Below are 115,343 nucleotides of genomic sequence, written 5' to 3'. Positions count from 1 at the left end.
ATCCACAGCTATATCGCTGCCGGCCTTGAATGCACCCACCTGCAGGTGGAAGGCGACGGCCAGCACTTCCAGGCCGTGATCGTGTCGCCTGCCTTCGCCGGCAAGCGCCTGATCCAGCGCCACCAGCTGGTGTATGCCGCGCTGGGCGACCGCATGCGCGAAGAGATCCATGCACTGTCGATGAAAACCCTGACCCCTGAAGAATTCCAAGGATAAGAAGAATATGGACAAACTGCTCATCACCGGCGGCAAGCGCCTGGTCGGCGACATCAAGATCTCCGGCGCCAAGAACGCTGCCCTGCCCATCCTGTGCGCTGGCCTGCTGACCGCAGGCGACCTGGAACTGACCAATGTGCCGCTGCTGCACGACGTGGCGACCATGCTCAAGCTGCTGCGCCAGACCGGCCTGTCGGTCCAGCAGGATGGCGAGAAGGTCACGCTGAACGGCTCGAAGATCGACAAGTGCGAAGCGCCGTATGAGCTGGTGAAGACCATGCGCGCATCGATCCTGGTACTGGGTCCGCTGCTGGCGCGCTTCGGCGAAGCCAAGGTGTCGCTGCCGGGCGGCTGCGCCATCGGTTCGCGTCCGGTCGACCAGCACATCAAGGGCCTGCGCGCCATGGGTGCGGAGATCACCATTGACGGCGGCTATATCTACGCCAAGTGCAAGAAGCTGAAGGGCACCCGCATCGTCACCGACATGATCACCGTGACCGGCACCGAAAACCTGCTGATGGCTGCCACCCTGGCCGAAGGCGAGACGGTCCTGGAAAATGCCGCGCGCGAGCCGGAAGTGACCGACCTGGCGAACCTGCTGGTGGCGATGGGCGCCAGGATCGAAGGCATCGGCACCGACCGCCTGGTGATCCAGGGTGTGCCCTCCCTGCACGGCGCCAAACACGATGTCATCTCCGACCGGATCGAAGCGGCGACCTTCCTGTGCGCAGTCGCAGCAGCCGGCGGCGACATCACCATCCGCAATACCCGCACCGACATCTTCGACGTGGCGCTGGACAAGCTGCGCGAGATGGGCGTGGAGCTGACCGTGGGCGACACCTGGATCCGTGCCAGGATGGACCAGCGCCCGAAACCGGTGTCCTTCCGCACCACCGAATACCCGGGCTTCCCGACCGATATGCAGGCGCAGTTCATGGCGGTAAACCTGATTGCCGGCGGCAGCAGCAAGGTGACCGAAACCATTTTCGAGAACCGCTTCATGCACGTGCAGGAAATGAACCGCCTGGGCTCGAAGATCTCCATCGACGGCAATACCGCCTACATCGACGGCGTCGGGCAGCTGATCGGCGCGCCGGTGATGGCGACCGACTTGCGCGCATCGGCTTCGCTGGTGATCGCCGGCCTGGCCGCCAAAGGCGAGACCCTGGTGGACCGCATTTACCACCTGGACCGCGGCTACGACCGCATGGAAGACAAGCTGTCCGCCGTTGGCGCCAATATCACCCGACTCAAGTAACCATGGAACTTATCCTCGCCCTGTCGAAAGGCCGGATCTTCGAAGACACGCTGCCGCTGCTGGAAGCGGCCGGCATCAAAGTCCTCGAAAACCCGGAAACCTCCCGCAAGCTGATCCTGCCTACTTCGGACCCCGGCATTCGCGTACTGATCGTACGCGCATCGGACGTGCCGACCTACGTGCAGTATGGCGCCGCGGACTTCGGCGTGGCGGGCAAGGATGTCTTGCTGGAACACGGCGGCGAAGGCCTGTACCAGCCGGTCGACCTGCATATCGCCAAATGCCGCATGTCGGTGGCGACGCGTGCCGGCTTCGATTACGAGACCGCAGTGCGCCAGGGCGCGCGCCTGCGCGTGGCGACCAAGTTCACCACGATAGCGCGCGAGCACTTCGGCAAGAAAGGCGTGCACGTCGACCTGATCAAGCTGTATGGCTCGATGGAGCTGGCGCCCCTGGTTGGCCTGTCCGACGCCATCGTCGACGTGGTTTCCACCGGCAGCACGCTGCGCGCCAACAACCTGGTGGAAGTGGAAGAGATCATGGACATCTCTTCGCGCCTGGTCGTGAACCAGGCTGCGATGAAGCTCAAGCGCGCCCGCCTGCAACCGATTATCGAAGCTTTTGAACGCGCCAGCGCCGCTGCCAAATGATGCCCATGATCCGAAAACTCGACTCCACCCAGGACGATTTCCAGGAAACGCTGGACGCGCTGCTGGCCTTTGAAGCGGAAACCGACGACGCGATCGAAAGCGCCGTCGCAAAAATTATCGCCGACGTGCGCGCGCGCGGCGACGAAGCCGTTCTGGAATACACCAACCGCTTCGACCGCATGAGCGCCGCCGGCATGGCCGATTTCGACATCGGCCAGGCGGAGCTGGACGCGGCACTGGCCGCGCTGCCGGGCGCGCAGCGCAGCGCGCTGCAAACCGCGGCCGACCGCATCCGCGCCTTCCACGAGCGCCAGAAGCAGGAACTGCAAGGCTTCACCTACACCGAAGCCGACGGCACCATCCTCGGGCAGCGCATTACGCCGCTGGACCGCGTCGGCATCTACGTCCCCGGCGGCAAGGCTGCCTACCCTTCGTCGGTGCTGATGAACGCCGTGCCGGCCAAAGTGGCCGGCGTCGAAGAAATCATCATGGTCGTGCCGACGCCGGACGGCGTGAAGAACCAGATGGTGCTGGCCGCGGCCGCCATTGCCGGCGTGACCCGCGTGATCGGCATCGGCGGTGCGCAAGCCGTGGCCGCACTGGCGCACGGCACCGAAACCATCCGTCCCGTCGACAAGATCGTCGGCCCGGGCAATGCCTATGTGGCGGCAGCCAAGCGCCGCGTGTTCGGCACCGTCGGTATCGACATGATCGCCGGCCCGTCCGAGATCCTGGTGATTTGCGACGGCACCACCGACCCCGACTGGGTGGCAATGGACCTGTTCTCGCAGGCCGAGCACGACGAACTGGCGCAAGCCATCCTGCTGTGCCCTGACGCAGGGTACATCGCGCAAGTGGAAGCCAGCATCGCCAAACTGCTGCCGGCCATGCCGCGCAAGGCTGTCATCGAAACCTCGCTGCGCGACCGCGGCGCGCTGGTGAAAGTGCGCGACATGGCGGAAGCCTGCGCCATCGCCAACAGCATCGCCGCCGAACACCTGGAGATTTCGGCCGAGAACCCGCAGCAGTGGGCCGAGCAGATCCGCCACGCCGGCGCCATGTTCCTCGGCCGCTTCTCGTCCGAATCGCTGGGCGACTATTGCTGCGGCCCGAACCACGTGCTGCCGACCTCGCGCACCGCACGCTTCTCGTCGCCGCTGGGCGTATACGACTTCCAGAAGCGCTCCTCGGTGATTCACGTCAGCGAAGCCGGCGCCCAGACGCTGGGCAAGGTGGCGGCCGAACTGGCCTACGGCGAAGGCTTGCAAGCCCACGCCCGCAGCGCGGAGCTGCGCCTGAAATGACGCATTCATCCCATCCTTGGAAAAACCAGGTCTTCCAAGAGGACGCGATGGCCGGACTGGCCCGCGTGCCGGATGGTTCCGTCGACCTGATCCTGACCGATCCGCCCTACAACCTGGGCAAGGATTACGGCAACGCGTCCGACCAGCAGACGATGGAAGACTACCTGGCGTGGACGGAGGCATGGATCGATGCAGCCCTGCCGAAGCTGAAGCCGAACGGCAGCCTGTACATCTTCCTGACCTGGCGCTACTCGCCGGAAATTTTCGTCATGCTGAAAAAGCGCATGACGATGATGAACGAAATTATCTGGGACCGCCGCGTGCCTTCCATGGGCGGCAGTACCCGCAGTTTCTCGTCGGTGCACGACACGATTGGATTCTTCGTGCGCCGCAAGGATTACTACTTCGACCTCGACGCCGTGCGTATCGCGTACGATGCCGAAACCAAGAAGGCCCGTTCGCGCTCGATTTTCGTCGGCGCAAAATGGCTGGAAGTGGGCTACAACCCCAAGGACCTGTGGAGCGTATCGCGCTTGCACCGGGAACATGCGGAACGGGTCGACCACCCGACGCAAAAGCCGCTGGAAATTATCGAACGCATGGTCAAGGCCAGCTGCCCGCCGGATGGCGTGGTGATGGACCTGTTCATGGGCAGCGGGACTACCGCTGTCGCCGCGCGTCGCTGCGGGCGTGATTTTGTCGGCTTTGAATTGAATCCCGAGTATTGCGACATAGCCCGGAGGCGCCTGGAGGCGCTTGCCGAAACCGGTAAACCGCTGTCTGACCCGCAGGGTCAGACACCTCCGCCACGCAGGGGACGCAGGCCGAAAACGGTGCCTGCCCCGAACGAGGCTTTAGAACAGGAGTAAATGCAGATGTCCCTCGACAGCCTTATCGCCAATACGATCCGCCAGGATGTGCGTTCCGACCACATCTACCATGTGCCGGATGCCAGCGGATTTATCAAGCTGGATGCGATGGAGAATCCATATGTGCTGCCGAGCGACCTGCATCATGAGCTGGCGAACCGCATCGCCGGCGTCGCGCTGAACCGCTATCCGGTCGCCAGCTACGAAACCATCAAGCAGCGCATCCGCGCCAGACTCGGCGTGCCGCAAGGCTACGACGTCATGCTGGGCAACGGCTCGGACGAGCTGATTGCCATCATGGCGCAAGCCTGCGCGCTGCAGCCGGCGGAAGGCCGGCGCGCCGTGATGATGGCGCCGGCGCCGTCCTTCGTCATGTTCCAGCGCTCGGCCATGGTGGCCGGCATGGACTTCACCGGCGTGCCGCTGAAAGCCGACCTGACGCTCGACCTGCCGGCCATGCTGGCGGCAATCGCGCAGCATAAGCCGGCGCTGGTCTTCCTGGCCTACCCGAACAACCCGACCGGCAACCTGTTCGACGCCGGCGATATCGAGCAGGTGATCAAGGCGCTGGGCGACAAGGGCCTGTGCGTGGTCGATGAAGCGTATGAGCCGTTTGCACAACAAAGCTTCATGGGCCGCCTGCCGGAATTCCCCAACCTGATCGTCATGCGCACACTGTCGAAACTTGGCCTGGCGGGCATCCGCCTTGGCTATATGTCGTGCGCGCCAGCCCTGCTGGAGCAATTCGACAAGATCCGCCCACCCTACAACGTCAATGTCCTGACCCAGGCCGCCGCCGAATTCTGCCTCGACCACCTCGATGTGCTGAATGAACAGGCTGCCCTGCTGCGCCAACAGCGCGGTGAGTTGTCGAATGCACTGGCGAACTTGCCGGGTGTCAACGTTTTCCCCTCGGCGGCAAACTTTATCCTCATTCGCGTACCGAACTCCGAGCAGGTTCATGCCAAACTGTTGGAGCGCAAGGTTTTGATCAAAAATGTGGGTAGAATGCACAATGTACTGGCCAACTGCCTGCGCATCACGGTCAGCACGCCCGAGGAAAACGCAATCATGCTGGACGGCTTGAAAGCCGCCCTGGCGTCCTGAAGCGAAAACCAAGAGCTTTTCATGAACCGCACCGCAGAAATCACTCGCAACACCAGCGAGACCCAGGTCCGCGTCGCCATCAACCTCGATGGCACCGGCGCCCAGAAGCTGAACACGGGCGTGCCTTTCCTCGACCATATGCTGGACCAGATCGCCCGCCACGGGCTGATCGACCTCGATATTGAAGCCACCGGCGACACCCATATTGATAACCACCACACGGTGGAAGACGTGGGCATTACGCTCGGCATGGCGGTCGCCAAGGCGATTGGCGACAAGAAGGGCATCCGCCGCTACGGCCACGCCTATGTGCCGCTGGATGAAGCGCTGTCGCGCGTCGTCATCGACTTTTCCGGCCGCCCGGGCATCGAATACCACATCCCGTTCACCCGCGCGATGATCGGCGCGTTCGACGTCGACCTGACGCTGGAATTCTTCCGCGGCTTCGTCAACCATGCTGGCGTCACGCTGCACATCGACAACCTGCGCGGCACCAATGCACACCACCAGTGCGAAACCGTGTTCAAGGCTTTCGGCCGCGCCCTGCGCATGGCCAGCGAGCTTGACCCGCGTGCTGCTGGCGCCATCCCGTCCACCAAAGGAAGCCTGTAACGACACACCGGCTGACTGACATGAAAAAAATCGTAGTAGTCGATTACGGCATGGGCAACCTGCGCTCCGTCGCGCAGGCATTGCGCGCGGTCGCGCCCGAGGCCGAAGTAATGATTTCCGGCGATCCCGCCGCCATCGATGCCGCTGACCGCATCGTGCTGCCCGGCCAGGGCGCCATGCGCGACTGCATGGGCAGCCTGCGTGAGTCGGGCGTGCAGGAAGCGTTGATGCGCGCTGCCGCCTCCAAGCCCATGATGGGCGTGTGCGTAGGCGAGCAGATGCTGTTTGACGCCAGCGAAGAAAACGGCAGCACGCCGGGCCTGGGCCTGTTGCCCGGCAAGGTGGTGCGCTTCCAGCTCGAGGGCCAGCTGCAGGAAGACGGTTCGCGCTTCAAAGTGCCGCAAATGGGCTGGAACCAGGTACGCCAGCGCATGCCGCACGCGATGTGGGACGGCATTCCGGACCATGCCTGGTTCTACTTCGTGCACAGCTACTTCGCGCAGCCGGAGATCGATGCGCAGAACGTCGGCGAGACCGTATACGGGCAGCCGTTCTGCTGCGCGGTAGCCCGCGACAATATTTTTGCCACACAGTTCCACCCTGAAAAGAGTGCCGCCACCGGCCTGCAACTGTACAAAAATTTCATCCACTGGAATCCCTAACCTCAAGAACAACATCATGCTGCTCATTCCTGCTATCGACCTCAAGGATGGTCACTGCGTTCGCCTGAAACAGGGCGATATGGAACTTGCAACCGTCTTTTCCGACGACCCGGGCAAGATGGCGCGCCACTGGCTGGAACAGGGCGCGCGCCGCCTGCACCTGGTGGACCTGAACGGCGCCTTCGCCGGCAAGCCGAAGAACGAAGGTGCGGTGAAATCCATCCTCAAAGCTGTGCAAGACTATGCCGAGGAATTCGACCTGCCTGAAATCCCGGTGCAACTGGGCGGCGGCGTGCGCGACCTCGATACCATCGAGCGCTACCTCGACGACGGCATCAGCTACATCATCATCGGCACCGCCGCCGTGAAGAGTCCCGGCTTCCTGCAGGATGCCTGCGGCGCCTTCCCCGGCCACATCATCGTCGGCCTGGATGCCAAGGACGGCAAGGTCGCCACCGACGGCTGGAGCAAGCTGTCCGGCCACGAAGTGATCGACCTGGCGCAGAAGTTTGAAGGCTACGGCGTTGAATCGATCGTGTACACCGACATCGGCCGCGACGGCATGATGGGCGGCGTAAATATCGAGGCCACGGTGCGCCTGGCGCAGGCGGTGCGCATCCCCATCATCGCTTCCGGCGGCCTGCACAACCTGGGCGATGTGGAAGCCCTGTGCGCGGTGCAGGACGAAGGCATCGAAGGCGTGATCTGCGGCCGTTCGATTTATGAAGGCACGCTGGACCTGGCTTCGGCGCAGGATCGTGCCGACGAACTTTCAGAGTAAAAAATATGCTGGCTAAACGCATCATCCCCTGCCTCGACGTGACCGATGGCCGCGTCGTGAAAGGGGTCAACTTCACCGAGCTGCGCGACGCGGGCGACCCGGTGGAAATCGCACGCCGCTACGACGATCAGGGGGCCGACGAACTTACCTTCCTCGACATCACCGCGTCGAGCGACAACCGCGACCTGATCCTGCACATCATTGAAGCCGTGGCATCGCAAGTGTTCATCCCGCTGACCGTCGGCGGCGGCGTGCGCAAAGTGGAAGACGTGCGCCGCCTGCTCAACGCAGGCGCCGACAAGGTCAGCGTGAACACCTCCGCCGTGACCAATCCGCAGCTGGTGTACGAAGCTTCGCAAAAGCACGGCAGCCAGTGCATCGTGGTGGCGATCGACGCCAAGAACGTCGCCCCCGGCAAGTGGGAAGTCTTCACCCACGGCGGCCGCAACGCCACCGGCCTGGATGCCGTGGAGTGGGCGCGCAAGATGGCCGGGCTGGGCGCCGGCGAACTGCTGCTGACCAGCATGGACCGCGACGGCACCAAGTCCGGCTTCGACCTGGGCCTGACCCGCGCCGTGAGCGATGCGGTCAACATCCCGGTGATCGCTTCCGGCGGCGTGGGCGGCCTGCAAGACCTGGCCGACGGCGTCAAGCTGGGCCATGCCGATGCGGTGCTGGCAGCCAGCATCTTCCACTACGGCCAGCACACCGTACAGGAAGCCAAGCAATTCATGGCGGCGCAGGGTATTCCCATGCGTCTTTCTTAAACTTCGGGGAACACACAATGGCTACCGCAATTGCAGCGAATGTCGCCAAAGCCAAATGGCTGAACAAGGTGAAGTGGGACGAGCATGGCCTGGTGCCTGTCATCGCACAGGAAGCCGGCAGCAACGATGTGCTGATGTTCGCCTGGATGAACCGCGATGCGCTCTACAAGACCGTGGAGCTGGGCGAAGCGGTCTACTGGAGCCGCTCGCGCAAGAAGCTGTGGCACAAGGGCGAAGAATCCGGCCACGTGCAGAAAGTGCTGGAAATCCGCCTCGATTGCGACGAAGACGTGGTGCTGCTAAAGATCGAGCAGGAAGGATCGATCGCCTGCCATACCGGGCGCCACTCCTGCTTCTTCAACAAGTTCGAGAATGGCGACTGGCAGAATACGGAACCGGTGCTGAAAGACCCCGAAGAGATCTACGCGGAAGTGAAAAAATGAGCAATGTACTGGACCGTGTTGCGGCCACCATCGAAGCGCGCAAGGGCGGCGACCCGTCCTCCTCCTATGTCGCCAAGCTGTTCTCCAAGGGCGACGACGCGATCCTGAAAAAGATCGGCGAGGAAGCCACCGAAACCGTGATGGCGGCGAAGGATGCCCGCGCCAGCGGCGACGCATCGAAAGTGCTGTACGAATGCGCCGACCTGTGGTTCCATTCGCTGGTGCTGCTGGCGCAATTCGATTTGTCGCCGCAGCAGGTACTCGATGAGCTGGCGCGCCGTGAAGGCTTGTCCGGCCTGGAAGAAAAAGCATCCCGTAAGGAATAAACGTGGAAAATTGCCTGTTCTGCAAGATTGCAGCAAAACAGATTCCGTCGTCCGTGGTGCACGAAGACGATGACTTGATGGTGTTTAAGGACATCCACCCGGCCGCGCCGGTACACTTGCTGATCATCCCGAAACTGCACCTGTCGACCTTGTCTGACTGCAAGCCGGAGCACACGGCCCTGCTGGGCAAGATGCTGGCGCTGGTGCCGCAACTGGCTGAGCAGCATGATATTGCCGTGGCCTACGAGGCGGATGGCACGCCGGTGCGCGGCTACAAGACCCTGATCAACAGCGGTCCGGATGGCGGCCAGGAGGTGTACCACCTGCATATGCACCTGTACGGCGGGCCGCGTCCATGGCGCGGCATGCGGACTTGAAATTGTGACAAGCACATGACAGCTGCGCTTCGCGTATACTGTCCAAACGAATGATTTTTTTAGGGGTTTTGTAATGGGTTCAATGAGCATTTGGCACTGGCTGATCGTCCTGGTCGTCGTCATGCTGGTATTCGGCACCAAGAAACTGGGCAATATCGGCTCGGACCTGGGCAAGGCTGTCAAGGGCTTCAAGGATGGCGTCAAGGGTTCGGACGAGGAAGAGAAGCCGGCACAGCCAGCTCCTCCGCCAGCCCAGGTGACCGACAAGGGCACCATCGAAGTCGAAGCCAAGGAAAAGACCAAGCAGTAACCAGCGATGATTGACCTCGGTCTTACCAAAATCGCCGTCATCGGGGTAGTGGCCCTGGTCGTCATCGGTCCTGAGAAGCTGCCCAAGGTGGCGCGCATGGCCGGGACGCTATACGGCCGTGCCCAGCGCTACCTGAACGACGTCAAATCCGAAGTCTCCCGCGAAATGGAGCTGGACGAGCTGAAGAACCTGCGCAAGCAGGCTGAAGAAGCTGCCAGCACTTTCAAGGACGAGATGGAAAACTCCATCGGCAAGGATATGGCGGAAGTGGAAGCGGCGCTGCGCGACCAGCCCACGTCCTCCCCGGCGCTGGACCTGTACACCCCGACCAGCGCAGACATGGCCCGCAAGGCCAAGGATTTCCGCCGCAAGCGCGTAGTGCGCAGTTCGGCCGTGCCGCTGTGGTACAAGCAGCAGGCCGGCGTCCGCACCCACGTCATCTCCGGTGCGGCGCGCATGAAGCGCCACCGCCCCGGCAGCCGCAAGAACGCATCGTTTTTCTAAATGAGTCAACAAGAACCCGCCGAAGAAACCTTCATCAGCCACCTGGTTGAGCTGCGCGACCGCCTGGTCAAGGCCAGCATCGGTATCGCAGTGATGACGGCGCTGATCGGCTTCGGCATCGGCCCGGCCAAGATCTATGACCTGATCGCGGCGCCGATGATTGCCGCCATGCCGGCCGGCTCGAAGATGATCGCCACCAGCGTGATCTCGCCTTTCCTGGTACCGATGAAGGTGACGCTGCTGTTCGGCTTCATCCTGTCGCTGCCGTGGGTGCTGTACCAGATGTGGGCCTTTGTCGCGCCTGGCCTGTACCAGCATGAAAAGCGCCTGGTGGCGCCGCTGGTGATTGCCTCGTCCTCGCTGTTCATGGCGGGCGTGGCGTTCTGCTACTTCCTGGTGTTCGGCAAGGTGTTCGCCTTCATCAACCAGGTGTCGCCGACTTCGATTGCGGTGATGCCGGATATCGAGAATTACCTCGACTTCGTGATGTCGATGTGCCTGGCCTTCGGCTGCGCCTTTGAAGTGCCGGTGGTGGTGGTGGTGCTGGTGCGCATGGGGCTGGTGTCGGTCGCCAAGCTGCGCGAGTGGCGCGGCTATGTGATCGTGGCTGCCTTCGTGATCGCTGCCATTGTGACCCCGCCTGATATCGTCAGCCAGTTCTCGCTGGCTATCCCGATGTGGCTGCTGTTTGAGATCGGCGTGATCCTGTCGCCGATGTTCGTCAAGGCCACCACGGCGCCGGAAGAAAAAGCCGACTAAAAGAACAACTTGGTCATGGTGATGACTTGCATCACCGTGAGCGTGCCGAGCCAGAAATAAATTGGCCGTAATCTTGCATCAAGCTCGGTCCGCATCTTTGCTTCAAGCCTCAACTCCATTGCTTCCAGCCAGGCGCGCATTTCTGCGCGTTGAATTGCCAGGTCAGAATCGGCAGCAACAGGCTGGCTCAGCGCAAGCCTGAGTCCGTCTGCATGCGCCTCAGCCTGCTCGCGCGGAATACCGGCATCGGTTAGCGTCCTGATGTATTGAGCTGTATCAAACTGGATCGGCATGGTCATGGCCACTCCCTTCTTCATGGTAGCAGAATCGCCCCGCGGCGCGCGCGGGGCATGGGAGCAGCCTAAACCGGTTACTGCATTAGCTCTTTGATCACGCGCACAGGTGCGCTGCCGTAGCCCAGAAAGTCTTCGTGGAATTCCTTCAGCGAGAACTTGCTGCCCAGGGCGGCGCGGCGCTGTTCGCGCAGTTCCATGATTTCCGAGTAGCCGGAGAAGTAGCTGGTGAGCTGCACCGAGGTGAGCTGCGCGCGGCGCCATTTCTCTTTCGCTTCGGCGGCGGTCTGGAAGGCCTGGCGCGTCAGCAGGTCGATTGCTTCCTGCTCCGCCATGCCTTTCACGTGCACGCTGTAGTCGAGGATGGTGTTGGTCACGCTGCGCAGGTTCCACTTCGAGTACATCAGCCACATTTCAGGATCGTTGTTGCCATAGCCTGATTCGAGCATCATGCGTTCGCTGTAGACAGCCCAGCCTTCCACCATCGCGCCGTTGCCGAAGATCGACTTTACGATCGACGGCGATTTGTTGGCGTACACCAGCTGCGCATAGTGGCCCGGGATCGCTTCGTGCATGTTCAGGATCTGCAGGATCCAGTGGTTGTATTCGCGCAGCGTGGATTCGGCCGCCTCCGGCGAGGCGTCGTCCAGCGGCGTGACGTTGTAGTAGGTACGGTCCTGCGGGCGGTACGGGCCAGGAGCTTCGATGCTGGCCCCGGCCACGCCGCGCTGGTAGGCAGGCGTCTCGCGCACCACCAGCGGCTTGTTCGAGTCCAGCGTCAGCAGGTCGTTCTTCACCACCCAGTCCTGCAGCACAGGGATCTGGCGCCGGATCTCGGCGAAGAACTCCTCGCGCGGCACATGGTTCGACGACAGCTTCTCGATCATCATGCCGATCTTGGCGAAGCGGTCGGAAGGCTTGGCTTTGTCGGCCAGGTATTTCGGCCACAGGTCGTCCGAGATGCGGTCCATGTTCGACAGCAGCTGCTCGCGGGTCGCCAGCGCTTTCTGGTAAGTCTGTTCGGCATTGCTGCCGGACTGGATGTCGTAGCCGAACTTCGCTTCGTACAGTTCTTTGCCGATGCGGAAGGAGCGCGCGCCACTGACGGCCAGCGACTTGTCCTGCTCACCGAGCCAGGCGGCATAAGCCTCCACGGCTACCTTGGCAGCCGCAATGCGCTGCGAGTACAGGTTCTTTTCATTGGCGTTCAGGATCGAATCCTGCACCTGCTTGTCGAGGTCGGACAGCACCGCCAGTACGCCGGGCGCCTGGTCGATGGCCAGCTTCACGTGTTCGCGCGTCGGGTTCTTGATGTTGTTGCGCGCAGCCTCGTAATACGCCGGCACGCTGCCGATACGGCGCAGCAGGGTGCGCAGTCGCTGCGGCCTTGCCGCGTACTCGGTGTTCAGCACGAAGTCGATCGGGCCGGCGATGTTGTAGACCGCCGGGTTCCATTCCCATTCGCGGAAGGTGGTCAGGTACCAGCGGTCCGAGTTCAGCTTGTTCTGCAGCAGGCCAAGGTCGCTGCGCTGTTTCGGCGACAGCTGCCGGGCGTCGATCTTGCCGAATTTGTCCAGCCATTCGTCGATGAAGGCGAGCTGCTGGTCGCGGTAGGCCTGGTCCGGAACGGTCAGTTGGGCCGCGGTGTCGTACTTGCCGACCGAGATGGCGGTCTCCGGATCGATGCGCCACAGCGCGCCCAGGAACTGGCTGGCCTGGCTGTCGAACGCCTTGTCCTGGCGGCGCTCTGCCGGCAGCGGTTTGCCGGCAAGCGCCGGTTTTGCCTTATCCGCTTTGGTTTTTCCGGCCTTGGCACCGGATTTGCCGCCCTTGGCGGACTTCGGCGATTTGCCGGTTTTGCCTTTGCTGCTGGACTTCTTGCTGACGGCAGTCTTGGCCGGCGCGTTGGATTTTTTGCTCTTCGTCGCGGCCTCGACTGGCGACAGGGCCAGGCTCAGCATCATCGCGGCGAGGGCGATTCTGGTCTTCATCATATTTCAACCTCTTGCTAGTGCAGCGTGGGAGATTATCACAAGCCGAGTGCCGCCCGCGCCCGGACGGGGTCGAAGGCCTCGGCTTCCAGCGCCGCATCGAGCGGCAGCCATTGTGGAAAAGGGGTCTCTTCGTTGACGTGCTTGCCGCCGGCGGTGTGCAGCTGGCGCACCCGCGCCACTGCCGCCGCCGGCAATTCGCCGGCCAATGCAGCCACGGCGGGCCACAGGCGCCGGTGTACCAGGGTCAATTTGCCTGCCAACAGGCGGCAGGCCAGGATATCGCCGTGCCCTTGCACTTCGCTGAGCACGGCGAAAATACGCTTGCCTTCCGCGTGTCCCCACCAGCTGCCTTTGATCGGGGCGCCGGCGATGGCTTCTGTCAGCGTCGGCACTTTGCCATGTGCCGACGCCAGCACGACTCCGTGCTGTTCGACGAAGGCCAAGGCTTGCTGCGCGTTCATTCTGCGGCCTGCTTCAAGGCGCGCAGCAGCAGCGGCTTGAGGCAGTTGCGCTGCGCCTCGTCCTTGCTTTCGCTGATGTTGACGTATAGCGGCTGCAGGAAGCCGTTCAGGTTGTGCTTGCGAGCCAGGGCCGCTTGCTGCGCGCCGGCGGACGTTGGCCGCGCTGCCAGGCCGGCAAACCAGGCGTCCCAATCGGCGCATTCAAGCGTCCTGGCGCGCGACAGGTAGAAGATGGGGGCCATCAGGCGCTCGCCTTCACCGTAGCGGTAAAAATGCTCGCCTGGCGGCGCGACCTGGCCGGCGATCGCCGCCAGCATGGGTTCATGCTCGGCGCGCCCCAGTGCCGGGTTGAGCGCAAGCTGCAGCATGATGTCGGCGGCGTGGGCGACGCCGTGGCGCCAGCCCTGCTTTTCATCGAAGCCGCGGTAGTCGGCCACGCCGCGCAGGTAGCCTGTCGCGGCGCCGACAAGCTGCGCGCGCTGCTCCGCCGACAAATAGGGCTTGATGCGGTCCACGCGCGCCACGTCGGCCAGTACCAGTGCGGCGAAGGGCCGCGCGAAGCCTTGCGGGTCGGGTGCCTGCAGCTGTGCGCTCAGGCGCGTGCGCAGTTCCTGCAGTGCGGCGGTATCCAGCTTGTCGGTGCGCATCCAGGTTTGCAGGCCCTCGAAGGCCAGTTCGTCGCGCTCGACGGGGTCAGGCGACGCCAGGCAGGACACCGCCTGCAGTGCCAGTGCCTGGCGCCTGGCGCTGTCGTCGACCTGCCATTTGGCGGCTTTGGCAGCGCGCAGCGCGGCCGTGGGGCAGGCCGAGGCGGCGGAAGGCGGGGCTGCGTGGCACGCCGTGCCGGCCAGCCAGGATGCCGCCAGCGCGGCGGCCGCAGCGGTGCGAAGTGCAAGTGATGTCAATTGCATGGCGTCTCCAGTCAGAAGCGGCGCAAACCCTCGTTCAGCATCGCCAGCATGACGTCCGCCGTCATGCGCGCGGCGGTGTCGCTGCCATCAAGCAGGCTGTCGGCCAGCTCGCGTTTATGGCCATGCAGCTCGACGATGCCTTCCTCAATTGTATTGCGCGCCACCAGGCGGTAGATGGTGACCGGCCGCAGCTGCCCCATGCGGTGCGCGCGGTCGGAGGCCTGGTCTTCCACGGCGGGATTCCACCACGGGTCCATGTGGATCACATAGTCGGCAGCGGTCAGGTTGATGCCGACGCCGCCGGCCTTCAGGCTGATCAGGAATACATCGCCCTCGCCGGCCTGGAAAGCATCCACCGACTGCTTGCGCGCCGCCATTGACGTGCTGCCATCGAGGTACTGGTAGCGGATGCCGTTGCGGTCCAGGTGGGCGCGGATCAGCGACAGGTGATCGACGAACTGGCTGAACACCAGGACCTTGTGGCGGTTCTCCAGCAGGCCTTCCAGCAAGCCGGCGAAGGCCGCCAGCTTGCTCGAGTCCAACCGCAGCGAGGGCGCCACCAGGTTCGGATTGCAGCAGGCGCGGCGCAGCTTCATGATCTCCGCCAGGATCTGCATCGACTTCCGGTCCGCCGGACCTTCGATGGATGCCAGGTTTTCCAGCGCCTCGCGGCGCAGCGATTCGTACAGCGCGGTTTCTTCCGGCGACAGGTCGACTTCCAGCACGATCTCGGTGCGGGCCGGCAGTTCGGTCAGCACCTGCGCCTTGGTCCGGCGCAGCACGAAAGGCCCGATCAGGCGGCGCAGGCGGTTGCGCGCACCGACTTCGGCGCGGTGATCCTGCTGGCGCTCGATCGGGCCGGCAAAGCGCAGGTTGAACTGCTCATGGCTGCCCAGCAGGCCGGGATTGATAAAGCGGAACAGGTTCCACAGCTCGCCGAGGTGGTTCTCCAGCGGCGTACCGGTGGCCACCATCCTGAAGTCGCCCTTCAGCGCCATGACGGCCTGCGAGCGCTTGGTAGCGGCGTTCTTGATGTTCTGCGCTTCGTCCAGCACGATGGTGTGCCACTTCGGCCTGGTGAAGCGCTCGGATTCCAGTTGCAGCAGGCCGTAGCTGGTGATCACCAGGTCGAACGGGCCGGCATTGCTGACGATGTCGTCGCGGTCGCCGGTGGCATACATTTTCACGTTCAGCGTCGGCGCAAAGCGCGCGGCTTCGCTGGCCCAGTTCAGGCAAACCGAGGTCGGTGCCACTACCAGTGCCGGGCCTTGCGGTGCGCGCAGCAGGAGCAGGGCCAAGGCCTGCAAGGTCTTGCCCAGGCCCATGTCGTCGGCCAGGCAGGCGCCGACGCCCCATTGCGCCAGGCGGGCCAGCCATTCAAAACCGGCCAGCTGGTAGTCGCGCAATTCCGCCTGCAGGGTGCTGGGCAGTTGCGGCGTGTAGCCGGCGCTGGCCTCGATGCGCTGCAAATGCTCGCGCCACATGGCGTCCGCTTCCACCATGCCCACGTCGTTGGCCAGCTCCTCCAGCACGAAGGCGGCCAGGCGATGCACCTTCATGCCCGCATCATCATCTTCGCCATAGGCGGCCAATTCGGACAGGCGGCGGTGCAGCTCTTCCGACAGGGCGAGGAATTCCTTGTCGCCCAGGGCGATGAAGCGGCTCTTGCCGGCCCGGATCATGTCCAGCAGCGAACGCAGGTCCAGTACGCGGTCTTCATCGACCACCAGCTGGCCGCTGGCGGCAAACCAGTCCTTCCTGCTCTTGATGTTCAGGCGCAGCTGCTTGCTGTACACCGGCTTGGTGAGGCGGAAGGCTTCACCCTCCGGCCAGGCCAGCACCACCTTGTCGGCGCCCTGCTCCTGCAGCTCGGCCAGCAACTGCAGGCACAAGGCAGGTTCGCCCAGCAGCCATTCGCCATGCTCTTCGGTGGCCTGTTCCAGCACCTCGCATTTGAGCACCAGCTGGCGCTGGGCATCGCGCTCGCCCGCCAGGCTGCGGCGCGCCTGTACCGAGCGGCCGTTGACGTCAGCAATCACGTTCTCGGCGCCGGCGCCCGGGGCGTAGTAAGGCCCGGCATCGCGCAGCGGACGCACCTGGACCTGCATCTTCAAGCCTTGCTGGTACGGCAGCAGGTGGATGTGCAGGCGCGGGTCGGCATCGCACTGCTCGGTGTTGGCCGCGCCGCCGCCGATATCGGATTGCACCGTCACCATCGACGACACGGCGCCGATCGCTTTCAATACCTGCTCCTTGGCGTGCTCCGGCACCGTCAGGCCATCGCCGACGATGGCTGCGATGCGGCGATGCTCGTCCTGCACGCTGACCACGCGCAGGCGGTTCGGCGCTTCGCGCACCACGATCACGCTGGCGCTCAGGTTCTCGATGGCGGGGTGCAGCGCGAGATGCAACTGGCCCTGGTGGGTGCGGATCAGCAGCTCCGGCGCACCGGCCAGCAGTTCAACGCGGGTATCCGGCGCGTCCATCCAGAACACCAGCGGATGGCCGACCAGGGCAAGCACCGCCTGTTCCGTATCGATGTCGTAACGCAGGCCGGAAGCATAGGCCTGGCGCGATGGCATGATGGCGCCGCTGACGCGTATGTCCTGCGGCGTCAGGAATTCCATCTGCGCCGCGTCATCGCGCAAGCGTTTGAGCGCCACCGGGCGCGCCTTGCCCCAGGCACCGCGCGCATCGCGCTTCTGCTCGCGCGGTTCGATTTCAGCGATGCCCTGCCGTTCGCCATAGCTGATCGCCCAGGCCAGGCGCATTTCGCCGCCGCTTTCCGGGCCGCCTTGCTGCAGGTTGATCAGGGCCGCCAACTGGCGCTGCCAGGCTTCCTGGCGCTCGAACCAGGTGGCCATGTCGCCAAAGCCCAGCTGTTCTCGCAAGGCTGCTGCGCGTCCTGCCGCCACCTCGTCGCCAAGATGGCCCAGCAGGCTTTCCGCACCGGCGGAAAGCAGCGTGAAACCGGCCGCGTCGGCAGCCTGCGACAAGTCCTGCAATTCCGCCCGGCGCTGCTTCAATTGCGGCAGCGCCAGCCAGTAGTAGAGCATGCACTGGAACAATTGCGCCTGCAGCGGCGCCTCCCAGGCGCGCTGGGCCACCAGGTCGGCCTGCATGGTGCCGGCGCGGATCTGGCGCAGCATGCTCAGTTGCTGGTAGACCGCGCTGTCGGCGTTGTGCTGGGCGTGCACTGCCACGTCGAGGTAGCTCTCCGCCGATTTCAGGTGTTTGGCGTCGCCGCTGCGCAGCAGGGCCAGCACGTACAGGTGGCCGGCAATGCCCTGGAACAGGTGCTTGCGCTTGCCGGATTCGCGGCGGATCGATTTCAGCGCGGCTTCATAGCCAGTGATGGCAGCGGTGACGTCGCCGCGCAGCAGCAGCACGGCGCTGGAGAAGCATTGCACCAGGGCGCCGTCCATCCCTTCCAGGTAGCGCAGGGCGTCGGCCAGTTTGCCGCACAGGATGGCGTGTTCCGCCATTGCCAGCCGCAAGGCAGGGCTGGCCTGCTGTTCGGCGCTTTGGCGGCGCTGCAGGTGGCGCTCGGCGTAGCCGCGCACCAGCGGCGCCAGGCCGGGCTCGCGCTGGGAGTGCTGGACCAGCAGCATCAGCACGTCGTCCTGCAGGGCCGGATGCACCAGCAGCAGCATGCCTGCTTCGAAAGGGCGCGAAAAAATGTCGACGATCGGGTGCAGCTGCGCTGCTTCGTAGCACACCATGCAGGCAGCCAGCAGCGGCATCACATCCTGCGGCGGCCGGCCGCGCAGCATGGCCATGCGCAGGCGCGCCACGCCATGGCGGTAGCTGCGCGGCTCGTAAGCGCCGTTCCAGTTCTGGCGCATCGGGTTGAGCGTCTCGTAGGCCTTGCAGAGATCGTCGAGCAGGTGGGCGCCGATGGCAGCGCGGATGGCGGGCCAGCGCAGGCGCGCATTGCAAACGAAGCCGCGACCCATGACGGCAGTGGTATAAGCCAGGCGTTCCAGCTTGAGCAGCGGGTCGTCCAGCGTCAGGGTGGTGAAGGGCTGGCCGTTCGCATCGCGGATGCCGGCAGCGACCATATGGTCGAGGATGGCGGTGCGGCCGACCGGGTCGCTCACCAGTGCCAGCAGGGCGAGGACAGCTTTTTCAGGCTGTTCGAGGGCTTCGAATTCCGCCAGCAGGGTGTCGCTCATTCGCGCAGGCCAAACATGCGTTGGTAGAAGTCCAGCTCCGCCTGCAGCGTGCGTACGATGGTGTCGGCCTTGCGGAAGCCATGGCCTTCGCCTTCCAGTTCAACATACGTCACGGGGATGCCGCGAGTGCGCAGCGCGTTCACCATGGCCTCCGATTGCTGCGGCGGCACCACCTTGTCGTCCAGGCCCTGGAAAAAGATCATCGGGCGCGACAGGCGGTCAGTGTGGTTGATCGGGGAACGTTCGGCGTACACTGCCTCGGCTTGCGCCTTGGACGCGATCAGGTACTCGTTGTAATGCGATTCGAACTTGTGCGAGTCGTCGTCCAGGCCTTTCAGGTCGGATACGCCGTAGTAGCTGGCGCCCAGCTTGAAGACATCATGGAAGGTCAACGCGCACAGCGTCGTCAGGCCGCCGGCGCTGCTGCCGCGGATGATCAGGCGCTCACCGTCTGCCAGGCCTTGCGCGACCAGGTGGCGTGCGCCGGCGATGCAGTCTTCCACGTCGACGATGCCCCACTGGCCTTTCAGCGCGTCGCGGAAGTCGCGGCCAAAGCCGGTGCTGCCGCCGTAGTTCACGTCCAGCACGCCGAAACCGCGGCTGGTCCAGAATTGCGTCTTCAGGTTCAGGGTGCTGGCAGCCATGCCGGTCGGGCCGCCATGGCTGATAACGACGACGGGCGGTTTCCCGCCTGGCGGCGCGCTCACATCCTGGTTGGCCGGCGGGTAGAAGAAGGCATGGGCCGTGCGGCCGTTGGCGCTCGGGTAGCTGATGCTTGCCGGGACCGACAGGTAGCCCGGCGCCGGCAAGGCCGCGATCGAGCGCTCAAGTACTTCGCGCTCGCCAGTGGCCAGGTCGATGCGGGCGATCTCCGACGCGATGATGGGGCTGCCCGCCAGCACGACCACGCAGCCTTCGCCCACGCGCAGTTCGCGGATCTCCTGGTATGGCGTGGCGATCGGTTCCAGCAGGGTGCTGCCGGCGCGCAGGCGCGCCAGCTTGCTGACGCCCTGTTCGATATAGCTGCACACAATTTCGCCGCCCGCGCCGAAGCCGTACAGCGAATTGCCGAAGGTCCAGTGCGGGGTCGCAAACTCGGCCGCCATCGGGCACAGCGCCTCGACAGCGCCGCTTATGCCTCCCGCGCCTTCGCGCAGGCAGTACAGGTTCCACCAGCCGCTGCGGTCCGAGACGAAGTGCAGCACGCCTTGAGGCGACCATTCCGGCTGGCAGATGGACTCCTGCGGACCGCCGGCGACGCGCCAAGGTGTGCCAAGCGTTCCGTCGGCCTCCACATCGGCGACCCACAGTTCGGTGCCCTGCCACGGCATGCGCGGATGGTCCCACGACAGCCAGGCCAGGCGGCGGCCGTCCGGTGACAGCCGTGGCGACGAATAGAAGTCGTTCCCCATAACCAGCACGCGCTCGCCGCCATCGAAGCGCACCGCGCAAATGGTATTTGCCGGCTGGGCATGCGAGCCGTCGTCCTCCGGATGCTGTTCCCGCACGGCGATCAGGCGCGCATGCGTGTGGTCAAAGACGAAATCCGCGAAGCGCTGGCGGCCGGGGGCGGTCAACGCTTCGGCCGCACCGTCCGGGACAATGCGATACAGCCGGTTGTCGGCATGGTGCGAAAACACCACGACACCGTCGGCGACGGCATAAGCCCCGCCGCCATACTCGTGGACGCGGTTGCGGACATTGAAGGGCAGCGGCGTGACTTCGGCGGCAGCCGCAGGGCCGGGCCGGCGCATCAGGGTGGTCCGCCCCGCCTCGGCTGCGCGCCCGGCCAGCCAGTAGATATCCGTCCCGTCCAGGACAAGCGAAGACAGCGGGGTAGCGCCCGCAGCAACGATCTCGGCGCTGATCGGTGATGGCCAGGCGCCAAACGGCGCGGTGGAGGTGGGTGTCATGGGCGCTCCAAAACGCGTAAAAACAGGGCAGGGATGCGATAATACCCCCTTTCTATCTGCTTTAGATTGTCTTTCATGCCACAATTTGCCCCGCTGAAGAACGACACCTTCCTGCGTGCGCTGCTGCGCCAGCCGACCGAATACACCCCGGTGTGGCTGATGCGCCAGGCAGGGCGCTACCTGCCTGAATACCGCGCTACGCGCCAGAAGGCGGGCTCCTTCATGGGCCTGGCGACCAATCCGGACCTGGCGACCGAAGTCACCCTGCAGCCGATCGACCGCTATCCGCTGGACGCGGCAATCCTGTTCTCCGACATCCTGACGGTGCCGGATGCAATGGGCCTGGGCCTGTACTTCGTGGAAGGCGAGGGCCCGAAATTCGAGCGCCCGTTGAAGACCGAGGAAGACGTCAAGGCGCTGCAGCTGCCGCCGGCCGGCTCGCTGGACTATGTATTCAAGGCCGTGACCCAGATCCGCACCGAACTGAATGGCCGCGTGCCGCTGATCGGCTTCTCCGGCAGCCCATGGACGCTGGCCTGTTATATGGTTGAAGGCCAGGGCTCGCGCGAATTCCACACCATCAAGAAGATGATGTACGCGCGGCCGGACCTGATGCACCATATCCTGGACATGAATGCCCGCGCTGTCGCTGAATACCTCAACGCGCAGATCGACGCCGGCGCGCAAGCCGTGATGATCTTCGATTCCTGGGGCGGTGCCCTGGCCGATGGCGCCTACCAGCAGTTCTCCCTGAAATACATGCAGCAGGTGGTGGGCATGCTGAAGCGCGAAAAAGACGGCGTGAAGATTCCTGCCATCGTGTTCACCAAGGGCGGCGGTCACTGGGCCGAGGAAATTGCCGCGATCGGCGCCGATGCCATGGGCCTCGACTGGACCGCCAACATCGGCAAGATCCGCCAGCTGGTGGGACACAAGATGGCCCTGCAGGGCAATATCGATCCGGCCATCCTGTTTGCCAACCCGGAGCAGATTGCCGCCGAAGCGCGCCGCGTGCTCGATTCCTATGGCCCGCACAATACCGGCCACGTCTTCAACCTGGGCCACGGGATTTCCCAGTTCACCCCGCCGGAGTCGGTGACGGTGCTGGTGGATACCGTTCACAGCCACAGCCGCAAGCTGCGCGGCGGCTGAACACTGTAGTCCCGTTTCAAAGGGCGCTGCGGCGCCCTTTTTTATTTCGTGCAGAAGCGACTTATGCACAAAAATTTTTACTGCGGAAATAAGAGGCAGCGGCAAATGCCCTCCTCTCAGCGTATTTGCAAGTGCTTGATTTTTAAAGATTTGTTTTTTACCTGTTTTGCCAATGTTTTGGGTTTTATAAACCTTATCCCAAGGTGCAAGCGAGCTTGTGGGGCCATTCTCCACAAAGTTATCCACAAAAACTGTGGAAAAAAGTCAAAAGTACTTTGTAAACCGGGACTTAGTAGGAATTTGTAGGAATTATCTTAGCGTCATGTTGCATTGCATGATATTTCACTAAGACTTTCACTGGTGAAAACGCTTGCGGAAACACAAACCTTGTCGCGCCTGCCTGTGTACAATGTTTGGCTTGATGTTGTGGCGCACCAGGCACGTTTTGCCCTGAAAAGCCTGTAAAAAATGCTTGATTTCGGTGAAAAACTGCTCCTTAAATGGTGCACTTATTCACAGAGCGCGGAAAAATATGCGCTTTCTGAGCCTCCTAGGGCGGCTCTTGTAAGTTATTGAATTAAAAGGGGAAAAACCGGCGCATTTGGCCGGCCTGCCCCAGATTGCAAGCTGGAGGTTAGTGCTTGCTCAGGATTCCAGCCCCTTTGTTCACAAAGTTATCCCCAGATTCTGTGGATAGTTGAAAAACCCTCGATTGATAGCCCTGGATGGCGCACTGCATTCTCCGAATTGCCTTGGACACGCCGCTGAACGCGGTTTTTGATTACCGCTGGGATTGCGAAGAATCAAACCGTCCGCGTGTAGGACAATTGGCAATGGTGCCCTTTGGCCCGCGCGAAGTAGTCGGGCTCATCGTGGGTATCTTTGAGGAAACGGAAGTCCCCGAGGAAAAGTTGAAGGCAGCGCTGGCCGTGCGCAGCCAGCTGGCGCCGCTGTCAGCGCAATGGCTGGCGCTGGCCGGCTTTGCCGCCGAGTACTACCAGCGCCCGCTGGGTGAAGTAGCCTTGCCCGGGCTGCCCAAGAACCTGCGCGTGACCACCACCGTAGCGCTGGACCGCGCCATCAAGAAGCTGGCCAAGCTGGAAGAACCGCACGATCCGGCGCCGGCCAATGTGCCGGCGCTGAATGCCAGCCAGCAGGCGGCGGCCGATGCCATCGCCGGCGCGCAGGGTTTTGCGCCCTTCCTGCTGTATGGCGTGACGGGTAGCGGCAAGACCGAGGTCTACCTGCACGCCTGCGCGCAGGTGCTGGCGCGCGAGCCGCAGGGCCAGGTGCTGGTGCTGGTCCCCGAGATCAACCTGACGCCGCAACTGGAAACCAATATCCGCAACCGCTTCCCCGGCGTGATGCTGTCCACCCTGCACAGCCGCCTGTCGGAGGGCGAGCGCATGCTGCACTGGCTGGCGGCGCACGAAGGCAAGGCGCGCATCGTGCTGGGCACGCGACTGTCTATCCTGGCTTCGATGCCGCACCTGAAGATGATCGTGATCGACGAAGAGCACGATCCTTCGTACAAGCAGCAGGAAGGCCTGCGCTATTCCGCGCGCGACCTCGCCGTGTGGCGCGCCCACCAGCTCCAGATCCCGGTGGTGCTGGGGTCCGCCACCCCGTCGCTGGAAAGCTGGCATCACGCGCTGAAAGGCCGCTACCGCAAACTGGAGCTGCGCGAACGCGCGGTGCAGCAGGCAGTGCTGCCTGACGTGAAGCTGATCGACACTTCGCGCCGGCGCGGACAGGAGGGCTTGAGCGAACAGCTGGTGGAGGCGATCAGGCTGCGCATGGAGCGCGGCGAGCAATCCTTGCTGTTCCTGAACCGGCGCGGCTATTCGCCGGTGATCACCTGCGAATCATGCGGCTGGGTCAGCGAGTGCAAGCGCTGCACCGCCCTGATGGTGCTGCACAAAACGGATTACCGCCTGCGCTGCCACCACTGCAGCCTGGAGATGCGCATCCCGCGCCATTGCCCGACCTGCGGCAATATCGATTTGCAGCCGCTGGGACGCGGCACGCAGCGTATCGAGGAAAGCTTGCAGGAGCTGTTCCCGCAGGCGCGGGTGCTGCGCATCGACGCCGACAGCACGCGCCGCAAGGGCAGTGCGCAGGAGGCTTTCGACAGCGTGCACCGGCAGGAGGTGGATATCCTGGTCGGCACGCAGATGGTGGCCAAGGGGCATGACTTCAAGAACCTGACGCTGGTGGGCATCATGAATCCGGACAGCTCGCTGTTCTCGCAGGATTACCGCGCCAGCGAGCGGCTGTTTGCGCAATTGATGCAGGTGGCGGGACGCGCCGGGCGCCAGGGCGGCAGCGAGAGCGAGGTGCTGGTGCAGACCAGCTATCCGGAACACCCGCTGTTCTCGGCGCTGGTGGCGCATGATTACGACTACTTCGCCAACTCCTTGCTCGGCGAGCGCGAAGTGGCGGGCCTGCCGCCCTACCTGTACCAGGCCATCTTGCGGGCCGAGGCGCGCGAGCTGGAGCTGGCGCTGGAATTCCTGCGCGGCGCGCGCGAGCTGGTGCAGCATGGCGGCATCACGATCAATGATCCAATCCCGATGAGCATGGCGCGCGTGCACAATATGGAGCGCGCGCAGCTGCTGGTGGAGTCGCCGTCGCGCCCGGCGCTGCAGGCGTTCCTGAAGGAGTGGATGCAGGCGCTGCGCGAGCAGAAGACGCGGATCAAGTGGTCGCTGGAGGTCGACCCGGTTGATATTTAAAACCGGTAAACCAGCGCTACGGCCGGGGGACGGGTTTGAGGTTTTTGACTTTTTGAGAAGATCAAGGGCGCACAACCGAACCCGCGGCAGTTGATCAGGCAGTGTCCGATCCTTGGGTCTGACACTGGTTTACCGGTTTTCAGGGCTGCACAAGATAGCGCCGCGCAGTACTGACAATCTGCTCATTGAGGGCATGCGTGAACGGCGTATCCAGTTCCCAGGCATGCCAGTCCAGCTCCACATCGATATAGCGCCCCGGCAGCAGGTCAACCAGCGCGCCTTGCGCCAACGCCTGCGCCGCCTGCAGGTAAGGCAGCAGGCCATAAGCCATCCCGCCGAATACGGTATCGTTAAAGGCCGTCGACAGCGGCAAGGTGTGATGCGGGAACGGCCGCACATACCCTGCCTCGCGCGCCAGGAAGCGTGCCATCAGGTCGCGATCTTGCACCACCGCAGGCGCCAGCGCCAAAGCCTCTACGCTGAACCCATCGCCGAACCAGTGCCCCGCGAAGGATGGCGCAGCCACGCACACATACCGGATGGCGCCAAGCGGGGTGGCGGAAGAACCGGCAGCGGCAGGGGCAGGCACCTCGGCGCGCGCGGCGACGCAGCCAAACACGGCTCCTTCGCGCATCAGGTGCAGCGCCACCTCGCGCTCCGCGCATTCCACGTCGAGCTGGCAGCGCGGCGGCGACAGCAAGGGACGCAGGGCCAGGGGCAGCCAGGTCGCCAGGCTGGCCGCATCGACGGCCATCGCGATTTCAGGCATGCTGGTCTCGTGGCCAAGGTCGATGTCGAGTGCTGCCTCCATCAATTTGACGTTACGGTAATGCGAGACGAGGCGCTGGCCCAGGCCGGTAGCTTCGGCGGGCGAACCGCGCACGATCAGCAGCCTGCCGACCGCGTCCTCGAGCGCCTTGATACGCTGGGATACGGCCGACTGGCTGATGCCGAGCGCATTGGCCGCTTTTTCGAAACTGCCATGGCTGGCAACGGCATCCAGCACCGCCAGCGCGCGGTAGTCCAGATTTTCCATAAGGTATGCTTAATAAAAGCGCGAAAAGATAAGTCATACTAATGCAATACCAATGCTGGAGGCAAGATGGAAACTATCGAGTGCGATGTGGCAGTGATCGGTGCCGGTACGGCCGGGCTCAGCGCTTACCGCGCGGCGCGCAACGCGGGCAAGCATGCGCTATTGATTGAAGACGGACCGCACGGCACCACCTGCGCCCGCGTCGGCTGCATGCCGAGCAAGCTGCTGATCGCCGCTGCCGAGGCGGCGCACGCGGTACGCGAGGCGCCCGGCTTCGGCATCGAGGCCGGCGGCTTGAAGGTCGATGGCAGGGCTGTCATGGCGCGCGTGCGCAGTGAGCGCGACCGCTTTGTCGGCTTCGTACTGGAGAACGTGGCCGCCATGCCGGCCGAGGACAAGCTGCATGGACGTGCGCGTTTCACCGCGCCCAACCGCCTGCAGATCGGCGCCAACCTGGAGGTGGCGGCGAAGGCGGTGGTGATCGCCACCGGTTCCCGCCCGGATATCCCTTCGGAATGGGCGGCAGCCGGCCCGCGCGTGATCAACAGCGATGCAGTGTTCGAATGGACCGACTTGCCGCGCTCCGTGGCCGTCATCGGCGCCGGCGTGATCGGCCTCGAACTGGGCCAGGCGCTGCATCGCCTCGGCGTACGCGTGGCGATCATCGCGCGCAGCAATAGCGTGGCGCAACTGAAGGACCCGCATGTGCTGGCAGCTGCCTCGCAAGCGCTGGGCGAAGAACTGGACCTCCGTTTCCGCACTGAGGTGGCAGGCATCGCGCGCAGCGGCGACGGGCTCGAACTGCGTACGCGCAGTGCCGAAGGTGAAGAGCGCATCGAGCACTTCGATTACGTGCTGGTCACCACCGGGCGCACGCCGAACGTTTCCGGCCTGGGCCTCGATCACACCGGACTGGCATTGGACAAGCACGGCGTGCCGAAATTCGACCGCTACACCATGCAATGCGGCGATAGCTGCATCTTCATCGGCGGCGACGCCAGCGCCGAAATCCCCGTATTGCCGGAAGCTGCCGACCAGGGCAAGATCGCCGGCGCCAATGCCGCCAGCTACCCCGCAGTGAGGCCCGGCCTGCGCCGCACGCCGCTTGCCATCACCTTCAGCGAGCCGCAGATTGCCACGCTGGGCAAAGGCTACAAGGAGCTATCGAACGGCCGCGAACACTTCGCGATCGGCGAGGTCAGTTTTGAAGACCAGGGACGCAGCCGCGTCATGCGCCAGAACAAAGGCATGCTGCGGGTCTATGCGGAGTATGGCAGCGGGCGCTTCCTCGGCGCCGAGATGGCGGGGCCGCGTGCGGAGCACATCGGCCACCTGCTGGCCTGGGCGCACCAGGCAAAGCTGACGGTATCGCAGATGCTGGACATGCCCTTCTACCACCCGGTAGTGGAAGAAGGCTTGCGCACCGCCTTGCGCGGCCTGGCGCTGGAGCTGCAAAAACCGCCGCCTCCGCCCAAGCCGGTGCCGAACGATTGCACGCCCGGCTGCTAGATCAGTTCAGGCTCGCATTCAGGCGGCCCTGGCTGGCCAGTTCGCGCAGCACGCGGATGGTGTCCAGGTCCGACTCCTGGTACGCGGAGCGGCGGAAATCGTCGTACATCGCGTTGGCGGCATCGGTTGCCGCGTCATGGCCGTCGTCGTACTGGAAACGCACGTACAGGCGTTCCGGCTGCGGCATCTCGATCGTCATCGTCAGGCTCGAGGCGCTGATGTCTTTTTGCGCCGGCACCTCATAGCGCACCACGTACGGCTCGTGCAGCACCACATTGTCTTCGATGACAATATCGCCATAGCGCAGGCGGCGGCTGAAACCGGCCCCGGTGCGGGCCGAGATTTCCGCCTCGTCCAGGTGCGGCACGAACAGCTTGGGCGACTCCGCGCGCAGCACCAGGCCGCGCCATAACTGCTGGTGGGTGATGGTGTCCATCAGCGGGTTGAGGAGGTCGTTCACTTCTATCAAATGTTCAAATTTCATAACACGTCTGCCTACGTTTTTTCGGGCTCTTTCCGGGGATTGATACCACTATATTCTGTACAATGCCGGGATGTCCAATGCACCCCAGTTCGGCCTTAACGGGCCCCAGAGCGAAGCCGTGCTCTATCTCGACGGCCCTGCCCTAGTACTGGCGGGGGCCGGCTCGGGCAAGACGCGCGTGATTACGCAAAAAATCACCCATATGATCGAGGATCGCGGCTATGACCCGCGCACGATCGCCGCGCTCACCTTTACCAACAAGGCAGCGCTGGAAATGCAGGAACGCGTTGGCAAAATGCTCAAGCAGCCGCGCCAGGCCAAGCTGCTGACCGTCTGCACCTTCCACTCCCTCGGCGTGCGCATCCTGCGCCAGGAATGCAACCATCTGGGGCTGAAAGACCGTTTTTCAATCATGGACAGCGACGATTGCTATTCGCTGGTCCAGGACCTGGCCATCACCACCGACAAGCACCTGATCCGCCGCATCCAGAACGATATCTCGCTGTGGAAGAACGGCCTGGTGACGCCCGAGGAAGCGCTGAAACTGGCGCAGACCGAGGATGAGGCGCAATCGGCGCGCATCTACGGCAGCTATATCGCCACCCTGGCCGCGTACCAGGCGGTGGACTTTGACGACCTGATCCGCCTGCCGGTGGAATTGTTCCGCAACCACGACACGGTGCGCGATAAATGGCAGCGCCGCCTGCGCTACCTGATGATCGACGAATACCAGGACACCAATACCTGCCAGTACGAATTGGTGAAACTGATGGTTACGGGCCTGGGCAAGAAGCCGATGTTCACCGCGGTGGGCGACGACGACCAGGCGATTTACGGCTGGCGCGGCGCGACCATGGAAAACCTGGCGCTGCTGCAGGTCGACTTCCCCGACCTGCGCCTGATCAAGCTGGAACAGAACTACCGCTCCACCACGCGCATCCTGCAGGCGGCCAATGCGGTGATCCAGAACAATCCCAAGCTGTTCGAGAAGTCGCTGTGGTCCGAACTGGGTATCGGTGAGCCGATCAAGGTGCATTCGATGCCGAACGAGGAGCAGGAAGCGGAGCAGGTCGCGATCATGATTTCGGCCGACCACTTCGAGCGCAAGAACAAGTGGGCCGATTACGCGATCCTGTACCGCGGCAACCACCAGGCGCGCGTGATCGAACAGGCATTGCGCACGCAGCGCATTCCCTACACGATCTCCGGCGGCCAGAGTTTCTTCGACAAGGCGGAAATCAAGGACATCATGGCCTACCTGCGCCTGATGGCCAATCCGGACGACGATCCTGCCTTCATCCGCGCAGCAACCACGCCGCGCCGCGGCATCGGCCAGTCCACGCTGGAAGCGCTGGGCTCCTTCTCGGGCAAGTGGCAATGCTCGCTGTTCGAAGCCGTCTTCAAGGGCGGCATCGAGGCGGTGCTCAACGACCGCCAGCTGAAGCCGCTGCAGGACTTCTGCAACTTCATCCTGGAACTGGAATCGCGCGCCACGCGCCCCGGCCCATCGGGCAGCGGCGACAATGCGGCGCAGGTGCTGGACGACCTGATGGAAGGCATGCACTACGAGCATTACCTGTACGACGCCTTCGAGGAACGTGCGGCGCAAGGCAAGTGGGACAACGTGACCGACTTCGTCAACTGGCTGAAGGATCGCGGCCGCGGCGGCAAGGACCGCGACGGCGAAGAAAAGAACGTGCTGGAGCTGACCCAGATGGTGGCACTGATGTCCATGCTGGACGGCAAGGACGAAGAGCCGGACGCGATCCGCATGTCGACGCTGCATGCGTCGAAGGGCCTGGAGTACCCGCATGTATTCCTGGTCGGGGTGGAAGAGGGCATCCTGCCGCACAAGGGCGATCCGGATGCGCCGGTGGAATTGCTGGCCCAGCGCATCGAGGAAGAGCGGCGCCTGATGTACGTGGGGATCACGCGCGCGCAGCGCACCTTGCAGCTCACCTGGTGCAAGAAGCGCAAGCGCGGCGGCGAACATATGCAATGCGACATATCGCGCTTCATCGCCGAGATGGCGCTCGATGTCGGCACTGCCCCGCCGACGGAATCGGAAATCCTGTCGCCGCGCGAACGCCTGGCGCGCATGAAGGAATTGTTGTCGGCTCCACGCGACATTAATCCGGCTTGATTAGTGCTAGCATGGGTGCTCTTCCTTATGACAGGAGGTTCCCATGTTATTTCGCATTTGCCTGCTCGCCGCCATGGCGGGCGCAGCGTCCCTGGTCAGCGCTGCGGATATGGTGACCAAGCCTGAAGCCGAGGCGATGGTAAAAAAAGCCCTGACTTACCTGAAAGCCAACGGCCGCGAAAAGACTTTTGCGGAAATCGGAAAAAAGGACGGCCAGTTCGTCGACCGCGACCTGTACCTCACTGTGTATGGCACCGACGGCGTGGTGCGTGCGCACGGCGCCAACGCCAAGATGGTCGGCAAGAACCTGATGGAACTGAAAGACGTCGACGGCAAGGCTTTCGTGAAAGAGCGCGTCGAAATGGCCAGGAAAAAAGTCCCGTTCTGGCAGGACTACAAATTCAACAATCCCGTCACCGGCAAGATCGAGCCGAAAACCATGTACTGCGTGCCGGAGGAGGACATGATTCTCTGCGGCGGCGTCTACCTGAAAGAGTAAAATGCCTGCTTTTCCATTGGCGGGAGCAGGCCGTGAGCAGCGAAGATCGTTTTGTCAATATTGAACTTAAACTGGTGCACCAGGAAGACCTGGTGGAATCGCTGAACCAGCGCGTCTACGAGCAGCAAAAGCAGATCGATATGCTGGAAGACCTGGTGCGCGCGCTGGCCGAGCGCGTGCGCACCTCCGCACTGGCCAGCCAGGCCCCGCTCAACGAGCGTCCGCCGCACTACTGATTCCTGACACTTTACGATACGCAGTGCAGCATGACTTTGCACTGCGGGGTTGCTATTATCGTGCGCCTCGAAACATTACAAAACAGGAGAGAGAATGTTCCGTCCGAAATTGCTGGTGCTCGCTGCCGGCCTGGCTGTCGCGGGTATCGCCAATGCCGCCCTGCCGGCGTCCAATCCCTTCGCAGCCGAATCCAGGCTGCCGCTGAACTACCCTGCCTTCGACAAGATCAAGAACGAAGACTACGGTCCTGCCTATGAAGAAGGCATGAAGCAGCAGGCGGCGGAAATCGCCAAGATCGCCAACAACAAGGCCGCGCCGACTTTCGACAACACCATCGTGGCGATGGAGCGTTCGGGCCGCCTGCTCGATCGCGTGAGCTCCGTGTTCGGCAACCTGTCCGGTGCCAACACCAACGACGCCTTCGAAGCGCTGAACCGCGAACTGGCGCCGAAGCTGTCCGCCCACAGCGACGCGATCCGCCTGAACGAAAAACTGTACGCCCGCATCAAGGCCCTGTACGACAAGCGCGACAAGCTGAAGCTCGATGCTGAATCCGCGCGCCTGCTGGAACGCTACCACACCGACTTCGTGCGCGCCGGCGCCAAGCTGTCGGCCGCCGACAAGGAAAAACTGAAGGCCTACAACTCGCAGCTGGCCGCCCTGTCCACCACCTTCAGCCAGAACGTGCTGAAGGAAGCCAATGCTTCGGCGCTGGTGGTCGATACCCGCGAAGAACTGGCCGGCATGTCCGACAAGGCCATCGACGCCGCCGCTGCAGCAGCCAAGGCCAAAGGCATGGACGGCAAATTCCTGATCGCCATCGCCAACACCACCGGCCAGGCGCCGCTGGAAGTGCTGACCAATCGCACCACGCGCGAACGCCTGCTGGCTACTTCGCTCGCGCGCGGCAGCCGCGGCGGCGATTTCGACAACCGCGACGTCGTGCTGAAGATCGCCAAGCTGCGCGCCGATCGCGCTGCGCTGCTGGGCTATGCCTCGCACGCGGCCTACCAGCTGGAAGACCAGACCGCACACGACACCGACGCCGTCAACAAGCTGCTGGGCGAACTGTCCAAGCCTGCCGTGAACAACGCGCGCAAGGAATCGGCCGATATCCAGGCCGTGATCGATGCGGAAAAGGGCGGCTTCGCCAACGCGGCGCAGGACTGGGCCTTCTACACCGACAAGGTGCGCCAGGCCCGCTACGCTTTCGACCAGAACCAGCTCAAGCCATACTTCGAACTCGATAACGTGCTGAAAAACGGGGTGTTCTACGCTGCGACCAGGGTGTACGGCATCACCTTCAAGGAGCGCAAGGACCTGCCGGTGTACCAGCAGGACGTACGCGTGTTCGATGTGTTCGATGCCGACGGCAAGCAGCTGGCGATCTTCCTGGGCGACTTCTACGCGCGCAGCAACAAGCGTGGCGGCGCCTGGATGAATGCCTACGTGTCGCAGTCCAAGCTGATGGGCACCAAGCCGGTGGTGGCCAACCACCTGAACATTCCCAAGCCGGCAGCCGGCGAGCCGACCTTGCTGACCTACGACGAGGCGCGCACCCTGTTCCATGAATTCGGCCATGCGCTGCACGGCATGTTCTCCGATGTGAAGTACCCGCGCTTCGCCGGTACCCGCGTGCCGCGCGACTTCGTGGAATTCCCGTCGCAGGTCAACGAAATGTGGATGGCCTGGCCGGAAATCCTGAACAACTACGCCAGGCACTACCAGACCGGTGCGCCAATGCCGAAGGAACTGCTGGACAAGGTACAGGCTTCCGCCAAGTTCAACGAAGGCTTCCGCACCACTGAATACCTGGCTGCCTCGATCCTGGACCAACGCTGGCACCAGCTGCCAGCCGACAAGATCCCGACCGACGTGCTGGGCTTCGAGTCGTCGGTGCTGAAGGACGCCGGCGTTGATTTCTCGCCGGTGCCGCCGCGCTACCGCACCACCTACTTCTCGCACGTGTTCGCGGGTGGTTACTCGGCGGGCTACTACGGCTACCTGTGGTCGGAGAAGCTGGATGCCGATACCGTTGAATGGTTCACCGAGAACGGCGGCCTGCAGCGCAGGAACGGCGACCATTTCCGCAAAGCCCTGCTGTCCAAAGGCGGCACAATGGATGCGATGCAGATGTACCGCGAATTCCGCGGCCGCGATGCCAGGATCGATCCGTTGCTGGAGCGCCGCGGTCTTAAGTAAGCTGTGTCCGCGAGCGCATGAAACCTTCCTGCGCTCGCGCGGGCCGGAGGCCGCCGGATTGAGCACATCCGTAGCTGCTCACGGCGGATGGGTGTATAAAGAGGGATCGCCACTTCACCGGGGAAAGGGATCATGGACACCAAGCTGAAGGAGACCCTGCGCCACTTGCACGCCACGCTGGCCCACCACGGTCCGGTCGATGAGGAATTGCAAAGCCTGTTGCGCCAGCTCGATGGCGACATCAAGCTGATCCTCGACCAGCCGCCGCAGCCCGAAGGCGGCACCTCCACCTACGGCCTGGCCGAACGCACTCAGGAAATCACTGCCAAGTTTGCTGCCAAACACCCGGCATTGGAGCCTACTTTGCGCGAACTTACGCGCATCCTGGGGAATATGGGAATCTAACAACAGATCAAAAGAAAGGCGGGCCGCAGCCCGCCTTCAGTATAGAACCCGGGGTTGTACCGGCTGTCCGGCCGGTCCCCGGGAGGCTGGCCTTATGGGAAGGCCAGCATGGGCGGTTCTTCACCGCCAAAGTTGAAGTCAGGATGACGTTTGGCGATCATTTCCTCGATCTCCTTCATGCGCCGCACCGGCACGTCGACCATCATCAAAACCTGACCTTGTTCAATACGCTCTGAGTACTGTTCCAGCTTCTTGTTGGGGACGGCCGCCGCATTCATGCCGCTGGCCCAGCCGCCGAACAGTGCACCGCCCAGCGTGACCAGCAAGATGGTCATGGTGCGCAGGGTCAGCCCTTCGGGTGGGAAAACGACCAGGAAGATGCCGGCACACAGCCCCACAATCGCGCCAATGGCGATCCCCAGCTTGGCGCCGTGGATCAGGTCCGTTCGCAGCAGGAAATTGCAATCTGGCATGTCGTCGGGCAGGGTGCCCTCTTTTGCCATGAAGTGGATATGCCGTTCTTCGATGCGTGCCAGCAGCAGTTCGTCCAGTTCTGCGCGGGCGGCTTTTACATTGGGAAGCATGTAGTACAGTCTGCGTCGCATGATTACGCTCCATGGAAGACGTTGTATACCCGTTATAGCAAAAATGTCACGATGTGCAATGTGTATTTACCGGAAACGCCTTGCTGGAACGTCACAAGTTACTGAAATTTAAAGGTTTTTTGTGCGCGGCGATGGGCGGAAGCCAGTGATTTCCGGTACAATGCCGGGATGAATTCCCCAGCCAATCTTTTCGCGACCGTCGCCAAGCGGTCTGCGCGTGCTTCTGCTGCGCCTTTCCTTCCCATGTCCCGCGCCGAAATGGACGCCCTGGGCTGGGACCAGTGCGACGTCATCCTGGTGACCGGCGACGCCTATATCGACCATCCAAGCTTTGGCATGGCCCTGGTCGGCCGCCTGCTGGAAGCGCAAGGCTACCGCGTCGGCATCATCGCCCAGCCTGACTGGCACAACGTGGAATCGTTCCGCGCACTGGGCAAGCCGCGCCTGTACTACGGCATCACCGCCGGCAATATGGACTCGATGGTCAACCGCTACACGGCCGACCGCAAGATCCGCTCCGACGATGCCTACACCCCGAACGCCGAGCCGAACAAGCGCCCCGACCGCGCCGTCACCGTGTACGCCCAGAAGGCGCGCGAAGCCTTTCCCGGCACGCCGGTCATCATCGGCTCCATCGAAGCCTCGCTGCGCCGCATCGCCCACTACGACTACTGGTCGGACAAGGTGCGCAAGTCGGTGCTGACCGAGTCCAAGGCCGACCTGCTGATCTTCGGCAACGCCGAACGCGCCCTGGTCGACCTGACCCGCCGCCTGGACATGGGCGAAAAGATCAAGGAAATCAAAGACCTGCGCGGTACCGCCTTCCTGGTGCCGCACGGCTGGCTGCCGTCCGGCGAATGGGCGGTGCACAATTCGAACCGCGTCGACGTGCCGGGCCGCGTCGACCCGCATCCCGATCCTTACGCCATGGCGAAGGAAGACAAGAAGGAATGCGCCACCGAGAACGCCGCGCCGGAACCGGTGGTCAAGCCGGTCATCATCATGAGCCGCGAAGAGCGCCTGGCCGCCGCCAAGGAAAAGCACAACAAGACCGTGGTGCGCCTGCCGTCGTACGAGGTGGTGAAGGAAGACCCGGTGATGTACGCCCACGCTTCGCGCGTGTTCCACCTCGAATCGAATCCTGGCAATGCGCGCGCGCTGGTGCAGCAGCACGGCGACCGCGACGTGTGGATGAACCCTCCGCCGCTGCCGCTGGCCATGGACGAAATGGACGGCGTGTACGATATGGAGTACTCGCGCGCCCCGCACCCAAGCTATGGCAACGCCAATATCCCGGCCTGGGAAATGATCCGCTTTTCGGTCAACATCATGCGCGGCTGCTTCGGCGGCTGCACCTTCTGCTCGATCACCGAGCACGAAGGCCGCATCATCCAGAGCCGTTCGGAGCCGTCGATCCTGCGCGAGATCGAACATATCCGCGACAAGACCAAGGGCTTTACCGGCATCATTTCCGACCTGGGCGGCCCGACCGCGAACATGTATCGCCTGTCCTGCAAGGAAAAGGAGATCGAGGAAACCTGCCGCCGCCTGTCCTGCGTCTACCCCTCGATCTGCGTCAACCTGGGCACCGACCACAGCAAGCTGATCCAGCTGTACCGCAAGGCGCGCGAGATCAAGGGCGTGAAGAAGATCCTGATCCAGTCCGGCCTGCGCTACGACCTGGCCGTGCGTTCGCCTGAATACGTGAAAGAACTGGTGACCCACCACGTGGGCGGCCTGCTGAAGATCGCGCCGGAGCACACCGAAAGCAATGTGCTGAGCAAGATGATGAAGCCGGGCATCGGCGCCTACGACGAATTCAAGGCGATGTTCGAGAAGTTCTCGCTGGAAGCGGGCAAGAAGCAGTACCTGATTCCCTACTTCATCGCCGCCCACCCGGGCACCAGCGACGAGGACATGCTGAACCTGGCCCTGTGGCTGAAGAAAAACAACTTCCGCCTGGACCAGGTGCAGACCTTCATGCCGACCCCGATGGCCATGGCCAGCGCCATGTACCACTCGCGCAAGAACCCGCTGCACAAAGTCACCGACACGTCGGAAACCGTGGAAACCCCGCGCACGCTGAAGCAGCGCCAGGCGCACAAGGCCTTCCTGCGCTACTACGATCCGAAGAACTGGCCGATCCTGCGCGAGACCCTGCGCCGCATGGGCCGCGGCGATTTGATCGGCGATGGCGAACGCCACCTGATCCCGCCATACCGCGTCGGCGAAGAGCACTTCAAGCCATCGCAAGGCAAGCGCGCCATGCCGACCCTGGCCCCGGGCCAGCAGAAGCGCGGCGCCGGCCTGCCTCCGCCGGCCCATATTGCGCGCGGCGGCAAGCCGAATGCCCTGACCGGTTCGATGACGGCGCGCGCCACGGTGGAAACCAAGGTCCGTCCATCCATCCTCGACACTATCAAAGTCAAAGCCAAGGCCGCCCCGGCCAAGACTGGCGGCCGCCCCGGCCGTAAGTAAGACGCTACGTGCTATCACCTGCTGCAATTCCATAGGATTTTGCAGCAGGAATGCCACACTTCGGCGCGCTGCGTGCAGCGAAGCGGATACAATCGGCTTGTAGACTCTGCCAACTTCGTATCCGGAAGAAAACGTGCCCCAATTCCTGGCTGGCCTGTTCATATTTCTGCTGCTGTCGACACCTGCACCCTGGGCGCAGGCGCAGGAACGCGTCACGCTGCAGTTGAAGCACAGCCACCAGTTCCAGTTCGCCGGCTATTACGCCGCGCTGGAAAAAGGCTATTACCGCGATGCCGGCCTCGATGTGCAAATGCTGGAAGGCAGCGACGGCAACGAACCGGAACGCGCCGTGCTCGATGGCCGCGCCCAATACGGCGTTGCCAGCAGCAGCCTGCTGCTGGCGCGCTTGTCGGGCAAGCCGCTGGTGGTGCTGGCGGTAGTGTTCCAGCATTCCCCCTATGCGCTGGCGATGCGCCAGACCGGCCCGGCGCCGGATATCCGCAGCATCGCCGGCAAACGCGTGATGATCGGCTCCCTGACCGATGAACTGACGCAGGCGGACGAAGTCATGGCCTACCTGCGCAAGGAAGGCATTGCCAACAACCAGCTGGTGCGCGTGGAGCACAGCTTCAATCCGGACGACCTGGTGAAGGGCAAGGTCGACGCCATGTCGATCTACGTGACCAATGAGCCGGACTACCTGGACCGCCTCGGTTTCCCGTACGATATCTACAGCCCGCGCGCAGCCGGCATTGATTTTTACGGCGACAACCTGTTCACCAGCGAAGCGGAAATCAAGGATCACCCGGACCGCGTGCGCGCCTTCCGCGCCGCCAGCATGCGCGGCTGGCAGTACGCCATGAGCCACCAGGAAGAAATCGTCGACCTGATCCTCAACAAGTACTCGCGCCAGCACGACCGCATGCACCTGCTGTACGAAGCGCGCCAGATGGTGCCGCTGGTGCAGCCGGTGCTGGTGGAAATCGGCTACATGAACCCGGACCGCTGGCAGCACATCGCCGATGTTTACACGGAACTGGGCATGCTGCCGAAAGGTGCGACCTGGGCCGGCTTCCTGTACAACGCCGATCCCGGCTCCGACCTGACCTGGCTGTACCGCGTGCTGGGCGTGGCGGCGGGCCTGCTGGTGCTGGGCGCCATGATCCACTTCTCCCTGCTCACGCGCGAACGCACGCGCGCCGAGGAAACCATCCGCAAGGGCGAGCAGCGCTTCCGCACCATGTTCGAAGCGGCGCCGATGGGCATTGCCCTGATCGATTCAGGCGACGGCCAGTTCCGCGATGTGAACCCGCGCTTTGCGGAAATTGCGGGGCGCTCGGCGCAAGAGATGCGCCACAGCCGCTGGCTGGAAATCTGCCATCCGGACGACGTCGCGCCGGAACAGGAAAAGATGGCGCAGTTGACGGCGCAGCAGATTGCCGGCTTCAAGATCGAGACGCGCCTGGTGCGCCCCGACGGGCGTATCGTCTGGGTGGAAGCTTCGATGAACGCGGTCGGCACGGAAAGCCAGCCGCACCACCTGTGCATGATCGAAGACATCACCGACAAGAAGGAAACCGAAGCCCTGATCTGGCAGCAAGCCAACTTCGACACGCTGACGCAGTTGCCGAACCGGCGCATGTTCCTCGATCGCCTGCAGCACGATATCCTGAAGTCGCGCCGCGACGGCACCCGCATCGCCATCCTGTTCATCGACCTTGACCACTTCAAGGAAGTCAACGACACCCTGGGCCACCACCAGGGCGACGTGCTGCTGGTGGAAGCGGCGCGCCGCATCGGCGCCTGCGTGCGCCAGTCGGACACCGTTTCGCGCCTGGGCGGCGATGAATTCACCGTGATCCTGCCGGAGCTGTCGGAAGTGGACCGGGTAGAGGACATCGCCCAGCACATCATCGACAGCCTGCGCATGCCGTTCCAGCTCGGGCAGGAGCAGGCGTTCGTCTCAGCCTCGATCGGCATCACCATCTACCCGGACGATGCCGGCAATATGGAAGACTTGCTGAAGCACGCCGACCAGGCCATGTACGCCGCCAAAGGCGCCGGGCGTAACCGCTTCAGCTACTTCACGCCGGCCTTGCAGGTCGCAGCGCTGAACCGCATGCGCCTGACCAACGACTTGCGCGGCGCTTTGAAAGGCAACCAGCTCAAGCTGTACTTCCAGCCTATCGTGCATCTCCAGACCGGCAAGATCCACAAGGCCGAAGCGCTGATCCGCTGGGAACACCCGCAGCGCGGCATGGTCAGCCCGCTGGAGTTCATCCCGCTGGCCGAATCGAGCGGCCTGATTGTCGATATCGGCGAATGGGTGTTCCGCGAATCCGCGCAGTGGGTCAAGCGCTGGCGCGAGGAGGTGCATCCTGGCTTCCAGGTCAGCCTGAACCAGTCGCCGCTGGAATTCCAGCGCGAGCGCGGCAGCTATGCCGACTGGCTGGCCCACCTGCAGCAGCTCGGTGTTCCCGGCGAAAGCATCGTGGTGGAAATCACGGAAGGCTTGCTGCTCGATGCGAACACCAGCGTCACCGACAAGCTTCTGCAACTGCGCGATGCCGGCATCCAGGTCGCGCTGGACGACTTCGGCACCGGCTATTCCTCGCTGTCCTACCTGAAGAAATTCGACATCGACTACCTGAAGATCGACCGCAGCTTCACCCGCAACCTTGCGCCCGATTCGAGCGATATGGCCTTGTCCGACGCGATCATCGTGATGGCCCACAAACTGGGCCTGAGCGTGATCGCCGAAGGCGTGGAAACCACCGAACAGCGCGACCTGCTGGCCGGCGCCGGCTGCGACTACGGCCAGGGCTACCTGTTCGCCCGCCCTTTGCCGGCCGCCGACTTCGATGCGCTGCTGCACCAGCAATCGATCCCCACCGCAGCTACCCCGCACGCCACCGCCGCATAAAACCGTGCTAGACTAGCGCCGCTTTTCCTTCCTTGAATGCGCTGCTGCAAGCGAGGACGTCTACCGCGAACGTCGCGGGTTCTCACTACGTCCCTGGCAGCCATGAACAATTACACTCGACTTCAACGGGCCTTTGCCCGTTCCGGCATCATCGTCAACTACCGCGATGGTGTCTACCAGATCCATAACGAAAAGGCGCAGGCACAGGTCCTTTTGCCGGCCAGCCTTCCCCTGGAAGAAAAGGCCGTGCGCCAGCTGCTTGAATTCGCCTCCGTGCGCAGTCATGACGATGCGCGCGGCGTGTGCAAGGCGTGCGCCACGCCCGACTTCCATCCCGGTTCGATCGCACCGGTGGGGAGCATCGTTGCGACCGACGGCGATTTCGTCATTCCCGCCGCAATCGGTACCGACATCAACTGCGGCATGCGCTTGCTGACCACCGGGCACACGCTGCAGCAGCTCGAACCGCACAAGGAGCGCCTGCTGCAGCGCCTGACGCGCAGCCTGCTCGATAACGGCCGCGACGTGCCTGCGACCACGGCAGCTTTCCGCGCCCTGTTCGACCTTGGCCCGGAGGCCTTCCTGCACCAGATACCGCGCCAGGGATTGTGGGGCGAAATGGATCACGCCCGGCTGCAGGAGGAGCTGGCGCGCTGCATTGGACTGCAAAGCTTTGCCGGCTGTGCAAGGCATGCGCCGGAAGCGTTCACCGGCCGCCGCCACGCGGTATTCCGCGACCCCAACCTCGGCACGCCCGGCGGGGGCAATCACTTTGTCGAATTGCAGGTGGTCGAAGAGGTGCTGGATCGCCATGCCGCCTATCGCGCGGGCCTGAAAGCCGGCGATGTGGTCGTCATGATCCACAGCGGCTCGCGTGATCTTGGATTCTTCGTCGGCCAGGCCTGGATGGACCGGGCCCGCGCTGAATGGCCGGCCGGCGTGCGCCATCCGGAGAGCGGCCTGTATGGACTGTCCGGGCCGCTGGCACTGGAATACCTGGAAGCGATGGGCGTGGCGGCACGCTATGCCTGGGCCAATCGCCTGGTGCTGGCGGAGCTGGTGCGGAAGGACCTGGAAGCAACCGTCGGCGCCTCCGCATCGCGGCTGGTTGTCGACGTGCCGCATAACGTTGTCCTGGCCGAGCAGGGCATGAACATCCACCGCAAGGGCGCAACGCCGGCGCACGATGGCCAGTTCGCCCTGATTCCAGGCTCCATGGGCGACAGCTCCTTCCTCGCCACAGGCTTGGGCCGTGCCGACTGGCTATGGTCGTGCAGCCACGGTGCCGGGCGGCGCCTGCGCCGGCAGGAAACGCGGGCCCAGCGCCCTGGCGGGGCAACAGGTGAGCAAGCCTGGCAATGCGTCACCTTGCGTGAAGAAAGGCGTATTGAAGAAGCACCGGATGCCTACAAGCCAATCGGTCCGGTGATCGCGGCGCAGGAGGAGGCAGGCCTGATCCAGGCGGTTGCCCGATTCCGGCCCTGGGTCACATTCAAAGCATGACGATTGGGGCATTCTTGACCCAGGTCAAAGTCAAGCACCCCTGCGAAAACCTATAGTTACTCCCGAACCAACCAAGGAGTAAGTCAATGGGAAAAGAAAAACAGGTGTATATGGCCGGTGCCGGCATTGGCAACCTGGCGGCGGCGGCCTTCATGATCCGCGATGGGAAAATGCGCGGTGAGCAGATTCATATTTACGAATCGCTGGGCGTGGCGGGCGGCAGCCTCGATGGCGCGGGCACCGCGCAAGACGGCTACCGCCTGCGCGGCGGCCGCATGCTGACGACCGATAATTACGAATGCACGTGGGATTTGTTTGCGTCGATTCCATCGCTGGTTCATCCTGGCCAGACGGTGCTGGACGAAACGCTGGCATTCAACGAACTGCATAAATCGCACTCGCAGGCCCGCCTGGTCGACCGCAATCGCCATAAGGTGGACGTGACGTCGATGGGTTTCAGCCTGCGCGACCGGATGGAGCTGCTCAAGCTGCACGAGGCCGATGAGGCTGTGCTGGGCAACAGCCCGATTACCGACCACCTCTCGCCCGAATTCTTCGAAACGCCGTTCTGGTACATGTGGGCCACAACCTTCGCCTTCCAGCCATGGCATAGCGCGGTCGAATTCAAGCGCTACCTGCACCGCTTCATGAAGGAGTTCTCTCGCATCGAAACGCTGGCCGGCGTCAAGCGCACCGTGTACAACCAGTACGATTCGTTCGTCCGTCCGCTGCAGGCATGGCTGGTGCAGCATGGCGTGCGCATCGAGACCGGCTGTACCGTGACCGACATCAAGCTGGCCGACGCCAGGGACGAGCTGCTGGTGCACGCCATCGAGCTTGAGCGCGATGGCCGGCGCGAACTGCTGCCGATCACGCCGGACGACCTGGTGTTCTTCCAGAACGGTTCCATGACCGATGCGTCCAGCTTCGGCAGCATGAAGTCGGCGCCGCCGCAGCTTGACCGCCGCCAGAGCGGTGGCTGGAAGTTGTGGGAGCGCCTGGCGGAAGGCCGTCCCGAACTTGGCAAGCCTGCTGCCTTCAACCGCAATATCCAGCAATCATGGTGGGAATCGTTCACGGTGACGCTGCGCGACACGGCTTTCTTCGACCAGATGGAGGCATTCAGCGGCAATGTTGCCGGCACCGGCGGCCTGGTAACCTTCAAGGATTCCAACTGGCTGATGTCAGTCGTGCTGGCGCACCAGCCCCACTTTGCCGGCCAGCCCGCCGACGTCAAGGTATTCTGGGGCTATGCCCTGCATCCGGACCGTGTCGGCAATTTCGTCGCCAAACCAATGGCCGATTGCAGCGGCGAGGAAATCCTGCGCGAACTGGCCGGGCACCTGAACTTCGAACCTGAGGTATTCGCACAGGCAAACTGCATCCCTTGCCGCATGCCCTACATCACCAGCATGTTCATGCCGCGTCACTACAGCGACCGTCCGCTGCCGGTGCCGTTCGGCTCGCGCAACCTCGCCCTGGTGAGCCAGTTCGTCGAAGTGCCGGACGACGTGGTATTCACGGTCGAATACTCCGTGCGCGCGGCGCAGATGGCGGTCTACCAGCTGCTGGGGATCGAACGCGAAATCCCGCCGATCAAGCGCCACGACAAGACGCTGGAAGTGATGCTCGCCGCCCTGGTCAAGGCGGCCTGACAAAGGAAGCGCGCGGCCGATCGGGGAATCCTTGACCTGGCTCAAGGATTTTTAGTTCGCGCCCGCGCATGATGCCGGCTATGAATCTCGCAAACTCACTCCTGCACGCGCTGGCTGATCACGGCGCGCGCGAAGTCTTTGGTATCCCCGGAGACTTCGTCCTTGCCTTTTTCGAACAAATTGAGAAATCTGGCGTCCTGCCCCTCTACACCCTGAGCCACGAGCCGGGTGTAGGCTTTGCAGCCGATGGGGCGGCACGCTATCACGGGCGCATAAGCGTGGCGGCGGTGACCTATGGTGCGGGGGCCCTCAATATGGTCAACGCCGTCGCGGGCGCTTATGCTGAAAAAGTACCGATGGTGGTGATCTCCGGCGCGCCGGGCACCAATGAACGCCGCAACGGCTTCCTGCTGCACCACCAGGTCAAGCACCTGGATTCGCAGATGGCGATCTTCCGCGAGATCACCTGCGACCAGTGCGTGCTGGACGATCCGCAGCGCGCCCCGGAAGACATTGCGCGCGTGCTGCGCAGTGCGATCACGCACTCGCGCCCAGTCTATATCGAGCTGCCGCGCGACATGGTGCATGCGCCGTGTGCACGGGTGCACGCCTTGCCGGCGCCGGTCCATGATGCGGATGCCCTGGCGGCCTGCGTGGAAGAAGTGCTGGCCCGCCTCGAACGCGCCGCACGCCCGGTGCTGATGGTCGATATCGAAATCCGCCGCTTTGGCCTGGAGAGCAAGGTGGCGCAGCTGGCCACCAGGCTGCAGGTACCGGTGGTGACCTGCTTCATGGGCCGCGGCCTGCTGGCCAGCGAGCCGGAAGCGCCGCTGCTGGGCACCTACCTCGGCGTCGCCGGCGCCCCGGAAGTGACCGAAGCCGTGGAAGGTTCGGACGCCCTGCTGATGCTGGGCGTAATCCTGTCCGACACGAATTTCGGCGTGCAGCGCGAACGCATCGACCTGCGCAAATGCATGCTGGCGCTGGACGGCGACGTCACGCTCGGCTACCACACCTACCACGACATCCCGCTGGAGGCGCTGGTGGACGGCCTGCTGGCCCGCGCCAAGCCGCTGCGCGCCGACGCCGCCCTGCGCGGCGAACGCACCGCCTATCCATGCGACCTGCCTGCCGACGACAGCCCGCTGGTACCGCGCGACGTGGCCAGCGCCATCAACGACATGATGCGCAAGCACGGCCGCATGACCATCGCTTCCGACATCGGCGACTGCCTGTTCACCGCGCTCGATATCGAGAACACCGACCTGCTGGCGCCCGGCTACTACGCCACCATGGGTTACGGCGTGCCTGCTGCCTTCGGCCTGCAAGCCGCCGGCGGCGAACGACCGCTGGTGCTGGTAGGCGACGGCGCCTTCCAGATGACGGGCTGGGAGTTGGGCAACTGCCAGCGCTACGGCCTGGACCCGATCGTGGTCATCTTCAACAACTGCAGCTGGGAGATGCTGCGCGCCTTCCAGCCGCAATCCGGCTTCTGCGACTTGAGCGACTGGCGCTTTGCCGACATGGCGCCGGCACTGGGCGGCGACGGCTACCGCGTCGCCACGCGCGCCGAACTGGTGGCGGCACTGGAGGGCGCCGTGCAGCGGCGCGGCCGCTTCCAGCTGGTGGAGGTCATGCTGCCGCGCGGCGGCCAGTCCGACACCCTGGCGCGCTTCGTCAACGGCGTACGCCGCTTGCAGGGAACCAAAGCATGATCGAACTCGTTTGTCCCGCCGGCAGCCTGCCGGCATTGAAAGCAGCTGTCGACAATGGCGCAGATACCGTTTACCTCGGCTTCCGCGACGCTACCAATGCACGCAACTTCGCCGGCCTGAATTTCGATGAAGCCGCGATTGCGGAAGGCATCCGCTATGCCCACCAGCGCGGCCGCCAGGTCCTGCTGGCGCTGAACACCTATCCGCAGGCGGGCAACTGGCAGCTCTGGCGCGAAGCAGTCGACCGCGCGGTCGGCGCCGGTATCGACGCCATCATCCTGGCCGATCCCGGCCTGATGGAATACGCCCGCAGCAAGCATCCCGGCTTGCGCCTGCACCTGTCGGTGCAAGGCTCCGCCACCAATTACGAGGCGATCAACTTCTACCACGAACAGTTCGGCATTTCGCGCGCCGTGCTGCCGCGCGTGCTGTCGATGCAGCAGGTTGAGCACCTGATCCGCCATGTGAAGACCGAAATCGAAGTATTCGGCTTCGGCAGCCTGTGCGTGATGGTGGAGGGCCGCTGCGCGCTGTCGTCCTACGCCACCGGCGAATCGCCCAACACCGCTGGCGTATGCTCGCCCGCCAAGGCGGTGCGCTGGCAGCAGACGCCGAAAGGCCTGGAGTCGCGCCTGAACGGCGTGCTGATCGACCGCTACCAGCCGGATGAAAACGCCAGCTATCCGACGCTGTGCAAGGGCCGTTTCGAGGTGGAGGGTGAGACTTACTACGCCATCGAAGAACCGGCCAGCCTGAACACCATGGAACTGCTGCCGCAACTGGTGCAGATGGGCGTCAAGGCGATCAAGATCGAAGGCCGCCAGCGCAGTCCCGCCTACGTGGCGCAAGTGACGCAGGCGTGGCGCTCGGCCATCGATGCCTGTGGCGACGGCAAGCGCCGCTTCGCCATCCACCCAAGCTGGAGCGCCGCGCTGGACCGCGTGGCGGAAGGCCAGCAGCACACCTTGGGCGCCTATCACCGCAAATGGAAATGAGTATGTTGAAACTAGCCCTCGGCCCGGTGCTGTATTACTGGCCGCGCCTGACCATGTTCGAGTTCTACCAGCAGGTAGCCGAAAGTCCGGTCGATATCGTCTATCTCGGCGAAGTCGTATGCTCGCGCCGCCATGAACTGCGCCTGCCCGACTGGCTCGATATCGCCGCCCTGCTGCGCGATGCCGGCAAGGAAGTGGTGCTGTCCACGCAAGCCCTGATCGAATCGGGCGCCGAGCTGACCACCATGCGCAAGCTATGCGAACACCGCGACTTCCTGGTGGAGGCCAATGACTTCGGCGCCGTGCGCAACCTGGAAGGCGCCGGTTTCATCGCCGGCCCGCACCTGAACATCTACAGCGAGCCGACGCTTGCCGTACTGGCGCGCCAGGGGGCACGCCGCTGGGTAGCGCCGCTGGAAATGGACCGCGCTGCCATCGGCACCCTGCTCAAGACGCAGCCCGCCGGCATGGAAAGCGAAGTGTTTGCCTGGGGCCGCATGCCGCTGGCCTTCTCCGCTCGCTGCATGACAGCGCGCAACCGCAACTTGCCGAAGGACGACTGCCAGTTCAGCTGCATCGATTATCCCGATGGCCTGATCATGGACACCCGCGAACAGAAGGCCTTCCTGGTCCTGAACGGGATCCAGACCCAGTCGGCGCTGTGCTGCAACCTGGTACGCGCGGTGCCGGAGATGGCAGACATGGGCATCAATGTGCTGCGCATTTCGCCGCAGTCGCGCGATACGCTGGAAGTGGTGGCGGCGTTCGACAAGGTGCGCCGCGGCGAATGGCAGGCGCCACATGCTGCCGTCATGCTGGAGTCGCTGGCTCCCGGCGGAAGCTGCGACGGTTTCTGGTACGGCCAGCCCGGTATGGAGCGTGTAGCGTGAATAATGCAATGACCGCCCCATTCCGCATACCGCCCGCCATCGGCCGCCTGCTGGGCCGCCTGCCGCCGCAGCCGCCCGCCTGGCTGTTCGTGCAGGGACTGAACCGAATCCTGGCGCCGCAATTGCCTGAAGACGTGCGCCAGGCCCTGTTTGCCCGCCGCCTGCGCCTGCGGGTGGAAGATGCCGGGCTGGCGATTGATTTTGGCTGGCAGGGCAAGGGCTTTGATATGGCCCGCCACGGCGACCAGCCCGACCTGACCATCGGCGCCAGTGCGCATGACCTGGTACTGATGGCGCGCCGGCAGGAAGACCCGGACACCCTGTTCTTCTGCCGCCGCCTGATCCTCGAAGGCGACACGGAACTGGGCCTGCTGTTCAAGAACACGCTGGACGGCCTGGATGCCAGCGCCTTCGATTGGCGCAAGCTGCTGCCGAAATTCCCGACCCCGCCCGGCGCCCGCCATGGCTGAAAAGACGCTGCCGCTGGTGTACTCGTGCTCCGGCTGCAGCAGCGCCGCGCAACTGGCCAACGCCATTGCGCTCAGGCTTGACCGGGAAGGCGCCGCAGAAATGTCCTGCATCGCCGGCGTGGGCGGCGGCGTCGCCCCGCTGGTCAGGCTGGCCCAATCCGGCCGCACCATCATCGCCATCGACGGCTGCCCGCTGGCCTGCGCCCGCGAATGCCTGGCCAAACAAGGCGTCGCTCCGCGCCACCACCTCCTCCTCAACGAACTTGGCGTACGCAAGAAGATGCACGCCGACTTCGATCCCGCCGATGTCGACCGCTTGGCCTGCCAAGCCGCCAGCCTGCTCGAAATCCTGACGGACTGACAACCTGATTGCCCACAAAAGGCGATAATAACGATCGCGTTTCGCGGTTCCAATAGGCAAAGACTATTGAGTCTATTTGAACAATCAAATTTTCAAATCTACGAGAAGGCCTTAAACTGGCGTCTCATTGATTCACAAACCCACGAGGAAACCACAATGTCCCTGATTAACACCCAAGTAAAACCATTCAAGGCCACCGCATACCACAACGGCAAATTCGTTGACCTGAGCGAAGAATCCCTGAAAGGCAAGTGGTCCGTATTCGTGTTCTACCCAGCCGACTTCACCTTCGTGTGCCCAACCGAGCTGGAAGACCTGGCAGACCACCACGCAGAATTCGCCAAGCTGGGCGTGGACGTGTACGGCATCTCGACCGACACCCACTTCGCCCACAAGGCATGGCACGACACCTCCGACGCGATCAAGAAAGTGCAGTACGCCCTGATCGGCGACCCAACCGGCACCCTGTCGCGCAATTTCGAAGTGATGATCGAAGAAGAAGGCTTGGCGCTGCGCGGCACCTTCGTGATCAATCCGGAAGGCTTCATCAAAGTGCTGGAAGTGCACGACAACGGCATCGGCCGCGACGCAGCTGAACTGCTGCGCAAAGTGAAGGCAGCCCAGTATGTGGCTTCCCACCCAGGCGAAGTGTGCCCAGCCAAGTGGACCGAAGGCGCGGCAACCCTGAAGCCATCGCTGGACCTGGTCGGCAAGATCTAAGCATCTCGTCTGCTAATGGCTTGAACAGGCGACCCCACGGGGTCGCCTTGGGGCGTTGAAGCGGTACCTACCGCAAGCGACTAATCAAGAAAGGAATAGCCATGCTGGACGCAGACCTGAAAGCCCAACTCTCCTCCTACCTGGAGCGCGTTGTCCACCCGATCGAGATCGTGGCGAACACCGACGCCTCCGCCAAATCGCAGGAAATGTCGGCCCTGCTGCAGGACATCGTATCCGCAGGCCACGGCAAGATTACCATCGTTGCAGGCGCTGACGACAAGGCCCGCAAGCCTTCCTTCGACATCACCCGCAAAGGCAGCGATATCGGCGTGAGCTTCGCCGGCATCCCGATGGGCCACGAATTCACCTCCCTGGTGCTGGCACTGCTGCAAGTCGGCGGCCACCCGATCAAGCTGGATGAAAAAGTCATCGAGCAAATCCGCAACCTGGACGGCGATTTCGTCTTCGAAACCTTCATCTCACTGAGCTGCCACAACTGCCCTGAAGTGGTGCAGGCACTGAACGCCATGTCCGTGATCAACCCGCGCATCAAGGTGGTGGCAGTGGATGGCGGCGTGTTCCCGAAAGAAGTCGAGGAACGCCAGGTGATGGCTGTGCCGATGATGTACCTGAACGGCCAGCACTTCGGCCAGGGCCGCACCAACGTCGAGGAAATCCTCGCCAAGCTGGATACCGGCGCCTCGGCCCGCGCTGCGGCTGAATTGAGCAAGAAAGACGTGTTCGACGTGCTGATCGTCGGCGGCGGCCCTGCAGGCGCTGCTGCGGCCATCTACACGGCGCGCAAAGGCATCCGCACCGGCGTGATTGCCGACCGCTTCGGCGGCCAGGTGCTGGATACGCTGTCGATCGAGAACTTCGTCTCGGTCAAGGAAACCGACGGCCAGAAATTCGCGGTCGCACTGGAGCAGCACGTCAAGGAATACGACGTGGACATCATGAACACCCAACGCGCTTCGAAGATCGTGCCGGGCAAGATCAAGGAAGTCCACACCGAAAGCGGCGCCGTGCTGAAAGCCAGGTCCGTGATCATTTCGACCGGCGCCCGCTGGCGCGAAATCAATGTGCCGGGCGAGAAGGAATACCGCAACCACGGCGTTGCCTACTGCCCGCACTGCGATGGCCCGCTGTTCAAGGGCAAGCGCGTAGCGGTGATCGGCGGCGGCAACTCTGGCGTGGAAGCGGCGATCGACCTGGCCGGCATCGTGGAGCATGTGACCCTGATCGAATTCGGCGCGGAACTGCGCGCGGATGCGGTGTTGCAGCGCAAGCTGGCCACCCTGCGCAATGTGAAGGTGATCAAATCGGCGCAGACCAGCGAGGTTCACGGCGACGGCAAGAAGGTCAATGGCTTGAGCTATACCGACCGTGAGAGCGGCCAGTCGCATCGCATAGAGCTGGAAGGCGTGTTCGTGCAGATTGGCCTGGTGCCGAATACCGAATGGCTGAAGGGCACCATCGACCTGTCCAAGCATGGCGAGATCGAGGTGGATGCCAAGGGGCAGACTTCGGAGACCGGCGTGTTTGCCGCAGGCGACGTGACCACGGTGCCGTACAAGCAGATCGTGATCGCGGTCGGTGAAGGCGCGAAGGCGGCACTGGGCTCGTTCGATTACCTGATCCGCTCTTCGGCGGATGATGAGCCGGCGGCGATTGCTGCTTAAACCGGTAAGGCGGGGGGCAGACCCAAGGGTCTGACCCCTGGTGTGCGAGATGAGCAGACAGTGTCAGGCACTTGTGCCTGACACAGGTTTACCGGTTCTGGAAATGAAAAAAGCCCCGAATTTCTTCGGGGCTTTTCTCTGAATATTGGCGGAGCGGACGGGGCTCGAACCCGCGACCCCCGGCGTGACAGGCCGGTATTCTAACCAACTGAACTACCGCTCCAATTCTTCCGCAGTGACTGGTGGGCGCTGAGAGGCTCGAACTCCCGACCTAATCCTTGTAAGGGATCCGCTCTACCAACTGAGCTAAGCGCCCCTGCCTTCACTGTTGAACGTTTGTCACAACGTTCAGAAGAGGCCGCATTATAGGATGGATTTTCGAACCTGCGCAAGCGTTTTTCCAAAAAACCTCAAAATTATCTGGCAACCCCGATTTGCGACAGCAGCCAGGCCATTTCGAAGGCTTTCTCGCCCAGCGCGTTATAGCGGCCGGACGAGCCGCCGTGGCCCGCTCCCATGTTCACCTTCAGCAGCAGCGGATTGCTGTCGGTCTTATTGCGGCGCAGTTTGGCCACGTACTTGGCCGGCTCCCAGTACATCACCTGGCTGTCATTCAGGCCGGTGGTGACCAGCATGGCTGGATAATCTTTCAATAAGATGTTGTCATACGGGGAATAGCTGCGCATGTAGTCGTACGCCGGTTTTTCGTTCGGATTGCCCCACTCCAGGTATTCGCCGGTAGTCAGCGGCAGGCTGGCATCCATCATGGTGTTCATCACGTCGACGAACGGCACAGCCGCGTGCACCGCCTTGAACAGGTCGGGACGCATGTTCACCACGGCACCCATCAGCAGGCCGCCGGCGCTGCCGCCCTGGATCGCCAGGCGCTCGCGCGAAGTCCATTTTTCCTTGACCAGGTATTCGGCGCTGTCGATGAAGTCGTTGAAGGTGTTCTTCTTGTGCATCAGCATGCCGTCGTCATGCCATTGCTCGCCCATGTCGTTGCCGCCGCGGATATGCGCCGCCGCGTAGATCACGCCGCGTTCCAGCATGCTCAGTCGGGTCAGCGAGAAGTTCGCTTCCTGCGCAATGCCGTAAGAGCCGTAGGAGTACAGCACCATCGGCGCCGAGCCATCCAGCTTCACGCCTTTCTTGTAGGCGACCCAGATCGGCACTTTCACGCCGTCGCGCGCGGTTGCCCACAGGCGTCTGGTCTCGTATTGGCTGAAGTCGAAGCCGCCCGCCACCTCCTGCTTTTTCAGCACGGTGCGTTCGCCGGTCTTCATGTCCACGTCGATGGTGGCGGGCGGGGCCAGCGGCGACTGGTAGCTGATGCGGTATTTGGCCAGGCCGTAATCGAGGTTGGTGGAAGGCGTGGACACATACACCTCGTCGTCGAACTTCACGGTCAGCCACTTCTTGCTGCCGAAGTCGTAAATGCGGGTACGGCCCAGGGCGCGCGATTTCTCGTTCACCGCCAGGAAGCCTTTGAACAAGCTCACGCCTTGCAGCAGGGTGTCCTTGTCATGCGGGATGACCTCGGTCCACTTTTTCGGGTTGGCGACCGGTGCGCTGACCAGGCGGAAGTTCTTGGCGTCCTTGTTGGTGCGGATGTAGAGCTGGCCGTCGCGGTGGCTGACGAAGTAGCGGTGGCCCTTGCTGCGGCCCAGCACGGACTTGAAGCTGCCCTTCGGCCGGTCTGCCGGCAGCATGAACACTTCGGTGGTATCGGTCGCGCCGGACAGCAGGTAGATATGCTTGCGATCCAGGCTGCCCATCACGTCCAGCGAGAACTGCTCCACAGCCTCGTGGTAGACCTGCTCAGGCTGGCCGTCGAGCGTAACGCGGAACAGGCGGTCGGCGCGCTTGGTGGTGGCATCTTCCTGTACGACGAACAGGGTCTTGTTGTCGGCAGCCCAGGCTACGCTGGTCACGCGCGGCATGCTGGTCGACAGCACTTTGCCGCTGGCCAGGTCCTTCACGTGCAGCTCATATTGGCGGAAGCCGTTGTTATCGGTGGTATAGGCCAGCAGCCTGGCGTCCGGGCTGGCGACCATCATCCCCACGTGGAAGAACTTGAGGCCTTCAGCCATCGCGTTCTGGTCCAGCATGATTTCTTCCGCAGCGGAGGCGTCGTAGCTGCCGTCCTTGGCTGCCAGGCGGCGGCAGTTGAGCTGGTACTGCTTGCCCGCCTCAATCCGGGTGTAATAGTAGTAATCGCCGCGGCGCGCAGGCACCGACAGGTCGGCCGGCATCGTGCGATCCTTGAACTCCTTGTACAAGGCATCGGCGAAGGGCTTGATGCCTTCGGTCATGGCGGCGGTATAGCTATTTTCCGCATTCAGGTATTCAATGACGGCAGGATTGGTCTTTTCCTGCAGCCAGCGGTAATCGTCGCTCACCTGCTCGCCGTGGCGGGTCTCCATCCATTGCGTTTTTTCGGCGATCGGCGGCTGCGGCAGGTCCGCGGCGAAGGCTGGTGCGGCCAGCAGGGGTAACAGCAGGCCGGTGATAAGGTGTTTGCTCACTTCTTCAGCTCCAAGGGGGAAAATGTGCAATGATTCTAGGGTGCCATAGTTAGAAATACAACAAGAATGATCACTACCGAAAAGCTGTATGCGCGCGTCGGCAAGCGCCTGCTGCCCTTCCTGTTCCTATGCTACGTGGTGGCATACCTGGACCGGGTGAACGTCGGCTTTGCCAAGCTGCAGATGCAGGCCGACTTGCAGTTCTCCGATACCGTGTACGGACTGGGCGCCGGTATCTTCTTCGTCGGCTACTTCCTGTGCGAGGTGCCATCCAACCTGCTGATGCTGCGCGTTGGTGCGCGGCGCTGGATCGCGCGCATCATGGCCAGCTGGGGCCTGCTGTCGGCGGCCATGCTGTTCACCACCAGCTCGACCAGTTTCTACGCGATGCGCTTCCTGCTCGGCGTGGCGGAGGCAGGCTTCTTCCCCGGCGTGATCATGTACCTGACCTACTGGTATCCCGCGCAGCGGCGCGCCCGCATCGTCGCCATCTTCATGAGCGGCGTCGCCGTGGCGGGCGTGGTGGGCGGACCGCTATCGGGCTGGATCATGTCGCATTTCGCCGGACATGGCGGCCTGGCCGGATGGCAGTGGCTATTCCTGCTGGAGGGCCTGCCGGCAGTGGTGCTGGGCGTGCTGACGCTGGCGCTGCTGGACGATGGCATCGATGATGCGGGCTGGCTGAGCGATGAGGAAAAGGCGCTGCTGAAACGCGAGCTGGCAAGCGACGGCGCACCGCGCGCGCAATGGGGCCTGCGCCATGTGTTCGGCAGCAGCCGGGTGTGGATCCTCGCCCTGGCGTACTTCCTGCTCGTGATGGGACTGTACGGCGTGGGCTTCTGGCTGCCGCAGCTGATACGCAACAGCGGCGTGCAGGACGTGCTGGATATCGGCCTGCTGACGGCCATCCCGTACGGTATCGCCGCGGTGGCGATGATCCTGGTCGCGCGCCATTCGGACCACACGGGCGAGCGCCGCTGGCACGTTGCGCTGGCGGCCTTCATCGGCGCAGCGGCGCTGCTGGCGTCGACGCACTATGCCAACAACCCGGTGCTGGCGCTGGCCGCGCTGAGCGTGGCGACGGCGGGCATCCTCAGCACCTTCCCGGTGTTCTGGAGCATCCCGACAGCCATGCTGGGCGGCTCGGCGGCGGCGGCAGGCATCGCCATGATCAATTCGCTGGGCAACCTGGCCGGCTTCGCCAGCCCTTACCTGGTGGGCGCGATCAAGGATGCAACGCACAGCACGGCCAACGGCATGCTGCTGGTGGCAGCCAGCCTGGCCGCCGGCGGCGCACTGGTGCTGCTGTGCGTCGGCAGCAAAGGAGAAATGCTGTGAAGACTGGCCGCGAGCTGCTGTCCGAACTGTTCAACGCCGCGCTGCGCGCCGCCGACCCGCTGGAAACCATCGCGGCCCACCTGCCGCCGCCGCCCAAAGGCCGCACCGTCATCATCGGCGCCGGCAAGGCTTCTGCGCGCATGGCGCAGGGCGTGGAGCGGCGCTGGCATGGTCCCCTCAGCGGCGTGGTGGTGACGCGCTACGGCCACGGGGCGCCAACCAGGCAGGTGGAGGTGATCGAGGCCGGCCACCCGGTGCCGGACGACGCCAGCCAGGCCGCCGCGCGCCGCATGCTGGCCGCCGTACGCGGGCTGGGACCGGACGATATGGTGCTGTGCCTGATGTCCGGCGGCGGTTCGGCGCTGATGTCGCTGCCGGCCCCCGGCATGACGCTGGAACAGAAGCGTGACATCAACAAGGCCCTGCTGCGCAGCGGCGCGCCGATCGGCGACATCAATATCGTGCGCAAGCACCTGTCGGCCGTCAAGGGCGGCAGGCTGGCGCTGGCTTGCGGCGAGGCGCGCGTGGTGACCTTGGTGCTGTCGGACGTGCCTGGCGACGATCCGGCGGTAGTGGCCAGTGGCCCTACCTTGGCCGATGCATCGACCGCGCAGGACGCGCTGCGCATCCTGCAGCAATATGGCATCGAGATCGCACCGGCCGTGCGCGCCGTGCTGGAAGACCCGGCGCAGGAAACCCCCAAGCCCGGCGACCCGCGCCTGGCGCGCAATAGCGTGGCCGTGATTGCATCCGCCAGGCATGCCCTGCAGGCGGCGGCCGACGTCGCCCGCGCCGAGGGCCTGCGCCCGCTCATATTGAGCGACCGGCTGGAGGGCGAATCGCGGACCGTGGCGGTATCGCATGCGGCGCTGGCGCAGGGCGTGATCCATCATGGCAGCCCGCTGCGGGCGCCGTGCGTCATCCTGTCCGGTGGAGAAACCAGCGTCACCGTGCGCGGCTCGGGCCGCGGTGGACGCAATGCGGAATACCTGCTGGCGCTGGCCGTTGCATTGCAAGGCACGCCGGGCGTACACGCCATTGCCTGCGATACCGACGGCATTGACGGCACCGAAGACAATGCCGGCGCCGTGCTGGGGCCGGAGACGCTGCAGCGCGCCGCCGCGCTGGGACTCGACGCGCAAGCCCTGCTCGACAACAACGACGGTTACAGCTTCTTCTCCGCACTGGGCGACCTGGTGGTCACCGGGCCCACGCGCACCAATGTGAACGACTTCCGGGCGATCCTGGTTATTTGATGGCGGCGGCCATTTTGGCCCACACCGCATCGCCAATGTCCTTGCGGCCATCCGGTGCACGGTAGGACAGGAAGAAGGTCTCCTTCTTCTTGCCGGTTGCCATGTACATGAAGTAGGCCGGCTGACCCGTGGTGCCGCTGATCATGGAAATCATCACGGCCGGGTTCTTCGCCTCCTTGAACTCCTGAACCTGGATATTGGTCGCTGCGCCGCGCAGTTTGTTCAGCGAGCCCGGATCGTTGATGCCGTAGAACACATGGTGGGCCGGGTCGTACGTGACGTTGGTGGCGGTCGAGCCGTACATGTAGCCATTGCGGGTCGGCAGGTTGGCGGCCGTGGCTGTCGCCGCATCCTCAGGGCGCATCCAGTATGAATAGCCGATTTTCTTGACCTTGGACTGCTGGAACTCCGCCGGTACAGGCACGTTCAGGGCAATCTGGAACGGCAGGCGGCCCTGCATGAAGTCATTGACCGGCACCTCGCGCGTCTGCACCTGCACGGCGGCTGGGGCCGGAGCGGCGGCAGGCTTGGCCGCCTTCGCTGATGCCGATGGCGCTGCGGCCGCTGCCGCAGCGGTGGCGCTGGTGATGGCCAGGCTGGCCGCAAACAAAATCGATTTCACGTAATGCTCCTGTTCTTCATTTTCTATTACCTGGGAGGTAATCGTCGCACGGCGCCGATTTGTTGACAATGGCCTCACCAACCAACGATAGGAGAAACACCATGCAAATCGTCGAAAAATACCTGGCCGCCTGGAATGAACGCGACACCGGCGCCCGCCGCGCAGCAGTGGAGGCAGCCTTTGATCCGGCTGCAGCCTACAAGGACCCGCTGATGCAAGGCGCCGGCCACGAAGGCCTGGAGGCGATGATCGGCGCTGCGCAGGGCCTCTTTCCCGGCCACCGCTTCGAGCTGTCCGGTGCCCCGGCCAGCCACAACGACATGCTACGCTTCTCATGGACGCTGGGCGCGCCGGGAGCAGATCCGGTGGCGCGCGGCACCGACATCGCGGTGCTTGCGGCCGATGGCCGCCTGGCCAGCGTAACCGGGTTCCTCGATTAAGGAAAGGCGGGCGAATGGGCGCAGCAGCACCAGGGCAGTATTTCAGCGATTTCGCGGCGGCGATGCGCTATTGGCGCAGCAAGCGCGGCTTCAGCCAGCTGCGGCTGTCGACCGAGAGCGGCATCTCGCAGCGCCATATCAGCTTCCTGGAAAGCGGGCGCTCGCAGCCCAGCCGCGAGATGATCCTGAAACTCGGCATCGTGCTGGATATCCCGCTGCGCGAGCGCAATGTGATGCTGCTGGCGGCCGGCTATGCGCCGGCCTACCAGGAGCGCAACCTGTCCGACCCCGAGATGAAGGCGGTGATGCAGGCGCTGGATTTCATGCTGCGGCAGCAGGCGCCTTATCCAGCGCTGGTGGTGGACCGCTTGTGGAACCTGGTCATGAGCAATGGCCCGGCCGGCAAGATGATCGAGTGGCTGCTCGACGGACCGCCCAGCACCGGTAATGTCATCAAGCTGACGCTGGCGCCGGATGGCCTGCGCAAGTACATCGTCAACTGGGAAGATGTCAGCGCCGACCTGCTGCAGTGGATCCAGCGCGAGGCCATGGGCGATGGGCCTGGCAGCGAAGCGACCAGGCTGCTGGAGGAGCTATTGGCGATGCCGGGCATCCGGGCCGCGTCGCAGACTGCCAACCTGGATCGCCGCGCATTGCCATTCCTGCCGTTCACGGTGCGCAAGGACGGCGTGGAACTCAATCTGTTCACCACCATCACCACGCTTGGCACGCCGCATGACGTGACGCTGCATGAACTGCGCATGGAGGCGTTCTTCCCCGCCGACGAGGCGACGGCGGAGTGGTTCCGCAAGCTGCCGGCTTAAAACTCTTCCCAGTCGTCGCCAGGAGGCGTTGCGCGCGCTGGTGCTGCCGCAGGTTTTGCCGGGGATTTTGCCAAAGGTTTTGCCGCAGGTTTTGCCGCAGGTTTTGCCGATGCGCTGCGCGCTCCGGCGGAGGCTTGCGTAGCCGCGACGTCGGCCTCGATGATGTCGTCCGCCGCCGCTTCCCTGGCCCTCGGTTGCCCGCTGGCCGCGGCCGCCGCGCGCCGCGATAGGCCGGCGCCGGCCGTCCCGCGTGCTGCCCGCAACGGCGGGATTGTCGCGCGCGCCGGCACGCTGACTGCGCGGGCGGCAGGAGCCGCCGGCGTCCGCGCCGCCAAATATGTCCCTGCCGAGCCTTCCATCCGGAACACCGCCACCGCCTCCACCAGCCGCTCCGACTGCTCCTGCATGCTGCGCGCCGCAGCCGCAGCCTGTTCCACCAGCGCGGCATTCTGCTGCGTCGCGTTATCCATCTCCACGATGGCCGTATTCACCTGCTCGATGCCGGAGGATTGCTCCTGGCTGGCCGACGTAATCTCGTTCATGATGTCCGCCACCTGCTGCACCGATGCCACGATCTGCTGCATGGTGGCCCCGGCGCGATCCACCAGCGCACCGCCGGCATCGACCTTCGCGTTCGAATCGTCGATCAGCTCCTTGATCTCCTTGGCCGCCGCAGCGCTGCGCTGCGCAAGGTTGCGCACCTCCGACGCCACCACGGCAAAGCCGCGCCCCTGTTCGCCGGCGCGTGCCGCTTCGACAGCGGCATTCAGCGCCAGGATATTGGTCTGGAACGCAATGCCATCGATCACGCTGATGATGTCCGCCATGCGCGCCGAACTGGCCTTGATCCCGCCCATGGTATCGACCACCTCGCCCACCACCTGCCCGCCCTCGTTGGCGTGGGCCGCCGCCGACACCACAAGCTGGTTGGCCTGGCGCGCGTTGTCCGCATTCTGGCGCACCGTGGACGTCAACTCTTCCATCGACGAGGCGGTTTCCTCCAGGCTTGCCGCCTGTTGTTCGGTGCGGCGCGACAGGTCCAGGTTGCCCGCCGCGATCTCCGCTGCCGCGGTATTGATCGTATCGGTGGAAGTGCGAACCGAACCTACGGTGCTTTTGAGGGAAGCCACCATGTCCTTGAGCGCATGCAGCAAGCGCCCGGTTTCATCCTTGCGGCTGGTGTCGATGTCGGCAGTCAGGTCGCCGTGCGCCACGGTCTCCGCTACTTCCACGGCTTGCAGCAAGGGGCCCGTTACCGAACGCGTGATCAGGTACCCTGCCAGAATCGACAATATCGTCGCCAGCACCAGCAGGCCGATCATCAGCATCGTTGCATTGGAAGCGGACCTGGTCGCCTCATCGCCATCATGCGCCATCAGCTTGTTCTGCTGATCCAGGATCGCATCGAGCTTGCCGAAGTAGGCGTTCTGCAGCGGAATGGCCTGCTTGAACAGGATCTGCACCGCGCTGTCCTGGTCGCCGTCCTTGAACAGCTTGAGCACTTCGTCGCGCTTGGCGCGGAAGGTTTCAAACGCCTGGGTTTCCTCGGCAAACAGCTTCTTCGCCTCGTCCGACAGCAGGATCTTCTGCAGTTTCTCCGCAGCCGCGGCACCCGCTTTGTCGGCGTCCGCCATGCTGGCCAGGAAGCCATCGCTGCTGATCTTGTCCGGTGCCAGCATGGCGTTGCGCAGCGCCTGCGCCGAACGGTTGGAATAGCTGCGCATTTCGTTGGTCAGCTGCACCTTCAGGTAGCGATCGCTGATCAGCCTGTCCGTCAGGTTCGCGTTGTGGCTCAGGCGGCTGATCCCCGTCAGCGACATCGCCAGTTGGATCGCAATAGCCAGCGCAAAACCGAGCGCCAGCTTGACACCGATATTCATGTTCGAAAAGCTCATGCAAGCCTCGCCGGAAAGTGGTTTTTGTTTCGATGATCGCACAGGCATGGTAACGCGGCGCCGCGATCAGCGCCACAGCAAACTCAGGGTGCCGGCTGGTAGGCGGAAATGATGCCACGCCCGTGGTCCGGCACCAGGCTGCGGCCATTCGCCTCGCCGACATACTTGCCGTAAATGCGAGCCACGGTGCCGTCGGCCACCATGCCAAGCAAGGTTTCGGCAAACACCTTGCGCGCCGCCGGCGCCAGGCCGTCGCGCGAAAGATAGGCGCCGGCCAGCACGGCTGCCGATTCGGTCACCGGCATCACGCGGGCCTGCTTTTGCAGGCCGGCGCTTTGCAGGTAGCGCGAGTAAATGGTCATCGGCGCCAGGGTCGCCTCGGCGCGCTGCGAGGCCATTTTCCTGAAAGCGATATCAAAGTCGTTGACCACCTCGACCCGGCCTTGCCCGCGCAGCCGCTCGACCTGGGTCAGGACTTCAGGCGCATACAGGATGCCGCGTACCAGGTTCAGGCGCGCGCTGCCATGCTCCACCAGTTCAGCCAGCGATTTGAAGGTGGCCGGCACGCGGTGCGACAGCACCAGGTCGAAGCGCGTCGTCACAAAAGGCACGAACTGGCCCAGGCGGTCGCGTTCGGCGCTGCGGGCGGAACTCGCGGTCAGGTTGATGCGGCCGTTTGCATACTCGGCCCACAGCCGCGCCCGCGGGTACCAGCTGATATTCAGGGGGCAGTTGGTGCGCCGCGCCAGTTCCCGCACAACGTCGATGGCGGCTCCGCCGACCTTGTCGTCCTCGCGGAACGACGCCAGGCCAAGATCGCTGGCGCCGGCATGCAAGGGAGCGGGGCAGGTGGCAGCGCCAAGGGCCGGGACGGCGGCGAAAGCGAACAGCAGTGGAAGGATGCGCATGCCCAGCAGTATATCCAGTGGGCACCTTGCGTAAAATGCTGTATATAATTACAGTATCACAAGCGAACTCGACTATTTGTTATGGACTGGCCCCGCCGCATTGCCCACCTCGACATGGACGCCTTTTACGCGTCCGTGGAGCTGTTGCGCTATCCGGAATTGCGCGGCCTGCCCGTCGTGATCGGCGGCGGCGGACGCCACCAGCCGCGCGAGCTGCCGGACGGCACCCGCGAGTTTTCCCGCCTGCGCGATTACGCGGGGCGTGGCGTGATTACCACTTCCACCTATGAAGCGCGGGCGCTGGGCGTGTTTTCCGCCATGGGCACCATGAAGGCGGCGGCGCTGGCGCCGGACGCCATCCTGCTGCCGGTGGATTTCGATTCCTACCGCAAGTACTCGCGCCTGTTCAAGGCGGCGGTGGCCGCCATCGCCCCGCAGATCGAAGACCGCGGCATTGACGAAATCTATATCGACCTGACCGAGGTCGAGGGTGAAACGCGCGAACTGGCCCAGCGCATCAAGGACGCGGTGCGCGCCGCCACCGGGCTGTCGTGCTCGATCGGCGTGGCGCCCAACAAACTGCTGGCCAAGATCTGCTCCGACCTGGAAAAGCCCAACGGCCTGGCCGTGGTCGGCCATGACGACGTGGCGGCGCGCATCTGGCCGCTGGCGGTGCGCAAGGTGAACGGCATTGGCCCCAAGGCGGAGAAAAAGCTGGTCGCGCTCGGCATCGACACGGTGGGCCAGCTGGCAGCGGCCGACCCAGCCCTGCTGCAGGAGCATTTCGGCCTCAATTACGCCGAATGGCTGCAGCGCATTTCCCATGGCCACGACGAGCGTGAGCTTGCCACGCGCAGCGAGCCGAAAGGCGTCAGCCGCGAAACCACCTTTTCGCGCGACCTGCACGTCAAGCGCGACCGCGCCGAGCTGTCCGAGATCTTCACCCGCCTGTGCCAGAAGGTGGCCGATGACCTGGCGCGCAAGCGCTACGCCGGCCGCACCGTGGGCATCAAGCTGCGCTATGCCGACTTCCGCACCGTGACGCGCGACCTGACCCTGCCCTCGCCCACGGCCGATGCCGCCGCCATCCGCCGCGCCGCCGGCGAATGCCTGCGCCGGGTGCCGCTGGATGACCGGCTGCGCCTGCTCGGCGTGCGCATGTCGGCCCTGTGCACGCTGGAAGAGGCCGCCCAAGCCCAGCCGGCGCAGGGTGATCTTTTTGCCAATATGTGATATTTTCGCTACGCGAGCTGGCAAGCTGAGTCCGGCTGCAAAACGGAATACCCTATGCAAGCAGATTTCCGCCCGGCGCGGCGCGCCTGGCTGGCCGTTATCGCCCTGCTGCACCTTGCAGTGTTCTTGTGCTGGCGCGGCCTGCCCGAGCGGCGCGAAGCCGGTCCTCTGCGTGAAAGCGAACTGGTCTACCTGCTGGCGCCTCCCGAGCCCAGCACCGCCGCCGCGCCTGCCCGGCGCGCGGCGGGGCGGCCGAAGCCGCCCCTGCCCTCGGTCCGCGCCGTCCCCGCGCCCGCAGCGTCCGTTAGCGAGCCGGCGCTCGCCGAGGCAGTGACGGTGCCGGCGAGCGCCGGCGATCCCGGCGATCCGTTTGCCAAACCGGCGGCGCCGGCTGAGAGCCTGCTCGAGAGAAACCGCAAGTTGGCCGCCGGCGTTGACCGCCAGCTACGCAAGGAAAGCCTGAACCAGTTCGCCACCATTGTGCCAGAGCAAAGTCCGCTGGCCCGGCAGCTGGCCCGCGCCTATAAAGGGGAAGTGGTGCTCGAGCAAGTCTCCACCATGGCTGACGGCCGCAGCGTGAAACGCTACCGCGCCGGCGGCCAGGAATGGTGCGAAGTGGTGAACCTGGTGGGGGCGGCGGGGCAGGACCCTTTCCGCGACGGAAACAAATATCAAGTGAAGACCTGCCCATGAGCGCGCTGCGACGGCGGCATGGCTGGCTGCTCCCGATTGCTGGCCTGCACCTGGCCCTGCTGGTTTGCTGGCGCTTGACCGCAACGCCCACCATTGCGACCGAGGCGCAGCGTGAGGGGGAGATGGTATTCCTGATGCACATCGCGGACCGGCAGCCGCAACCGGAGGCGCCGCGGGTTCCCTCGGCGCCGCGCTCGCGCCGCAGTGCAGCGCCTTTGCCCACGGCGGCAGGACCCGCAGTCCCGGCAGCCGCCAGCATGCCGCCGCGGGCCGAGCTGCCACCGGAGGCGGCTGCGCCCGATCCCTTCGCGCAACCGGCGCCCGAGGTGCGAAGCCTGGTTGAGCGAGCCCGTTCAGCGGCCATCGGGGTCGACCGCGAACTGCGCAAAGAGAGCAAAAATGACAATGACCGGGCCCTGGCGCACGAACCGAAACTGGCGCAGGACATCGCCCTGGCCTACAAAGGGTCCGGTGCCTTTTCGATGACCGAAACGGTGTTGCCCAACGGCGACAGCCTGGCACGCGTCACCACGCCCCTCGGCAGCTACTGCATTCTCAAGCGCGGCAACCGCGACAAGGCAGGGCTGAACGCCGTCGACAACAACGGTAAAACATTTATCGTTCGCTGCCCCAAATAGCTCCTGCTAAAATGTCGTTCCTTTGAAAATGCTCAGCTAGGCTGCAAACAAGTATGTGGTTTAAGAATCTCCAGGTCTACCGTCTGCCCGCGCCTTGGGCATTTACTCCAGAACAACTCGAAGAGGCCCTCCAGCCGCAGTCCTTCTCTCCTGCCAGCAGCAATGAGCTGATGCGCCAGGGCTGGGACAAACCGCGCCCGAACGGCGGCCTGGTGCACGTCGTCAACAAGCAGATGCTGATGGTGCTGGGCACCGAGAAAAAGCTGCTGCCATCGACCGTGGTCAACCAGGTTGCCAAGGCGCGCGCTGCTGAAATGGAAGAGCAGCAAGGCTTCGCCCCTGGCAAGAAAGCCATGAAAGAACTCAAGGAACGCGTGCACGACGAACTGCTGCCGCGCGCCTTCACCATCCGCAGCAACACCTGGTGCTGGATCGACCCGGTCAACGGCTGGCTGGTGGTCGATGCCGCCAGCCCGGCCAAGGCCGACGACATCATCAAGATGCTGCTGAAAGCGGTCGACCGCATGCCGATCGAGAGCCTGCGCGTACAGCGTTCGCCAGTCGGCGTGATGACCGCCTGGCTGCAGGACGACGAAGCGCCGGCCGGCTTCACCGTCGACATGGACACCGAACTGCGCGCCACCGGCGAGAGCAAGGCGGCGGTGCGCTATGTGCGCCACACCCTGGAGCCGGAAGAAGTGCGCCGCCACATCGCGGCCGGCAAGCAGTGCACCCGCCTGGCCATGACCTGGGACAGCAAGATCAGCTTCGTGCTGACCGAAGCGCTGGCCATCAAGGGCGTCAAGCCGCTGGACGTGATGAAGGAAAACGACGCCGTTACCCGTAACGACGACGAACGCTTCGACGGCGACTTCATGCTGATGACCGGCGAGCTGTCCAAGCTGCTGCAGGATGTGGTTGACGCCCTGGGCGGCGAAGCGAAAGCTTAAGACCGCGTGAGCGCCAGCAGGCGCTCGCAATAGCCCGCAGCCGTGTCCTCGGGCACATTGGTCACACCAAGCAGCAGCCCGCCGCTGGCGGGTGCTGCCCCGGCATACCATCCGGACAAGGCGGATGGCGCCATGCCAAGGCTGCGTGCCCGCGTAGCGACTTCCACATCGTTGACTCCCTGCGGCAATTGCAGCAGCACGCCCAGTGCCGCCGGCGCATGGACCGCGCCCAGCTGTTCCAGCGCCGCGCCCAATGCGTTCCTGCGCTCCTGGTACAAGCGCTTCATGTGCCGCAAATGGCGCAGGTAGGCGCCGCTATGCAGGAACTCCGCAACGGCCAGCTGCACCACCGGCGGTGGCGCGCTGGCGCAAATGGAAGCCGTTTGCGCCAGCAAGTCGGCCAGCTCCGGCGGCGCTACGAGGAAACCCACCCTTAGCGAAGGGGTCAGCGTCTTGCTGAACGTGCCAAGGTGTAGCACGCGGCCTTTGCGGTCCTGCGATGCCAATGCCGGCGCGGCGCGGCCTTGCGGCTGCAATTCGCCCAGGTAGTCGTCCTCGATGATCCAGGCGCCGGCCTGCGCCGCCCACTCCAGCAAGACCTGGCGCCTGCGCAGCGACAGCGTAACGCCGAGCGGCGCCTGCTGGCCAGGCGTCACCACCGCCAGTTTGGCACGTGGCGCCAGGTGCACACCGGCTGCCACGTCCAGTCCTTCGGCATCGACCGGGACCGGCACCAGCTGCAGGCCCGCCGCAGCGAGCGCATCGCGGGTAGCCATATACCCCGGCTGTTCAATCCATGCCTGCTCGCCTTTCAACTCGAGTGCACGCAGGACCAGTCCCAGCGCGCCAGCGTAGCCGTTGCAGACCAGCACCTGCCCGGGCGTGCAATCGAGCCCGCGCGCCACGCACAGGTAAGCCGCGATTTCCGCGCGCAGGGAATATTCGCCGCGCGGATCGGGATAGGACAGGGGCAACGCAGCCGCTGCGCGGGCAGCCCGGCCCATCACGCGCGACCAGGTCTTGAAGGGAAAGGCATCCTGGGCCGGCACGCCGACCTGGAAAGGTTTGGTGCTGACGGCGCGACCGGGAAAGGCCCGCACCACTTCCAGCACTGCAGCACCCGGTGCAGCGCGTGTAGACTCGCTGCCTTGCCGGCCTGCGCCTGCCACAGCGCCTCCGGCACAGACGAAAGTGCCGGCCGCGCCTGCGGCGTAGACCAGTTGTTCATCGCGCAGCCGCTCATAAGCCTGCCGCACCGTGCCGCGCGCGACTCCCAGTTGAGCCGCCAGGTCATGCCAGGACGGCAGCCGTGCCTGCGGCGCCAGGCGGCCATCGCTGATCGCCCCGCGCAGGCCGAGGAAGATCTGGTCTGCCAACGTGGCAGCGGCTTTGCGGTCAATGGCGAGCTTGATCGAATGGTACATAAATTCAGCGCATTCTTGCGTCTTTAGAGTGAACCAAGGCAAAGGTACCATGGTTTTCCTACCAATCCACGAAAGCCATCATGTTCAAACCCCTGATCACCGCACTGCTGGTGAGCCTTTCCACCGTCGCCGCCCATGCCGATGAAGCAGGCAGCGGCGCCAGCCGCGCCAGACTGGCCGGCAAGGCGTTGTTAGGCCAGCCGGGTCCCGCCGCTGTACTGCAAACCATTGACGGCCAGCGTATCGACCTCGCTTCGTACTACGGCAAGCAGCCGGTCTACCTCAAATTCTGGGCCACCTGGTGCGTTCCCTGCCGAGAGCAGATGCCCGCGTTCAAGAAGGCTTTCCAGCAGTACGGCGACAAGCTTGCCGTGGTCGCAGTCAATGCCGGCTACAGCGATACCGAATCGGAAGTGAAAAACTACCGCAGCCAGCATGGCCTGCATATGCCAATCGTCATCGATGACGGTTCGCTGGCGGCCAACCTGAACCTTCGCGTAACGCCGCAGCACATCGTGATTGGCCGCGATGGTCGCATCCGGCACATCGGCCATTTGCACGACAAGGAACTTGAGAACGCCCTGCAAAGCGCGGTAAACGAACGCGCGGTCGCGACTCCCCTGGCGCTGGCGCCGGCTGCTGCTGCGGCGCCCCGTCCAGCCCTGAAAGTTGGCGACATTGCGCAAGGCCTGCCGCTGCCCGTCGTACAGGACAAGCCGCGCGCCCTGATGTTCTTTTCCCCCTGGTGCGAATCCTATTTTCGCGAAAGCCGCCCTGCGATTGCACAGGCCTGCCAACGCATGCGTGAAGAAGCCGAGGCGCTGGCCGCAACGCCGGGGGTTGAATGGACTGCCGTCGCATCGCCGGTATGGTCGTCGGAAAAGGAGGTCGCGGAATTCGCCCGCAGCAAAAAGTCGCGCATGGCCATGCGGCTGGACAAGGACGGAGCGCTATTCAATGCCTTCGGCGTACGCCAGATTCCCAGCATTGTTCTGCTTGACCGGCAAGGCCGCGTAGCGCGCGTCATGGGCCCTGAAGAGCGCGGCCTGGCGCAGGCAGTGCAAGCCTTGCAGGTGCAATGATGCGGCGCCTGTTGCTGGCGCTGCTGCTCGCAGCGCTGGGGATGGCTCGGGCGATGGCTGGGGACTTCCTCGAACCCGAAGCCGCATTTCGCTTCTCGGCGCGGATGGCGGACGGCGGCGCCGCCGAGGTCAGTTTCGACATTGCCGACGGCTACTACATGTACCGCGACCGGTTCCGCTTCACTGCGGACGGGGCCAAACTGGGTGCACCCGAACTGCCGCCAGGTAAAGTGAAATTCGACCAGACCTTCGACAAGGAGGTGGAAACCTACCGCCACCGCGTCACGTTGCGCGTGCCGGTGCAGGGCGAAGGTCCCTTCGTGCTGCGCGTGACGAGCCAGGGCTGCGCCGACGCGGGCCTGTGCTACTCGCCAATGGATTCCGGCGTCACGCTGGAGGCGGCGGCACCGCTGGCGCAAGCGCTGCAAGGCGGCCAATTACTCACGATCGTGCCCCTGTTCCTGCTGCTTGGCCTTGGCCTGGCCTTCACGCCCTGCGTGCTGCCGATGGTTCCGATCCTGTCTTCGATCATAGTCGGCGACAGCGCAAAGCCAAGCCGCCGGCGCGGCCTCCTGTTGTCTGGCGCCTACTCACTGGGCATGGCACTGGTGTACACCGCCTTCGGCGTCGCAGCCGGACTGGCCGGCGAAGGCTTAGCCGCTTCGCTGCAAAAACCGTGGCTGATCGGCGCCTTTGCCTTGCTGCTTTCCGCGCTGGCGCTCTCGATGTTCGGCCTCTACGAACTGCAATTGCCTGCGATCCTGCAATCGCGCCTGGCCGACAGCGCCAATCGCCGCACAGCCGGCAAGCTGGCGGGCGTATTCGGCATGGGTTCCATCTCCGCGCTGATGGTCGGCCCCTGCGTGGCAGCACCGCTGGCAGGCGCGCTGGTCTACATCAGCCAGACGCGCGACGTGCTGGTCGGCGGCAGCGCGCTGTTTGCAATGGCGGCCGGCATGAGCGTGCCGCTGGTGCTGGTCGGCCTGTCGGCTGGCAGCCTGCTGCCGCGCGCTGGTGCATGGATGGAATGGGTCAAGCGCGGCTTCGGCATCATGCTGCTGGCGCTGGCCGTGTGGATGGCGTGGCCGCTGCTACCTAACCCTCACGTTTCCGCGCTTCCGTTTAAGCCGGTCGCCAATGTGCAACAGCTCGAGGCCGAATTGGCGAAAGGCCGCCCCGTCATGCTCGACTTCTACGCCGACTGGTGCATATCATGCAAGGAAATGGAAAAGTTCACCTTCCGCGCCGCGCCGGTGAAGTCAGCCCTGGAAGGCACCGTGCTGCTACAGGCCGACGTCACGGCCAATAGCGAGGAAGACAAGGCCCTGCTGAAACGCTATGGCCTGTTTGGACCGCCCGCCATCATTCTGTTCGATGGCGGGGGCAAAGAGCGGGCGCGCGTAATCGGCTACCAGGACGCCGCGCGCTTCCAGCAAACGCTGGCGAGACTCAAATGATTCAGAGCGGCTGGAACACACCGGCCGCTTTGTTCTTCTGCACGTTATCCCACGCGAAGATCTGGCCATTCATCGCCACGTACACGCCGGGCGGCAGCACTTGCGCCACGCCGCAGGCAAACCCCATATTGAAGAACGCGTCGGAATTATCGATCTCGTAAGGGATCATGGCGCCGGTGAAAACGATGGTCTTGTCCTTGATCGCGGGGCCGAGGACGGCAGCGGTCTGCGGCATGGTATCGGTGCCGTGCACGATCACGATCGCTTTCTCGGGAGCGCCCTGGCAAGCAGCCAGCACGCGCTGGCGGTCGGCATCCACCATGTCCAGAGAATCCAGCAGCGACACGACTTCCAGCTCGCAAGGCGTGGTGATGCGGGCGCGCTTGATCGCAGCAGGCAAGTGACTTTCGGTGAAAGCCAGGGTGCCATTCAGTTCGTTGTAATGCTTGTCGAAGGTGCCGCCGGTGGCGATGATACGCAGGGTCATGATGAATTAAAATGAAATCGATGAATGGCGTGCATGATAGCCGAAAAAAGTTTGCGCCTTCCGGCTGGCATTCCGCTGAACAGTTGACTACACTGGGTTTTTTGCCCGGCAAGACCATGAAAGCGCTCGCACCAGGAACCGTGATTTTCCACCGCTACCGCGGGTATGGCGTGATTACGGCTGTCAATTTGCTGACCGGCTGGATTTCCGCCCGGTTTGGCAACGAGTCGCGCACGCTCGACCTGAATCTCTCCACCGACGAAGTGCAGTTTGCCGACGGCGAAGCAATCCTGTTCCGCCGCGCCCCGCCCGACCGCATGCCGCATGCGCGGTTGATGGCGGTGGTGCGCGAATTGCACAAGGCCGGCTACCAGAAGTTATACCTGTACTCCTGGCCCAAGGCATCCGGGCTGCACTGGCGCTGGCACCTGTTCACCGGACCGCGCGACTGGATGCAGCGCTCCTGGCGCGAAGGCTGGTACGGCTCCGGCGCCGACTACATTTTCAATCCCGTGATGGGCTGGGGCGACCAGCCCGGCGCCACGACGGAAGAACTGGTGCACGCGCTGGCCAGGTTCGACCCGCACGGGTTGGCGCAAGCCCTCGGCCGCGACGAAGACCACACCAACTGGTTCGCCCAAGTCTGCGACGCCCTGCTCCCCGGCTACATGTACAGCCTCGACATGCAGCGCCCCCATGGCGGGCCGCTGACCGACATGCCGCCGGTGCCAGTAGCGCCGGTCCGCGCCAACCTCCCGCCCTACAGCGGCGAATCGATCACCTGGCCCCCAGGCTGGGCCGGCCTCTGGAGCAAAGTCCACGCCATGCCCCCACAGCCCAGCCCGTGTCACACCCTGGGGTCACACCCCAACTGTGACACGGACACAGCCGTGTAATGCTTCAGCTCGTGTCACACTTAGGGACTCGGCGTCCCCGTGATGACCCCAAGGTGTGACACGGGCTCAGCCGTTGAGGTGCTTGACCAGGTTCTGGAAGGCGTGGCCGAAGTACAGCTCGTAACTGGCTTTCTCGACGTAGCCTAGGTGCGGGGTGCACAGCACATTCGGCATGCGCAGCAGCGGCGAATTTTCCGGCAGCGGTTCGGTTTCGAACACGTCCAGTGCTGCATAGCCTGGATGGCCGGACTTCAGCGCTTCTTCCAAAGCGCCGCTCGCAACCAGCTCGGCACGGCTGACGTTGACGAACAAGGCATCGCGCTTCATGCGCGCCAGGTCTTCGGCGGTGACGACGCCGCGCGTGCCGTCGGCAAGGCGCAGGTGCAGCGACAGCACATCCGCCTCCGCAAAAAATGCTTCGCGCGAAGCCGCCGCTTGGTAGCCGTCGGCCGCCGCTGCCGCGCGGCTCGACTCGCTACCCCAGACGATCACGCGCATGCCAAACGCCTTCGCATAACCCGCCACCAGCTTGCCGATCTTGCCGTAGCCCCAGATCGCCATCGTGCTGCCGGCCAACACCAGGCCCAGCGTGTTGTGCTCGTGACTGATCGACACTTGCTGCCACTGCCCATCGCGCAGCTTGCCTGCGTACTGGAACAGCTTGCGCCTCGCCGCCATTACCAGCGCCCAGGTCAGCTCGGCTGGCGCAGTCGGCGAGCCGACGCCTTCCAGCACGGTGATGCCAAGCTCGCGGCAGGCCTCCATGTCGACGTGGCCGCTTACCTTGCCAGTCTGCGAAATCACTTTCAAATTGGGCAGTTTGGACAGCAATGTTCGGCTAAACGCAGTGCGCTCGCGGATCAAGACCAGCGCTTCAAATGGCGCCAGCCGGGCCACCAGTTGCCCCATGCCGCGCACGGAATTGTTGAAAATCTTGACCTCATGGCCATCCAGCAGTTTGATGCATTCCAGGCTACGCGTTGCATCCTGGTAATCATCGAGAATCGCAATTTTCATGTCAGTTAGCAGATTTTGTGATGAAAATAGTAGGGAAATAACAGGTTTGTGAATATCTGGAATAGCCTACTACATTGGTCGGGCAATATTCCTACATTTTGGTCGGAATCGCTGGATCGCAGGTGTACAATCGGCCAATTCAAGGAGCCCAACCAGGCTCCAGCAGTATATGTTCCAGCGCCTGAGCACCCCCCCGCCTGGCGCTTGCGCCCTCGAGTAATCGGGCGCATCGACAGAACCGCCGTATTTCGCCGAAGTAAGCAAAATTCTTCCGCGCAAGCTATCAGCTGACGACGATTCCTGCCGTGCCGGGACAAGACAGAATTCTTTATTGGCATTGGAGGTACTATGAATCAGCCCGTTATGGGAGGCGTTGCAACTATGAACGCACCAGCTTACATCAAACAGCAAAAACTGATCAATTGGGTGGCGGAAGTTGCCGCGTTGACCAAGCCTGCCCGCATCTACTGGTGCGATGGCTCGGCGGAAGAATACGACCGCCTGTGCGCTGAAATGGTTGCCGCGGGCACCATGAAGAAGCTGAACGCCGAAAAGCGTCCAAACTCCTACCTGGCTTGCTCCGACCCGACCGACGTCGCCCGCGTTGAAGACCGCACCTTCATCTGCTCGCAGACCAAGGAAGCGGCCGGCCCGACCAACAACTGGATGGACCCGCAGGAAATGCGCGGCACCCTGAACGGCCTGTTCGACGGCTGCATGGCTGGCCGTACCATGTACGTGGTGCCGTTCTCGATGGGCCCACTGGGTTCGCCGATCGCCCACATCGGCGTGGAACTGTCCGACTCCCCATACGTCGCCGTCAACATGCGCACCATGACCCGCATGGGCAAGGCCGTGTATGACGTGCTGGGTACCGATGGCGAGTTCGTGCCGGCGATCCACACCGTTGGCAAGCCGCTGGCTGCCGGCGAAAAAGACGTGGCATGGCCATGCAACGCCACCAAGTACATCGTGCATTTCCCGGAAACCCGCGAAATCTGGTCCTACGGTTCCGGCTACGGCGGCAATGCGCTGCTGGGCAAGAAGTGCTTTGCGCTGCGCATCGCTTCCACCATGGGCTACAACGACGCCAAGAACGGCGGCGAGGGCTGGCTGGCGGAACACATGCTGATCCTGGGCGTTGAGTCCCCGGAAGGCAAGAAGCACTACGTTGCTGCGGCCTTCCCATCGGCTTGCGGCAAGACCAACTTCGCCATGCTGATCCCGCCGAAGACCTTCGACGGCTGGAAAGTTACCACTATCGGCGACGACATCGCCTGGATCAAGCCGGGCAAGGATGGCCGCCTGTACGCGATCAACCCTGAAGCAGGCTACTTCGGCGTGGCTCCTGGCACCAACACCAAGACCAACTCGAACTGCATGTCCTGCCTGAACGAGAACACCATCTTCACCAACGTCGCACTGACCGATGACGGCGATATCTGGTGGGAAGGCCTGACCAAGGAAGCGCCTGCGCACCTGGTCGATTGGCAAGGCAAGGACTGGACCCCGGCGTCCGGCACCAAGGCCTCGCACCCGAACGCGCGCTTTACCGTGGCTGCAACCCAGAACCCGGTGATCGACCCGGCGTGGGACGATCCAGCCGGCGTGCCTATCTCCGCCTTCATCTTCGGCGGCCGCCGCTCTACAACCGTGCCTCTGGTAACCGAAGCGCGCAACTGGATCGAAGGCGTGTACATGGCCGCGACCATGGGCTCCGAGACCACCGCTGCAGCCGCCGGCCAGCAGGGCGTGGTGCGCCGCGACCCGTTCGCCATGCTGCCGTTCATGGGCTACAACATGAGCGACTACTTCCAGCACTGGCTGGACATGGGCAAGCGCCTGGAAGGCAAGGGCGCCACCCTGCCTAAGATCTTCTGCGTCAACTGGTTCCGCACCGACGAAAACGGCCACTTCGTATGGCCAGGCTTCGGCGACAATATGCGCGTGCTGAAGTGGATGCTGGAACGTGTTGAAGGTAATGGCGGCGGCGTCGAGAACATCTTCGGCACCACTCCTCGCTACGGCGACATCTCCTGGGACGGCCTGCCATTCACCGCCGAAGAGTTCGAGACCATCACCTCGATCGACAAGGACGCATGGCGCGCGGAGCTGAAACTGCACGCTGAACTGTTCGAGAAGCTGGCATACCACCTGCCGCAAGAGCTGAAGGACAATATGGCCAAGCTGGAACAGCGCCTGAACGGCTAAGCTGCTTTCGCTTCGACAAAAAACGCGCCCACGTGGCGCGTTTTTTTATTCCCTGCTCGCTGTCGACCATTCCGGACGCTTCTCGACCGGTACTTCCGCCTGGTCGAAGCTGTCGACCTCTTTCATGGTACGCAGCTCGTACAGCGTTTCGATTCCGGAGAAATGCAGGCCTCCGCAATCGGTGGCGACGTGAGAGCCGTCCTTCCAGAACCAGTATTCTCGAATGATCAGCCCGCACTTGCTGGAGCGCGTGCGGCCGGCGTGATAGACATGCAGCTCGGTTGGCCACTTCCTGCCATCCGCAGCGAAATACGAAAGTACGAGCCAGGTGGCGGACTCGCCATCGGGCGCGAGCCGGACGTCATCCGCCCGCCGGTCCGTCGTCAACTTGATGTCCTTGCCGGACGCTGTCACGACATGGACGTTGTTCGACTTGTCGGCATACGCCTTGGCCAGGCTCCCCGCGCTGGCTGTAGAACATCCGATGACAAGCGCAATGGCAAATGCAAAGCGGTGATACAGCATCTCCTGCCCCCATTCTCCGACCGCGTATTGTGCGCGGGCAATTTTTCTGATCAGTTATTATTATCGCAATAATGATGAGAATTCGGTGAGATCATATGGCAGGAGAAATAATCCGTCTGGGCGATACCACAAGCCATAACGGCACGGTGCTCGAAGGTTCGATGCAGGACATCTGCCACGGCAAACCCATCGCCTATATCGGACACAAGGTGCATTGCCCGAAGTGCAAAGGGGATTACCCTATCGTCGAAGGGGCGATGACCACCACCTTCTACGGCAAGGGCGTGGCACTTGCCGGGATGAAGACTTCCTGCGGTGCCACCCTGATTCCAAGCCAGTTCACCGATACCGTTGAATACGGCCAGGGGAAAAGTTCCGCCGCTGCTGCCGGCGCAAGTCCCAAGGCTGCAGCAGCTCCACCGCCGGTCACAGCACCCGCTGCGAGCAAGGCTCTTGCGGGCAGTGGCGTTGCACAATCGCTGGCTGCCAGCGAGGACGCGGCCGAGGCCGAGCAGAAGTTCGACTTGTTCTTCCATGCCAAGGACGCCAACCAGGCCAGCCTGGCCAATGTCCGCTACCGGATCGTGCTGGACGATGGCCGGGAGTTCATCGGGAAAACCGACAAGAACGGGCACACGGAAAAGGTAATTTCCGATTATGCCCAAAACGCAAAGATAGAGATTCCATACTATGACCACAGCCACACTCACGCCGCAAACGGATCAGACACCTGCAGTTGTTAATGTTGTCGATGAGCTGAGCGGAGCAGTCTGGGTACCACGCTTTCCGGCCCAGAACACGACGGACCATCTGAGCGCGGATTTCCAGGCTGCCGTTGACGGCTTCATTGCTGCCTTGGAAGCAGCTGGCGCGGAGGTGCGCATCGCCAATACCTTCCGGCCGAAAGAGCGTGCATACATGATGCATTGGGCGCACAAGATCGCCAGGAACGGCGTTGATGCAGCGACTGTGCCTGCAATGGAAGGCGTTCACATTAACTGGGTCCATCCCACGCCGGAGCAGTCGGTCGCCGGCGCAACTGCGATGGTGAATGGCTTCGGCATCCAGGGGCTGGGCGTCAACACACCGCCGGCCCTGAACACGCTGCACGGGACGGGCGAGGCAATCGACATGTCGATCACCTGGACCGGCAACATCACAGTGGCCAACAAGGATGGTACGACTGTCGAAGTGAACACGGCTCCTCGCACGGGCATGAATACGCAACTTAAAGAGATTGGGGCAACATATGGCGTTAAGAAATTTGTCGGCGGTAACTCGGATAAGCCGCACTGGTCGACAACTGGCCATTAATGCCCTGGCTGCGGGGGCACTGCTGCTCGGGACTTTTGCGCCGGCGTATGCAGAAGCAACAGCGCCATCGCTGATTGGACATTATTCGAACCAGGTATGGGACGACAGTGAGGACCCACATGCGCTATCCGGCTATTACTTGGACTTGTTCAGGCAGGGTAAGGTCGTTTTCGGCAGGATCGCCGTTGCGACAGGTTCACCGGAACCGGTAAGCGCGAAGCTGTACGATGTGTCTTTGAATGAAAAGGCGAAAACAATTTCATTCAAGGCGAAGTATTCGGCAGGGAGCCATGCCGGCAAGAACATCCCTCCCGAAAAACGCGATGCGAAAGTGTTCCTGAGCTTTTCCGGAAAACTGAGTGCGCGCGGTGTCCGGGGAGAGCTGGTCCGGCGCGACGGCTATCCGCCGTTCGCAATCATCGGGAAAGAAAAAGCATTGCTGAAAAAGCAGGACGATAAATTCGTGCCGTCCAGTATCGAAGAATGGAACCAGATGTTCGGCGACCCGGTTCAGCTCGGCCAGGAAAATTGAATATCTCCCAGCGATAAAAATTCTGCTTGACATCCCGTTCAGTGCGGGAGCAGAATCGCGTCCACTGATTTTTTATTAACCCGAATTTTCGAAAGGACGACCATGCCACGTACGGCTATCAACAATCTGCAACTTCGATAGCCCCGCAGCGCGCGCGCTCGGGGCAGGCAATCAAGCCACCCGAGCCGGTCGTTCTTCCAACACGAACCCCGGCCAGGAAACTCGCCGGGGTTTTTGTTTCTACAGCCCCGGCATAACGAAAGACGTTATGCCAATCAAGCAAAGCCTGCACAAAGGCCTGGTGCCTGTGCACATCTATACGGATGACATTGATCATTCGGCCATCCAGCAACTGCTGAATATTTCGAACCTGCCGATCGTGCATCCGCACGTGGCAGCCATGCCCGACGTCCACGCCGGGATCGGTGCAACCGTCGGCAGCGTAATCCCGACGCGCGGCGCCATCATCCCTGCCGCTGTCGGCGTCGACATCGGCTGCGGCATGAACGCCGTGCGTACCACGCTGACTGCGAGCCAGTTGCCGGACAACCTGGCGCGCGTGCGCAGCGCCATCGAAACGCTGGTGCCGGTCGGCTTCGAACAGCACGCCTTCGACAAGGTGCGCGGCTCCGCCCACGCCCGCGTTGGGCGTCCGCTGAACGACCGCCTGGACCGCATCGTGGCGCGCCACAAGGGCATCATGAAGATGCAGCACAAGTTTGCGCAGACCTGGATCTGCCAGATTGGCACCCTGGGCGGCGGCAACCACTTCATCGAGTTGTGTATCGATGAAGAGCAGCGCGTCTGGATCATGCTGCATTCGGGCTCGCGCGGCATCGGCAATGTCATCGGCCGTTACTTCATTTCCGCTGCACGCAAGGAGATGATGCGGCACAAGGTGAACTTGCCGGACCGCGACCTGTCCTACTTCAGCGAGGGTTCGGAACTGTTCGACGACTATGTGGAAGCGGTGGATTGGGCGCAGGACTATGCCATGTTGAACCGGCGCGAAATGATGCGCCGCGTGGTGGCGGCACTGGAGCCGCACGTCCCGCCGTTCAAACTCGATGGCGAAGCGATCAACTGCCACCACAACTACGTGGCGCAGGAATCGCACTTCGGCCACAAGCTGTACGTCACCCGCAAGGGCGCCATCTCGGCGCGCGAAGGCGAGCTGGGAATCATCCCCGGCAGCATGGGTGCCCGCAGCTACATCGTGCGCGGCAAGGGCAACGAGGAATCGTTCTGCTCCTGCTCGCACGGGGCCGGACGGCGCATGAGCCGCAGCGAGGCGAAACGCAAATTCAATCGTTTCGACCTGGCCGAACAGACGCAGGGCATCGAATGCCGCAAGGACGGTGGCGTGGTGGATGAAATCCCCGCCGCCTACAAAGACATTGACCAGGTCATGGCACACCAATCCGACCTGGTCGAAATCGTGCACACGCTGAAGCAAGTCGTGTGCGTGAAAGGATAAGCAATGAAGGTAACCATCAAACTACCTAAGCCGCGCAACCCGCTGGCCGTGCTGGCGCGCCAGCGCAAGGCCGGCGGCCACCAGCGCATCGAACAATCGCGCCGCGCGTTGAAACAGCAACTGCGCCGCCAGCTGGAACGGGAGGAGTAAGCGCATGCAATCAGCAATCATGTTGAACCAGCAGCAGGCGATCGACTTTCTGCTGCACGTTGCAATTACACGCCCGGTATTCATGTGGGGGCCGCCGGGCATCGGCAAGAGCGCCCTGGTGCGCCGCTTTGCGGAAGCCGTGGGCATGGAGTGCGTCTCTTTGCTCGGCAGCCAGCTCGCGCCGGAAGACCTGCTGGGCATCCCGCAGATCGACGGCAAGTGCTCGCGCTTCTTCCCGCCGGCGAACATCGTGCGCGATGAGCCGTTCGTGCTGTTCCTGGACGAGTTGAATGCGTCGTCGCACGAAATCCAGAAGGCGTTCTATTCGCTGATCCTGGACCAGCGCATCGGCGAGTACAACTTGCCGAAAGGGACTATCGTGATTGGCGCGGGCAACCGCGCCAAGGACGCCGCCATCGTCAAGCCGATGCCGTCCGCGCTGGTGAACCGCATGGCGCATATCCACCTGCGCTCCGACCATCGCCAGTGGCTCGAATGGGCCAAGGGCGAGGGCGGCATCCACCCATGGGTGCTGGAATACATCCAGCTGCGCCCCGATCACTTGTGGAGCGAACCGCCGAAGCATGAGGAGCCGTTTTCAACGCCGCGCAGCTGGCATATGCTGTCCGATGCGCTGCATTCGTTCGGTGAGGATGCTGGCGAAGAAATGCTCGATGCATTGGCTTACGGCTTGCTCTCGCCCAACCATGCCGGCAACTTCAAAGGTTTCATTAAGCAGTTGCGCCACAAGCACGGCCTGCATGCCATCATCAAGGGCGACCAGCATTGGCCGGATTCTCCGGCGGACCGCGACGTGCTGTACTTCCTCGCGCAGTCTTTCCGCGCCCACTTGCTGAAGGAATTGCCGGAGGAAGAATCAGCGGTACGCAGCGCGCACCATGCCTTGTCGATCCGCGCCAAGGATATGCTGCGCGACCTGGCGCGCATCAGCGTCGAAATCGCGCAATCGCTGCTCGGTGAAGATGCGCAAGGACGCCGCCTGCCGGCCTGGTTCCTGGTCGAAGTAGCACGCGACCTGCCGCGGCTGGCCGGCCGCGGCCAGAAGGAAACGGCATGAGCAAGGACAAGAAGCCCGATCCAGCGGCGGCTGCGCGCCAGGCCGGCATTGCCTTGGTGCAGGCGCATCCGGTCCTGGGCGCAATCGCCAAGCAGGTTCAATTTCGCCCAGATCCGACGCATCAAATAGCTCCCGCCAAGGGATGGCTGGCACTCTCGCCCGGCGGTACGGTATGGCTGCACCCGAAACGCCGCGCGCAGCCGGAGGAATGGGCGCGCGTGGTCGGCATCATGCTTTCCTGCCTTGGGCTTGGACTGGTGCGGCGCCGTGAACCGGCAGACCTGTGGGAAGTGGCGGCGTTGGTGTCTGCATCGCGCTTCTGTGCTGAACTCAAGCTCGGTGAATTGCCGGAGGAGTGGCGTTTGCCGGAATGCGTGGACGCTAGCGTGGAAACCTTGCTGCAGCGCTTTTGCACCGAGGGCTGTCCCGCGCCGCTGCTGGCCTGGCACGCCGATATCGCGGGCGGCGCATCGCTGTTCGCGGCGCTCGACGAAAAGCCGGTCGCATGGCGACGCCAGACGCCTGTGCCCTGGCAAGAATTGCTGGCGGATGGCATCGCGCGCGGCGTTGGCAGGGCGCTTGCCATCGCCGGCGGTGCGCCTGCGAGCCAGGCGGCCCAGCCGCACAGCCGCGAACACCGTGCGCGCCGGCGCATGATGGACCGCTATCCCTTGCTGGGCGCACTGGCCGCCAGCTTCGACCTGGAGAACGATATCCGCATCTGCCAGCAATACGACATTCGTGTCGCAGCCATCGACGTCGGTGCCCGCCGCATCTGGATCAATCCGGCGGCAGGCCTGAACGATGATGAAACGCTGTTCGTGCTCGCCCACGAATTGCTGCACGCCGGGCTCAATCATGCTTCACGCCGGCGCGGACGCGATCCGGTGCTGTGGAATGTCGCCTGCGATTTCGCCATCAACAGCTGGCTGCTCGAGATGCAGGTCGGTTCGCCGCCTGCCATCGGCATGCTGTATGACGCTGATCTGGCCGGACAATCCGCCGACGAAATCTACGACGGCCTGGCGCGCGATATTCGCCGTGCCCGCAAGCTCGCCACGCTGCGCGGTACCGGCCAGCCCGACTTGCTGGGCGAGGATAGCGGTGCGCCGTTCACCGACGCCGAGGAGTATTGCCGCCGCGCGCTGGCGCAAGGCATGGACCGCTGGGAACACGATGGCCGCCGCGGCACCGTGCCGGCCGGCCTGCTGGAAGAAATCCGCAGCCTGGCACAGCCGCCCATTCCCTGGGATGCGCGGCTGGCGCACTGGTTCGATGAGCGCTTCCCGCCGCTGGAAATGCGGCGCAGCTATGTGCGGCCGTCGCGCCGGCAAGGGGCTACGCCGGACATTCCCCGCCCAATGCTGTGCAAGCCGCCGGAAGAGGAACGCAAGAGCCGCGTCTTTGGCGTGCTGCTCGACACGTCCGGCTCGATGGAGCCGGCGATGCTGGGCAAGGCGCTTGGCGCCATTGCCAGCTATGCGATGGCGCGCGACGTGATTGCCGTGCGGCTGGTGTGCTGCGATGCCATGGCCTACGACTGCGGCTGGGTCGAGCCGGAAAACCTGCTGGACCGCTTTACGCTGCGCGGGCGCGGCGGGACCGTGCTGCAGCCAGGCTTCGACCACTTGCGCGACCTGGCGCGGAAAGGCGAGATGCCGGCGCATGGGCCCGTCCTGGTGGTGACGGACGGCTGGTGCGAAGACAAGCTCGAGACCAGCATGGATCACGCTTACCTGCTGGCCGATGCGCGCCGCTTGCCATTTAGCCCGCGCGGAGAGGTCTTCTACATTACGGAATAGCTATTGGCCGGAGGAGACAGGCATCGGCGGCAGCCCCATCATCTTGCGCCGGATATTGAGCTCGTTGGCGTCTTCGATCACAACGGGCTTGCCGCCGGCGAGCTGGGTGCCATAACGTTGCGGCAGTCCCTTGGCGATGCGCAGCCGGTCCTCGGCCTGCGCCAGTTGCGTGCCAGGCACGTCGTTCTCGGCTTGCGCTTCACGCAGGGCTGGAAGCAGGGCCTCCAGTTCCTTCTCAGGCATGCGCATCAGGACCGCAAAGGCGTTCTGCGAAAGTTCGGGTCCGGCGAAGCGCGTGCCGGGCCAACCGTGCGAGGCCACGATGGTCTTCAGCCGCGCCAACTCCTTGCGGTCGCGCGCCGCATCGCGCTTGCCGGGGGCGCCCATGCCTTCCAGTGCACGGATGGCGGCCAGTTCGCGGGTATCGAGCACCTTGCGCTTGATGATGATCTCTTCGCCGGCGATGGTGGTGGCGGCGCCGCCCGTGCGGATGATCACGCGTACATTGCCGCGCGCATGGGTGGTGCCGCGGCTATCCTGCTCGACCTGGTTTGCCTCCACCTGCACATTGTGCTGCTGCCCGATCGGCAGCATGATGCGCGCAACTTCCTTGCCCGCTGCCAGCGTCTGCACGCTGATACGGCTGGGCTCGGCCGCAGCGGCGAGCCCATGGAAGGCCAGCAGCAGCGGTAGCGCAAGCTTGTAGACGCTCATCATGGATTGACGGTAGCAAACCTGCGCGATCAGTGGAGCACGGATGGTCACGCGCTAAATGCGACGCTGTCCTGAACAAGTGCATCGGGTGGATATTTATACAAAGTTTTTCTTGACACTACATTCGCGCAGAGCGCAGAATCAGCGCTCGTTAGTTTCATAACCCAGATTAAGAAAGGACAGTCATGCGCAATTTCGCTATCACCTGCATTAAGCACACCAGATAGCCCTGATGCGCGTGCGCTCGGGGCTGCTGGCAAATCGCCACCCCCGAGCCGGACGTCCCACGACAAAAACCCCGGTAAGGATACTTGCCGGGGTTTTTGTTTTTTTGGTCCCGGCGCATGGAGGAAAGGAATCATGGAGATCCAACTCAAAGCTGTCACGCGACAGAACTTCGACGACATCACCGACTTGCGGCTGCTGGACTACCAGCGCGACTACATCGCCAGCAACGCCTATTCGATCGCACAAGCCAGCTTCTATCCGGAGATGCAGCCGCGCGGCATCTACGCCGGCGGCGAGCCGGTTGGCTTCCTGATGTATGTCGACCTGCAACTGGAGGGCCACCCCGGCGAGTTCGGCGTATGGCGCCTGATGGTGGACATCCTGCACCAGGGCAAGGGCTATGGCCGCGAGGCGCTGCATATGGCGCTGGCCGAGATCCGTGCGCGCGGCGGCGTGCGCAAGATCTGGATCAGCTACCAGCCGGACAACAACAGGGCTAAAGAGCTTTACGCCAGCATGGGCTTCGTCGAAACCGACGTCGACGAGGATGGCGAAATGAATGCAGTACTAGAGCTGTAACGAAGAAGAAGGAGTCATTAATGAGACCATATCAACGCTTCCTGAGGAAATGGATCACCACCAACCTGCACGTGGTCACCAAGGAGAATTTCGCCAACATCGCTGAACTGGAACTGCATGATCACCAGCAGGACCATGCGTCGGACACCATGTACGCGATTGCAGAAGCCAGCTTCCACCCGAACTACCATTGCCGCGCCATCGCCGACAAGGACGGCGTGGTCGGCTTCCTGATGTACGCCGCTCCCGGCGCCGAAGAAGAACCGGGCGATTACGCGATCTTCCACCTGATGGTGGACCGCCGCTACCAGGGCAGGGGGCATGGCCGCCGCGCGGTCGACCTGGCGCTGGCGGAAATCCAGAAGCATGGGGATGTGCAGCGCATCTGGACCAGCTACCGTCCCGATAATGCCGTGGCGAAGGACCTCTACGCCGCCTGCAGTTTCATTGAGGCAGGCGTAGAGGAAGACGGCGAGATGTACGCCGTCTGGAGTCCTGATCCTTACTGAGTGAAGGTCAGGTTGTAGGCACCGGTCGCATTGCTGCCGTAGCTGGTAGCTTCGATGGTGTAGGTGCCGGTGGATGGCAAGCTGAAGCTGATGCGCGAGTTGGTGCCGCCGCCGCCGTCATCATCCGATTTGACCACATTGCCGGCCTGGTCGCGCAGGTACAGGTATGTGTCGAAGCTCGATGACGACATGGCGATCGTCACGACCTTGCCGGCCGTACCAGAGAAGGTATAGCGGTCGACGTAATAGCTGCTGCCGCGCGCACCCGCCGGGCAACCGTTCGACTTGAGCAAGCCGCTGACCGGACTACCACTGGTGATTGGCGTGCTGCAGGACGTTACCTGGGTCGATGCCTGGCTCAGGTTGACCGACAGCGCCGGGCCGGAGCCGGACATGGTTGCGGTGGCACTGCGCGCCGCACCCGTGTTGGCCGCCACGGTGAAGCCGAGGGTGGCGTTGCCACTGCCGCTGCTGGTGCCGGGGCTGGTGAGGGTCAGCCAGGACGGCAATCCACTCAAGTTCCAGGTGCAGCTGCCGGGTGCCGTCACCGTGAAGCTGCTGCTGGTGCCGGCCGCCGGAATGGCAAGACTGGTCGGGCTGATGGTCCAGTTCAGGCAAGGAGAACCTTCCTGGCTCAGGGTGAAGCTGGAGGAGGCGCCCGGACCCGATACGGCGGCGGAAATGTTGCGGGCAGCGCCCGTGTTGGCTGCTGCAGTGATGGCAATCGGGCTGTTGCCGCTGCCGCTGGCATTGCCGCTATTGCTAGCCGTTACTGCGGCCCAGCTTGGCAAGCTGATGTTCCAGTTGCAGGTGGCCGGTGCGTTGACGCTGCCGCTCACCGTGCCGCCCGCAGCAGGGAAGTTGGAAGAGTTCAAGGTGACCGTCGGTGCGGTCGGACAGGGAACGCCATCCTGCGTGAAGGAGAATACGGTCGCTTGGCCCAGCGAGGTGATCTGCCCGGAGCCGCTGCGTGCCGCCGTGTCGGGGTTGGCAGCAGCCGAGTAAGTGATATAGCCGTTGCCGGTGCCGCTGCTTGCTCCTTTCACGGTGACAAAGCTTGGCATGGCCGAGACTGTCCAAGGGCAGCCGGCACTGGCTGTTACGTTCAGATAGCCGGTGCCGCCGCTGCGCGTCAGCGTGCTGATTGCCGGCGATACGGTCGGCGTGGAAGTGCAGTTTGCGGAAGCTGCCTGCATCACGGTCACGGTTTCGTTGGCCAACAGGAAGGATCCGTTGCGCGCAGCGCCAGTTTGGTTGGCGGCCGCCGTGAAGGTAACGGTAGCAGGGCCGCTGGCCGGCGTTTGTAGCGGGTTGCTGCCGGCGAGGGTCAGCCAGGCCGGCAGGTTGGCCGCTTCAAAGCGGCATCCTGGCGAGGCCGTCACGGTGAAATTCACTGCGCCGCCGTCGCTGCCGACGGTTTGCGTGCTGCCTACTATGCCCGCGACCTGGCCGGCACAGGCCTGGTCCCAGACTGCGGCGTAGTTCGTTGCATCGTTCAGGGTAGACCCGCCAGAAATCAAGACATTCCCATCCGGCAAGCGCGACAAGGCCGAATCGACCGCGTTGGTGCGTTGCGCGCCGGTCAGGCTCCAGCGCGCATCAGCCGCCCGGTAATGCATCAGCTGGCGCTGGAAGCCCGCAAGGTAGAGCGCATCGCCGTTTGGCAGCATGGCCGCCGCCTGGGGCTCAAATCCTGTTGGCATATTCGGGCCAGCGCTGAATGTCGCGGTGGCGGGATCATAGATTTCCGTGCTGTTGAGGGTCATGGCGTTGCGGCCGCCCGCCACCAGGACTTTGCCGTCTGCCAGCAGTATCGGCTGTATTCCCGAGCGCCCAACCGCCATCGGGCCGGTAGCAGTCCACTGGTTGGTGGCCGGATCCCAGATTTCCGCTCGCGTGCTGTACGGATAATAGGGACCGGTGGCCGTGCTGGCCTGGCCGCCGACTTTCATTACGCGGCCGTCGGCCAGTACGATCAGGCCGTGCCAGCCGGAATTGTCGACGTAATTGCCAGTCTTGGTGAAGGTGCCGGTTGCTGGATCAAAAATGTCGGCAAAGCTGCCAGTCGAGTAGCTATCCTTGCCCATCACCATCACGCGACCGTCCGGCAGCAAGCGTGCAATGGTGCGATAGCGCTGTGTGTTCATATTGCCGGTGGCGCTCCAGCTTCCCGTGACGGGGTCGAAGATTTCCGCCGAGTTGGTCATGGCGTTGTTGAGTGACACACCGCCGGCCACCAGGATGCGGCCATCTTGCATGGTGACGGCGCCATGCTCCTGGCGCGCAGTCAGCATAGGCGCGGCGGGCGTAAATTGTCCGGTAACGGGATCAAAAATCTCCGTGCTGGCGTAGACGGTACTGCCAGGCAAAGGCGTGCCGCCAGTCACCAGGATGCGTCCATCCTGCAGGGGGCTGGTCTGATGCAGCTTGCGCGGCACGGTCATGGTGCCGGTCGAAATCTGGGCTTGGGCGGACAGGGTAGCGCAGGCCAGCAAAGCGGCGGCTGCGAGGTGACGCAAGGGTGTGGGGTACAAAACTTTTCTCCTCAGAATATTTCTGAGGCACAACTCTATATGTATTTGTGAAATAGTCAATTAAAAAGAATAACGAAATATTCAGTTTTGATATTTCGCGCGCCCGCGCCAAGGGCGCAGGCGCGGAGGCAGACGGCGGGGTTCCCGCCGTCTGAAGGCCCGATTTTTACTGGCTGAATGTCAGCACGTAAGCACCAGTCCGGCGTGTTCGCGTTTAGCGACCAGCATCGGCGCCATCGGCATGAAGATGCCGGTGGACGGGTCATAGATTTCAGTACTTGCAAGCGGCGCTGCGGACAGGCTGCCTGCTCCGCCAGTGACCAGGATGCGGCCATCGGCCAGTGTGCTGGCCTGATGGAACATACGCGGAGTAGTCATGGCGCCGGGGTTGATGCATGATTTCTCCAGTCGATGATGTCCAGTCCGCAACTGTAATCGTGTTTGCAGAATAATCAACTCAAAATGCCAACCATAAATCGCTTGTAATTTCGCACAGCTGTGCTAAAGTTCGCCACATGGACACCCTGACCGCAAAAAGCGAGGCGACCTTCGCCACCATCCTCGACGCCGCCATGGAAATGGCAGCGGCGGAAGGCATCGGCAAGCTGTCGCTGGGCGAGATCGCCAAGCGCACCGGCATCAGCAAGAGCGGGGTGTTTTCGCGCGTTGGTTCGCTGGAGCAGTTGCAGTGCGCGGTGCTGGACGAATACGACCGCCGCTTTGCCGCCGAGGTATTCATGCCGACGCTGTCGCTGCCGCGCGGCTTGCCCCGGCTGCAGGCCCAGGTAGCTGCCTGGTTCCAGCGTGCTGCAGACGAGGCACTGCGCACGTCCTGCCTGTACACGGCGGGCGCTTTCGAGTTTGACGATTACGAAGGCAGTGCGGTACGCGACCGCTTGGCGCAAGGTGCGCTGGCATGGCGCGCTTCGCTGCGCAAGACCATCCTGCAGGCGATGGAAGCCGGCCAGCTAAGGCCGGACACCGAACCCGAGCAACTGGTGTTCGAGATTTACAGCCTGGTAGTGGGCCTGCTGCACGATGCCCGCTTCCTGCGTGACGAGCAGTCGCCGCGCCATGCGCAGCGTGCGTATAACCGCCTGATTTCGACGTACAAGAGTTTCAACGACTTGTGATTTGGGTTGCCGCGGGTTCGCCTGCGGCCTTTTTTTAAGCAAGCTTCGCACGGGTGTGCGAAATTGGAGAGAGAAATGCGATTCCTACTTTTGCTGGTGCCGGTTGGCATCTACTTCATGAGCCATAGCAGCCTGTGGGGCATCCTGCGCGGGCTGCCGAAGAACAATAGCGATTTCGGCGAAAACTATTAGGGAGCGGCCATGGTCCTCGACTTCTACTTTGATTTCGCTTCGGGCTATTCCTACTTTGCCGCGCGCCGCATCGAATGGCTGGCGGCCGCCAATGGCGCTACCGTGAGGTGGCATCCGGTGCTGCTGCCGGCGCTGACCCAAGTAACCGGGGTGCTGCCGTCGCCGGTGGTGCCGGTCAAATGGAAATACGTCACGCGCGATATGCAGCGCACGGCGCAGGAGGAGGCCATTCCCTTCAATCCCTCCGGCGCCTTCCCGCAGATGCTGATCGCACCGGGGCGCGCCATGTTGTGGGTGCGCGCCAACCATGGTGACGATGCGGCGGTGTCGTTTGCGCGTACCTGCTTCCAGGCCTATTACGCCGATGGCGTGGATATTGCGGACAAGGCGGTCCTGCTGGGGATCGCGGAGAGCCAGGGCATCGACGGCTCGGCCTTCCTCGCGGGCCTGGAAGACCCTGTGATCAAGGCGCAATTCAAGCAGGGCAACGAGGATGCACTGGCCAAGGGTGTGTTCGGCGTACCTTTCGTGCTGGCGGACGGCGAGCCGTTCTGGGGCTATGATCGCTTCCCGCAGCTGGAACGCTGGTTGGCAGCAGCGCGCCGCGCGGCCTAGTGACAGCCGGGAGCGCATTGTCTATCCTTACAGGCACTTTCTTGTAGAGGATAGACATGAACCTGAAGCGCGCCGTGAGCACGGCTGTACTGGCCATGATTGCGCTGCCGGCCCTGGCCGAATCCCAGGCCTGCAGCGAGCCGGAACTTGAACTGGCTGCCGTTTTCCTGAAGGAGACTGGAAAACGCAAAGCCAGCGAAGACGAACAGTCAGCCATTGCCAGCGCCTGCAAATCGTGGCCCGGAAAGGAGCCGTACGTCATTGGCGTCTTCGTCTACGAAGGCGGGAAGCAAGACGGCAAGCGGCTGCTTGTCGCCCTGCTTGACAGGGCGCAGGGCAGGGTTGTTGCCAGCAATTGGAGTGTCGTCGAAGAAGACGCCATCATGCGGTACGTCGACGGCATCAGGATCGATACAGCGCGCTATCAACTGCAGCCAGGCCTGCGCGCATTCGGCGTCGATATCAACACGTATTCGCCGCGTTATGCGGAAGGCGGCTACGGCCCAATGCGCACCTTGTATGTGCGCGAAGGCTCCGCGATCCGGCCGGTGCTTTCCGAAATGCCGGTTTCCCGCTGGAGCTATATGGGCGAAATGCAGTGGGAACCAGGAAAAGATGGCGAACCCGCGCCTGAACCTGACATCGAGCGTTTCGACTACACCATCGGCATCGCTGCAACGCGAACCAAGGGCTTTGCGGATCTTCTCGTCACGCGCAAATCAAACCAGAAGGAGACGAAGCCTGCTACCCAGCTGCTGCGTTACGACGGCAAGCAGTATCCGCTGCCGCAGGAGTAGGATGCAGCAGCTAGGCTGGCGCCAGCGCGACATCAATCCATTGCGCGCCAGTCAGCGTCGCCATGCGTTCAGGGCAGATGCGCACGGCGGCATTGATCGCGCCGCCCGCCGGGATCACTTCCGTGTACTCGCGTAGCGAAACATCGCAATAGACGGGAATCGGCCCGGGCAGGCCGAAGGGACAGACGCCGCCAACCGGGTGGCCAGTCAGCGCTTCCACTTCATCCGCGCCCAGCATGCGTGCGGTGGCGCCGAAGTGGGCCTTGAACTTCTTGTTGTCCAGCCGTGCATCGCCGCGCGTGACGACCAGCACAATGCCTTCCTTCATGCGCAGCGACAGCGTCTTGGCTATCTGCCCCGGCTCGACGCCGTGCGCGGCCGCGGCGAGTGCCACGGTCGCGGTGCTTTCCGCCAGTTCGATGACTTCCAGGTCCGGCGCGTGTTGCGCCAGGAAGTGTTTGACGGAATGCAGGCTCATTACTTCTTCTTCAGCAGGGGGCCGAGGTACTTGCCGGTCACGCTGGCCGGGTTGGCCGCCACTTCTTCCGGCGTGCCGCTGGCGATGATCTGGCCGCCGCCGGCGCCGCCTTCAGGACCGAGGTCGACGATCCAGTCGGCAGTCTTGATCACGTCGAGGTTGTGCTCGATGATGACCAGGGTGTTGCCGTGGTCGCGCAGGCGGTGGATCACCTTCATCAGCAAGTCGATATCGTGGAAGTGCAGGCCGGTGGTCGGCTCGTCCAGGATATACAGCGTGCGGCCCGTGTCGCGCTTGGACAGTTCCAGCGACAGCTTGACGCGCTGCGCCTCGCCGCCGGACAGCGTGGTGGCGCTCTGGCCCAGCTTGATGTAGCCCAGGCCCACGTCGAGCAGGGTTTGCAGTTTGCGCGCGATGACCGGCACGGCCTTGAAGAATTCGTGCGCGTCTTCCACCGTCATGTCCAGCACTTCGGTGATGCTCTTGCCCTTGTAGTGGACTTCCAGCGTCTCGCGGTTATAGCGCTTGCCGTGGCAGACGTCGCAAGGTACGTAGACGTCCGGCAGGAAGTGCATTTCGACCTTGATCACGCCATCGCCCTGGCAGGCTTCGCAGCGGCCGCCCTTGACGTTGAAGGAGAAACGGCCAGCCGAGTAGCCGCGCTCTTTCGCGACAGGCACGGTGGCAAACAGGTCGCGGATCGGCGTGAACAGGCCGGTGTAGGTGGCCGGGTTCGAGCGCGGGGTGCGGCCGATCGGCGCCTGGTCGACCGAGATCACTTTGTCGAAGTGTTCCAGGCCGCTGATCGATTCGTGCGGTGCCGGTTCGGTCTGGGAGCCGAACAGGTGGCGCGACAGGGCCGGGTACAGGGTGTCGTTGACCAGGGTCGACTTGCCGGAACCGGAAACACCGGTCACGCAAGTCATCAGGCCGACCGGCAGGCTGAGCGAAACTTTTTTCAGGTTGTTGCCGGTGGCGCCGGTGATGGTCAGCTGGCGCTGCGGGTCGGCCTTGTGGCGCTTTTTCGGCACTTCAATTTTCAGCTTGCCGCTCAGGTATTGCGCGGTCAGCGATTCCTTCGACTTCAGGATGTCCTTCAGCGAGCCGGAAGCGATCACGTCGCCCCCATGCACGCCGGCGCCCTTGCCCATATCGACCACGTAGTCGGCGGTGCGGATGGCGTCTTCATCATGCTCCACCACCAGCACCGAGTTGCCGATATCGCGCAGGTGCTTCAGGGTGTCGATCAGGCGGTCGTTATCGCGCTGGTGCAGGCCGATGGACGGCTCATCCAGCACGTACATCACGCCCGTCAGGCCGGAGCCGATCTGCGACGCAAGGCGGATACGCTGGGCTTCGCCGCCCGACAGGGTGTCGGCGCTGCGGTCCAGCGACAGGTAATCCAGGCCCACATTGTTCAGGAAGGTCAGGCGCGAGACGATTTCCTTGATCACGCGGTCGGCGATGTCTTTTTTCGCGCCCTTCAGTTTCAGCTGCTCGAAGAATGACAAGGTATCGCGCAGCGGCTTCTCGGCGATCTGGTAGATCGCGCGTTCCTGCTTGCCGGTGCCGATCTTCACGTGGCGTGCTTCCACGCGCAGGCGCGCGCCTTCGCAGCTCGGGCACTTCTTCTCGTTGATGAACTTCGCCAGCTCTTCCTTCACCGCCATCGAATCGGTTTCGCGATAACGGCGCTGCAGGTTGTTGACGATGCCTTCGAAGGTGTGTTCCTTGACCACGGCCTTGCCGCGCTCATTCATGTAGGTGAACGGGATGGCGGTCTTGCCGGAGCCGTGCAGCACCACGTCCTGCGCTTTCGCCGGCAGCTGTTCGAACGGCGTGTCGAGTTCGAAATCGTAGTACGCGGCCAGCGCTGCCAGCATCGAGTAGTAGAACTGGTTGCGGCGATCCCAGCCCTTCACAGCGCCGGAAGCCAGCGACAGGTTGGGGAAGGCGACGATGCGGCGCGGGTCGAAGAATTCGATATGGCCCAGGCCATCGCACTCAGGGCAGGCGCCCATCGGGTTATTGAAGGAGAACAGGCGCGGCTCCAGTTCCTGCAGCGAGTAGCCGCAGGTGGTGCAGGCGAACTTGTTCGAGTAGACGTGCTCGGCGCCGGTGTCCATTTCGTAGGCGACGGCGCGGCCGTCGGCCAGGCGCAGCGCGGTTTCGAAGGACTCAGCCAGGCGCTGCTTGATTTCGGCATTCACCTTTACGCGGTCGATTACCACGTCGATGGTGTGCTTCTCGGTTTTCTTCAGCTTCGGCAGCTCGTCCACTTCATAGATCTTGGCGTCGTGGGTGCCGCTCTGCACGCGGAAGCGCACGAAGCCCTGGGCCTGCATGGCCTCGAACAGGTCGGCGTGTTCGCCTTTGCGGTTGGCCACAACCGGCGCCATGATCATCAGTTTGGTACCTTCGGGCATGGCCAGCACGGCGTCCACCATCTGCGATACCGACTGCGCGGCCAGCGCGTGGTCCGGGTGGTTGATGCAGTAAGGGGTGCCGACGCGCGCGTACAGCAAGCGCAGGTAGTCGTGGATCTCGGTCACGGTGCCGACAGTCGAACGCGGGTTGTGCGAGGTGGCCTTCTGTTCGATGGAAATCGCCGGCGACAGGCCCTCGATCATGTCCACGTCCGGCTTTTCCATCAGCTGCAGGAACTGGCGCGCGTAGGCCGACAGCGATTCGACATAGCGGCGCTGGCCTTCTGCGTACAGGGTGTCGAACGCCAGCGACGACTTGCCGGAGCCGGACAAGCCGGTGATCACGATCAGCTTGTTGCGTGGCAGGTCGAGGTTGATGTTTTTCAGGTTGTGCGTGCGCGCACCGCGGATGCGGATCTCTTCCATGCGTGGGTACCTTTCGGGGTCAGCCCGATACTATAGCGTCGAATGAATTCTTGCGCCGCGCCCTCGATACACCAAGCCCAGCGTCAAATACTGTACATATTACCAGTATTTGTGCGGTACGTCAGGTAACCCATGACGGCGCTGGTGATCGAGGCCTCGATGTCGGCCATTTCGAAGCCTGGCGCGTCGATCACGGCCGCGTGCACCATCGATTCCATGATTTGCAGGACAACCCAGGTGGCCAGGTCCAGGTTGGGCGGCGCGATGTCGCTTCGCCAATCTTCCAGCAACGCGCGCACGCGCTTGAAGATGCCCTGGTCGGCTTCGTTTTCCGACTGCGGCGCATCGAAATAGGGGAATTGCAGCTCCAGCATCTTGTGCAGTTCCGGCTCCAGCAGGTGGGCCGCCAGCAGCGCCTGCACCAGGGCGCCGATATGCCCGGCCAGCGTCGGATCGAAGGGCCGCGCCAGCACTTCTTCCACCGTTTGCTGCACCTGTTCCGCGTGGCGCTGGTGCAGCGCCGCGATCAATGTGTCCTTGTTTTTGAAGTACTGGTAGAGCGAGCCGATGCTGATGCCTGCCTTCTCCGCGATCAAATTGGTGTTGGTTCCGGCGTAGCCGTGCTCGGAAAAAATGCGAGCCGTCGCCTCCAGGATCACTTCGACGGTGGCTCGGGAGCGCGCCTGGCGCGGGGCTTTTCGGGGTTGCGGGATCTCGACCATGGGCGCTTTTGAATGCGAGTTTTCGCGGGATGTTGTTGATTCTAAAATTTTGGCTGTATGTGAGCAAATGCTCGCATTCCCGGAATTCATTGTCAACCATGAAAGATTCTGTATGAGCCCACCTAAAGATTTTGCTTCTCCCGCTGCGGCAGCCGTCCCGCCGGCCGTCAATGTCGTCCCAAGGATTTTCCCTATCGTGCTGGCGGTGTTCGCCAGCTTCCTGGCCATCGGCATCGCGTTGCCGGCGCTGCCGTTGCACGTGCATGACCGCCTTGGCCTGAGCACCTTGATGGTCGGCGTCGTCGCCGGCGCCCAGTTCGTTGCGGCGCTGCTGACGCGTGCCTGGGCCGGTGGATTGTGCGACACGCGCGGTTCCAAACGCGCCGTGATGACCGGCTTCGTGCTGGCCGTCGCCTCCGCGCTGGTCTACCTCGCCTCCCTCCCGATGGTTGCGCAGCCCGAGGCATCGGTCGCAGTGCTGATCGCCGGCCGCATCCTTCTCGGTGCAGCCGAAAGCCTGATCGTGACCGGCGCCTTGAGCTGGGGCGTGGGCCTGGCCGGCCCGCAGAACGCCGGCAAGGTCATGGCCTGGGTCGGCATTGCGATGTATGGCGCCTATGCCGCCGGTGCGCCGGCCGGGATGGCGCTGTACCAGCAGGCTGGCTTCCAGGGCATCGCGTATGCCGGCATGCTGGCGCCGGTACTGGCGCTGGTGGTACTGGCTGGTATCGAGGGCCTGCCGCCTGCCAGTGCGCGCCGCATCCCGTTCTACAAGGTGCTGGGCGCGGTCTGGTGGCCGGGCATGGGGCTGGCGTTCTCCAGCGTCGGCTTCGGCGTGATTACCGCCTTTATCTCGCTGCTGTTCACCGCCAGGGAATGGGGCAGCCCGTCGCTGGCGTTCACCGCCTTCGGTGCCGCCTTCATCGGCGCACGCCTGCTGTTCGGCCACCTGCCGGACAAGATCGGCGGCGCGCGCGTGGCCCTGGTGTGCGTACTGATAGAGGCGATCGGGCAGCTGTGCATCTGGCAGGCCTCGGCGCCAATGCTGGTGTACGTCGGCGCCGCGCTGACCGGCTTCGGCTACTCGCTGGCCTTCCCTGGTTTCGGCGTGGAAGCAGTCAAGCGTACCCCGCCGCAAAGTCGCGGCGCGGCGATGGGTGCCTATGTCGCCTTCCTCGATATTTCGCTGGGGCTGACTGGCCCGCTGGCTGGTGCATTGGCTGGCCAGCATGGCGTCAACACGGTGTACCTGGCCGGTTGCGGCGCGGTTTCCTGCGCCCTGGTGATCGCCCTCCGTCTGCTGAAGCCGCCGCGGGCTAACCCGACAACAAATTGAGCTGCGTCAGGTCCCGCTATATTTGAGCGAATATTAATTTAGGGTAAACTCCGTGGTTTTGGGGCCGTCGGAAACAGCCCCCGTTCCACTTCAGGAGTTTCATAAATGGCATCTGTCAACAAAGTGATCATCGTCGGCAATCTGGGTCGCGATCCGGAAATCCGCTACATGCCTAGCGGTGACGCGATTGCCAACATCGCCGTAGCTACTTCGTATCGTTCGAAAGACCGCAACACCGGCGAACAGAAAGAGCTGACCGAGTGGCACCGTATTTCCTTCTTCGGCCGCCTGGCTGAAATCGTCGGCCAGTACCTGAAAAAAGGTTCTTCCGTCTACGTGGAAGGCCGCCTGCAGACCCGCAAATACACGGATAAAGACGGCGTCGAAAAGTACGCAACCGACATCATCGCTGAAAACATGCAGATGCTGGGCGGCCGTGGCGATGCCGGCGGCATGGGTGGCGGCATGGGCGGTGGCGATGACATGGGCTACGATGCACCAGCTCCACGCCAGGCTCCACGTCCACAAGCTGCACCTGCTCCGGCACCACGCCCGGCACCGCGCCCAGCGCCGAACTTCTCGGACATGGATGACGACATCCCGTTCTGACGCATGCCCCTGAGCTAGTTGTAAAAAAGCCCCGCAACTCATTGAAGTTGCGGGGCTTTTTCAATTTCGGGAGGTCGGGAGTAAAGGCTATTCGCCCTAATGTGCCATTATTTTAGCTTTTCTTCTGTTCTTCGTACGGAATACTAGCTAAATCGCTGCTAAAGGCAACGTAATGCCATTATTTTGAGCATAAGCCGAGATTTAAGCTAGAATAATGGCATCATGGCCAAAACTATCTCATCATTGCTCCCTGCGTCCGATGCGCTGCTGCGCGAATTCGGCGCGAGGCTGCGCCTAGCCCGCTTACGCCGTAAGCTGACAGCAAAGCAGGTTGCTGAACGTGCAGGCATGGCGCCCATGACGCTTCGCGCTGTTGAGCACGGGGGCTCTGGTGTGACAATTGGGGCGTACCTTGCAGTAATGCAGGTGTTGGGACTTGAAGGCGATCTTGGCTTGCTTGCCAAGGCAGATGCCGTAGGGCGTGAGCTTCAGGACATTCCCTTGCATAAAAAGTCACGCAGGCGAGAACAGCTGGATAGCGACAAAGAGGGACTGCATGCCGCCGCTGGCGCAGCGAGCAGTCGGATCACTAATCGCATTGCATCCCTGCCTAATGAAGCTCTACGGGAACAGCTGGATGGCCTGCCTCTTAGCCAACTGCGCAAAGTATATGAGCAGTTGCCCAGCGCAAGATTGAAGGAAGTCGTGGAGCTGTTACCGAGCGAACAGTTAAAGAAATTGTCTGCCACGCTTCCCATCGAGCAGATCAAGAGAGTGCTGAGCGAATCACCCGGTAATCGAGTGAAGCAGATCATGGAATCGGCTTCGCTGGAAAACGCCAATAGGACAAGGCAGGATGCTGATAAGTCCTTCCCAGGAACCTCGAGTCCGGCTTCAGCCGGCAACTGGATCGAACGCGGCGGCTTTTCCAGCGCTGAATCGTTAGCGGACCTGATCAGCTCCTCTCCTCCAGTTGGCAAGAAAGCCGATTGACCGTGACCAAAAGCATCTCCGTTTACGCAGATTGGGAACCTCTCCCCAACCCGAGCCTGTTGGGCACGTTGCATGCCCACGCTGGGGGAGGTAACGAAGTCTTTGAGTTCGAGTTTGATTCGGATGCATTATCGAATCAGCACATAGCGAGCGTTTCTTTGGATCCGCGGCTGGGCTTCCATGACGGGCGGCAGCATCCCGCTCATGGACAGACCTTCGGCATATTTGCTGACGCGAGTCCAGACAGATGGGGGCGGCTGTTGATGAAACGCCGCTTGGAGCGTGATCAGCGTGCAGGCATCGAAGACCCAAAGCGGCGGCTCGTCGAGTCCGACTATCTTCTTGGCGTTCACGATGAATTTCGGGTAGGAGGTCTTCGATTCCGCATTGGAAATGATGGCGATTTTCTCGATAACAGATCGCACGTGGCCGCGCCGCCGTTTGTACAGCTGCGTGAGCTGGAGGCTGCAGTGGCAGCCCTGGAACGCGATCACGATAATACTGAGCCAGCAGGAAGTGAGTGGTTGAGAATGTTGATTGCGCCAGGAGGATCGCTTGGCGGCGCTCGACCAAAAGCAAGTGTGATTGATCCGGACGGACGTCTATGGATTGCAAAGTTTCCGAGCTTACGCGATGAGGGAAATGTTGGCGCCTGGGAGTTGGTGGTACAGACTTTGGCACGGCAGTGCGGACTGAATGTTCCGGCAAGCCTTGCCAGGCAGTTCGCAAGTTCCCGCCATACCTTTCTGGTTCGGCGTTTTGACCGCACCGCCCAAGGGCGTCGCCTGCACTTTGCATCAGCAATGACGCTCACGGGCCACAGCGATGGCGACGATGCTGACGTCAGCTATTTGGAGCTGGCCCGGGTATTAATCGATCATGGGGCGCAGACGAATGCCGATCTGCAGGAGCTTTGGACGAGGATTCTGTTCAATGTACTGGTTTCAAATACGGATGACCACTTGCGCAATCATGGATTCATCCTGAAGCCCGGGCAAGGCTGGCGCCTATCCGCTGCGTATGACATGAATCCCGTACCGGGATCGGCAGGCCTTAAACTGAACATTAGCGAGAGTGACAATGCACTCGACATCGACCTCGTGCTCTCGGTAGCACATTACTTTCGTGTAGCTGATGATGACGCGTTCGCGATCATGAAGCATTGTGTGAATGTTGTCAGACAGTGGCGAAAAGTGGCCACGGCGCTAAAAATATCTGAGCGCGAACAGAATTTCATGGCTTCAGCATTTCTGTTGGCCGAGTGAATTGGATACTGCACAGGAATAGCCTTGATGAGAAAGATAGCAATACCCCTCTTCCTAATAGTTATCGTGGTTTATGCCGGCTTCGCGCTGTGGGTGATTCCAGCCGATGGCTTCAGCAAGCTTGGCTTAGGTGAGCGCGGGCAGATCGGCGATACCTTCGGCGCCTTGAACGCCTTGTTCTCCAGCCTGGGTTTTGCCGGCATCCTGCTCACGCTCTACCTGCAGAAAAAGGACATGGCGATCCAGGCGACGAAGGACGACGAGGAGGTGGCCGAGCGCCGCTCCCTGTTCAATCTTGAGGCCAGCATCCAGGCTTACAGCCAGGCCCTTGGCCTTCTGCGTGATGGCAATAACCACCGCGCGACCTGGATACGTGCGGCAAGGATCCTGAAGCATGGCAAGGTCCTGGCGGATGCGGTAACGGTTGATGCGCATAAGCGTGCGCTGGAGCTGCGTTTGCTGGACTACCGCTCGGAATTCCGCGACATTCTTGAGCATAAGCCTGCCGAGTTCTTTTACGGTGTCGATCCTCGCTATTACGAGTTGGGGCTGGACCGCGTGGCGGCACTGGCTTCATTGGCCGACGCCAACGAGCAGGCCCACGCGATGCGATGGCTCGACGAGAAGTCAGTCTATGCAGTGCTGGAAGCGTCGCAGTGGCCGGACGATTACCAGGATCCCTTGCGCGACGACCTGCCCGGGGAAATGGATATCGAGGAAAAGACCTTCTTCGCACAAGGCCTCGCAAGGTACATGGAACACCGGCAGCAGTGGCATTCGATCGCCGGCAACCTGAGTCCACGGAACTCGTAGCGGCGAACAGGCTGGCCGTGCCAAAACCCACGTGTTATAGTCGAAAATATAACATTTCTCTTGGGTAATGAACTACGATGCGCCGCTTTGAATTCGCTGACAACAGCTCGAACAAATTCTGGGAAGTTGAGCAGGAAGGCTCTGATCTGAACGTACGCTGGGGCAAAATCGGCACCCAGGGCCAGAGCCAGACCAAGTCCTTCGCAGACGATGCCAAATGTACGGCGGCGATGGCCAAGCTCATTGCCGAAAAGACCGGCAAGGGCTATGTCGAAGCAGGGGTGGCGCCCACCGCATCAATCGGCAAGTCCGCGCCCAAGCCGGCAACGGAATCCAAACCCAAAGCGGAAAAGCCAGCTGCTGTTGCCGATGCGCCAGCACCAGCACCAGCACGAGCACCTGTGCCAGCGCGAGAGCCGGTCGAAGCGGCTGATCCTTCGACCACGCCACCGTGGCTGCTGCAGGGCGTGCCACTGGCGATTTCCCGCAAGATGACAGCGGCCGCCTTGCCTTCGCGCCGCTTCCCGAAAGCGGTGCCCGAGGTCGACGTGCAGGCCGTATTGAACCGCGCGGCCAACGTCCCGGCGCCGGATTTCGATGCCACCGATGCCGACCTGCGCGATGCGTTTGCGGAAGCGCTGGAGCGCCTGAAGGCGCGCAGCATGGACGGTTCGCTGCTGTCGGACGCGATCTTGCTGGCACTGTGCTGCAATCGTTCGCGCAGCCATGAGGACTGGTCGGAAAAGCCAATCTCCGAGCTGATGGTCGATGCCCTTGCCCGGCACAAAGGCCTGGAGCATTGCGTCGACGCTTTCATCGAACTGCAGCATTTCCAGGTAGAGGCCGAGTGGGTGGGGCGAACCTTGAAGGTAGGCCTTTCGCGCATGGTCACCCGCGAGCTTGGCGATAGCGAGCCTGTATCGCCAGCCGAATTTGCCTTGCGCCGCCAATTGTCGTCGGCGCCGGAGGCAGTCTGGCAAGCCTGTGCGGACAAGATCGAGGCCGCGATCCCGAGCGTCCCGCGCGTGCGCAAGGCCTGCCTGGCCGCGCAACTGCCGGAGCGGCCCGAGTTGTCCATCGCCCTGGTGCGCGATCGGGTCAATGGGGCGCTTCCTGTGACCTGGCCGGTGCTTCTGCTGAGCGGCACCGATCCTGAACTACCAGGTTTGCTGAACAAGACCTTTGGACCTTACAGCCGCTGGACCAGCGGGCCGATGATGGCCGCCACCGTCCTGCAGGAGCGCGGTGTGGATGCCTGCCCGATCCTCGATCTGATCAAGTTTAACGACACTGCGAATGAAGCCCTGACCCAGATCGGCACGCCGGAAGCAATTGGCTTGCTCGCTGACGTCGCGCTCAAAACCAATGCCGGCAAGGGATGGCACAGCCTCACTTACAAGACGGCGATAGCCCGCCTGCTGACCGCATTGCAGCAATGGCCGCTGGCCGGCATTGCAGCCCTGGCGGAAATGGGCGAGCTGCGCGGCAAGGATATGGATGTGATGCGCTCGGCGATGATGAAACTGGTGATTGCGCGTCCCGAATACATTTCCCAACTCCTGCCGTGGGTCAGCCCGGCTGCACAGGAACTGCTGCAACGCTTGTATGAAAAAGCCAGTGAGCCGCTGGAGGTCGCTGCGGCAGCGGACTTGCCGGCCGTGCTGGCCAGCCCGCCGTGGCTGCGCCAGCGCAAGAAGGGCGCCGCAGCGATTGCGGTACAGCCGCTGCCGCTGGACCCTGTCGAGCGTTGGGACGGTATCCCTCGCGAACTATGGGGAAGCGCTATTGAGTGGATGGAAGATGAATTCGCCGAAGCGCGTAAAGACGTCTCCAAGCTGGTTAGTTCGCTTGGATTCCGTTTGCAAGGCTCGGAGTCGGATAAGGTGGCGCACGACCAGGCCTGCGCAGCCATCGGCAATGCAGACGCCAATGGCCTGATTGCAGCCTGGCGTCTGTACAAAGCTGACACGCCGTGGCGAGAGATCTACTCGCATTACCTGCCGTTGTTGCCGGACTCGATGGTCATCGATGCCTGGGTCGGCTTGAGTGCCGCGATGGGGACAGACGGAGTTGCCTTCCTGTTGTCGAGGTTGGGCCTGCGGGCCGTTCCAGGACTTGAGGCAATGATGGGGCGCCGCCCGAGCGACGTCGGGTCGTACGCCAAATGCATTGGGTCGGTTGGCCTGGCATTGCCGATGGCGCGCGCCCTGGCCAAGCTCAAGAAAGTACAGGCGGACGCACGCCAATGGCTGCTGCGCTTCCCCGAGCACGCGGCCTGCGGGCTGATCGCGCCGGCAGTCGGCAAGGCGGGTGAGGATCGCGAATCTGCGCTGACGGCATTGCGCTTCATGGCCGCCAGCGGCCACGAAGCCTTGATCCATGACGTCGCCGCGCGCTACGGGGACCCGGTGATTGCCGCGGCGGTGCGAGCGCTGCTCGAGGATGATCCGCTCGAACGCCTGCCGGCCAAGCTGCCCAAGCTGCCGGACTTCTGGGCGCCGCAAGGTTGGCGTCGTCCCGTGCTGAACGAGAGCGGTGGCGCCAGTGCCGGCAAGGCCTTGCCCGATGAAGCGCTGGACCACATCGGCACCATGCTGATGCTGCCGACGCTGGACGGCCTGTATCCCGGCATCGCGCAGTTGAAGGGAGCGTGCACTGCCGAGTCGCTGGAAGGCTTCGCGTGGGACTGTTTCGTCGCCTGGCTGAACATCGGCGGCAATTCCAGGGAAGGCTGGGCCATGACGGCGCTTGGCTTCCTGGGGACCGACGACACTGCCCGCAAGCTCACCCCTTATATCCGCACCTGGCCAGGCGAGTCGGCGCATGCGCGCGCGGTCACTGCGCTCGATGTGCTGGCCGATATCGGCACCGATGTGGCACTGATGCTGTTGAACGGCATCGCACAGAAAGTGAAGTTCAAGGGCTTGCAGGACAAGGCGCGCGAAAAGATCGACAAGATCGCCGAGGCGCGCGAATTGACCACCGAGGAACTGGAAGACCGCCTGGCGCCGGACCTGGGCCTGGACGACAACGGCAGCGTGCTGCTGGACTTCGGCCCGCGCCAGTTCCGCGTCGGCTTCGATGAAGCGCTGAAGCCGTATGTGCGCGACAGCGAAGGCAAGCGCTTGCCCGACCTGCCCAAGCCGAAGAAGACCGACGACGAAACCCTGGCGCCGGCCGCAGCGGACCGCTTCAAGCTACTGAAAAAAGATGCCCGCACCGTCGCCAGCCAACAGGTGGTGCGCCTGGAGTGGGCCATGTGCAGCCGCCGCCGCTGGCTGCCGGAACACTTCCGCCAGTTCCTGGTGGAGCATCCGCTGGTGCGCCACCTGGTGCAGCGCCTGGCATGGGGCGTCTACGAAGTGGAAGAGGGCGGTAACGCGGGCGGCAATCTGCTCGGCTGCTTCCGTGTGGCGGAGGATGGCAGCTACACCACCGCCGAGGACGACGTGTTCCCGATTCCGGAAGGCGCGAATATCCGCGTCGGCCTGCCGCATGCGCTCGAGCTGCCGCAGGAAGCCGCCGGGCAGTTTGGCCAGTTGTTCGCGGATTACGAGCTGCTGCAGCCGTTTTCCCAACTGGGCCGCGATACCTACACCCTGGCTGCCGAAGAGCGAGCAGACATCAAGCTGGAACGCTGGAAAGGCGCTGTGGTTCCCACCGGCCGGGTGCTGGGCCTGGTCAACAAGGGCTGGCGCCGCGGCCAGGCGCAGGACGGCGGCGGTATCTGGTACTTCCAGAAGCCGCTCTCCGGCACCAGGGTGATCGAGCTGACGCTTGATCCGGGCATCATCGTGGGCATGGTCGATGAGTATCCGGAACAGACGCTGCAAGTGATCACGGTGGGTTCCCCCGCCGCCTGGGGTGAGATCCGGTCCGCGGAAAGCCTGGCCATTCTCGACCCGATTGCGGCCAGCGAATTGATCCGGGATATGGAATCCTTGCGCTAGCAACGGTGTGGGCCGGGCCCACACCTGCATGATATAGTCGAAAAGATAATATTTCTTCTTGGTAATAAGACTTCATGCGCCGCCTCGATTTCACCGACAACAGCCCGACACCGCCCTGGTTTGCCCAGGGCGTGCCGCTTTCGATTTCCCCTGAAATGGCCGCGGCGGCCTTGCCATCGCGCCGCTTCCCGAAAGCGGTGCCGAAGGCCGATGCCGAAGCGGCGCTGCTGCGCCTGGGCGCGATCGAAAAACCGGATATCGCTGCCACTGACCCCGACCTGCGTGCCGACTTTGCCGATGCGTGGATGAGTACGCTTACCGGCTCGCTGGACGGCTCGCTGCTGTCGCACGCGATCCTGCTTGCACTCGCAAACGATCCAGCCCACGGCTCCCAGGAAAAGGGCGAAGCGCCACTCGGGGAGCGTGTGCTCGATGCGATTGCCGAACACAAGGGCCTGGAATATTGCGTCGATGCCTTCATCGGGATGCAGGGCTTGCAGGTCAAGCTGGCGCACAAGAACTACAAGGACTGGCGGGTAAGCGTGACGCGCACGGTTACCCGCCAATTCGGCGACCGCCACCCCCTCTCCCCGGCCGAAGTTGCCATGCGGCGGCAGTTGTCCTCAGTGCCGGAATCGGTCTGGAATGCCTGCGCGGACAAGATCGAACGCGCGATCCCGAACGTGCCTGCCGTGCGCAGGGCCGGCCTTGCGGCGCAGCTGCCGGAACGTCCGGAAGTGTCGAACCGCCTGATGCACACGCTCGGCAAAGGCAAGACATCACTCACCCTGCCGGTGCTGCTGTTGACGGCGAATGATCCGGCACTGCACGGCATGCTCGGCCGCGACCTGCTCGAAGACGACCGCTGGACTTCGGATTTGATGCTGGTGGCGACCGTGGTGCAGGAGCGGGGCGTCGCCGCGGTCCCGATCCTGAAGCTGGTCGCAAGCAGTGCCGGGGCCACCATCGCCTTGAGCCAGGTCGGAACGCCGGAAGCCATCAAGCTGCTGGCGGAAGTGTATTGCGCCACGCCGGCGCGCGGCATGGCCGACGACATGATGTGGTGGCTGGCTGAACGCAAGACGGCGCTGCGCCACCTGGCGGCCGCGCTGAAGCAATGGCCGCAGGCGGGCATCGCAGCCCTGGCCGAACTTGGCGGGCTGCGTGGCAAGGACGGCGAAATGCTGCAGGAGGAACTGGCGAAACTGGTGCGCGCCAATCCCGGACACGTGCAGCAACTCCTGCCCTGGGTCAGTCCTGCGGCCCAGGCCGTGCTGCAACGCCTGGGCGAGAATAACGATACTTCGACACCAACGGCGGTGCTGGCAGGCCTGCCGGGCGTGCTGGCTGACCCGCCATGGCTACGCCCCCGCAAGAAGGCCGTTGCCGCGCCTGCGCTGAAGCTCTTGCCCGTGGCGCCGGTCGAGAACTGGGACGGCATCGACCGTGAACAGTGGGCTTCCCTCGACCGCTGGCATACGAAAGACTTCGACAAGGCGCGCAAGTCCACCGCAGCACTGGTGGACTTGCTCGGGTTCTGCCGCAATCCGGGATATGCCGGCGATGAAGCGCGCCGCATGGCAGCACAAGCCATCGCCAATGCCGACAGCGAGGAATTTGCCGAAGCCTGGCAGCTTTACCGCGAAGGCGATGAGAGGGCACAGCTCTGCACCCGCTTCCTGACGTTGTTGCCGAGGGAAATGGGCCTCGAAACCTGGAATGCGCTGGCTGGCGAGGCGGAGTCTTATGGCGTGGATTACCTGCTTAGCCAGTTTGGCCTGGCAGCCGTGCCGGGTTTCGCGGCAATGATGCGCGAGCACTTCGACAAGATGCTGCCGCTGGCGCCGTATATCGGCGCGGTGGAACTCGCTGGACCCATCGCGCGCGCTGCGGCCAAGCTCAAGAAACTGCAGGACGACGCGCGCCGCTGGCTGCTGCGCTTTCCTGAGCATGCCATCGCTGGCTTGATCGCTCCGGCGATCGGCAAGGCAGGCGAAGAGCGTAATTGCGCCCTGTCGGCGCTGCGCTTCCTGCGCGCAAACGGCTATGAATCCCTGATTGTCGGTATCGGTTGGCGTTATGAGGATCCGGCAGTCGCCGCTGCCGTGCGCGCCATGCTCGACGAAGATCCGCTCGAACGGCTGCCCGCCAAAATGCCCAGGCTGCCCGACTTCTGGGCGCCGGCTGGCTGGCGCCGCCCTGTTTTGAACGATACCTGCGGCGCCAATGCCGGCAAGGCATTGCCGGATGAAGCGCTGGATCATATCGGCACCATGCTGGCCTTGCCGACAGTGGACGGCGTGTACGCCGGCATTGCGCAGCTCAAGGAGGCCTGTACGGCGGAGTCGCTGGCCAACTTCAGTTGGGATTGTTTTACCGCCTGGCTGAGCGCCGGCGGGCCTTCCAAGGAAAGCTGGGCCCTGTCGGCACTTGGATGGCTGGGCAATGACGACACGGCGCGCCGGCTCGCTCCCTACATCCGTTCCTGGCCGGGCGAAGGGTCGCATGCACGCGCAGTGGCGGCGCTCGACGTGCTGGCCGATATCGGCAGCGATGTCGCGCTGATGCTGCTGAACGACATTGCGCAGAAAGTGAAGTTTACCGGCCTGCTGGTCAAGGCCCGCGAGAAGATCGACCAGGTCGCAGAAAACCGCGGCCTGGCCAGGGAGGAAATGGAAGACCGCCTGGCGCCCCGCCTTGGCCTGGACGACGACGGCAGCATGCTGCTGGACTTTGGCCCGCGCCAGTTCCGCGTCGGCTTTGACGAAGCGCTGAAACCCTGTGTCCGGGAGAGCGACGGAACGCGCCTGAAGGATCTTCCCAAGCCGAAGAAGAGCGACGACGAAGCGATGGCCAGCGCCGCAGCCGAGCGTTTCAAGACACTGAAAAAGGATGCCCGCACCGTCGCCAGCCAGCAGCTGGCACGCCTGGAACAGGCGATGTGCAGCGGCCGCCGCTGGCGCCCCGAGCACTTCCGCCAGTTCCTGGCCGACCATCCGCTGCTGCGGCACCTGGTGCAGCGCCTGGTCTGGGGCGTCTATGCGCTGGAAGACGGGAAAGCCACTGGCGGAAAGTTGCTGACCTGCTTCCGCGTATCCGCAGAAGGCGGCTACACGGGCTGGGACGATTACGACACTGCGCTGCCGGCAGGCGAGGAATTCCGTGTCGGCCTGCCGCATCCGCTCGAACTGCCGCAGGCGGCGTTAGCGCAGTTCGGCCAGCTGTTTGCCGACTACGAGTTGCTTCAACCCTTTGCCCAGCTTGGCCGCGAGACCTACCGGCTCGAAGCCGGGGAGCTGGCGGCGGAGACGCTGGAACGATGGAAAGGCAAGGTGGTGGCAACTGGCCGGGTGCTGGGACTGACCAGCAAGGGCTGGCGCCGCGGATCGTCCATGGACGGCGGCGGTGTCTCATTTTTGAGCAAGCCGGTGGGAGGATCCAGCGTGATCGAACTGATGCTCGACCCCGGCATTATCGCAGGCATGACCGACGACTATCCGGAGCAGGCAATCGGTGCTATCACAATGCGGGAGGGTAGCATCGCCAGTCTCGATCCGGTCAGCGCCAGTGAACTGGTGCGGGATATCGAGTCCTTGTTAACCTGATCGGACGCGTGTTAAAGTCAAAATTACAACGCTTCTTTGTGTAACTGGATTTTGATGCACCGTACTGAGCTCCCCGACATGACGACACCACCCTGGCTGGCACAGGGTGAACCCCTGGCGATTTCGAAAAAGATGACGCAGGTGGCGCTGGCTTCGCGCCGCGCGCCAAAGCCGGTCCCGCAAGTCGATCCCAAGGAGATATTCCGCCGCCTGAATGACGCCATCGAAATCGTGCACGAAAAGTGCGATGCCGAGGTCCGTCCTGCATGTGTGGAAGCGTCAAGGCGGCTGCAAGAGCAGTCCCTGGATGGTTCGCTGATGTCGGATGCCGTCCTGCTTGCCGTGTCAAACAATTCCCTGTTCCGCAGCGATAAAGGGGACGAACATCCGTTTGGCGAGTTGATGCTCGATGCCATCGTTGCACACAAAGGGCTGGAATATTGCGTCGATGTTTTCTTGGCAATGCTGAAACTGCACGCGGGACTCTATCTATCGCGGATGACCGGGAAGCGGATGGCGACCATCGAGTGCACCGGCCTCCTTCAACTGGCCCTGCATGAGCCGTTCTGCGGAGTTGAAATTGCCTTGCGCCGCCAGCTGTCCAATGCCCCGGAGGCGGTCTGGCAAGCCTGTGCCGACAAGATCGAGAAAGCGCTGCCATCCACCCCGCTCCTGCGCCGGGCAGCACTGGCCGCGCAGTTGCCGGAACGTCCCGAGCTGTCCAACCGTTTGGTACAAGAACTTATCGGCAGCCCTGCGCATTCGACCTTGCCGCTATTGCTGATATCGGCCAATGAGCCGGAATTGCTACGGGTACTGGGCGAAAAAATGCCGGACGTCGACCGCTATTTCAGCAGCCCGATGCTGGCCGCGAGCATCCTGGCGGAACAGGGCGTGCAGGCATGTTCGTCGTTCAGCGTTGCGGTCACGCGCGATGCCGTCAGCGAGGCCCTGACCCAGATCGGCACGCCAGATGCCATCAAGCTGCTCGTTGAATCCGTGGCGCGGACTTCCGATCCTCGATATTGGCGCTGGCACACCGAGATCACGACCAAGACCGCGCTTGCCCGCCTTGCGGCCGCGCTCCAGCAATGGCCTTTGGCTGGCATCGCTGCGTTGGCGGAACTCGGCGAAAAGCCGGGCAAGTCAGGAGCGGTCGTGTCGTCCAGCCTGGCGGCGCTGGTCAGCCTGAATGCCGACAGCATCCCCCAATTGCTGCCCTGGGTCAGCCCGGCGACGCAGGCATTGCTGCAACGCCTGCAAGGCCAGGTCAGTACCTCCCTGGCAGAAGCTGCGCTTGAAGACCTGCCGGCCGTGCTGGCGAATCCTCCGTGGCTGCGGCCACGCAAGAAGGCCATTGCGCCCCTGGACCTGCAACCCCTGCCCCTGGCGCCGGTTGAGCGATGGGATGACGTCGATCGTGAAGCATGGGCCCAGCCGACCCCATGGTGGGAAGAAGCCTTCGAGCGAGCACTCAAGGATCCTGCGGTGTGGGTGGCGGAACTGGGCTTCAGCCGTAACCCGGGGCCGGCTGGCGACGAAGCCCGCAGGCAGGCGGTGCTGGCCATCGCCGGCGCCGATAGTACGGCGCTGGCAGCGGCCTGGCGTCTTTACGCGCCTGGCGACAATTGGGCGCGTCTCTATCCGCCATTCCTTACGCTGCTGCCGGGGGATATGGGCGTTGAAACCTGGAACCTGCTTTCCAGTGCAGTGGATGCCAGTGGCAGGTACATGGAAATCCTGCTCGCCAAATTCGGCTTGCGGGCGCTTCCAGGCTTTGAGGAGATGCTGCGCCACCGCTTCGACCAGGGGGTCGAGTATGCCCCGCGCTTCGGTTCTGTCGGCATGGCGGCGCCGATGGCGCGCGCTGCGGTCAAACTCAAGAAGCTGCAAGCGCAGGGGCGCCAATGGCTGCTGCGCTTCCCCGAGCATGCCATTTGCGCGTTGATTGCGCCGGCGCTGGGCAAGGCGGGCGAGGAGCGCGATTGCGCAAAGTCGGCACTGCGCTACTTGCGCGCGAAGGGCCATGAATCCCTGGTCATGGAGGTGGCGGCACGCTATGAGAATGCGGCCGTCGCCGCCGCGGTGCGTGCGCTGCTCGATGAAGACCCGCTCGAGCGCCTGCCGGCCAAGGTTCCCAAGCTTCCTGCGTTCTGGTCGCCGCTCGGGTGGCGCCGCCTGGTATTGAATCAAACCTGCGGCGCCAGTGCCGGCAAGACGATACCGAACGATGTGCTCGACCATGTAGGCACCATGCTGATGTTCCCGACCGTCGACGGAGTCTATCCCGGCATCGCACAGCTGCGCGATGCCTGCACTCCAGAGTCGCTGGCGGACTTCAGCTGGGACTGTTTCATGGCCTGGCTGAATACCGGCGGCGCCGTCAAGGAGGGCTGGGCGATGTCCGCCCTGGGCTGGTTCGGCACGGACGATACCGCCCGCAAGCTGATGCCATTCATCAAGGCGTGGCCACCGGAAGGGGCGCATGCACGTGCGGTAGCTGCGCTCGACGTGCTGACCGACATCGGCAGCGAGGTCGCGCTGATGCTGATGAACAGCGTCGCGCAGAAGGCCAAGCAAAAGCCGTTGCAAGATAAGGCGCGCGACAAGATCGTCAAGATTGCCGAATCGCGCGGCCTGTCGACCGAGGAGCTGGAAGACCGCATGGCGCCCGACCTGGGTCTCGGGCAGGACGGTACCATGGTGCTGGACTTCGGTCCGCGCCGCTTCCGCGCCGGTTTTAACGAGGCATTGAAGCCTTTTGTACGTGATGAAGACGGCAACATGCTGCGTGACCTGCCCAAGCCAAGACAGAGCGATGACGAGGCGCTGGCCGGCGCCGCGGTCGAACGGTTCAAGACCCTGAAGAAAGATGCCCGGTCCATCGCCAGCCAGCAGGTCGCACGCCTGGAATGGGCGATGTGCAGCCGCCGCCGCTGGCGTCCAGAACATTTCCGCCAGTTCCTGGTCGAGCATCCTTTGGTGCGTCATCTGGCGCAGCGCCTGGTCTGGGGCGTCTACGCGGCAGGCGAGGACGGGGCACAATTGCTGGACTGCTTCCGCGTGGCGGAAGACTGCAGCTACGCCAATGGCGACGACGATGTATTCACGCTGCCGGAAGGTGAGCACATCCGTGTGGGTTTGCCTCATGCACTGGAGTTGTCTCCGCAAACGTCCGCAAAGTTTGGCCAGCTGTTTGTCGACTACAAGCTGCTGCAGCCGTTTGCCCAGTTGGGGCGCGATACCTATGCACTGGATGCCGGCGAGCTGGCGCAAGCGCAGCTCGCGCGCTGGAAGGGAATGCTGGTCGCCAGCACCCGCGTCATGGGCCTGGCCAGCAAGGGCTGGCGGCGCGGCGATATGATTGGCGGCGGCACGTTCTGCTCGTTCCAGAAACCGGTTGGCGGCGCCAGGATGATCGAGCTGACGTTCGAACCAGGTATCTATGCGGGCATGGTCAGCGAGAACCCGGAGCAGGCGCTGGAAGTCGTCACGGTGGGCGCACCCCCGCTGGACCCGATCGCCGCCAGTGAACTGATACGTGACATCGAATCCCTGCGGGCATGAATGCCTGCAAACTTTCTGAATGATTGAACTCCGATGCGCCGCTTTGAATTCTCCGACAGCAGCTCGAACAAGTTTTGGGAAATTGAACAGGATGGGCTGGACCTGAACCTGCGCTGGGGCCGCATCGGCACACAGGGACAGAGCCAGACCAAATCCTTCGCCGACGACGCCAAGTGCGGCGCCGCCATGGCGAAGCTCATCGCCGAGAAGACCGGCAAGGGCTATGTCGAAATCGATATTACGCCAGCTTCGATTGGCAAGGCTGCTCCCAAGCCTCTGGCCGAGCCGAAGCCTGAGGCGCCTGATGCGGCAGTTGCTGCTCCAGCCCCCGCTGCCGTCGCAGCGCCTGTAGCTGCCGCCGATCCGTCGACCACGCCGCCGTGGCTGGCGCACAGGGCGCCGGTTGCATTGCCCCGGAAGCTGGCGGCAGCAGCCTTGCCATCGCGCCGTTTTCCCAAGCCTGTGCCGGTGGTCGACGCGCAGGACGTATTGCGCCGCATCTTCGAATGCCAGTTGCCGGATGCCGAGGCGACGTACGCCGAACTTCGTCCGGCATTTGAAGAAGCATGGGAGAGATTGCGGACCCGGACCCTGGACGGTTCCGTGCTGTCGGACGCGGTATTGCTGGCCATGGCTGCCAAGCTTCCGTGGGACTGGGAGGGCAAGAACGATGTGCTGGCGGAACAGATGGTTCACGTGCTGGCCAAGCATAAAGGACTGGAGCATTGCGTCGACGCTTTCATCGAAATGCAGCGGATACAGATGCATTGGACGAACGCGGGCAACTTAAAGCGGAAGGTCAGCGCCAGGTCCGTCATCACCACTGAACTTGGCGTATCGGAGCCACTTACGCCGGTCGAAGTCGCCATGCGGCGCCAGCTTTCGTCAGCGCCGGAAGCGATATGGCAGGTGTGCGCCGACAAGATCGAGCACGCCATTCCCACTGTTCATATCATGCGCAAGGCAGGATTGGCAGCGCAACTGCCCGAGCGGCCGGAGATTTCCGATCGCCTGGCGCCCGAACTGGCCAAGGGGCAAGCGGCCAATACCTTGCCACTCCTGTTGATGACGGCCAGCGATCCCGGCTTGGCGGAAAAGTTCGACATCAAGATTTCGGATCACGAGCGCTGGTGCAGGAATCCGATGCTGGCCGCGACGGTCATACAGGAGCGCGGGGCAGATGCCTTCGCAATCCTGAAATTGATGCCTTACAGCGAACCAGGCTGCGAAGCCATGTCTTATGTCGGTACCCCGGAAGCCATCAAATTGCTCGCTGAGGTACTTGCCGTGGTTTCCGATACCAATACGTGGACCGCCATATCGCTGAAAATGGCGCGTACCAACTTCTCTGCTGCGCTGGCGCATGCGCCGCTGGCGGGCATTGCCGCGCTGGCGGAGCTTGGAGAGCGGCGTGGCAAGGAGGGCGAAGTATTGCAGACGTCCCTCACGACGCTGCTGCGTATCCATGCCGATCAGGTTCCGCAGTTGATGGCCTGGCTGAGCCCTGCAGCGCAAGCGTTGCTGCAACGCCAGCTTGAGAAACTGGGCACCTCGATGCCGGTCGCGGCTCGGGAGGACTTGCCGGGCGTACTGGCCGATCCGCCTTGGCTGCGGCCGCGCAAGAAGCCGGCTGCGGCACTGGTCGTGCCGCCCTTGCGGCTGGCGCCGGTCGAGCGCTGGGATGGTATCGACCGCGAGGAATGGCTTGCGGCTCACAGCCAGATGTGGGGGCGCTTCAGGAAAGAACCTTTGAATCCGGTCTCGCTGGCCTGGGAGCTCGGGTTCTATGGCGATGCGTCCGACCAGCTGACCATCAGGGCGCTGGCCGTCAAGGCCATTGAGAACAATGATACCAACGGGCTGGCCGAGGCATGGCGCCTGTACCAGGAGGCATACCCTGGTCGCCAGGTTTGTGCGGTGGTGCTTGCGCTGCTGCCGGAAGCGATGCGTGCAGAGGCCTGGAACAAGCTGGAACGCGAGGTTGACCCGTATCATCCCCGTGTCGCCGGCCTGCTTGCCAAGCTTGGCTTACCGGCGCTTCCCGGCTTCGAAGCGATGGTGGCGCGACGCACCAACGACGTAGGTGCCCTAGCCAAATGCTTTGGCTCCACCGGCCTGGCGCTGCCTATGGCGCGCGCAGCCGCGAAACTCAAGAAGATCAAGGAAGACGCCCGCCAGTGGCTGCTGCGCTTCCCCGCGCATGCCATTTGCGGCCTGCTCGCGCCGGCGCTTGGCAAGGCGGGCGAGGACCGGGATTGCGCGGCGTCGGCGCTGCGCTACCTGGGCGCGAACGGCCATGAGGCCCTGATCTTCGAAATGGCCGCGCGTTACGAGGATGCGGCGATCGCCAAAGCGCTGCGTGCTTTGCTCGATGAAGATCCGCTAGAGCGCTTGCCCGCCAAGCTGCCCAAGCTGCCTGACTTCTGGGCGCCGCTGGGATGGCGCCGCCCTGTGCTGAATGACAGCTGCGGCGCCGGTGCCGGCAAGGCGGTGCCGGACAGTGCGCTGGACCACATCGGCACCATGCTGATGTTCCCGACTGTGGATGGGCTGTACCCGGGCATCACACAGGTCAAGGATGCCTGCACTGCCGAATCGCTGGTGGACTTCGCCTGGGATTGCTTCTCGTCCTGGCTGAATGCAGGCGGCAACTCCAAGGAAGGCTGGGCCATGACCGCCTTGGGCTGGCTGGGAACGGACGACACGGCGCGCAAGCTCACCCCATTTATCCGCACCTGGCCAGGGGAATCGGCGCATGCCCGTGCCGTATCGGCGCTGGACGTGCTGGCCGACATCGGCACCGACACGGCCCTGATGCTGTTGAACGGCATCGCGCAGAAGGTCAAGTTCAAGGGCCTGCAGGACAAGGCGCGCGAAAAGATCGACAAGATCGCGGAGGCACGCGAGCTGACCACCGAGGAACTGGAAGACCGCCTGGCGCCCGACCTGGGCCTGGATGACAACGGCAGCGTGCTGCTGGACTTCGGACCGCGCCAGTTCCGCGTTGGTTTCGACGAGGCGCTGAAGCCATATGTTCGCGACAGCGAAGGCAAGCGCCTGGCCGACCTGCCCAAGCCGAAGCAGAGCGACGACGAAGCGCTGGCCGGTGCCGCCGTCGACCGCTACAAGTTGCTGAAGAAAGACGCCCGCACCATCGCCAGCCAGCAGGTCGTGAGGCTGGAGTGGGCCATGTGCAGCCAACGCCGCTGGCTGCCCGAACACTTCCGCATGTTCCTGGCCGGCCATCCTCTGGTGCGCCACCTGGTGCAGCGCCTGGTGTGGGGCGCCTACGAAGTGGCGGATGGCGAGAACGCCGGCGGCAGACTGCTGGCATGCTTCCGCGTGGCGGAGGATGGCAGCTGGACCACGGGCGAGGACGACCGCTTCACAATGCCGGAAGGTGCGAATATCCGCGTGGGCCTGCCGCATGCGCTCGAACTGGCGGCGGAAGTTGCGGCGCAGTTCGGCCAGCTGTTTGCGGACTATGAGCTGCTGCAGCCGTTCTCCCAGCTTGGGCGCGATACCTATGCACTGGGCGCCGACGAGCAGGCAGTGACGGTCCTGGAGCGCTGGAAAGGCGCAGTCGTTCCCACCGGCCGCGTGCTTGGCCTGGTCAACAAAGGCTGGCGGCGCGGGCAGGCCCAGGATGGCGGCGGCATCTGGTTCTTCCACAAGCCGCTCAACCAAACCAGGGTGATCGAATTGAGGCTTGATCCCGGCATCATCGTGGGCATGGTTGACGAATATCCTGAACAAACGCTGCAAACCATTTCGGTCGGCTCACCTTCCAGCTGGGGGGAGATCAAGGCGGCCGAAAGCCTGGCGATCCTCGACCCGATCGCCACCAGTGAACTGATACGCGACATCGAATCCTTGCGGGCATGACACCATGAAGAAAAGTACAACCAAAGAAGCACCGACTTTGCAGCGCCCACCGGCGGAGATCCTCCATGCGCAGGAGCTGCAACGCCTGCGCGACAATGATACCGGCCCGCGTCCGCCGGGCTGGGCGCTGAGCCTGACCGCCGCGCGCAAATTCATCCTGGGCGACGACGAGTTGAAAATCGAGCGCAAGATCGTGGCGCCTGCGGCGTCGATCGAACGCATGCTGGTGACGCTGGCGACGGGCCGCGGCCTGATGCTGGTGGGCGAGCCGGGCACGGCGAAGTCGCTGCTGTCCGAGCTGCTGGCTACCGCCATCTGCGGCAAGTCGACCCTGACCATCCAGGGCGGCGCTTCGATCACGGAAGACCAGATCAAGTATTCGTGGAACTACGCGTTGCTGATCAACGAAGGCCCAAGTCCGCGCGCACTGGTGCCGGCACCGCTGTACCAGGGCATGCGCGACGGCCAGATCGTGCGTTTCGAAGAGATCACGCGCGCGCCGCTGGAAGTGCAGGACTGCCTGCTTGGCATGCTGTCGGACCGCGTCATGAGCGTGCCGGAACTGGCGGGCGAGGACGGCATGCTGTACGCACGCGACGGCTTCAACATCATTGCCACCGCCAACACGCGCGACCGCGGCGTGAATGAAATGAGCGCGGCGCTCAAGCGCCGCTTCGACTTCGAAACCGTGTTCCCTATCCTCGACTTCGACCATGAGCTGGCGCTGGTGAAAGAGGCTTCGGCGCGCCTGCTGGAAAAGAGCGCGATTCCGCGCAGCCTGCCGGTACCGGTGCTGGAACTGCTGGTGACCACCTTCCGCGACTTGCGCGGCGCCTCGCAGGCGCACAGCGGCGACGCCGCGATGGACCGCCTGACTGCTGTCATGTCGACGGCGGAAGCAGTCAACGTCGCCCATGCCGTCGGCGTGCGCGCCTGGTTCCTCGAGCAGCGCGACGGCAGCCCGGCCGACCTGGTCGACTGCATCGCCGGCACCGTGGTCAAGGACAATGCCGACGACCGCGCCAAGCTGCGCCGCTACTTCGAGCAAAAGGTCGCGCGCAGGAACGGGCCCCACTGGCAAGCCTATTTCGAAGCAAGGCATCGTTTGCCGTGACAGAGCCAGTCATCATCGGCGTTCGCCATCACAGCCCCGCCTGCGCGCGGTTGGTGGCGCACAAGATCCGCAGCCTGCAGCCGGCCCATGTGCTGATCGAAGGGCCGGCTGACTTCAACGACAAGCTTGGGCAGATGGCCTTGCCGCACAAGCTGCCGCTGGCGATCTACAGCTTCCTTTCGTCGGAAGCAGGGCATCGCGCATCCTGGTCGCCATTTGCCGAGCATTCGCCGGAATGGCAGGCGCTGTCCGTCGGGAGTGAGACGGGTGCGCACGTGCGCTTCATCGACCTGCCGGCATGGGACGATGCTTTTGCCGATGTGCTCAATCGCTATGCCGACGTGGGCGACGAGGCGGAGGCTGAACGCGCCGCCACCTACGAAGATGCGCTGCGCCGCAAGATGGCGGTGGACAGCCGGGACGCCCTGTGGGATACGCTGTTTGAACAACAGGATTCCCTCGAACAGCTGGAGCAAAGCCTGTCCGCCCATTTCGAGCACCTGCGCGCCAATGATGCGGGCTCGATCGGCAACCAGTCGCGCGAACGCATGATGGCGAGATGGATCGCCTGGGCAATGGCGCGCAAGGAAGGCCCGGTACTGGTGGTGTGCGGCGGCTACCATGCGCCCGCACTGCAGCGCGCCTGGCGCAGCGAGGACGGTGCGCACCCGCCCGGACTGCCGGCGCCGGACAATGCTGCCGGGGAAGTGCGCTTCGGCTCCTACCTGGTGCCATACACCTTCAAGCGGCTCGATTCCTTCACCGGCTACGCATCGGGTATGCCGTCCCCGTTCTTCTACCAGCTGGCATGGGAAGAGGGCATGCAGGGCGTGGGACCCGCGCTGCTGCAGCGCGTGACGCAGCGCCTGCGCAACAAGAAGCTGGCGGCATCGACCGCCGACCTGATTGCCGCGCACACGCGCGCCGATGCGCTGGCGCGCCTGCGCGGCCATGCCCAGCCGGCACGCTGCGACTGGCTCGATGCGCTGGCAGGATCGCTGGTCAAGGATGCGCTGGATGCGGCGCTGCCGTGGACCTATCGCGGGCCGCTGCGCTTCGGTACCGACCCGATCCTGGTCGAGATCATGGACGTACTGGCAGGCGATGTGGCGGGCAAGCTGGCGCCCGGTACGCCGCAGCCGCCGCTGGTGCTGGCGGTCGAGGAGGAACTGGAAGCGCGCGGCATCAAGCTGCCGTGCGATATGGTGCTCGATTTGTTCGCGCCCGCCGACCGCGAGAAGAGCCGCGTGCTGCATCGCCTGCTGCTGCTGGACATCCCCGGCATCGACCGGCGCTCGGGCCCTGGCCTGGCAATGTCCGGCGAGCGGCGCGAAGAATGGGCGTTGCGGACACCGCTGGAGCAGCGCGCGGCGCTGATCGAGGCCGCGGCATATGGCGCCACGCTGGAAGATGCAGCGCGCATGAAGCTGGAAGAGCGCATACGGGCAGCGGGCCGTGCCAACGGCGAAAGCCGTTTCGCGCAACTGGCTGAAGTCCTGAACAAGGCCGCCTTTGCCGGCCTGGCCAGCATGAGCGACGGCATCCTGGCCGAACTGGAAATGGCGGTCGGCGGCGAGCCACACTTTGAATCCTTCGGCACTGCGCTGCCGGTACTGCATTCCCTGCTGCTGCACGGCCAGTCGCTCGACATGGCGGGTGCACCGATCCTGCGCACCGTCATCGCCGCCGCCTTCGACCGTGCGTTGTGGCTGCTGGAAGCGATGGGCATGGTTCCTGCGGTGGACCACAGGCTGCATATCCAGGGCTTCCTCGCCTTGCGCCAGGTGGCCCGCGATGCGCTGGCTGGCGACGTGGCGCTGCCTTTGCAGATCGAGCCCGAACGTGCGCTGGCTGTATGGCGGCGCAAGCTTGCTGACCAGCGCTCCGCTCCGGTCAGCCGCGGCGCAGCGCTGGGGGGACTGGTCAGCCTGAATGCAGGAGGTTCCGCTGCCACAGGCGAAGCCACCTTGCAGGCGCTGGCCCTGCTCGGCGAAATTCCACCGGGACTGGTTGGCGATGCGCTAGCCGGCATGCTGGCCCTGGCGCGCGATGAACTGGTGCATGACGCCCATTTCGTCGCCGGTCTCGATGCATTGGTGAAGTCGCTGGACGACCTCGATTTCGTGCTTGCCTTGCCGGCCATGCGCAACGCCTTCGGCTGGCTGCCGCCGCAGGAACGCGGCTCGCTGGCGGAGGCTGTGCTGGCCCAGCATAACGCGGGGCATCTGCCGCGGCGGGCGCTGACCGCGCACTTCGCCGGTGCCGATGCGGAAGACCTGGCTAAAGCCGCGCTGCTGGAACAGGCCGCGCTGCGCAAACTTGCTTCATGGGGATTGGTGTCATGAGTTTAAAAATTCCCGATTCGCTGACGCGCTGGCGCCTGCTGCTCGGCGAAGCAGCGGCGCCTGCCTTGGGCAGCTTGTCCGGCGAGGCGCGCTCGGCGGACATGGCGCTGGACTGGCTGTACGGGCGCGATACCGACATCGCCGCGCGCGGCGAACGTAACGCAGGACTGGGACCATCGCAGCTGTCCACGCCGGACTGGATCAACACGATCCATGAACTGTTCCCGAAAGAAGTGATCGAGCGTCTCGAAAGCGATGCGGTGGAACTGTACGGCATCGACGAGGTGGTGACCAACCTCGAGGTGCTGGAACGCATCGAGCCATCGGAATCGCTGCTGCGCGCGGTGCTGCACACCAAGCACCTGATGAATCCCGAAGTGCTGGCTGCCGCACGCCGGCTGGTGGCCGAAGTCGTGCGCCAGATCATCGAGAAGATGGCAACCGAGGTGCGGCAAGCGTTTTCCGGTGCGCGCGACAGGCGCCGACGGTCCATGATGAAGGTGGCGCGCAACTTCGACTTCAAACGCACGGTGCAAGGCAACCTGCACCGATGGGACCCGGAGCGCGGAAAGCTGTTCCTGGAAACGCCGATCTTCATGAGCCGCGTGCGGCGCCACACGGAGCGCTGGGACATCTGCCTGCTGATCGACCAGAGCGGCTCGATGGTCGATTCGGTGATCCATTCCGCTGTGATGGCATCCTGCCTTTGGAACCTGCCGGGCATGCGTACCCGCCTGGTCGCCTTCGATACGGAAGTGGTCGACCTGACCTCGGACGTGTCCGACCCGGTCGAACTGCTGATGAAGGTGCAGCTGGGCGGCGGTACCGACATCGCCAAGGCGGTCGGCTATGCGCAATCGCTGGTGGAAAACCCGCAGCGTACCGTGGTGGTGCTGGTCAGCGACTTCTTCGAAGGCGGATCGCAGCATGAACTGGTACGTCGGGTCAAGGCGCTGGTGCAGTCCGGCGTGACGGTGCTGGGACTGGCCGCGCTGGATTCGAGCGCCGATCCCTGCTACGACAAGGACATGGCGGCGCGGCTGGTGCGCGAAGGTGCGCACGTGGGCGCAATGACGCCCGGACAGCTGGCGGCCTGGCTGGCGGAAAAGGTGCGCTCATGAACGCTCGCAGAACCGACCTGCTGGAACTGACGCCCGAAGCGCTGATTGCCCTGGCCAACGCGGGCTTTGTAAAGCGCGCGCAGAAGGATGTCGCCGAAGGCAACCTGCCCGCCATCGAGGAAGGGGAAGATGGCGCCATCCGCGCCACCTACGCCGACGGTCACAGCACGGTGCTTGCGCCGAACAGTACACTGCGCGACGCCAGCTGCACTTGCCCGGCCAGCGGCTTATGCCGCCACCGCGTGACGCTGGTCCTGGCGTACCAGGCGCAGGCCCAGGCGCATCCGGAAAGCGAACCGGCCGACGATTCCGGCCCATGGTCGCCGTCGCATTTCGCTGCGACGATGGCCGAAACCATTCCTGCTTCGACCCTGGCGCAAGCCATGAAGCTGGCGGCGGCGCAGCCGTTAGTCAAGCTGATAGCGTGGCAGGAAGCAGCGCCCGTTCCAGGCGCGCGCCTGCCGATGTGCAATGTGCGCTTCTTCTCGCGCAGCAGCCTGACGCACGCCAGGTGCGATTGCAAGGAGGGCAGCGGTTGCGCGCACGTCGTCCTGGCAGTATGGGCATTCGAGCAGGCGGAGAAGAAGTCGCCGGGCTTTGCCGAAGCCAGCGTTACCCTGGCCAATGCGCAGGCAGGCGGCGCCCCGGCGGCAGCGCGCCTGTTTGATACGCAAGCAGCGGCAACGCTGCTCGAGCGCACGCACGCCCTTGCGCTGCAGGTCTGGCTCGATGGCTCCAGCCAGCCGATGCTGGCACTGGAGGCGCGCTTCGAGGAAGTCTTCGCCCTGGCGGCCCGACTGGGATGGTGCTGGATTGGCGAATCGCTGCATGGCATGAAGGACCTGATGCTGGCGCAGCATGCGCGCTCAAGCCGCTTCGACCCGACGATGCTGTTGTCGGCGCTGGCAGGCCTGCATGCGCGCCTGGCGGCAGCAGTGCTGGTGGACGGCCAGGCTGCCGCAGGAGAGCTGCCGGAAGTGCCGGCCAGCCAGCTGCTCGGCATCGGGGTCAAGGGCGAAGTTGCGTTGGACCACTTGCGGCTGGTATCCCTCGGCGCCCAGCTCTGGGCGGATGACGAGGCGGAGGGCGCGCTGCTGGTATTTGCCGACCCCGATACCCTTGCGGTGACGGTGATCGATCGCAGCTGGCCAAAGCCGAAGGCCGGGGAGCCTGGCATGGCCATCAAGTCGCGCAGGATTGCCGGCCAGCCGGTGGAAAGGCTGGCCGCCAGCCAGGTTGTCACCAACGGCGCCCGGCGTCGTGCCAATGGCGCCCTGGAGATCGCGGCTGGAGCGCGGCAGACCAACGTCCTCCCCTTGTCGCCCCGGGCGTGGGATGACCTGATGGCGCCGTTGCGGCAGGCCTCCGCCGTTGGGCTGCGCGACTACCTGCTGAACGCCGTTCCGGATTTCGCACGGCCGCTGCAGGCGATTGAGCACATGCACATCGTGCCCGTGGCGCGGGTCGGTGAATGGGAATGGAATGCGGCGCGCCAGACGCTATCCGCCTGGATCGAAGT

Annotated in this window: 95 protein-coding genes and 2 tRNA genes (2 of these 97 only partly in view); 72 read left to right on the top strand and 25 right to left on the bottom strand. The window is 63.4% G+C overall.

Annotated elements, in window-relative coordinates; translation table 11 throughout:
* The 16 genes from ASD07_RS28830 to tatC all read left to right on the top strand — a co-directional run.
* On the top strand, positions 1-216 hold the 3' portion of the coding sequence (locus ASD07_RS28830; protein ID WP_055938984.1) for a BolA family protein. It extends 21 nt beyond the left edge of the window; 216 of the gene's 237 nt are visible here — the last part of the coding sequence; the start codon falls outside the window, past its left edge; it ends in the stop codon at positions 214-216.
* Positions 217-223: 7 nt separating this feature from the next.
* Positions 224-1,474, top strand: coding sequence for a UDP-N-acetylglucosamine 1-carboxyvinyltransferase (murA, locus tag ASD07_RS28825; protein WP_055938979.1), 1,251 nt, complete (start codon positions 224-226; stop codon positions 1,472-1,474).
* Between the two features lie 2 nt (positions 1,475-1,476).
* A complete protein-coding gene (gene hisG, locus ASD07_RS28820) occupies positions 1,477-2,124 on the top strand; it encodes an ATP phosphoribosyltransferase (RefSeq protein WP_055938976.1) in 648 nt (215 codons plus the stop codon).
* Complete coding sequence (gene hisD / locus ASD07_RS28815) at positions 2,121-3,428, top strand: histidinol dehydrogenase (RefSeq protein WP_200953875.1); 1,308 nt, start codon at positions 2,121-2,123, stop codon at positions 3,426-3,428. Before hisG ends, hisD begins: the two co-directional genes overlap by 4 nt.
* Positions 3,425-4,297 carry a site-specific DNA-methyltransferase gene (locus tag ASD07_RS28810; protein ID WP_082507627.1) on the top strand — a complete coding sequence of 291 codons (873 nt, stop codon included), beginning with the start codon at positions 3,425-3,427 and terminating at the stop codon, positions 4,295-4,297. Before hisD ends, ASD07_RS28810 begins: the two co-directional genes overlap by 4 nt.
* On the top strand, positions 4,298-5,404 hold the full coding sequence (gene hisC, locus ASD07_RS28805; protein WP_373922108.1) for a histidinol-phosphate transaminase: 1,107 nt from the start codon (positions 4,298-4,300) through the stop codon (positions 5,402-5,404).
* Between the two features lie 21 nt (positions 5,405-5,425).
* Positions 5,426-6,016 (top strand): imidazoleglycerol-phosphate dehydratase HisB, encoded by a 591-nt coding sequence (hisB, locus tag ASD07_RS28800; RefSeq protein ID WP_055938973.1) that lies wholly within the window; start codon positions 5,426-5,428, stop codon positions 6,014-6,016.
* A gap of 20 nt (positions 6,017-6,036) precedes the next feature.
* Positions 6,037-6,678: an imidazole glycerol phosphate synthase subunit HisH gene (hisH, locus tag ASD07_RS28795; RefSeq protein WP_082507626.1), complete on the top strand. Its 642-nt coding sequence runs from the start codon at positions 6,037-6,039 to the stop codon at positions 6,676-6,678.
* A gap of 16 nt (positions 6,679-6,694) precedes the next feature.
* Positions 6,695-7,459 (top strand): 1-(5-phosphoribosyl)-5-[(5-phosphoribosylamino)methylideneamino]imidazole-4-carboxamide isomerase, encoded by a 765-nt coding sequence (gene hisA, locus ASD07_RS28790; protein ID WP_055938970.1) that lies wholly within the window; start codon positions 6,695-6,697, stop codon positions 7,457-7,459.
* 5 nt (positions 7,460-7,464) lie between these two features.
* A complete protein-coding gene (gene hisF / locus ASD07_RS28785; protein WP_055938967.1) occupies positions 7,465-8,226 on the top strand; it encodes an imidazole glycerol phosphate synthase subunit HisF in 762 nt (253 codons plus the stop codon).
* A gap of 17 nt (positions 8,227-8,243) precedes the next feature.
* Positions 8,244-8,669 (top strand): phosphoribosyl-AMP cyclohydrolase, encoded by a 426-nt coding sequence (gene hisI / locus ASD07_RS28780; RefSeq protein WP_055938965.1) that lies wholly within the window; start codon positions 8,244-8,246, stop codon positions 8,667-8,669.
* The gene (locus ASD07_RS28775) at positions 8,666-8,995 is read left to right on the top strand and encodes a phosphoribosyl-ATP diphosphatase (RefSeq protein ID WP_055938961.1); all 330 of its coding nucleotides are present in this window, start codon (positions 8,666-8,668) and stop codon (positions 8,993-8,995) included. The genes hisI and ASD07_RS28775 overlap by 4 nt, the downstream gene beginning before the upstream one ends.
* Positions 8,996-8,997: 2 nt before the next feature.
* Positions 8,998-9,372: a histidine triad nucleotide-binding protein gene (locus ASD07_RS28770; protein ID WP_055938957.1), complete on the top strand. Its 375-nt coding sequence runs from the start codon at positions 8,998-9,000 to the stop codon at positions 9,370-9,372.
* Between the two features lie 73 nt (positions 9,373-9,445).
* The gene (tatA, locus tag ASD07_RS28765) at positions 9,446-9,682 is read left to right on the top strand and encodes a Sec-independent protein translocase subunit TatA (protein WP_055938955.1); all 237 of its coding nucleotides are present in this window, start codon (positions 9,446-9,448) and stop codon (positions 9,680-9,682) included.
* A 6-nt stretch (positions 9,683-9,688) separates the two neighbouring features.
* The gene (gene tatB / locus ASD07_RS28760; RefSeq protein WP_055938952.1) at positions 9,689-10,186 is read left to right on the top strand and encodes a Sec-independent protein translocase protein TatB; all 498 of its coding nucleotides are present in this window, start codon (positions 9,689-9,691) and stop codon (positions 10,184-10,186) included.
* Positions 10,187-10,945: a twin-arginine translocase subunit TatC gene (gene tatC, locus ASD07_RS28755; protein WP_055938950.1), complete on the top strand. Its 759-nt coding sequence runs from the start codon at positions 10,187-10,189 to the stop codon at positions 10,943-10,945.
* Here the strand turns inward: tatC and ASD07_RS28750 are convergent.
* The 6 genes from ASD07_RS28750 to ASD07_RS28725 form a co-directional block, all read right to left on the bottom strand.
* Positions 10,942-11,244, bottom strand: a complete 303-nt coding sequence (locus tag ASD07_RS28750) for a hypothetical protein (RefSeq protein ID WP_055938947.1) — start codon at positions 11,242-11,244, stop codon at positions 10,942-10,944. The two genes, tatC and ASD07_RS28750, sit on opposite strands and share 4 nt — an antisense overlap.
* A 71-nt stretch (positions 11,245-11,315) precedes the next feature.
* Complete coding sequence (locus ASD07_RS28745) at positions 11,316-13,232, bottom strand: DUF885 domain-containing protein (protein WP_055938944.1); 1,917 nt, start codon at positions 13,230-13,232, stop codon at positions 11,316-11,318.
* Positions 13,233-13,267: 35 nt separating this feature from the next.
* On the bottom strand, positions 13,268-13,693 hold the full coding sequence (locus ASD07_RS28740; protein ID WP_055938941.1) for a hypothetical protein: 426 nt from the start codon (positions 13,691-13,693) through the stop codon (positions 13,268-13,270).
* Complete coding sequence (locus ASD07_RS28735; RefSeq protein WP_055938938.1) at positions 13,690-14,604, bottom strand: DUF2785 domain-containing protein; 915 nt, start codon at positions 14,602-14,604, stop codon at positions 13,690-13,692. The genes ASD07_RS28740 and ASD07_RS28735 overlap by 4 nt, the downstream gene beginning before the upstream one ends.
* 11 nt (positions 14,605-14,615) lie before the next feature.
* Entirely contained in the window at positions 14,616-18,779 is a 4,164-nt protein-coding gene (locus ASD07_RS28730; protein ID WP_055938935.1) for an SNF2-related protein, read from the bottom strand.
* Positions 18,776-20,692: a S9 family peptidase gene (locus tag ASD07_RS28725; protein WP_055938933.1), complete on the bottom strand. Its 1,917-nt coding sequence runs from the start codon at positions 20,690-20,692 to the stop codon at positions 18,776-18,778. Before ASD07_RS28725 ends, ASD07_RS28730 begins: the two co-directional genes overlap by 4 nt.
* Positions 20,693-20,767: 75 nt before the next feature.
* Here ASD07_RS28725 and hemE point away from each other — a divergent pair, with 75 nt between their 5' ends.
* Complete coding sequence (gene hemE, locus ASD07_RS28720; RefSeq protein ID WP_055939578.1) at positions 20,768-21,844, top strand: uroporphyrinogen decarboxylase; 1,077 nt, start codon at positions 20,768-20,770, stop codon at positions 21,842-21,844.
* Between the two features lie 725 nt (positions 21,845-22,569).
* Positions 22,570-24,579, top strand: coding sequence for a primosomal protein N' (locus ASD07_RS28715; protein WP_055938930.1), 2,010 nt, complete (start codon positions 22,570-22,572; stop codon positions 24,577-24,579).
* Between the two features lie 139 nt (positions 24,580-24,718).
* Here ASD07_RS28715 and ASD07_RS28710 read toward each other — a convergent pair whose 3' ends face one another.
* A complete protein-coding gene (locus tag ASD07_RS28710) occupies positions 24,719-25,615 on the bottom strand; it encodes an ArgP/LysG family DNA-binding transcriptional regulator (protein ID WP_055938927.1) in 897 nt (298 codons plus the stop codon).
* Positions 25,616-25,681: 66 nt separating this feature from the next.
* Between ASD07_RS28710 and ASD07_RS28705 the strand changes: the two genes are divergently transcribed.
* Positions 25,682-27,124: a dihydrolipoyl dehydrogenase gene (locus tag ASD07_RS28705; protein WP_055938924.1), complete on the top strand. Its 1,443-nt coding sequence runs from the start codon at positions 25,682-25,684 to the stop codon at positions 27,122-27,124.
* Position 27,125: 1 nt separating this feature from the next.
* Here ASD07_RS28705 and ASD07_RS28700 read toward each other — a convergent pair whose 3' ends face one another.
* Positions 27,126-27,608 carry an SRPBCC family protein gene (locus ASD07_RS28700; RefSeq protein WP_055938921.1) on the bottom strand — a complete coding sequence of 161 codons (483 nt, stop codon included), beginning with the start codon at positions 27,606-27,608 and terminating at the stop codon, positions 27,126-27,128.
* Positions 27,609-27,678: 70 nt separating this feature from the next.
* Here ASD07_RS28700 and ASD07_RS28695 point away from each other — a divergent pair, with 70 nt between their 5' ends.
* From ASD07_RS28695 to ASD07_RS28675, 5 genes are all read left to right on the top strand, one after another.
* Positions 27,679-29,751: a UvrD-helicase domain-containing protein gene (locus ASD07_RS28695; protein WP_055938918.1), complete on the top strand. Its 2,073-nt coding sequence runs from the start codon at positions 27,679-27,681 to the stop codon at positions 29,749-29,751.
* Positions 29,752-29,794: 43 nt separating this feature from the next.
* Complete coding sequence (locus ASD07_RS28690; protein ID WP_055938915.1) at positions 29,795-30,250, top strand: cache domain-containing protein; 456 nt, start codon at positions 29,795-29,797, stop codon at positions 30,248-30,250.
* Positions 30,251-30,282: 32 nt separating this feature from the next.
* On the top strand, positions 30,283-30,486 hold the full coding sequence (locus ASD07_RS28685; protein ID WP_055938912.1) for a SlyX family protein: 204 nt from the start codon (positions 30,283-30,285) through the stop codon (positions 30,484-30,486).
* Positions 30,487-30,580: 94 nt separating this feature from the next.
* Positions 30,581-32,689, top strand: a complete 2,109-nt coding sequence (locus ASD07_RS28680; protein WP_055938909.1) for a M3 family metallopeptidase — start codon at positions 30,581-30,583, stop codon at positions 32,687-32,689.
* 132 nt (positions 32,690-32,821) lie between these two features.
* Entirely contained in the window at positions 32,822-33,094 is a 273-nt protein-coding gene (locus tag ASD07_RS28675; protein ID WP_055938906.1) for a DUF4404 family protein, read from the top strand.
* Between the two features lie 92 nt (positions 33,095-33,186).
* On the opposite strand, the gene ASD07_RS28670 is transcribed toward ASD07_RS28675, so the two are convergent.
* Complete coding sequence (locus tag ASD07_RS28670) at positions 33,187-33,699, bottom strand: DUF1269 domain-containing protein (protein WP_229207322.1); 513 nt, start codon at positions 33,697-33,699, stop codon at positions 33,187-33,189.
* Between the two features lie 243 nt (positions 33,700-33,942).
* On the opposite strand from ASD07_RS28670, the gene ASD07_RS28665 reads away from it, so the two are divergent.
* The 11 genes from ASD07_RS28665 (at position 33,943) to ahpF (ending at position 49,091) form a co-directional block, all read left to right on the top strand.
* A complete protein-coding gene (locus ASD07_RS28665) occupies positions 33,943-36,177 on the top strand; it encodes a YgiQ family radical SAM protein (protein ID WP_055938900.1) in 2,235 nt (744 codons plus the stop codon).
* A gap of 133 nt (positions 36,178-36,310) precedes the next feature.
* Positions 36,311-39,100, top strand: a complete 2,790-nt coding sequence (locus tag ASD07_RS28660; RefSeq protein ID WP_055938897.1) for an EAL domain-containing protein — start codon at positions 36,311-36,313, stop codon at positions 39,098-39,100.
* A 102-nt stretch (positions 39,101-39,202) separates the two neighbouring features.
* Entirely contained in the window at positions 39,203-40,603 is a 1,401-nt protein-coding gene (locus tag ASD07_RS28655; RefSeq protein ID WP_055938894.1) for an RtcB family protein, read from the top strand.
* A gap of 86 nt (positions 40,604-40,689) precedes the next feature.
* A complete protein-coding gene (locus tag ASD07_RS28650; protein WP_055938891.1) occupies positions 40,690-42,258 on the top strand; it encodes an oleate hydratase in 1,569 nt (522 codons plus the stop codon).
* A gap of 80 nt (positions 42,259-42,338) precedes the next feature.
* Entirely contained in the window at positions 42,339-43,973 is a 1,635-nt protein-coding gene (ipdC, locus tag ASD07_RS28645; RefSeq protein WP_055938889.1) for an indolepyruvate/phenylpyruvate decarboxylase, read from the top strand.
* Complete coding sequence (locus tag ASD07_RS28640) at positions 43,970-44,968, top strand: peptidase U32 family protein (protein ID WP_055938886.1); 999 nt, start codon at positions 43,970-43,972, stop codon at positions 44,966-44,968. The genes ipdC and ASD07_RS28640 overlap by 4 nt, the downstream gene beginning before the upstream one ends.
* A gap of 2 nt (positions 44,969-44,970) precedes the next feature.
* Positions 44,971-45,858 carry a U32 family peptidase gene (locus tag ASD07_RS28635; protein ID WP_082507624.1) on the top strand — a complete coding sequence of 296 codons (888 nt, stop codon included), beginning with the start codon at positions 44,971-44,973 and terminating at the stop codon, positions 45,856-45,858.
* Between the two features lie 8 nt (positions 45,859-45,866).
* Complete coding sequence (locus tag ASD07_RS28630; RefSeq protein WP_055939575.1) at positions 45,867-46,328, top strand: SCP2 domain-containing protein; 462 nt, start codon at positions 45,867-45,869, stop codon at positions 46,326-46,328.
* Positions 46,321-46,689 (top strand): putative zinc-binding protein, encoded by a 369-nt coding sequence (locus ASD07_RS28625; protein ID WP_055938882.1) that lies wholly within the window; start codon positions 46,321-46,323, stop codon positions 46,687-46,689. Before ASD07_RS28630 ends, ASD07_RS28625 begins: the two co-directional genes overlap by 8 nt.
* A gap of 156 nt (positions 46,690-46,845) precedes the next feature.
* A complete protein-coding gene (gene ahpC / locus ASD07_RS28620; RefSeq protein WP_055938879.1) occupies positions 46,846-47,409 on the top strand; it encodes an alkyl hydroperoxide reductase subunit C in 564 nt (187 codons plus the stop codon).
* 101 nt (positions 47,410-47,510) lie between these two features.
* Entirely contained in the window at positions 47,511-49,091 is a 1,581-nt protein-coding gene (gene ahpF, locus ASD07_RS28615; protein ID WP_055938876.1) for an alkyl hydroperoxide reductase subunit F, read from the top strand.
* A gap of 146 nt (positions 49,092-49,237) precedes the next feature.
* Here the strand turns inward: ahpF and ASD07_RS28610 are convergent.
* From ASD07_RS28610 to ASD07_RS28600, 3 genes are all read right to left on the bottom strand, one after another.
* Positions 49,238-49,314: transfer RNA gene (locus tag ASD07_RS28610), tRNA-Asp, on the bottom strand.
* Between the two features lie 17 nt (positions 49,315-49,331).
* A tRNA-Val gene (locus ASD07_RS28605) sits at positions 49,332-49,407 on the bottom strand.
* A gap of 100 nt (positions 49,408-49,507) precedes the next feature.
* Positions 49,508-51,619 carry a S9 family peptidase gene (locus tag ASD07_RS28600; RefSeq protein WP_055938873.1) on the bottom strand — a complete coding sequence of 704 codons (2,112 nt, stop codon included), beginning with the start codon at positions 51,617-51,619 and terminating at the stop codon, positions 49,508-49,510.
* 66 nt (positions 51,620-51,685) lie between these two features.
* Between ASD07_RS28600 and ASD07_RS31960 the strand changes: the two genes are divergently transcribed.
* Together ASD07_RS31960 and ASD07_RS28590 are read left to right on the top strand one after the other, a co-directional pair.
* Positions 51,686-52,957, top strand: coding sequence for an MFS transporter (locus ASD07_RS31960; RefSeq protein WP_055938870.1), 1,272 nt, complete (start codon positions 51,686-51,688; stop codon positions 52,955-52,957).
* Positions 52,954-54,213: a glycerate kinase gene (locus ASD07_RS28590; RefSeq protein WP_055938867.1), complete on the top strand. Its 1,260-nt coding sequence runs from the start codon at positions 52,954-52,956 to the stop codon at positions 54,211-54,213. Before ASD07_RS31960 ends, ASD07_RS28590 begins: the two co-directional genes overlap by 4 nt.
* On the opposite strand, the gene ASD07_RS28585 is transcribed toward ASD07_RS28590, so the two are convergent.
* A complete protein-coding gene (locus tag ASD07_RS28585; RefSeq protein WP_055938864.1) occupies positions 54,206-54,835 on the bottom strand; it encodes a hypothetical protein in 630 nt (209 codons plus the stop codon). The genes ASD07_RS28590 and ASD07_RS28585 overlap by 8 nt on opposite strands.
* Positions 54,836-54,936: 101 nt before the next feature.
* Here ASD07_RS28585 and ASD07_RS28580 point away from each other — a divergent pair, with 101 nt between their 5' ends.
* Entirely contained in the window at positions 54,937-55,275 is a 339-nt protein-coding gene (locus ASD07_RS28580; protein WP_055938861.1) for a nuclear transport factor 2 family protein, read from the top strand.
* A gap of 14 nt (positions 55,276-55,289) precedes the next feature.
* A complete protein-coding gene (locus ASD07_RS28575) occupies positions 55,290-56,099 on the top strand; it encodes a helix-turn-helix domain-containing protein (protein ID WP_200953874.1) in 810 nt (269 codons plus the stop codon).
* On the opposite strand, the gene ASD07_RS32185 is transcribed toward ASD07_RS28575, so the two are convergent.
* On the bottom strand, positions 56,096-57,994 hold the full coding sequence (locus tag ASD07_RS32185; RefSeq protein WP_082507621.1) for a methyl-accepting chemotaxis protein: 1,899 nt from the start codon (positions 57,992-57,994) through the stop codon (positions 56,096-56,098). The genes ASD07_RS28575 and ASD07_RS32185 overlap by 4 nt on opposite strands.
* Before the next feature lie 83 nt (positions 57,995-58,077).
* Positions 58,078-58,902 (bottom strand): ABC transporter substrate-binding protein, encoded by an 825-nt coding sequence (locus ASD07_RS28565; protein WP_055938858.1) that lies wholly within the window; start codon positions 58,900-58,902, stop codon positions 58,078-58,080.
* Positions 58,903-58,983: 81 nt separating this feature from the next.
* On the opposite strand from ASD07_RS28565, the gene dinB reads away from it, so the two are divergent.
* From dinB to ASD07_RS28545, 4 genes are read left to right on the top strand one after another with little or no spacing between them, the layout of a single operon-like run.
* Entirely contained in the window at positions 58,984-60,135 is a 1,152-nt protein-coding gene (dinB, locus tag ASD07_RS28560) for a DNA polymerase IV (protein WP_055938855.1), read from the top strand.
* A 54-nt stretch (positions 60,136-60,189) separates the two neighbouring features.
* On the top strand, positions 60,190-60,828 hold the full coding sequence (locus tag ASD07_RS28555) for a hypothetical protein (protein ID WP_055938852.1): 639 nt from the start codon (positions 60,190-60,192) through the stop codon (positions 60,826-60,828).
* Positions 60,825-61,466: a hypothetical protein gene (locus tag ASD07_RS28550; protein ID WP_055938849.1), complete on the top strand. Its 642-nt coding sequence runs from the start codon at positions 60,825-60,827 to the stop codon at positions 61,464-61,466. Before ASD07_RS28555 ends, ASD07_RS28550 begins: the two co-directional genes overlap by 4 nt.
* Positions 61,467-61,519: 53 nt before the next feature.
* Positions 61,520-62,416, top strand: coding sequence for a recombination-associated protein RdgC (locus ASD07_RS28545; RefSeq protein ID WP_055938846.1), 897 nt, complete (start codon positions 61,520-61,522; stop codon positions 62,414-62,416).
* Here the strand turns inward: ASD07_RS28545 and ASD07_RS28540 are convergent.
* The gene (locus ASD07_RS28540) at positions 62,413-63,840 is read right to left on the bottom strand and encodes a PLP-dependent aminotransferase family protein (RefSeq protein ID WP_055938844.1); all 1,428 of its coding nucleotides are present in this window, start codon (positions 63,838-63,840) and stop codon (positions 62,413-62,415) included. The two genes, ASD07_RS28545 and ASD07_RS28540, sit on opposite strands and share 4 nt — an antisense overlap.
* An 80-nt stretch (positions 63,841-63,920) precedes the next feature.
* On the opposite strand from ASD07_RS28540, the gene ASD07_RS28535 reads away from it, so the two are divergent.
* Together ASD07_RS28535 and dsbD are read left to right on the top strand one after the other, a co-directional pair.
* Positions 63,921-64,922: a redoxin domain-containing protein gene (locus ASD07_RS28535; RefSeq protein ID WP_055938841.1), complete on the top strand. Its 1,002-nt coding sequence runs from the start codon at positions 63,921-63,923 to the stop codon at positions 64,920-64,922.
* Positions 64,919-66,379 carry a protein-disulfide reductase DsbD gene (dsbD, locus tag ASD07_RS28530; protein WP_055938839.1) on the top strand — a complete coding sequence of 487 codons (1,461 nt, stop codon included), beginning with the start codon at positions 64,919-64,921 and terminating at the stop codon, positions 66,377-66,379. The genes ASD07_RS28535 and dsbD overlap by 4 nt, the downstream gene beginning before the upstream one ends.
* Before the next feature lies 1 nt (position 66,380).
* Here dsbD and ASD07_RS28525 read toward each other — a convergent pair whose 3' ends face one another.
* A complete protein-coding gene (locus ASD07_RS28525; RefSeq protein ID WP_055938835.1) occupies positions 66,381-66,866 on the bottom strand; it encodes an asparaginase domain-containing protein in 486 nt (161 codons plus the stop codon).
* 116 nt (positions 66,867-66,982) lie between these two features.
* Here ASD07_RS28525 and ASD07_RS28520 point away from each other — a divergent pair, with 116 nt between their 5' ends.
* A complete protein-coding gene (locus tag ASD07_RS28520; RefSeq protein ID WP_055939568.1) occupies positions 66,983-67,762 on the top strand; it encodes a hypothetical protein in 780 nt (259 codons plus the stop codon).
* A gap of 66 nt (positions 67,763-67,828) precedes the next feature.
* Here ASD07_RS28520 and ASD07_RS28515 read toward each other — a convergent pair whose 3' ends face one another.
* Positions 67,829-68,779 carry a D-2-hydroxyacid dehydrogenase family protein gene (locus ASD07_RS28515; protein WP_055938832.1) on the bottom strand — a complete coding sequence of 317 codons (951 nt, stop codon included), beginning with the start codon at positions 68,777-68,779 and terminating at the stop codon, positions 67,829-67,831.
* Positions 68,780-69,127: 348 nt separating this feature from the next.
* Between ASD07_RS28515 and ASD07_RS28510 the strand changes: the two genes are divergently transcribed.
* The gene (locus ASD07_RS28510; RefSeq protein WP_055938829.1) at positions 69,128-70,990 is read left to right on the top strand and encodes a phosphoenolpyruvate carboxykinase (GTP); all 1,863 of its coding nucleotides are present in this window, start codon (positions 69,128-69,130) and stop codon (positions 70,988-70,990) included.
* Positions 70,991-71,035: 45 nt separating this feature from the next.
* On the opposite strand, the gene ASD07_RS28505 is transcribed toward ASD07_RS28510, so the two are convergent.
* Complete coding sequence (locus tag ASD07_RS28505; RefSeq protein ID WP_055938825.1) at positions 71,036-71,515, bottom strand: hypothetical protein; 480 nt, start codon at positions 71,513-71,515, stop codon at positions 71,036-71,038.
* A 95-nt stretch (positions 71,516-71,610) separates the two neighbouring features.
* Between ASD07_RS28505 and ASD07_RS30545 the strand changes: the two genes are divergently transcribed.
* The 7 genes from ASD07_RS30545 (at position 71,611) to ASD07_RS28475 (ending at position 77,868) form a co-directional block, all read left to right on the top strand.
* Positions 71,611-72,258, top strand: coding sequence for a PAAR domain-containing protein (locus ASD07_RS30545; RefSeq protein ID WP_082507620.1), 648 nt, complete (start codon positions 71,611-71,613; stop codon positions 72,256-72,258).
* On the top strand, positions 72,206-72,829 hold the full coding sequence (locus tag ASD07_RS28495; RefSeq protein ID WP_156398221.1) for a peptidoglycan-binding domain-containing protein: 624 nt from the start codon (positions 72,206-72,208) through the stop codon (positions 72,827-72,829). Before ASD07_RS30545 ends, ASD07_RS28495 begins: the two co-directional genes overlap by 53 nt.
* On the top strand, positions 72,780-73,361 hold the full coding sequence (locus ASD07_RS28490) for a hypothetical protein (RefSeq protein WP_162246608.1): 582 nt from the start codon (positions 72,780-72,782) through the stop codon (positions 73,359-73,361). Before ASD07_RS28495 ends, ASD07_RS28490 begins: the two co-directional genes overlap by 50 nt.
* Positions 73,362-73,629: 268 nt before the next feature.
* On the top strand, positions 73,630-74,838 hold the full coding sequence (locus ASD07_RS28485; RefSeq protein ID WP_055938819.1) for an RtcB family protein: 1,209 nt from the start codon (positions 73,630-73,632) through the stop codon (positions 74,836-74,838).
* A gap of 3 nt (positions 74,839-74,841) precedes the next feature.
* Positions 74,842-74,988 (top strand): hypothetical protein, encoded by a 147-nt coding sequence (locus tag ASD07_RS31515; RefSeq protein ID WP_200953873.1) that lies wholly within the window; start codon positions 74,842-74,844, stop codon positions 74,986-74,988.
* Positions 74,989-74,992: 4 nt separating this feature from the next.
* The gene (locus ASD07_RS28480; RefSeq protein ID WP_055938815.1) at positions 74,993-76,066 is read left to right on the top strand and encodes an AAA family ATPase; all 1,074 of its coding nucleotides are present in this window, start codon (positions 74,993-74,995) and stop codon (positions 76,064-76,066) included.
* On the top strand, positions 76,063-77,868 hold the full coding sequence (locus ASD07_RS28475) for a hypothetical protein (RefSeq protein ID WP_055938812.1): 1,806 nt from the start codon (positions 76,063-76,065) through the stop codon (positions 77,866-77,868). Before ASD07_RS28480 ends, ASD07_RS28475 begins: the two co-directional genes overlap by 4 nt.
* Here the strand turns inward: ASD07_RS28475 and ASD07_RS28470 are convergent, their stop codons facing one another.
* A complete protein-coding gene (locus ASD07_RS28470; protein WP_156398219.1) occupies positions 77,869-78,633 on the bottom strand; it encodes a DUF6624 domain-containing protein in 765 nt (254 codons plus the stop codon).
* Between the two features lie 309 nt (positions 78,634-78,942).
* Between ASD07_RS28470 and ASD07_RS28465 the strand changes: the two genes are divergently transcribed.
* Both ASD07_RS28465 and ASD07_RS28460 read left to right on the top strand, forming a co-directional pair.
* The gene (locus ASD07_RS28465; protein ID WP_055938806.1) at positions 78,943-79,389 is read left to right on the top strand and encodes a GNAT family N-acetyltransferase; all 447 of its coding nucleotides are present in this window, start codon (positions 78,943-78,945) and stop codon (positions 79,387-79,389) included.
* Positions 79,390-79,409: 20 nt separating this feature from the next.
* Positions 79,410-79,898 carry a GNAT family N-acetyltransferase gene (locus ASD07_RS28460; protein WP_055938803.1) on the top strand — a complete coding sequence of 163 codons (489 nt, stop codon included), beginning with the start codon at positions 79,410-79,412 and terminating at the stop codon, positions 79,896-79,898.
* Here ASD07_RS28460 and ASD07_RS28455 read toward each other — a convergent pair.
* Entirely contained in the window at positions 79,892-82,432 is a 2,541-nt protein-coding gene (locus tag ASD07_RS28455) for a kelch repeat-containing protein (RefSeq protein ID WP_156398218.1), read from the bottom strand. The two genes, ASD07_RS28460 and ASD07_RS28455, sit on opposite strands and share 7 nt — an antisense overlap.
* A gap of 180 nt (positions 82,433-82,612) precedes the next feature.
* A complete protein-coding gene (locus ASD07_RS28450; protein WP_055938797.1) occupies positions 82,613-82,810 on the bottom strand; it encodes a kelch repeat-containing protein in 198 nt (65 codons plus the stop codon).
* 137 nt (positions 82,811-82,947) lie between these two features.
* Between ASD07_RS28450 and ASD07_RS28445 the strand changes: the two genes are divergently transcribed.
* From ASD07_RS28445 to ASD07_RS28435, 3 genes are all read left to right on the top strand, one after another.
* Positions 82,948-83,565 (top strand): TetR/AcrR family transcriptional regulator, encoded by a 618-nt coding sequence (locus ASD07_RS28445; protein ID WP_055938795.1) that lies wholly within the window; start codon positions 82,948-82,950, stop codon positions 83,563-83,565.
* Between the two features lie 201 nt (positions 83,566-83,766).
* The gene (locus ASD07_RS28440; RefSeq protein ID WP_055938792.1) at positions 83,767-84,372 is read left to right on the top strand and encodes a 2-hydroxychromene-2-carboxylate isomerase; all 606 of its coding nucleotides are present in this window, start codon (positions 83,767-83,769) and stop codon (positions 84,370-84,372) included.
* Between the two features lie 56 nt (positions 84,373-84,428).
* Entirely contained in the window at positions 84,429-85,169 is a 741-nt protein-coding gene (locus tag ASD07_RS28435) for a hypothetical protein (RefSeq protein ID WP_055938789.1), read from the top strand.
* A gap of 10 nt (positions 85,170-85,179) precedes the next feature.
* Here ASD07_RS28435 and ASD07_RS28430 read toward each other — a convergent pair whose 3' ends face one another.
* The 3 genes from ASD07_RS28430 to ASD07_RS28420 form a co-directional block, all read right to left on the bottom strand.
* Positions 85,180-85,647, bottom strand: coding sequence for a YbaK/EbsC family protein (locus ASD07_RS28430; RefSeq protein ID WP_055938786.1), 468 nt, complete (start codon positions 85,645-85,647; stop codon positions 85,180-85,182).
* Complete coding sequence (gene uvrA, locus ASD07_RS28425) at positions 85,647-88,499, bottom strand: excinuclease ABC subunit UvrA (RefSeq protein ID WP_055938783.1); 2,853 nt, start codon at positions 88,497-88,499, stop codon at positions 85,647-85,649. Before uvrA ends, ASD07_RS28430 begins: the two co-directional genes overlap by 1 nt.
* Positions 88,500-88,582: 83 nt before the next feature.
* Positions 88,583-89,221 carry a TetR/AcrR family transcriptional regulator gene (locus ASD07_RS28420; protein ID WP_055938781.1) on the bottom strand — a complete coding sequence of 213 codons (639 nt, stop codon included), beginning with the start codon at positions 89,219-89,221 and terminating at the stop codon, positions 88,583-88,585.
* Between the two features lie 112 nt (positions 89,222-89,333).
* Here ASD07_RS28420 and ASD07_RS28415 point away from each other — a divergent pair, with 112 nt between their 5' ends.
* The 13 genes from ASD07_RS28415 to ASD07_RS28355 form a co-directional block, all read left to right on the top strand.
* Positions 89,334-90,557 carry an arabinose transporter gene (locus ASD07_RS28415; protein WP_055938778.1) on the top strand — a complete coding sequence of 408 codons (1,224 nt, stop codon included), beginning with the start codon at positions 89,334-89,336 and terminating at the stop codon, positions 90,555-90,557.
* A gap of 105 nt (positions 90,558-90,662) precedes the next feature.
* Entirely contained in the window at positions 90,663-91,166 is a 504-nt protein-coding gene (gene ssb, locus ASD07_RS28410; RefSeq protein WP_055938776.1) for a single-stranded DNA-binding protein, read from the top strand.
* A 222-nt stretch (positions 91,167-91,388) separates the two neighbouring features.
* Positions 91,389-92,159 (top strand): helix-turn-helix domain-containing protein, encoded by a 771-nt coding sequence (locus tag ASD07_RS30540; RefSeq protein WP_082507619.1) that lies wholly within the window; start codon positions 91,389-91,391, stop codon positions 92,157-92,159.
* 2 nt (positions 92,160-92,161) lie between these two features.
* A complete protein-coding gene (locus ASD07_RS28400; protein ID WP_055939561.1) occupies positions 92,162-93,424 on the top strand; it encodes a type II toxin-antitoxin system HipA family toxin in 1,263 nt (420 codons plus the stop codon).
* A 27-nt stretch (positions 93,425-93,451) separates the two neighbouring features.
* Complete coding sequence (locus ASD07_RS28395; protein ID WP_156398217.1) at positions 93,452-94,237, top strand: hypothetical protein; 786 nt, start codon at positions 93,452-93,454, stop codon at positions 94,235-94,237.
* Between the two features lie 77 nt (positions 94,238-94,314).
* Entirely contained in the window at positions 94,315-98,187 is a 3,873-nt protein-coding gene (locus ASD07_RS28390; RefSeq protein WP_055938770.1) for a WGR and DUF4132 domain-containing protein, read from the top strand.
* Positions 98,188-98,261: 74 nt separating this feature from the next.
* Positions 98,262-101,792 (top strand): DUF4132 domain-containing protein, encoded by a 3,531-nt coding sequence (locus ASD07_RS28385; protein ID WP_055938768.1) that lies wholly within the window; start codon positions 98,262-98,264, stop codon positions 101,790-101,792.
* Positions 101,793-101,846: 54 nt separating this feature from the next.
* On the top strand, positions 101,847-105,359 hold the full coding sequence (locus tag ASD07_RS28380; RefSeq protein WP_082507618.1) for a DUF4132 domain-containing protein: 3,513 nt from the start codon (positions 101,847-101,849) through the stop codon (positions 105,357-105,359).
* 33 nt (positions 105,360-105,392) lie between these two features.
* Positions 105,393-109,244: a DUF4132 domain-containing protein gene (locus tag ASD07_RS28375; protein ID WP_055938764.1), complete on the top strand. Its 3,852-nt coding sequence runs from the start codon at positions 105,393-105,395 to the stop codon at positions 109,242-109,244.
* A 4-nt stretch (positions 109,245-109,248) separates the two neighbouring features.
* Positions 109,249-110,358, top strand: a complete 1,110-nt coding sequence (locus tag ASD07_RS28370) for an AAA family ATPase (RefSeq protein WP_055938762.1) — start codon at positions 109,249-109,251, stop codon at positions 110,356-110,358.
* Entirely contained in the window at positions 110,355-112,703 is a 2,349-nt protein-coding gene (locus tag ASD07_RS28365) for a DUF5682 family protein (RefSeq protein ID WP_055938760.1), read from the top strand. Before ASD07_RS28370 ends, ASD07_RS28365 begins: the two co-directional genes overlap by 4 nt.
* The gene (locus ASD07_RS28360; protein ID WP_055938756.1) at positions 112,700-113,824 is read left to right on the top strand and encodes a VWA domain-containing protein; all 1,125 of its coding nucleotides are present in this window, start codon (positions 112,700-112,702) and stop codon (positions 113,822-113,824) included. Before ASD07_RS28365 ends, ASD07_RS28360 begins: the two co-directional genes overlap by 4 nt.
* On the top strand, positions 113,821-115,343 hold the 5' portion of the coding sequence (locus ASD07_RS28355; RefSeq protein WP_055938754.1) for an SWIM zinc finger family protein. It continues 511 nt past the right edge of the window; 1,523 of the gene's 2,034 nt are visible here — the first part of the coding sequence; the start codon lies at positions 113,821-113,823; its stop codon lies off the right edge, out of view. Before ASD07_RS28360 ends, ASD07_RS28355 begins: the two co-directional genes overlap by 4 nt.

The organism is Duganella sp. Root336D2 (genome assembly GCF_001425005.1).
Lineage (GTDB): Bacteria > Pseudomonadota > Gammaproteobacteria > Burkholderiales > Burkholderiaceae_D > Rugamonas.
The sequence above is the reverse complement of the archived record's forward strand: the minus strand, read 5'-3'. Positions and strand labels throughout refer to the sequence as shown.

Coding starts and splice junctions, on each gene's coding strand:
- murA (WP_055938979.1), top strand. CDS start 224: ATGGACAAACTGCTCATCACCGGCGGCAAGCGCCTGGTCGGCGACATC.
- hisG (WP_055938976.1), top strand. CDS start 1,477: ATGGAACTTATCCTCGCCCTGTCGAAAGGCCGGATCTTCGAAGACACG.
- hisD (WP_200953875.1), top strand. CDS start 2,121: ATGATGCCCATGATCCGAAAACTCGACTCCACCCAGGACGATTTCCAG.
- ASD07_RS28810 (WP_082507627.1), top strand. CDS start 3,425: ATGACGCATTCATCCCATCCTTGGAAAAACCAGGTCTTCCAAGAGGAC.
- hisC (WP_373922108.1), top strand. CDS start 4,298: ATGCAGATGTCCCTCGACAGCCTTATCGCCAATACGATCCGCCAGGAT.
- hisB (WP_055938973.1), top strand. CDS start 5,426: ATGAACCGCACCGCAGAAATCACTCGCAACACCAGCGAGACCCAGGTC.
- hisH (WP_082507626.1), top strand. CDS start 6,037: ATGAAAAAAATCGTAGTAGTCGATTACGGCATGGGCAACCTGCGCTCC.
- hisA (WP_055938970.1), top strand. CDS start 6,695: ATGCTGCTCATTCCTGCTATCGACCTCAAGGATGGTCACTGCGTTCGC.
- hisF (WP_055938967.1), top strand. CDS start 7,465: ATGCTGGCTAAACGCATCATCCCCTGCCTCGACGTGACCGATGGCCGC.
- hisI (WP_055938965.1), top strand. CDS start 8,244: ATGGCTACCGCAATTGCAGCGAATGTCGCCAAAGCCAAATGGCTGAAC.
- ASD07_RS28775 (WP_055938961.1), top strand. CDS start 8,666: ATGAGCAATGTACTGGACCGTGTTGCGGCCACCATCGAAGCGCGCAAG.
- tatA (WP_055938955.1), top strand. CDS start 9,446: ATGGGTTCAATGAGCATTTGGCACTGGCTGATCGTCCTGGTCGTCGTC.
- tatB (WP_055938952.1), top strand. CDS start 9,689: ATGATTGACCTCGGTCTTACCAAAATCGCCGTCATCGGGGTAGTGGCC.
- tatC (WP_055938950.1), top strand. CDS start 10,187: ATGAGTCAACAAGAACCCGCCGAAGAAACCTTCATCAGCCACCTGGTT.
- ASD07_RS28750 (WP_055938947.1), bottom strand. CDS start 11,244: ATGACCATGCCGATCCAGTTTGATACAGCTCAATACATCAGGACGCTA.
- ASD07_RS28745 (WP_055938944.1), bottom strand. CDS start 13,232: ATGATGAAGACCAGAATCGCCCTCGCCGCGATGATGCTGAGCCTGGCC.
- ASD07_RS28740 (WP_055938941.1), bottom strand. CDS start 13,693: ATGAACGCGCAGCAAGCCTTGGCCTTCGTCGAACAGCACGGAGTCGTG.
- ASD07_RS28735 (WP_055938938.1), bottom strand. CDS start 14,604: ATGCAATTGACATCACTTGCACTTCGCACCGCTGCGGCCGCCGCGCTG.
- ASD07_RS28730 (WP_055938935.1), bottom strand. CDS start 18,779: ATGAGCGACACCCTGCTGGCGGAATTCGAAGCCCTCGAACAGCCTGAA.
- ASD07_RS28725 (WP_055938933.1), bottom strand. CDS start 20,692: ATGACACCCACCTCCACCGCGCCGTTTGGCGCCTGGCCATCACCGATC.
- hemE (WP_055939578.1), top strand. CDS start 20,768: ATGCCACAATTTGCCCCGCTGAAGAACGACACCTTCCTGCGTGCGCTG.
- ASD07_RS28715 (WP_055938930.1), top strand. CDS start 22,570: ATGGCGCACTGCATTCTCCGAATTGCCTTGGACACGCCGCTGAACGCG.
- ASD07_RS28710 (WP_055938927.1), bottom strand. CDS start 25,615: ATGGAAAATCTGGACTACCGCGCGCTGGCGGTGCTGGATGCCGTTGCC.
- ASD07_RS28705 (WP_055938924.1), top strand. CDS start 25,682: ATGGAAACTATCGAGTGCGATGTGGCAGTGATCGGTGCCGGTACGGCC.
- ASD07_RS28700 (WP_055938921.1), bottom strand. CDS start 27,608: ATGAAATTTGAACATTTGATAGAAGTGAACGACCTCCTCAACCCGCTG.
- ASD07_RS28695 (WP_055938918.1), top strand. CDS start 27,679: ATGTCCAATGCACCCCAGTTCGGCCTTAACGGGCCCCAGAGCGAAGCC.
- ASD07_RS28690 (WP_055938915.1), top strand. CDS start 29,795: ATGTTATTTCGCATTTGCCTGCTCGCCGCCATGGCGGGCGCAGCGTCC.
- ASD07_RS28680 (WP_055938909.1), top strand. CDS start 30,581: ATGTTCCGTCCGAAATTGCTGGTGCTCGCTGCCGGCCTGGCTGTCGCG.
- ASD07_RS28675 (WP_055938906.1), top strand. CDS start 32,822: ATGGACACCAAGCTGAAGGAGACCCTGCGCCACTTGCACGCCACGCTG.
- ASD07_RS28670 (WP_229207322.1), bottom strand. CDS start 33,699: ATGCGACGCAGACTGTACTACATGCTTCCCAATGTAAAAGCCGCCCGC.
- ASD07_RS28665 (WP_055938900.1), top strand. CDS start 33,943: ATGTCCCGCGCCGAAATGGACGCCCTGGGCTGGGACCAGTGCGACGTC.
- ASD07_RS28655 (WP_055938894.1), top strand. CDS start 39,203: ATGAACAATTACACTCGACTTCAACGGGCCTTTGCCCGTTCCGGCATC.
- ASD07_RS28650 (WP_055938891.1), top strand. CDS start 40,690: ATGGGAAAAGAAAAACAGGTGTATATGGCCGGTGCCGGCATTGGCAAC.
- ipdC (WP_055938889.1), top strand. CDS start 42,339: ATGAATCTCGCAAACTCACTCCTGCACGCGCTGGCTGATCACGGCGCG.
- ASD07_RS28640 (WP_055938886.1), top strand. CDS start 43,970: ATGATCGAACTCGTTTGTCCCGCCGGCAGCCTGCCGGCATTGAAAGCA.
- ASD07_RS28635 (WP_082507624.1), top strand. CDS start 44,971: ATGTTGAAACTAGCCCTCGGCCCGGTGCTGTATTACTGGCCGCGCCTG.
- ASD07_RS28630 (WP_055939575.1), top strand. CDS start 45,867: ATGACCGCCCCATTCCGCATACCGCCCGCCATCGGCCGCCTGCTGGGC.
- ASD07_RS28625 (WP_055938882.1), top strand. CDS start 46,321: ATGGCTGAAAAGACGCTGCCGCTGGTGTACTCGTGCTCCGGCTGCAGC.
- ahpC (WP_055938879.1), top strand. CDS start 46,846: ATGTCCCTGATTAACACCCAAGTAAAACCATTCAAGGCCACCGCATAC.
- ahpF (WP_055938876.1), top strand. CDS start 47,511: ATGCTGGACGCAGACCTGAAAGCCCAACTCTCCTCCTACCTGGAGCGC.
- ASD07_RS31960 (WP_055938870.1), top strand. CDS start 51,686: ATGATCACTACCGAAAAGCTGTATGCGCGCGTCGGCAAGCGCCTGCTG.
- ASD07_RS28580 (WP_055938861.1), top strand. CDS start 54,937: ATGCAAATCGTCGAAAAATACCTGGCCGCCTGGAATGAACGCGACACC.
- ASD07_RS28575 (WP_200953874.1), top strand. CDS start 55,290: ATGGGCGCAGCAGCACCAGGGCAGTATTTCAGCGATTTCGCGGCGGCG.
- ASD07_RS32185 (WP_082507621.1), bottom strand. CDS start 57,994: ATGAGCTTTTCGAACATGAATATCGGTGTCAAGCTGGCGCTCGGTTTT.
- ASD07_RS28565 (WP_055938858.1), bottom strand. CDS start 58,902: ATGCGCATCCTTCCACTGCTGTTCGCTTTCGCCGCCGTCCCGGCCCTT.
- dinB (WP_055938855.1), top strand. CDS start 58,984: ATGGACTGGCCCCGCCGCATTGCCCACCTCGACATGGACGCCTTTTAC.
- ASD07_RS28555 (WP_055938852.1), top strand. CDS start 60,190: ATGCAAGCAGATTTCCGCCCGGCGCGGCGCGCCTGGCTGGCCGTTATC.
- ASD07_RS28550 (WP_055938849.1), top strand. CDS start 60,825: ATGAGCGCGCTGCGACGGCGGCATGGCTGGCTGCTCCCGATTGCTGGC.
- ASD07_RS28545 (WP_055938846.1), top strand. CDS start 61,520: ATGTGGTTTAAGAATCTCCAGGTCTACCGTCTGCCCGCGCCTTGGGCA.
- ASD07_RS28540 (WP_055938844.1), bottom strand. CDS start 63,840: ATGTACCATTCGATCAAGCTCGCCATTGACCGCAAAGCCGCTGCCACG.
- ASD07_RS28535 (WP_055938841.1), top strand. CDS start 63,921: ATGTTCAAACCCCTGATCACCGCACTGCTGGTGAGCCTTTCCACCGTC.
- dsbD (WP_055938839.1), top strand. CDS start 64,919: ATGATGCGGCGCCTGTTGCTGGCGCTGCTGCTCGCAGCGCTGGGGATG.
- ASD07_RS28525 (WP_055938835.1), bottom strand. CDS start 66,866: ATGACCCTGCGTATCATCGCCACCGGCGGCACCTTCGACAAGCATTAC.
- ASD07_RS28520 (WP_055939568.1), top strand. CDS start 66,983: ATGAAAGCGCTCGCACCAGGAACCGTGATTTTCCACCGCTACCGCGGG.
- ASD07_RS28515 (WP_055938832.1), bottom strand. CDS start 68,779: ATGAAAATTGCGATTCTCGATGATTACCAGGATGCAACGCGTAGCCTG.
- ASD07_RS28510 (WP_055938829.1), top strand. CDS start 69,128: ATGAATCAGCCCGTTATGGGAGGCGTTGCAACTATGAACGCACCAGCT.
- ASD07_RS28505 (WP_055938825.1), bottom strand. CDS start 71,515: ATGCTGTATCACCGCTTTGCATTTGCCATTGCGCTTGTCATCGGATGT.
- ASD07_RS30545 (WP_082507620.1), top strand. CDS start 71,611: ATGGCAGGAGAAATAATCCGTCTGGGCGATACCACAAGCCATAACGGC.
- ASD07_RS28495 (WP_156398221.1), top strand. CDS start 72,206: ATGACCACAGCCACACTCACGCCGCAAACGGATCAGACACCTGCAGTT.
- ASD07_RS28485 (WP_055938819.1), top strand. CDS start 73,630: ATGCCAATCAAGCAAAGCCTGCACAAAGGCCTGGTGCCTGTGCACATC.
- ASD07_RS31515 (WP_200953873.1), top strand. CDS start 74,842: ATGAAGGTAACCATCAAACTACCTAAGCCGCGCAACCCGCTGGCCGTG.
- ASD07_RS28480 (WP_055938815.1), top strand. CDS start 74,993: ATGCAATCAGCAATCATGTTGAACCAGCAGCAGGCGATCGACTTTCTG.
- ASD07_RS28475 (WP_055938812.1), top strand. CDS start 76,063: ATGAGCAAGGACAAGAAGCCCGATCCAGCGGCGGCTGCGCGCCAGGCC.
- ASD07_RS28465 (WP_055938806.1), top strand. CDS start 78,943: ATGGAGATCCAACTCAAAGCTGTCACGCGACAGAACTTCGACGACATC.
- ASD07_RS28460 (WP_055938803.1), top strand. CDS start 79,410: ATGAGACCATATCAACGCTTCCTGAGGAAATGGATCACCACCAACCTG.
- ASD07_RS28450 (WP_055938797.1), bottom strand. CDS start 82,810: ATGACTACTCCGCGTATGTTCCATCAGGCCAGCACACTGGCCGATGGC.
- ASD07_RS28445 (WP_055938795.1), top strand. CDS start 82,948: ATGGACACCCTGACCGCAAAAAGCGAGGCGACCTTCGCCACCATCCTC.
- ASD07_RS28440 (WP_055938792.1), top strand. CDS start 83,767: ATGGTCCTCGACTTCTACTTTGATTTCGCTTCGGGCTATTCCTACTTT.
- ASD07_RS28435 (WP_055938789.1), top strand. CDS start 84,429: ATGAACCTGAAGCGCGCCGTGAGCACGGCTGTACTGGCCATGATTGCG.
- ASD07_RS28430 (WP_055938786.1), bottom strand. CDS start 85,647: ATGAGCCTGCATTCCGTCAAACACTTCCTGGCGCAACACGCGCCGGAC.
- uvrA (WP_055938783.1), bottom strand. CDS start 88,499: ATGGAAGAGATCCGCATCCGCGGTGCGCGCACGCACAACCTGAAAAAC.
- ASD07_RS28420 (WP_055938781.1), bottom strand. CDS start 89,221: ATGGTCGAGATCCCGCAACCCCGAAAAGCCCCGCGCCAGGCGCGCTCC.
- ASD07_RS28415 (WP_055938778.1), top strand. CDS start 89,334: ATGAGCCCACCTAAAGATTTTGCTTCTCCCGCTGCGGCAGCCGTCCCG.
- ssb (WP_055938776.1), top strand. CDS start 90,663: ATGGCATCTGTCAACAAAGTGATCATCGTCGGCAATCTGGGTCGCGAT.
- ASD07_RS30540 (WP_082507619.1), top strand. CDS start 91,389: ATGGCCAAAACTATCTCATCATTGCTCCCTGCGTCCGATGCGCTGCTG.
- ASD07_RS28395 (WP_156398217.1), top strand. CDS start 93,452: ATGAGAAAGATAGCAATACCCCTCTTCCTAATAGTTATCGTGGTTTAT.
- ASD07_RS28390 (WP_055938770.1), top strand. CDS start 94,315: ATGCGCCGCTTTGAATTCGCTGACAACAGCTCGAACAAATTCTGGGAA.
- ASD07_RS28385 (WP_055938768.1), top strand. CDS start 98,262: ATGCGCCGCCTCGATTTCACCGACAACAGCCCGACACCGCCCTGGTTT.
- ASD07_RS28380 (WP_082507618.1), top strand. CDS start 101,847: ATGCACCGTACTGAGCTCCCCGACATGACGACACCACCCTGGCTGGCA.
- ASD07_RS28375 (WP_055938764.1), top strand. CDS start 105,393: ATGCGCCGCTTTGAATTCTCCGACAGCAGCTCGAACAAGTTTTGGGAA.
- ASD07_RS28370 (WP_055938762.1), top strand. CDS start 109,249: ATGAAGAAAAGTACAACCAAAGAAGCACCGACTTTGCAGCGCCCACCG.
- ASD07_RS28360 (WP_055938756.1), top strand. CDS start 112,700: ATGAGTTTAAAAATTCCCGATTCGCTGACGCGCTGGCGCCTGCTGCTC.